We start from the raw sequence: 112,054 nt of genomic DNA, 5'->3' as shown, positions 1-112,054 counted from the left end.
CTGGGCGGCGCGCTGGAAGGCCAGGGCGATCAGGCGGTCCCAGCCCAGCAGCGACACCAGGTGGGCGTAGATCTGGCCCAAGGCGCCGTTGTCGCGCAGCTCGGCCAGCTTCTCGGCCGGCAGGGCCTTCAGCTTGTCTTCCGAAACGGCGAAATAGTCGGCCAGCTTCTGGGGCTCGCCCGGATTGCCGTTCTCGTCGCGCGGCGTGAAGATCGCCTCGCGGGTGTGGAACAGGTCCAGCTCGTTGAGCAGGCCGATGAAGCTGTCGGTGCGCTGACGCTCCTGTTCGAAATTGTTGCAGAACTCCATCGCCTGGCTGACGTACTGGCTCGGCTGGCCGTTCTCGAACAGGGGCACCTGGCCGCCTTCGACGATGAAGTCCGCGGCGCGGTCGACGCACAGGATCATGCGGTTCTGGACTTCGTCATTGGCGAAGACGAACGGATAGCGGCGGGCGTAGGCGGGGATATAGGCCTCGGCCTTGAACTCGCCGGTGGCGTCGACATACAGGTTTTCGCCCTGGCGCAGGCCCATGACGGCGACCGGCTGTTTGGTGTCGCCCAGGAAGACGACCGGGTAGGACAGGGCCGCCGGAGCGAACTCGGTCACGGTCAGCGGCACGACGTGGGTCTGGGCCACGAAGGCATAAGGCTTGTCGACCGGATTGGCGCCCAGCGAGCCGTGCAGCTCGGCCGACAGCGGCTCGGGCTTCGAATAGAACAGGACGGTCCCGGCCAGTTGGCCTTCGGTTTGGAGGGTGTCGGTCATGGACGCCAGGGTCTCTGAAATAACGGAAAGTCGCGCCTTCTAGCGGAACCCGGCGTCGGCGGCAAACGTGGCCTTGAACGCGAACCCTCCCCGCCGCGCTTGCGACGGGGAGGGTGACCCCGAAGGGGTGGAGGGGGTCCTGAGGCGCCACGATCCGGAGGGGGGAACCGAATCTGCCTCAAGAGCCCCTCCGTCTCGTCGCGCGTCGCATCCGGGAGGATGCGACGCGCTCAAGCGCGAGCGGTAGCGCCTAGAACCGGTAGGCCACCCCGATGCGGAAGTTGCGGCCCGGCATCGGGGCGATGTCCTTGAGGAAGGAGGCGTGTTCGCGGGCTTCCTCGTCGGTCAGGTTCTTCGCCTCGGCAAAAACGGTGACGTTGCGGTCGGTCAGCGGACGCCAGGCGGCGGCCAGGTTGAGCAGGGTGTACTCGTCCGTCGGCAGCTCCAGGTCGGCGACCCGGTCCTGTTCGGCGACGTGGCGCACCTCGACCGAGGCGTCGAACGGGGTGGAGGTCCAGGCCAGACGGCCGGTCACCGACCACGGCGGAATGCGCGCCGCCGGACCGAGGTCCGTCTCGGCATGGACGTAGTCGGCCGAGCCTTCCAGAGCCAGTTTGCGCGTACCGCTCTCCCACAGGGCGTAGGAGCCCTCGGCCTCGAAGCCGTAGAAGGTCGCGTCGGTCTGGACGAATTGATAGACCGGGAAGTCCTCGCCATCAGCGGTGAAGGTCGCGCCCGTCGGCCGTTCGTCGATGAAGCCGTCGTATTTCGAGCCATAGACGTGCAGGTCGCCGGAGATGCGGCCGGCGTCATAGTGGACCGTGCCCTCGAGCGTATTGACCTTCTCGGTGTCGAGGGTCCGGTCGCCGGTCTCATAGGCGGCGGTGGCGATGTGCAGGCCGTCGGCGAACAGCTCGACCTCGGACGGCGCCCGCTCGTTGTGCGCCAGGCTCAGACCCAGGAACAGGCCGGGGGCCGGGCGCAGGAAGCCCGCGATCGAGGCCGAGACGTTGTTGAAGTCACGCTCCAGCTCGACCGTGTCGCCCAGTGGGACGGCCGAGACCGTGTGGCGGTCGTAGCGCAGCCCGCCCTCGAAGCCGTACTGGCCGAGATCCAGACGCTGGACGGTATAGATCCCGCCCTCCTTGATGTCCGTGGTCGGGACGAAGGCTTCCTCGCCGATGGCCTCGAAGGTGCGCGACAGGCCCTGGGCGCCGATGGCGCCGTTCCAGGTGCCGCCGCCGAGCGAGCGGGGGCGCTGGACCAGGTCGATACGGCCTTCCTGACCGTCGGAGTTGAAGATGGTGCCGGGGGTGTCGGCGTCCTCGAACTCGGTGTGGGTGTATTCGGCATGGCCGTAGTTGGCGCGGACCGTCTTGAACGGACCGGTGTCGAAATTGTACTCGCCGCGTACGTCCTCGCGCGTCTGGTGCAGTTGGATGAAGACGGTCGGCTCGGCGACCGTGCCGTATTCGCTGTCGGTGTCCTTGTAGGAGACGCCGAAATAGCCCCTGTCGGCGATGTATGCGCCGCCGACGCCCCAGGCCTTGAGGTCGGTATAGGAGTTGGGCTGCGATCCGCCGGGGCCCCGCGGATCGCCGTCCTCGGCCGCCAGACGGGCCGAACGGGCGGGCGACGGGATGTCGTAGTCGTCGGTCGTGCGCCGCACGCCGTCGATGTTGAAGGCGAAACGGCCGGTCCCGGCGGTCAGGCGGGTGAAGATCGACCTGCCGTCATCGACGGTCGACGCCTGGGTCGAGATGACGCCCGACAGGCCGCCCGTCGGGACTTCGGTCGGGATGCGGCTGTCGATGATGTTGACCACACCGCCGATGGCCGAGCCGCCGTACATCAGGGTCGAGGGGCCGCGCACGACCTCGATACGACTGGCCTCGGCCGGGTCGGTGGCGACCGCGTGGTCGGGCGAGACCGAGGAGGCGTCGATCATGCCGATGCCGTTGGTCAGGACCTGAACCCGCGGGCCGGACAGGCCCCGGATCACCGGACGGCTGGCGCCGGGGGCGAAGCCGGTCGAGCGCAGGCCCGGCTGGCCGGCCAGCATGTCGCCCAGCGACTGGGCCGGGGCGACGGCCAGGGCCTGTTCGTCCAGCACCTCGGTGGCGATGGTCGAGGCGCGCTGGCTGACGCCGTAGGGCGAGGCGGTGACGACCACGTCGTCGACCGTGTCGGCATTGTCGGTCGGAGCCGGCTTCGACTGGGCGGCGGCGGCGCCGGCGAGGGCGGCCCAGCCGGTGAAGGCGAGCAGCAGGGCGCGGGTGGAACGGGCGGAGTTTCTACGCATAAGGGACCTCGGCGTCGGGGAGACGGCGAAGTGTTATGAGATAACATCACATATCGTCAAGCCCGATCCGGTTGCGGCGCGGCCTTTCACCCCTTAGCTGTATCCGCATGAGCTCATCCTGCGGTCACGACCACCACCACGACCGGCCCGGCGCCGATGCGGTCGTGCGCGCGCTGGACGCCGCCGAGGGCCGCTGTGTCGCCGAGGGCGAGCGGATGACCGCGCCGCGTCGCCGGGTGCTGGAGCTGCTGCTGGCGGCCGGGGAGCCGGTGAAGGCCTATGATCTGATCGCCCGCTACGGCGAAGACGGTCAGGCCGCCAAGCCCCCGACCGTCTATCGCGCGCTCGAGTTTCTCGAGCGCAAGGGGATGGCGCACCGCATCGCCTCGATCAGCGCCTATGTGGCCTGCACCGCCGGCAATGACGCCGAGGCGCTTCCTCATGCGGCGGCTTTTTTGATCTGCGACTGCTGCGGCGCCACCGAAGAGGTCCTCGCCCCCTCGGGCCAGACCTTCTCCATCGCCGCCGACGCCGCCGGCTACGCCATCGAACGCACCACAATCGAGGGCCACGGCCGCTGTCCCGCCTGCCGGGTCGCGGCATAAGGTCCCTGAGACGAAAGACCGGGTTCGGCCTTACTGGCCAATGCCGGTCCGGCCCCCTACCTTGAGGGGCATGGACGCCGCCCTTCTGACCCCGCCCCGCCGCCTGTCCGTGCCGGTGAACAACCGCTGGGGCGCGGGCGAGATGTCGGTGATGGACTTCGGCGATCCGAAGCGGCCGGTCGATCTGGTCTTCGTCCACGCCAACGGCTTCAACGCCGCCACCTATCGCACCCTGCTGGCGCCCCTGTCGGCCTCGCTCAGGATCTGGGCGCCCGACCTGCGCGGGCATGGGCGCACCACCCTGCCCACCCCGACCGAGGGGCGCTGGAGCTGGGCCGACCATCGCGACGACCTGACCGCCGTGATCGACGCCATCGACGGCCCGCCGGTGATCCTGTCCGGCCATTCCATGGGCGGCACCTCCAGCCTGCTGGCCGCGGCCGAGCGGCGCGATCAGGTCTCGGGCCTCGTCCTGTTCGATCCGGTGATCTGGACCCACGCCTGGGTGCGGGCCTTCCAGTTTCCGCTCCTGCGCACCCTGCCCCGGCGCATTCCCATTGTTCAGGGCGCGCTGCGTCGCCGGCGGCTGTTCGACAGCCGCGAACAGGCCCTGGTCGCCTATCGCGGACGCGGCGCCTTCAAGGGCTGGCCCGAGATGATGCTGGCCGACTACATTTCCGACGGTCTGATCGAGACCGATCAGGGGTTCACCCTGGCCTGCGCGCCCGAATGGGAGGCGTCCAACTATGCGGCCCAGTCGCACGACGCCTGGAAGGCCCTGATCCGCCTGCAACGACCGGTGCGCATCCTGAAAGCCGAACGGGACTCGACCTGCCGCATCGGCACGGATCCCCGCCGTCAGCTGACCGTCGAGACCGTCCCCGACAGCAACCACTTCTTCCCGATGCTGAAGTCCGACATCGTCCGCGACGCCCTGTTCGAAGCGGCGGTCTAGGGCAACTGATCCTTCCCCCGGGTGGGGGAGGGTTTATGGGCGCCTGATCCGCCCAGCCATCACAATCCGGCTCCCCAGGCCCAGGCCCCGCCCGGCTTTCCGCCTTTCTCGACCCGTTCGACCCGGCACACCCCAAACCCGCCGTATAATCTCCCCTGTCCCGTCGCGAGGGGAAGGCGTCCCGGGCCCGGGAGCCGGACGTGCGGCGGGGTCGATCGCGGGGTTGCCGGGGCATGGAGAGCCCCGGGTCCGGAGAGGGCTCCCGGCCTTCTTCGCCTGTCGTGGGCTGAGCCGGCGGAATGGGGACGAACCGGGTGAACCTGAGGCGGCGGGCAAATGGGACCCCCGCCGCTCCCGGCTGAAGAGCTTCCCTCCACCGCGGCGCTTGCGAGAACCGGTCGAGCGGAGCCCGGGCGACCACGCCGAAACTCCACACTAGAGGCGGCGATCCGCGAGGACCGTCGTCAACGGTATCCGGGCGAGATCGCCCGTGCTCCGCCGCTTCCCCGACAGCTTCAGCGCACCCGCGCGTGAGGGCGATGACGCTCATCCTTCTCCCGTAAGGGGAGAAGGGTTCTTCAGCTGAACTCGGCCTCGAGATCCGCCAGCCTTGCGGCCTGGTCCTCGGCGATCAGGGCGTTCAGCAGGGGATCGATGTCCCCCTCCATGATCTGCGGCAGGCTGTGCAGGGTCAGGTTGATGCGGTGGTCCGAAACCCGCCCCTGCGGATAGTTGTAGGTGCGGATGCGCTCGGAGCGGTCGCCCGAACCGACCTGGGACTTGCGGGCGTCGGAGCGGGCATTGTCCTTCATCTGACGCTGCATGTCGTAAAGGCGGACGCGCAGGTTCTTCATCGCCTTGTCGCGGTTGACGTGCTGCGACTTCTCAGACGAGGTCACCACGATCCCGGTCGGGAAGTGGGTGATGCGCACGGCGGAATCGGTCTTGTTGACGTGCTGGCCGCCCGAGCCCGAGGCGCGGAAGGTGTCGATGCGGATGTCCTTGTCGTGGATCTCGATCTCGACGTCCTCGACCTCGGGCAGGACGGCGACCGTGGCGGCCGAGGTGTGGATGCGGCCCTGGGTTTCCGTCGCCGGGACGCGCTGGACGCGGTGGACGCCGCTCTCGAACTTGAGCCGGCCGAAGACGCCGTCGCCGGTGACCGTGGCGATGATTTCCTTGTAGCCCCCGGCGTCGCCCTCGGTCGCCGAGTCCAGCTCGACCCGCCAGCCGCGGTTGGAGGCGTAGCGCGAATACATCCGGAACAGGTCGCCGGCGAAGATGGCGGCCTCGTCCCCCCCGGTGCCGGCGCGGACTTCCAGCACGGCCGAGGCGTTCTCGTCGGCGTCGCGCGGGGCCAGCAGCAGGGCGACGTCGCGCTCCATCTCCGGCAGGCGGGCGTTCAGGGCGTCCAGTTCGTCGGCGGCCATGGCGGCCATCTCCGGATCCTCGGCCATCGCCGCCAGATCCCCGATCTCGGCCCGCACCTTCGCCAGCGCCTGAACGGCGTCGGCGACCGGCTTCATCTCGGCGTGCTCTTTCGACAGGCGCACGATCTCCTGACCGTCGGTGGCCGCGCCCATGCGCGCCTCCACCTGATGGAAGCGGTCGAGCACCTGATCGAGCCGGGCCTGGGGCAGTCGCAAGGGGAGGTCGCCTGTTCTGTGAGGAGGCGCGGTCTTACTCCGGGAGGCGCTGTAATGTCGAGGAATCCGCGTCGGATGCGGCCGAACCGCGCGCTGGCGTGGTTGTGATCGGACGTCACGATCCCGTCAGGGCCGGTTACCAATCCCGGCTTCGCGCCTTAGGTCCGGTCGAGCTGTTCAGTCCGGAGACCCCCATGTTCGATCGTCCTCCCCCTTCGAATGCCGCCACTGCTGACGCCTACGAAGCGGTCGAGCGCCTCTGCGCCCTGTACGACCGTTTGCTGGAACAGGTCGGCGAAGGCGGGCTGTCCGAGGCGGCCTCGGCCGAGCTCAGGGCCATGGCCGGTATCTACGACCTCGATCTCCAGCGGACCGACGTCGAAATCTGGTCGGATCTGCGCGGTGTGCTGGTGCGTCAGACGCCCCGTCCCAAGGTCGCCACGACCACGCCGGAACCCCTGACCCTGCTTCTGGTCGAGGACGATCCGGAGACCGCCGCCGACCTGACTTTCACCCTCGTGGAGGCGGGGCACAGCGTGGTCGGCCCCTTCCAGAACGCCGAGGCGGCCGAGGCTGCGGCCGCGCTTCACCTCGTCGATCTGGCCCTGCTGGACATCAATCTCTCCGGAGAAGTCACCGGGATCGAGCTCGCGCGAGCCCTGAAGGACCGTTGGGGTCTGCCGTCCCTGTTCCTGACGGGTGACATCGGCGCCGCCGCCCGCAACGCCGATCTGGCCGAGGCCCTTGTGCTCAAACCCTACACCGGCGCCCAGGTGCTGGAAGCGATCACGCGGGTGACCGCCCATTAGGCGTCCTCACCAGGCGTCATGAAGGGGCCGGGAGAAATACTCGCCCCCGCAGCTAGGATTTGTCGCTTTACCGACTTCGACGCCCGTCGGAGAAGATCGAAAAGCCCCTCGTTCAGCTTCAGTCAGAGCCCGCCCGCCCCATGCAAGATTTCCTGCTCTTCCTCGCGGTCGGCTTCCTCGCGCAATGCGTCGATGGCGCTCTGGGCATGGCCTATGGCGTCATTTCCTCGACGGTGCTGCTGGCCTTCGGCGTGCCGCCGGCAACGGCCTCGGCCAGCGTCCACGCCGCCGAGGTGTTCACGACCGCGGCTTCGGCGGCCTCTCACTCCGCCAACAAGAACGTGAACTGGAAGCTGTTCCTGCCGCTCGCCGCCGGGGGCGTGGTCGGCGGCATTGTCGGCGCCTTCGTCCTGACCAGCGTCGACGGCGATATCCTCAAGCCCTGGATCACCGCCTATCTGTCGATCATGGGTCTGGTCATCATCTGGCGGGCGACCAGGAAGACCCGCGAGCGGGTGTTTCCGGTGAAATTCTCCGCGCCTCTGGGTCTGGTCGGCGGCTTCTTCGACGCCATCGGCGGCGGCGGCTGGGGCCCGACGGTCACCACCACCATGGTTGGCTCGGGTCAGGATCCGCGCATCTCGATCGGCACCACCAACACCGCCGAATTCTTCGTCACGGCCGCCATCTCCGCGACCTTCCTCGCCGCCCTCCTGACCGGTCATTGGGATCAGGCCGAGGGCATCGCCAGCCATGCGACCGCCGTCGCGGGCCTGATCGTTGGTGGCCTGATCGCCGCGCCTCTGGCCGGGGTCATCGCCCGCATCGCCCCGCGCCAGGTCCTGACCTACGGCGTCGGCGCGGTGGTTCTGCTGTCCGCCGGCTATCAGGCCCTGCGGCTGTTCAAGGTGATCTGAGGTCGCACCAGCGCGATCGCATGGTCGTAGAGCGCACAATCCAGGGCGTTGCGATCGCGAACGGCCTCTTCAAACGCGGATGACAGCTGCTCGACCCGTTCGCCATGTGCCGGTGTCTGATTGAGCCGCTCGATGGGCGGGACGGGTCGCCCCAGCCATTCGGCCGCGCGGATCAGGGAGGCTTCAGCATCCTCCGCCACAAAGAACCAGGGCATGCTCTCGACCAGGGCCTTGGCGGCGCCGAGGTCAGCCCGGTCCTCGAAGCCTGACCAGGTCAGTTGGCGCACATGGTAATTGCGGGTGTAGAGCGTCACCGCCGGCTCGTCGCTCAGCAGAAAGGCTTCGATGCCCAGGGCCTTCGCGGCGCGAACACAGCCGAAAGCGGGATGAGTCCGCACTGTCTCCGAATCGGGCACAGCGAAGCGGAAATAGTTGTAGAGCGATACGAGGCGCCGCACCGGATCACGGAAATTGGTCACCGTCTGATGCCCGTCCCGGACGGCCTCGAAGATGTCCCGGCCATAGTGCCCCGAGTAGAAGGCGAACCCTCTGAAGGCTTCATATCGGCCGCCGAGAGCCGCATGGGCGGCGGTATCGTTCACGATCAGGGGCGCCCCGCTATGGAGGCCATAGCTCGCGCGCAGCCATGCGGCCACCGAGGTGCCGCCTGCTTTGGGGTTGTGGAAAAAGAAGATCGGGGGAGGTACGAACAAGCGGGGTTTCTACACAGCCGCGAGTCCGGTCGTCCAGCCTGGTGCTCGGGAAAAGTGTCGCCTTGTGGCGGTATATTCTACTCCGCCGCGACGCGGGCCGCGTCCTGGGCCGCGCGGGCGGCGTCCAGTTCGGCGGCCTTGGCCTCGACCAGCTCGACGATCTCGTCGACCATCTTCGCATTGTCGAGTTTGTGGGCGATCTTGCCGTTCAGATAGACCATGCCCGAGCCCTTGCCGCCGCCGGTGAAGCCGACGTCGGTGTAGAGGGCTTCGCCCGGGCCGTTCACGACACAGCCGATGATCGACAGCGACATGGCGGTCGAGATGTGGGCCAGCTTCTCTTCCAGCACGCCGACCGTCTCGATGACGTTGAAGCCCTGACGGGCGCACGACGGGCAGGCGATGATGTTGACGCCCCGGTGGCGCAGGCCGAGCGACTTGAGGATGTCGAAACCGACCTTGATCTCCTCGACCGGATCGGCGGCCAGCGAGACCCGGATGGTGTCGCCGATCCCGGCCCAGAGCATATTGCCCATACCGATGGACGACTTGATCGTGCCGGTGCGCAGCGGACCCGCCTCGGTGACGCCGAGGTGCAGGGGGCAGTCGATGGCCTCGGCCAGCTGCTGATAGGCGGCGACCGTCAGGAAGGGATCGGACGCCTTCACTGAAATCTTGAACTCGTGGAAGTCGTGGTCCTGCAGGATGCGGGCGTGGTTGAGCGCGGACTCGACCATGGCGTCGGGGCAGGGCTCGCCGTATTTTTCCAGCAGCTCCTTCTCCAGCGAGCCGGCGTTGACGCCGATGCGCATGGAGCAGCCGTAGTCCTTGGCAGCCTGGATGACGTCGCGGACGCGCTGGGCGTTGCCGATGTTGCCCGGATTGATGCGCAGGCAGGCGGCGCCCGCCTCGGCCGCTTCAATGCCGCGCTTGTAGTGGAAATGGATGTCGGCCACGAGCGGGACCTTCGCCGCCCTGGCGATGGTCTTGAAGGCGGCCGTGGAGTCCTCGTCGGGGCAGGAGACGCGGACGATGTCAGCGCCGGCCTCTTCCAGCTCACGGATCTGACCGATGGTCGCATTGGCGTCCGAGGTCAGGGTGTTGGTCATCGACTGGACGCTGATGGGCGCATCGCCGCCCACGGCGACGGACCCCACCATGATCTGGCGGCTCTTGCGGCGCTCGATGTGGCGCCAGGGACGGATATGCGAATGGTCGCTCATGTCAGGCGCAAGATAGGCGCTTCATCGTGGCATGGCCATGACGGGCGCACACTTTCGCGGACCCCTCTACTGAGGCGCGACCGCTGCGTTGAAGCCCTGTTGGGCCGTGACGGCATTGGCCTGGATCACCTGACCCGCCTGGGTGGCGGTCCGGGCGGCGGCCTGATCGGCGGCGCGCTGGGCCGCGGCGGCCTGGGCTGCGACTTCCGAGGCCGTCTGGCGGGCCAGCTGTTCGGCGCGCTGGTTCAGCTGACTCAGCGGGGTCAGGACGGCGGCGAGACCGCCCCCGTGCTCGCCGTTCAGGTAGACGTCGAAGGCGGTCGGATCGGAGACGTCGACGGTGGCGGCGACGCCCGTCGGGGCGCGCCAGCTCTCGCCGGCGGCCAGCTGGCGGGCGAACAGGACGCGACCGTCGCTCATGCGGACGACCAAGGCGGCGGCCTTGCGCGCCTGCAGCACGACCTGGGAGGCGGTGGCGGCCGCGCCGTAGATGGCGCCGCGCGGGTTGAAAGCGGCCTGGACCGGCGGGGCCTTGGCGGCGGCGGCGGCCGCGACGGCTTCAAGATCGGTCGGGTCGATGCCGGTCAGCTGGGCCTCGAGGCCGGGCGTGACATAGAGGGCGGGCGTGGTCTGGTCCGGCGGGGCCGGGTGGGGCGCGCCGATGCTGACGGCGTGCTGGCCGGGCACGTCACCCAGGGTCCAGCTCTCGGGCACGGAGGCGATGTCCGACGGTTGGGGCGCCCGCAGCATGTTGACGCGCTGGAACACGTTCCAGCCGATGACCGCGACGGCGATGGCGGCCACGGCGGCGATGACGCGCGGCGAATACCGGCGCACGTCCTGGAAGGCGACGCCGACCGGCGCCTGCAGCGGCACCGAACCGTCCGGGCTTTCACGCTTGAAGCGTTCGACGGCCAGCTGCTCGTCCAGGCCCAGGGCCTCGGCATAGGCGCGGACATAGCCGATGGCGAAGACGCGCGACGGCAAGGCCGAGAAGTCGCCTTCTTCGAGGGCGATCAGGTAGCGGGTGTGGACACGGGTGACGACCGACAGTTCGGCCAGCGAACGGCCCGAGGCCTCGCGGGTGGCGCGCAGTCCGGCGCCCAGAGTCGCGGCGTCGACGATGGAGGGCACAGGGTCCTTCCAGTCCGGATGTGACCGAAACTCATCGGGGACATTCCCCGTATCCAGCGCCATGAAGGCTGACCCCATACTCGGCGCGTCGTACCCCGGAACTGCGGGATGCCGATCATGCGCCGTACTCGACCAAGACGCGAACGATACCACATTGGTCTCGTTGCTCTGAGCTCCCCCCGGAGATCGTTTTTCGTCGCTGTCTGGATATCGCATTTCAGCCGGTCGTTCAACGCTCTGTTAAGCATGACGGCCACTCGCCCGGCAGGTGTGGCGCGCACTCCTCAAACGCGAATTCGAGGAAATTGCACCAGGACGGGACGCGTCAGACCACCACGTTCAACTTTCGCGCCAGACTTTCGATCTCGTTACGGATCGATCCGGCGGAGCTGCCCAGAAGGCTGGTCATGCCCCGCTTGCCCGCGACCAGATCGGCCGACAGGATCATTCGCTTGACCGGCCCCACCCCGCCCGCCGGGGCCGACAGCCGGGTGAAGCCCAGCGTTAGCAGGGCGAAGGCCTCCAGCGGCTTGCCGGCCAATTCTCCGCACACGGACACAGGCGTGCCGGTGTCGGCGCAGGCCTTCTGGATCGACTGCAGAGCCCTGAGCGCAGGGGGCGACAGGGGGTCGTACCGATCCGAGACCAGCGGATTGGTCCGGTCGGCGGCGTACATATACTGGAACAGGTCGTTGGACCCGACCGAGACAAAGTCGGTCAGGGGCAGGAGCGCGTCGAGGTGCCAGAGCACCGACGGGCATTCGATCATGGCGCCGACGCGCAGCAGGGCGGGCAGGGGGCGGCCGCGCCGCCGGGCCCAGTCGCATTCGACGTCGACCAGTTCACGCGCGGCGCGGAACTCGTCGACCGTGGCGATCATCGGGAACATGACGCGCAGCTCGCGACCGGCTCCGGCGGCCAGCAGAGCGCGCAGTTGCAGCCGCAGCAGGGAAGGGCGGTCCAGACCGAGGCGGATGGCGCGACGGCCGAGCGCCGGATTCTCCTCCCGCTCGGTCGTCTCCATGTACGGCAGGACCTTGTCGCCGCCGATGTCGAGGGTGCGGAAGGTCACGGGCCGGTCGCCGGCGGCGTCCAGCACCAGCTTGTAGAGGGCCGTCTGGCTGTCCAGACGGGGCAGCTCCTCGGAGACCATGAACTGGAACTCGGTGCGGAACAGGCCGATGCCCTCGGCGCCCGTCTCGTCGAGGTTCTCCAGATCCACGGCCAGACCGGCGTTGGTCAGCAGCGAGATGCGCGTCCCGTCGGTGGTCACGGCGGGGACGTCGCGCAGCTTGGCGAACTCGGCCTGACGCTGGTCGCGAAGCGCGATGCGCGACTGGACCGAGTCGAGCATGTCCGGCCGGGGCCGCAGATGGGCCTCGCCCGTCTCGCCGTCGACGATGACGAGATCGCCTTCGCTGAGCCGGTCGCGCAGACCCATCAGACGGCCGACGCAGGGGATGCCCAGGGCCCGCGCCACGATGGCCGCGTGACTGGCCGCCGAGCCTTCTTCGAGCAGCAGGCCCTTCAGGGTCTCGCGCGGATATTCCAGCAGGTCGGCGGGGCCGAGATTCCGGGCCACCAGAATGGCGTCGTCGGGCAGTTCGCGCTGGCCCGGATTGTCGCCGGCCAGAACCCGCAGCAGCCGGTTGGCCAGGTCCTCGAAGTCGTGCAGCCGTTCCTTGATGTAGGGGTCGCGGGCCTTGGCGAAGCGGGCGCGGTGTTCGTTGCGGACGCGGTCGACGGCGGCCTCGGCGGTCAGGCCCGAACGCACGGCCTCGACCAGAGACCGGTTCCAGCCCCGGTCGTCGGCGAACATCCGGTAGGTTTCCAGAACCTCGAACGACTGGCCGGCCAGCTTGCCCTGACCACCCTCCAGCATGGCGTCGATGCCGGCCTTCAGATCGGCCAGACCCCGGTTCAGGGTCATTTCCTCCAGCACGGGGTCAGAGGACAGCAGCTTCTCGGGCGCCAGCGGCGCCTCGTGCAGGATGACGTGACCGAAGGCCAGGCCTTCCGCGAATTTCTGGCCCTTCAGCCGTTCGGGACGGTGCGGGGCGACCTCGACGTCGCGCAGCTCTTCCTGACCCAGCAGCTCGCCCGAGGCCACGGTCTCGGCCAGGACCATGGCGATGGTCTGGATGTCCTCGACTTCGTCGGGATCGTAGCGGCGCTCGGCGCGGTTCTGGACGACCAGAACCCCGATGGCCCGGCCGCCGCGCAGCAGGGGGGCGCCGAGGAAGGCGTGATAGGGGTCTTCGCCGGTTTCCGGACGATAGGCGAAGCTGGGGTGCGACGGCGCGTCCGACAGGCTGATCGGCTGGGCCATGCGCGCCACCTCGCCGACCAGACCCTCGCCGGGCCTCAGACGGGTGTTGTGCACGGCCTCGCGGTTCAGGCCCTCGGTGGCGAACAGCTCCAGCTCGCCAGAGGCGCGGCGCAGATAGATCGAACAGACCTCGGCGACCATCGACTGGGCGATGGTGCGCACGACGCGGTCCAGCCGTTCCTGGGCCGGGGCCGCGCCGGCCATGGCCTCACGGATCTGGCGCAGGAGGTTGCGAGGCCCCCTCGTCGTCAATCCGCCGCCTATAGGCATCCGCCCTCCCGTCCCATGCTCCCCAGATAGGGAGCTACTGTGACGCTATCTATAGCGCATCCAGTCCGTATGCCGAATGAAGTGCACGAACGGCCAGTTCCGCATAGGCGTCTTCGATCAGGACACTGATCTTGATCTCGGAGGTGGAGATGGCCTGGAACTTCACGCCCTTGTCGGCGAGGGCCCGGAACATGGTCTGGGCGACACCCGCGTGGCTGCGCATCCCGACCCCGATGACCGAGACCTTGGCCACATCGGCGTCGACGCGGATTTCCTCAAACTGGATCTCGCCCTTGGCGGCGGTCATCAGTTCCTCGGCCCGGACGGCGTCGCGACGGCCCGTGGTGAAGGTCAGATTGACCCCGCCGGCGGTGCGCGCCTGGGACTGGACGATCATGTCCACGTTCACATTGGCTTCGGCCAGGCGGGTGAAGACGTCCGCCGGGGCGTCGGTGCGATCCGCCAGGCCCAGCAGGGTGATGCGGGCCTCGTCGCGGCTGACGGTCACGCCCGATACGATGCGCTTTTCCACGATGTCTTCCTCGTCACAGATCAGGGTGCCGGCTCCCACCGGCAGATTTCCGTTTTCGTCGGGTTCGACGAAGCTCGACAGGACCCGCACGGGGACCTGTTTGGCCATGGCCAGTTCGACCGACCGGGTCTGGAGCACCTTGGCGCCCAGGGACGCCATCTCCAGCATCTCTTCGTACGAGACCCGGTTCAGCTTGGTGGCCTTCTTCTCGATGCGCGGGTCGGTCGTATAGACGCCGTCCACGTCGGTGTAGATGTCGCACGGGCATTCCAGCGCCGCCGCCACCGCCACCGCCGAGGTGTCCGAGCCCCCTCGGCCCAGGGTGGTGATCCGGCCGCCGGCCGTGACGCCCTGGAAGCCCGGGATCACGGCGATCTCGCCCAGATCCATGGCGCCGCCCAGCACCTCGCCCGGCACGTCCTCAATGCGGGCGCGGCTGTGGGAATCGTCGGTGATGATCGGGATCTGCCAGCCCATCCAGGTGCGGGCGTTCAGGCCCATGTTGCGCAGGGTGATCGCGAGAAGGCCGGCGGTGACCTGTTCGCCCGAGGCGACCACGACGTCATATTCGTCGTCGGACAGCGGCAGGCCCTGCGCGGCCGGACCCGCGCCGTCGGTCCAGGCGACCAGCTCATTGGTCTTGCCCGCCATGGCCGAGACGACCACGGCGACCTGTTTGCCCGATTTGACCTCGGCGGCGACGATGCGCGCGGCGCGGCGGATCCGCTCCAGGTCGCCCATGGAGGTGCCGCCGAATTTCATCACCAGCCGCGAGGCTGGAGCCGAAGAGTCAGATCGTGTGGTCTCGGGCCGCGTCATCCTGGCGGTCACCCCCATCTTGCGTGAAATCGTCCGGCGGTTCATGCCACCGGGATGGCCGCTTCTAACGACACCGGAACCCTCGTGAAACCCCAAAGCGGCGCGGCTTTTTCTGGCGTCGACGATCAGCAGGCCTCCGGTCCGTCGATCGATCCGGCTGACGTGGCGCGCTTCTCGGCCCAGGCGGAGCTCTGGTGGGACGCCCGTGGCCCCTTCGCGCCGCTGCACAAATTCAATCCCAGCCGTCTGGCCTTCGTGCGCGACCGGGTCGCCGAACGCTTTGGCCGGAATACACGCGAGCGGGCGCCGTTCACCGGCCTCAGCCTGATCGACGTCGGCTGCGGCGGCGGGCTGCTGGCCGAACCCATGTCGCGCATGGGTTTCGACGTCACCGCCATCGACGCCTCGTCCGAAAACATCGGCACCGCCCGCGCCCATGCGGAACCGCAAGGCCTGCCCATCCGCTATCGCGCCGCGACGGTCGAACAGATGGAGGCGGAAGGCGCAGGGCCCTTCGACGTGGTCTTGACCATGGAGGTGATCGAGCACGTCGCCGATCCGGAGGCCTTCGTCCGCGCCTGTTCGCGGCTGGTGGCGCCCGGCGGAATGATGATCGTCGCCACCCTGAACCGCACCCTGAAGGGGCTGCTGCTCGGCAAGTTCGCGGCGGAATACGTCCTGCGCTGGGTGCCCGCCGGGACCCACGACTGGCGTCAGTTCCTCAAGCCCGACGAAATCCGGTTGATGCTGTCGCAGGAGCCGGTGGCGGTCAGCGGTCCCTACGGTCTGGCGCTCAACCCCCTGACCGGTGCCTGGAGCGAGAGCGACGACGTCGGCATCAACTATATGATGATCGCCACGCGGGACTGATCAGGCCCGAGACGAGCGAGCGCGGCGAAGCTTACCGCGATTTCACCTACCTTGCAGTGTTGTAACGGGTTTTCCGATGTCAGCGATGGGATGACGGGGCTATCGAAACCCCGGAGCCCACCATGAAACGCCTTCTGATCCTCGCCGCCGCAGCCGCCGTCGCCCTGTCGACCTCGGCCTGTGTCACCGTCATCGACGCCACCGACGATGGCGACCTCGCCTGGCACGGCGAGAATGCCCAGCCCTTCGACGCCGCGCGCGACCAGTGCCGCGCCGAGAACCACGGCCGCCATGTCGAAGGCGCCTTCCGCGAATGCATGGCCCGCAAGGGCTGGCATCGCAGCTAGGCTTCAGAGCCTGCGGATCATGTAGCGGGCGTCCGGGCCGTAGCTGGCCAGCTTTGTCCGGACGGCGGCGTTCTCGCGCACCGCGAAGCCCTGCTTTGTCCAGAAGCCGACCGCGTCATTGACCGCGACGAGCGCGATGGCGGGCCAGCCCCTCGACCGGGCCTGGTCCGCCAGTTGCTCCACGATCGCCCGTGTCGCCCCCGTCCCCCGCGCATCGGGATGCAGGGCGAGGTCGTGCAGATAGATGACGTCGGCATCCTCGGGGATGGCCTCGATCAGGCTGTTCACCGGCGCGGCGCTGTCGATCCGCCACGGATAGCTGACGGCGTAACCAAGGGCCTCGCCCTCGCCTTCAGCCAGAACGAAACAACCCTGGGCCGCCAGAGCCAGTCGGTTGGCGAACATCGGCCGTCCCTCGAAATGGTCGGGGAAGCTGACGAGGGCGATGGCGGCGACGGCGTCGAGATCGGCCTCGGTCATCGGCCGCCATTTGAGAGTGTTCAGGTCGGGCATCGGGTGTTGAGTTCGGCCTTGCGGTAGGACCAGCTCATTTGCTGATCGCGGTCGCCCATATGGCCCTCGATGCGGGCGTTGAGAACATCGCCGTCACGTTCGTAGATAACCCGCTGCGGGAAATCGTGGCCTGCGTTCTCGAAAACGACCCGTGTTCCCGAGGCTTCCTTCGCGGCGAAGGAGACCGGCGGGGAGCCGTTGACCCCGGCGAAATAGGAGACGGCGCCGCCTGCGGGAGAGGCCGGCAAGATGCGACTGGATTCGAAGCCGGTCAGCTTGCCGCCTTCGATTGTCAGGGCCGTGCCCAGCATCAGGCCGCCGCGCGGATCGCTCCAGGTCTCCGACACCTCCCGCCCGTCCTCGCAGGACAGCCAGTAGCCGCTCATCCACGACAGCTGGTCGGCGGTGACGGGGTTCGATTGCAGGATCAGGGCGGCGGCGAAGGTCGAGAGGATCATGTCGGTCTCCAGCGTGTGTGTGAGGCGACCCTAGAGCGGCGAATGGGGTGAGGGCTTGTAGGTTTGCGACGCGATGGACCGCGCCAGCTCGACCTGATCCCGCGCCCACCCCGTTGCCGTGCAGCCGAGGTAGCGCTGGAAGTCCCGGGCCATCTGCGGCTGGTCGAAATAGCCGGCGGCGAGACCGGCCTCGAGCCATGATACGGCGTCGGCCTCCGGGTCGTTGAGGTGATCGAAGACGCGGCGGAACCTCAGGATCGAACGGAACTCACGCGGCGAAATCCCGACCCGATCGCGGAAGCGGCGCTGCAGGGCGCGCTGTTCAGCCGGGCCACGGGACAAGGGTGGCTGTTCGGCCTGGGCCGCGGCGATCTCGGCCCGGACCTCGGGGTCGATGGACCATCCTGAGCGAAGGCGTTCGGCTTCCAGCAGGGCGACCATGACCGCGACCTGCCCCTCCGGATCGCCGGCGGGCGCCGTGATCCCGGCCAGGCGCGCAGTCATGTCCAGACGTTTGTCGACAGCCAGATGGGCCGACATCCCCAGCCAGTCTCGGGCGCCGTCAGGTTCGAACCGAACGGCGACGAGCTCGATCGGGCCGACGGGACGCAGGGCCAGCGGCCGGGTCATCTGACCGGCGAACAGGGCGGGCGGCTGCAGGCGGAAGACGCCGTCGGGCCCTTCCTCCTCATAGGGGCTGCCGATGTCGAGGATCAGCTCGGGACAGCCGTCCGGCGCGATCCGCTGCACGGCGCCCGACGGTGACGGCGAGGCATAGGTCCAGATCGTCCGCACAAAAGGACGCAGCGACGCGGGTGGTTCGTGCTCTGCGTATCGCTCTTCACCCGCCCCCACGGTCATGTGTCAGTTGACCTTGGCCGGGTCCGGCGGAGCGGCGGGCAGGGGCGAACAGGGCACCCCGTCGTCCTTCAGCTTTTTCACCTCGGCGGGCGTGGCCTCGCCGTAGATCTCGCGCTTCTCGGAGCGACCCTCGTGGATGTCGCGGGCCTCGCGGGCGAAGCTGTCGCCGACATAGTCGAAATTCTGCTCGACATGGGCGCGCACCTCGCGGGCCGCCTCCAGCATCATCGATTGCATCTTCGCGGCCATGTCGGGGGCGGCCGGAGAGCGCTTCGTGCCCGCGACCGCCGGGGCCATGATCTGTTTGGCGACGCCGTGTGAGCCGCAGAAGGGGCATTCGATCAGACCGCGTTGCGCCTGATCGTCATAGTCGGAGGAGGAGCCGAACCAGGCCTCGAACGGATGGTCCTGATCGCAGACGAGGGCGTAACGGATCACAGCGGGCTCGCGAATTCGCGGTCGTGCTTCAGGGCCGGGACCGAGGCGCGGGCCTTCTCGACGGCCGACAGATCCAGTGTCGCGCGCAGGATGGCCGGTTCGTCGTGATCCAGTTTGGCGATCACCTCGCCCCACGGCCCGACGACGATCGAGCGGCCCCAGGTCTTGCGGCCGTCCTCGTGCAGCCCGCCTTGCGCGGGCGCCAGGACGAAGGCGCCGGTCTCGATGGCCCGGGCGCGCAGCAGGGTCTCCCAATGGGCCTCGCCGGTCGGCACGGTGAAGGCGGCGGGCACGGAGATCATCGCGGCGCCCGCCTTGGCCAGCTGGCGATAGAGATGCGGGAAGCGGACGTCGTAGCAGACGCTCATCCCCAGCCGGCCCCAGGGGGTGTCAGCCACCGTCGCCCCGTCGCCGGGCCGGATGGTCGCGCTCTCGCGATAGGTCTCGCCATTCGCCAGGTCGACGTCGAAAACGTGCAGCTTGTCGTAGCGGCCGACCACCCCGCCGTTGGCGTCGATCAGCAGGGAGCGATTGGCGGCGCGGTCGTCGCCGGCCACGCCCGACTTGACCACCGCCGAGCCGATCAGGATCCAGACGCCGAGTTCGGCCGCCAGACGACGCAGGCCAAGGACGACGCCGTCCTGATCCTCGTCGGTAGTCGACAGGCCCTTCCTGTCGCGCCTCTGCTCGACAAAATTCGAGACCTCGGGCGTCAGAATGAATTTCGCGCCGTCCGCAGCCGCCTGACGGATCAGGGGCTCGACATGGGCCAGCCCGGCCTCGGGCGTCGCCGGGGTCCGCGTCTGGATCAGGGCGATGTCGAGGCCGGAGCCCATGGTCAGGCGGCCAGAAGCGGGTCGAGACCGCCCCTGCGTTCCAGCGCCTGGATGTCGTCGCAGCCGCCGATGTGCTGGCCGTTGATGAAGATCTGCGGGAAGGTGGCGCGGCCGCCCGACTTCTCGACCATCTCGGCCTTCTTCTCGGGGTCGTTCGAGGCGATGATCTCGGTGAACTCCGCGCCCTTCTTGTTCAGCAGGCCGATGGCCGACGAGCAATAGGGACAACCGGGCTTGGTGTAGATGACGATCTCGGCCATGGGCGAACTCCGACAGGTGTTGAGGTGACCTAGCGCGAATCCGCGCCCGGTCGAAAGGATGCTCCTATGTAGGAAGAATTCTGGCCGTGCGCACCCGGGCGATGACGGCCAGATCGACGCCCCGCGCCCCGGCCGCCAGAAGGGTCTTGGCACAGGCCTCGCCGGTCGCGCCGGTGGTCAGGACGTCGTCGATCAGCAGGATGCGGCGGCCCTTGATGCGGCGGGCGCCCGCCTCGGTCACCGCGAAGGCGGACTTCACGTTCAGCCGCCGCCCGCGTGCGCTCTTGCCACCCTGCGTCGCCGTGCGCTCGGTCCGGATCAGGGCGTCGGGCAGATAGTCGAGGCCCGCTGTGCGGGCGAGCGGCCGAGCGATTTCGGCGGCCTGGTTGAACCGCCGCGACAGCAGTCGCATCCGGTGCAGGGGCACGGGGACGACGGCGTCGGCCTCGGCGACCAGGTCGGACGCCGCCCGACTGATCCAGCGCGCGAACAGGCCTGAGAACTGCTGCTGGTCGCCGTGCTTGTATTTCAGGATCAGGCCGCGCGAGGCCTCGTCATAGACGCAGGCGGCCCGGGCGCGGGCAAAGGCGTAGGGCTGGGCCAGACAGGCGGCGCAGCGTTCCGAGGCGAACTCGCCCCCGTCAAACTCGAAGGCCGCGCCGCAGCCGTCGCAGACCGGCGCTTCCAGAAAGATGACCCGGCTCCAGGCGTCGGGGCTGAGGCCCGCCGCCGCCGTCGCCTCGCGGCTGTCGTGGGCCACGGGCGGCAGGATCAGGTCGGCGAGGCCTCGCCCCACATCCGACAGCCGGGGCAGGACAGGACGTGGAAACCGGAATACAGGGCGTCGCGCGGACCTCGCCGCTTCCCATCCGCCCTCCGGATCCCCATCCTCAACGTCCATGACTTCCCCCTCCGCTCCTTCCGGCCCTCCTCAAATCTTCGACGCCGCCCGCCGGGCCGCCCGGCTGAGGCGATCCGCGCCGCGGTTCCGCGAGGCCGATTTCCTGCACGTCAGGGCTGCGGAGGGGGCGGTTGACAGCCTTGAGGCGATCTTGCGCGACTTTCTCGTCGCCGTCGACCTCTCCGCGCGGCCCGAGGCGTTTGGTGGCTTGCTGGCCGACAGTCCGGCGGCGAAGCGGGTCGGTCCGGTGCGCGTCCTGAACGCCGGGGCCGCCGCGCCGGGCGCCGAGACGCTCGGTCTGGAGGACGGGTCGGCCGACCTGATCGTCTCCCTGATGACCCTGCACTGGGCCAATGACCTGCCCGGCGCCCTGAGCCAGATCCGCCGCGCCCTGAAGCCGGACGGCTTGTTCCTCGGCACCCTCCTGGGCGCCGCGACCCTGAAGGAGCTGCGCGCCGTCCTGACCGAGGCCGAGCTGGCCGAGCGCGGCGGGGCCCAGGCGCGGGTCTCGCCCTTCGCCGACGGCTATGACGGCGCGGCCCTGCTGCAGCGGGCGGGCTTTACCCTGCCGGTCTCGGACGTCGACCGGGTGACGGTCCGCTATCCTGACCTCTTCGCCCTGATCCGCGACCTTCGGGCCATGGGCGAGACCAACCAGTTGGCCGGGACGATCCGGCCCCTGACGCGCGGCATCCTGATGCGCGCCGCCGCCCTCTATGCGGAAAAGTACGGCGAACCCGACGGGCGCATTCCGGCGACCTTCGAGATCGTCAACCTGGCCGGCTGGGCGCCGCACGAAAGCCAGCAGAAGCCCCTGCCGCGCGGGTCGGCCAAGGCGCGGTTGGCCGATGTTCTCGGGGTGACCGAGCACAAGGATTAGGGGCCGGTCGAGCCTGTCCGATTCTTAAGGTGCCCCGTTCGTGGTCCTGCCCTATCCGGGACGGATGGCGGGTTCCTCATTTCGGTCGGGTCAGTTTCTGGGCGCGCGCTCCACGGGCGTGTCCGTCTGCGGCTTTCAGGTCGACTTGCGGATCGCCACCCTGCCGCCTGAGCAGGTCCACAGCCACGCTCACGACGACGCCCATTTCGTCCTGGCGCTCGATAGCGGCTATCGCAGCCTTGCCCATGATCCCGCGACGCCCGCCGCTCTGGCGTTCGGCCCCGGCGCCCTCGTCTGGAACCCGGCGGGGGTCGAGCATCGCGACTGTTTCGATGAGGCGGGCGGGCGCTTTCTGTCCGTGAGTTTCAATCCTCCGCCGGGCGCCCGTCGGGATGAGCCCCGCCGTCTGCGCGGACGAGCCGGGAGCGCGGCGCGGCGGCTGGTCGGGGCCACGGCGCGGTTCCGACCCGGCGACGACCTGATCCTCGAAGGTCTGGCGCTGGAGATGGCGGTCGGGGCCCTTTCGCCTTCCGACCTGACCGAGGACCCGGCGCCGGAATGGGTCTGGCGCGCCCGTGAGGTCATCGGCGATCTCGCCTCCCGGCCCGGTCTCGAGGTTCGCGACGTCGCCGCCGTCGTCGGGGTCCATTCCGTCGCCCTGGCGCGGCGCTATCGGCGGCATTTCGGCCAGACACCCGGGGCCGCCATCCGGCAAATGCGCGCCGACCGGGCTTCGGGTCTCGTCGGACGCAGCGGCGATCTGGCGGGGGTCGCCGCGGACGCCGGCTATGCCGACCAGAGCCATATGACCCGCGAGTTCCTGACGATCTACGGCCTGACGCCCGGCCAGTATCGCGGCGCCTTCGGCTGACGGGTTTCGGCCGGCCGGTTTCAGCTGTTCAAGACGGGCTCCCGGCGGCCTGACAATGTCAGGGCCTCACCGAGGATCATCATGCGTCTGTTTCTTCTCGCCGCCTGCGCGGCCGCTTCCCTGTCCATCGCAGCAGCCCCTGCCGCCGCCCGGTCCGCGCCCCAGTGGATTGCCGCGGCGCCCGCCAGTCAGGGAGTGTCGGACGCTGGCCTAACCGCCCTTGATACCGCTGTGCGGGCCGGGACCTATCAACAGATCACCAGCGTCCTGATCGCCCGGCATGGACGGCTGGTGCATGAGACCTATTTCGACGACGGCGGCGCCGAGGCACGACGCAACACCCGTTCGGCGACCAAGACGGTCACGGCCCTGCTGGTCGGCGCCGCCGTCGCCGAGGGCGATCTGCCGGGCGCCAGCGTTCCGGTTCTGCCCTTCATCGCCGACCACGGGCCGTTCGAGAATCCCGATCCGCGCAAGGCCGGCATCACGGTCGAGGACCTCCTGACCATGAGCTCCCTGCTGGAGTGCGACGACGACAACCAGTTCTCGCGCGGCAATGAGGAGCGGATGTATCTGATCGAGGACTGGGTGAAGTTCGCCTTCGACCTGCCGATCCGTGGCTTCCCGGCCTGGGTCCCCAAGCCTGCCGACCAGCCCTATGGACGCGCCTTCAGCTATTGCACGGCCGGGGTCACCACGCTCGGAGCCGTGGTCCAGTCGGCGACCCATGAGCCGCTTGAGGCCTTCGCCCAGCGCGCCCTGTTCACGCCTCTGGGGATCGAGAAGCCGGAATGGCAATTCTCACCGACCGGTCTGGCCCAGGGCGGAGGCGGTCTGGGGCTGCGCAGCCGCGACCTGCTGGCGCTCGGACAGCTGTTGCTGGATCATGGCCGCTGGCAAGGGCGTCAGGTTCTGCCCGAAAGCTGGACGACGGCCATGACGACGCCGCACGCCCATGTCGACGACCAGAGGGGCGACTACGGCTATCTGACCTGGTTGCCGACCTACAAGGTCAACGGGCGGAACCATGCGGCCTGGGCCATGGCCGGGACCGGGGGCAACAAGGTGGTGATCGTGCCGGATCTGGATGCGGTGATCGTGGTGACCACCACCAACTACGGCGTGCGCAACCCGCATGCCCTGGCCGACGCCCTGATCACCGACCACGCGCTGGCGTCCATAACCGGAGAGTGAGGCTTCAGCCGCCGTTCATCGTGCCGGAAATGGCCTTGAAAGCGGTGTTGAAGATGTCGGTGGCCTTGTTGCCGAAGGCGGTCACGGCGCTGACGATGACGAGGAAGATCAGCGAGATGATCAGGCCGTACTCGAGGGCGGTGGCGCCGGAGTCGTTTCGCCAGAATCGGGGCAGGAATCTCGACAGGAAGCGGGCGCTCGACGTGCGCATCGGGTCCTCCTGCCTCTGACGCCTTCTCGCGTCGCCCTAGAGAAGATCGCGCAACCAGGCGACCAGCGGAGCGTCGGCGGGCGGCATGGGATAGTCCGGCAGCTTGTCCGGCTTCACCCAGGCCAGGGCGGAATGTTCGTGAGCCACGACCACGCCCGACCAGCGTCGGCACAGATAAAGTGGCATCAGAAGGTGAAAGCTTTCGTAAGCGTGGCTCGCGAAAACGAAGGGGGCCAGGCAGCTCTCCGTCACCTCGATGCCGAGTTCCTCGCGCAGCTCGCGGATCAGGGCAGCTTCCGGCCGCTCGCCCGGCTCAACCTTGCCGCCGGGAAATTCCCACAGGCCCGCCAGCTGTTTGCCCTCGGGCCGCTTGGCGATCAGCACCCGGCCGTCCACATCGATCAGGGCGACGGCGACGACAAGCACGGTGGGCAGGACGGATTCGGTCATGCGCTGGCTCTACATTTCCCTGTGCGGGCTCGCGACTGCAATCTTTCGTCACACAGTGTGGCGCGGCGGCGCTTGCGGATTGGGGCGAGATTCGGGCAAGGGCTGATGCACCGGGGCCCCGGCCGGGCCGTTCGCATCCGCGCATTCGACCAGATTTCTCCAGGGTATGGGCTCGACCTTCTCCGACATCCTTTCCAGTCCTGAAATCCAGGCCTTCGCCAGTGGTTTCCCGGTCATGGTGCTGCACCTGATCGCGACCTTCGTCCTGCTGGCCGCGGGGGCGGTGATCTACGGCCTGCTGACGCCGTGGAAGGAAATTTCCCTGATCCGCGAGGGCAATTCGGCGGCCAGCGTGGCCTTCGGCGGGGTGTTGCTGGGTCTGGCCATTCCGCTGGCGGTGTCGCTGTCGGTCTCTACCTCGCTGCGGGACATCGTGCTGTGGGGGATCGCCACCTTGGTGCTGCAACTGCTGGCCTTCCGCATCGTCGACGCGGTCCTGACCGGACTGCCGCAGCGCATTCAGGAGGGCGAGATTTCGGCCGCCGTCCTGCTGGTCGCGGCCAAGCTGGCGACCGCCCTGGTCCTCGCCGCCGCCCTGACGGGCTGAGGGCGGGCTGAGCGTGGCCGGTTTCCGCATCCCGGACTGGAGCGTCTATGCGGTGGTCCTGGCGGCCATCATCGGCCTGTCGCTGAGCCGGCGCGAGAACGCCGACGCCCCGCCGGCCCCCGCCCCGCCCGATGAGGCCGAGGGCGCGCTGCTGGGCCCCATCACCCCTTTCGATCCCGCCGTGACGGTGGAGGCGCCGGACGGCCCCTTCCAGCCCTCGGCCGGAACTGCCTTCTCCATCGCCGCCGACGGCCGCTGGATCACCGCCCGCCATGTGGTCGACGGTTGCCGCAAGCCCGCGCTGGTAGTCGGCGGCGGACGGGCGGTGGCGGCGGACCTGCGTCTGGCGCGCGGCGCCGATGTCGCCCTTTTGATCACCGACGGCGGGCCGCCCGGCCTGCCGGTCCTGACCCGCCCCCAGCTCAAGCACGGCCAGCGCGCTTTCCATCCGGGCTTCCCGCAGGGCCGGGTCGGCGAGGTCTCCAGCCGTCTGCTGGGGCGCGAGACGCTGAAGGTTCACGGTCGCGGCGCTCATGACGAGCCGGTCCTGGCCTGGGCCGAGGTCGGCCGCACCGAGGGGCTGGAAGGGACACTGGCGGGCCTGTCCGGCGCGCCTGCGCTGGACCGTCAGGGCCGGGTGCTGGGCGTGACCATCGCCGAGGCGCCACGCCGGGGCCGTATCTACACCACCTCGCCGGAGACCTTCGCCCCGACGATCCGGGGCCAGTCCGGCGCCGAGCCGGCGCCGCTGAGCGAGCCGATCACCGTCGACAACTACGGCCGGGTGGCGGACACGCTGCGGCGCGACCTGCGCGTGGCCCAGGTGGTCTGTCTGGCGAGCTAGAGGCCGAACACCTCGACGCCGATCTCGCCGTCCGTCGTCAGCCATGCGCGCTTCATGCCCTGGCTGTTGAAGGGGTGGGCGAGGTTGCCGTCAGCGTCGAGCGCGATCAGGCCGCCGTCGCCGCCCAGTCCCCCGATGTCGTCGATGACCGCGCGCGCGGCCTCGGCGATCGTCTGACCCGCGCCCACGCGCCAGCCGACCTGTGCGGCGGCGGCGACGCGGATGAAGAACTCGCCCTGACCCGTGCCCGAGACGGCGACGCGGCCGTCGGCCCAGGTCCCGGCGGCGGGGATCGGGGTGTCGCCGACGCGTCCGGGCATCTTGCCGAACACGCCCGCGGTCGAGGTGGCGGCGGCAAGGCGGCCCTCGATATCCAGCACGCAGCAGCCGACGGTGCCGTGGCTGAGGACGTCGGGGGCGGTTCCGGGCGGATGGTTGTCCTCGCCCTTGCCTGCGTGGGTGAACCACGACGGCTCGTCGGCGATCGCGTCCAGCCCCTGGTCGTGGGCGAACAGGGCCGCGCCCTCGCCGACCAGCATGACGTGCGGCGTGTGGTCCATGACCGCCCGCGCGGCGCGGACCGGGCTGCGGAAGCCCTGCAGGGCGGCGACGGCGCCAGCCTTGCGGGTCGATCCGTCCATCAGGCTGGCGTCCAGCTCATAGGCGCCTGCGAGATTGGGCGAGGCGCCCTTGCCGGCGACGTAGAGGCCGGAGTCCTCCAGCATCACCACCGCCTCGACGGCGACGTCCAGCGCCGAGGCGCCGGCGTCGAGACGCGCCTTCATGGCCTCGACCACCTCGCGCATATGGACGACCTCGCGGCTGTAGTCGCGCTCGCGGCGCGCGCCGGCGCCACCGTGGAGAATGAGGGCAGGACGAGTCATAGGGGTCTCCGCATTATCCGGCCGCGTTCGATCGGGCCTTTTCTTATCGTGGGGGGCTGATTAGCGTTCCCGGGACGCGCATGCCACGGGGGCGGCGCCAAAACCGCCAATCAGACGGTGAAAAAGCCGTCGCAAGGGAAACTTCCAGATGCGCGCAGTCCTGTCCAAGACCGTCGGCGGTCCCGAAAGCCTGGTCGTCGAGGATATCCTGGATCCGACGCCGAAGCCGGGTCAGGTGATCATCGAGGTCAAGGCGGTGGGCATCAACTTCCCCGACACCCTGATCATCGAGGACAAGTACCAGTTCCGGCCTGAGCGCCCCTTCGCGCCGGGGGGCGAGGTCTCCGGCGTTGTCGAAGCGGTCGGCGAGGGGGTCAAGGGCATCTTCAAGGGGGACCGGGTCATCGCCGTGCCCGGCTGGGGCGGTCTGGTCGAGCGGCTGGCCGTGCCGGCCGCCAGCGTGATCAAGATGCCCGAGGGCATGTCGTTCGAGGAGGGCGCAGCCCTCGTCATGACCTACGGCACCTCCTACTATGCCCTGAAGGACCGGGCCCAGCTGAAGGCCGGAGAATCGCTTCTGGTGCTGGGCGCTGCGGGAGGGGTTGGCGCCGCCGCCGTCGAACTGGGCAAGGCCATGGGCGCCCATGTCATCGCCGCTGCCTCCACCAACGACAAGGTCCAGTTCGCGCTGGAGCTCGGCGCCGACAACGGCCTGATCTACCCCTCGGGCAAGATGGACAAGGCGGCCCAGAAGGAACTCTCGGGCGAGCTGAAGCTGGCCTCAGGCCGCGACGGTCCGGACGTGGTCTATGACGGCGTCGGCGGCGACTATTGCGAGCCGGCCCTGCGGGCCATGGACTGGAACGGCCGCTATCTGGTGGTCGGCTTCCCGGCGGGCATTCCGTCCCTGCCGCTGAACCTGACGCTGCTGAAGTCGGTATCAGTCATCGGGGTGTTCTGGGGCGCGGCAGTGGCGCGCGACCCCGCCGGTCACGCGGCCAATATGGCCGACCTTCTGAAGTTCTATGCCGAGGGCAAGATCAAGCCGCGCATCTTCCAGACCTTCCCGCTGGAGCGCGCCCATGAGGCCATCAAGGCGCTGGGCGACCGTACGGCCATGGGCAAGATCGTGGTGACGGTCGAGTCGTGAGCGCGATCCAGCTCGCAGACGATCTGGACATCGAGGCGGCGGCGGAGCGGCTGGTCCGCACCGGCCGCACCCGACTGTCCGGCCTGATCGGGGAGGGGGCGACCGCGATCCATGCCGCCGTCACCCACCCCGACATGGTCTGGATGCGGGCCATCGAGAACCCCTACAACGAGGACGTTCCCGTCGCCCTGTTCGAGGCCGAGCCGCTCGCGGAACAGGCCCGGCTGATCGCCATGGCTCATGAGGAGGCCGTGGACGGCTTCCAGTTCATCTTCGACCGGCTGAGGCTCGGGCGGGCGAAGGCGATGAGGCTGGCGATCCCGCAGCCCCTCTATGATCTGCACACCCTGTTCAACTCCGGGCCCTTCCTCGACTTTGCCCGGAAACTGACCGGCGACGACCGCATCGCCTATGCCGACGCCCAGCCGACCCGCTACCTGCCCGGCCATTTCCTGAACCGGCATACGGACGAACATGAGGATGCGGGGCGGCTCTACGCCTATGTCCTGAACGTCTCGCCCGAATGGCGGGCGGAGTGGGGCGGCCTGTTGATGTTCCTCGATGAGGAAGGAGCGGTGACCGAGACCTTCACCCCGGCCTTCGGGACCCTGAACGTCTTTCAGGTGCCGCAGAGCCACTGCGTCTCCATGGTCGCCCCCTTTGCCGGGGCTCCGCGTTATTCGATCACCGGCTGGTGGCGCAGTGCGCCGCCTCCCGAGGCGCGATGACGGGCATCCGCCTCAATCCCGATCTGGACGTCGACGCCTTGGCGCGGGCGTTTACAGCGAGGCGGCGGCTGCGCATCCCTGACATCCTCGAGGTCGCGAGCGCCGGGGCGGTGGCGGCCGTGCTGGAACACGAGACGCGTTGGAAGACCACGGTGGCGGCGGGCGGCGATTTCTTCGAACTGCCGCTCGACGGCGAACGGGCCGAGGATCCATCGAAGCAGGCTTGGCTGGACGCCGCGCGCGTCGACGGGGCCGCGACCCGGATGCAGTATGTCTTCGACACGCGCCGTCTCGGTCCCGATCACGAGGCGGACGGATCGGACGCCGCCGACGCCGTGCTGGAGTTCCTGAACAGCGAGGCCTTCCTCGGCTTTGTCCGGGCGGTGACCGGCGACGACCGCATCGACTTTCTGGATGGACAGGCCAGCCGTTATCGCCCCGGCCATGTGCTGACGACCCACAGCGATCTGTCGGCAGGCAAGAACAGGCTCTACGCCTATGTGCTGAACCTGACCCGGCAATGGCGGGCCGACTGGGGCGGGACCCTGGTCTTCCACGGCCCTGACGGCCACATCGCCGAGGGCTTCGTCCCGACGTTCAACGCCCTCAACCTGTTCGAGGTGCCCATGTCCCATGCGGTGACCCAGGTGGCCTCCTTTGCCATGGGGCCTAGGCTGTCGATCACCGGCTGGATCCGCTCGCACCAGCCGGTCGGGCCCCAACGGGCCCAGGCGACGCCCTAGCGGTCCTTCAACCGTTCGACGGTCCGGGCGGCCTCGTCGCGGTGGCGGCGCTTGATATTGGCGCCGAGGGTGGCGATCAGGGCGGCGAAGACGGCGGCGTCGTCTGTGAAGCCAATGCCGGCGAAGATGTCGGGAATGGCGTCGATCGGCAGGACGAAATAGGCCAGCGCCCCCAGCATCATCCCCTTGGCCGCCGCCGGGGTTTCCGGATCGCGGGCCGCGTACCAGACGCTCAGCGCCTGATCGGCGAAGGGGATGCGGGCGGCGGTCGAGACGATCTTGGGCCAGAAGCCGCGCTGGACCCGCATCTCGTTGACGCGCAGCACGGCGGGCGTGAGGGCGCGGCGCGGATCGATAGCGTCGTCCGGGGTCACCGTCTCGTCGCCTGTAACGGCTTGTGATCGTGAGGCCATGGCCGCTAAACCCTCCGCATCCGCAGAACCGGCCTTCAATATAGGGACCTTTCCATGAAACTCGACAGCTCCATCGCCGCGGTCGTCACCGGCGGCGCCTCTGGCCTCGGCGAGGGCACGGCCCGCGCCATCGCCGCCACGGGCGCCAGGGTCGCCCTGTTCGATATGAACGAGGAAAAGGGCGAGGCCATCGCCGCCGAGATCGGCGGGGTGTTCTGCAAGGTCGACGTCACCTCCGATGAAGAGGTCGCCGCCGCCTTCGCCAAGGCCCGCGCCGCCCACGGTCAGGAGCGTCTGACCGTCAACTGCGCCGGCATCGCCACCGGCCAGAAGACCGTGTCGCGCAAGAAGGACACCGGCGAGATCCGCGCCCACGACATGGCCTCGTTCGAGCGCACCGTGCGTATCAACCTGTTCGGCACCTTCCGCGTCCTGTCGCAGTCGGCGCTGGGCATGGTCACGCTCGACCCGCTGGAGGACGGCGAGCGCGGCCTGGTGGTCAACACGGCCTCCGTAGCGGCCCAGGACGGCCAGATCGGCCAGGCGGCCTATTCGGCGTCCAAGGGCGGCGTCTATGCCATGACCCTGCCGGTGGCCCGCGATCTGGCCCAGGAAGGCATCCGGGTGAACACCATCCTGCCCGGCATCATGTGGACCCCGATGATGGCCGGCATGGACCAGAAGATTCAGGACGCCCTGGCCGCCGCCATCCCCTTCCCGTCGCGTCTCGGCCGTCCGGCCGACTATGCGTCGCTGGTTCTGGAGCTGGCCCGCAACGTCTACATCAACGGCGAATGCATCCGTCTGGACGGCGCTATTCGCCTGGCGCCGAGATAATCCGCTGATCAATGAAAAAAGACCCTTGCGGTATCCCGCAAGGGTCCGCTATACGCCCGCCTCTCGACGAGACGGATCGCCTTTCCGAAGGGCCGTTACGGAGTGCGGGCGTAGCTCAGTGGTAGAGCACAACCTTGCCAAGGTTGGGGTCGAGAGTTCGAATCTCTTCGCCCGCTCCAGTCGATTTGAAAAGGCCCGGTCGTCAGATCGGGCCTTTTTCAATTCCGCCCCGGGCGGCGTGAGTTTGCCAAGGGTGGCGTCGGGCTTCAGCGGTCGCGGCGGCGTTTGACCTCGACGCGGCGCCGGTCCAGCGCGTCGCGGATCACGAGATACAGCAGGCCGGCCACGGCCACGCCGACCACCCCATACATCACATAGATCATGAGCCGCCCCCGCGTCGGCGCTGACAACGCCGTTCTCCGGAGTGAGCGCCCGAAAGGGTCAGGCGTCAATGATTCCGGGGGTTGTGAATTCGCGGCCGGGATTAACGGCTTGGGTATGGAGGGCCCGGTGCTGGAACACCGGACCCTCCCGATCTGGAAGGATCGGCCGTTCCCCCGAACGGCAAATGGGGACAGAGGTCGCCCGAGGGTGAAACGCCACCAATCGACGTTCGCCTCAAGTGAATTGTATGCGAAAAATCACAAGTCCTGCTTATGCCTGTTGTGATTCATATACCTGCGGTAGCGCAGACTGCGTCATGCAATGGAAGGAAAACCGACTCTCTGGACGGATTTTGAAGGGTCGTATGAACTTGGATCCGCTTATGCCGAGGCGGCCGATTGACGGCCCGTCCCGGAGCCAGCGGAGGTTTAACCGGCAAAATTGAAACCGTGAGGTTCAACCAGCGAGGTTCGGGGCGGGCCGTCTGTCGAACGCGGACGTCACGCGATGGACGAACGACGTTAGACCAGGCTTCGCCTTAAAGGCTAGTGGCTTGTCGCCGCACCCGTCCCGAAAGTGAGACGCGGTCGCACCGGGGTGGATGCCAGAGGCGCCGGTTGTCGAAACCTGCGTGATCGACCATCGTTCGGCCAGCGGGAGGGCGCCATGTCGGACGCAAAAGTAGAACGATCATCGGTGAGGCCGGTGGAGACGGCGCGGCTGGACGCCTTTGTCGACGCCTCCTTCGCCTTTGCCGTGACCCTGCTGATCATCGCGGGAGCCGAGCCGCTCAATGACTTCGGCGACCTGATGCGGGCGCTGGGACGCATACCGGCGTTTGCGGCCGGGTTCGGCCTGGTGGTCATGTTCTGGCTGGCCCACCGCAATTTCGGCCGGCTGGCCCCGATCCGCGACAGCTGGTCGGCGACCTTGAGCCTGGCCATCGTCTTCATGATCCTGATCTACGTCTTCCCCTTAAGGCTGCTGACGGAGGCGGGGGCGGCCTATTTCACCGGCGGTTTCCTGCCGGGCCGGGGGCTGATCCAGACCCTGGCCCAGCTACGCGATGTCTACACCGTCTACGGCATCGGCTTCGCCATGCTGTGCTGGCTCTACTTCCTGCTCTACGGCCACGCCCTGAAGCGGGGCGCCGTCGCGGGGCTGGAGGAGGCTGACCGGGAGGAGGCGCGGGAATCGCGTTCCGTGTGGGGACTGATCACCCTGGCCGGACTGTTCTCGGCCCTGCTGGCCTGGGTCCTGCCGCTGCGTATCACGCCCTGGGCGCCGGGCTTCGCCTACTGGCTGATCCCGCTGGGCCTGTTCTTCATGAACCTGTTCCAGCGCCGCCGGAGCGGCCACGGCCTGTTCGGCAAGCGCAAACAGGCCGGGCCCGACGAGATCGAATAGCGACCGACCTGGAGGCCCAGGCCTAGAGGCCGAGGGCGGTCCGGATGTCGCGCCAGTCGATGTATTTGAAGTTCTGGGTTCCGCCCTCGTTGACGTCGTCCTGGACCACGACCAGCCCTTCCGGGAACCGGTCGCCGACCCGGCCGCCCAGGGCCGCGACCCCGTCCGTGCCGGTGACGCCATCAACCACACCGTCACGCACCACGATCCGGCCGACATAAACCGGCGCGGGGCCGTCGATGCGCCAGATCGGGAAGGTCGAATCCCCCTGGCTGGAGGCGATCAGATAGCGCTTGTCCCCGTCGGCCAGGGTGGTCAGCCCCTCGGCGTCGGCGACCAGCACGCCGGGTGCGATCGGCTGGATCAGGGTGCGGGCGGCGCCCGAGGCCGGGTTCAGGCCGTAGCGCCAGAGGCCGACATTCTCCTCGTTCAGATACAGGGCGTCGGTTTCCGGATCGGCCGCGCAGCCTTCCGAGATGGAACCGATCTCGAACCGGCGCAGCTCCTGCGCGACCGGTTGGCCATTGGCGGAGGCGGTAAGGGCAAATTGTCGCACCTCGCCCTCGTGGCCCACCAGAATGGCGTCGATCGTTTCGCCGCGCCTGGCGAAGCAGAAGCCGTAGGGCTCCACCACGTCGGTCGGGATCCGGCCCCACAGGCGCACCGCATTGGCTCCCGTCCCGGCCGGGTCAAACAGATACAGGGTCACGCCGACCTTGCCGGGCGTCCGGTCGCTGGCGCCCAGGACGATCTGACGCCGGCCGTCCACGACAAGGCCATCGACCAGATCGACATTGTTGAGCAGGCCTTCGGGCAGGAACTGCAGGATCTCGCCTTCGAGGCCGTAGATATAGAGGCCCGATTTCTTGTCCGTGCCCGCCACAAAGCCCTGAACCGTATGGCCTTCCACCACGATCGGCGCAGCGGAGGCGAAGACCGCCGGGTCGTCCGCCGCATCCTGTCCGGGGGCGCCCACCGAGGGGGTTTCGAGCGCGGCGTGGACCGTGGTTCCTTCGCCGATCACGCCTGCGCCCTCGCCCTGGAAGTCGACCTCATGGGTGGCGCAGGCGGCCAAAGCCAGCATCGAGGCGGCGGTCAGAAGGGTGGTCAGGGTGCGGCGCATGGGGCGTCTCCAGTCCCGGCAGATGAGATTCAAGGGGGCGGCAAGACCATGGACGCCGCCGTCCGGTCAACGGTGTCGATGTGACGCACCGAACGGAGGTTGGCGACGGTCCGTCTGTGTTCGGAGCAACCGTCATACAATGGCGGAAATTCCCGTAGATTTCCGTCATCCCGCCGTCACCTACGCGTCAACGCTCGCCGTTATCCGGCCCCAATCTGGTCAGAGGCGCAACGCCCGGCCTGTTGGGGATCACATCATGAGACTGACTCTTCTGCTCGGCGCCGCCATCGCGCCGCTGGCCTTCGCTGGCGCGGTTCAGGCCGCCGACGCCGCCATCGCTCCCGTCACCGCCGAGGCTCCGGCCGGCGAAGTCCTGTACGGCCACGTCGCCGGCGCCAATGGTTCGGGCCTGCCGGGCGCCGAAGTCGTCGTGCGTGAGACCGGCCGCCGCGCCGTCACCGACACGCAAGGGAACTTCAGCCTGACCGGCCTCGAACCCGGCGCCGTGACCCTGGATGTTCGCTACCTCGGCCTGTCGAACGCCTCTCAGGCCGTGACCGTCGCCGCCGGCGCCCCGACCACCGTCGAGATCGTCATGGCCGCCTCGCGCGACGCCTCGGCGACCCAGGTCGATGACGTCGTCGTCACCGGCGTGATCACCGACAGCATCGCCCGCTCGCTGAACCAGCAGCGCAACGCCGACGGCACCGTCAACGTCCTCTCGTCGGACGCCATCGGCCGCTACCCCGACCCCAACGTCGCTGAATCGCTGCAACGCGTTCAGGGCATCGCCATCCAGCGCGACCAGGGCGAAGGCCGCTATATCAACGTGCGCGGCGCGCCGGCTTCCTTCACGGCGGTCTCGGTCGACGGCGTCGCCGTCCCGGCCGTCTCGCCCACGACCCGCGCGGTCGATCTGGACACCCTGCCGTCGGACATCGTCTCGACCGTCGAGGTCTCCAAGACCCTGCGCCCCAGCCAGGACGCCGACTCGATCGCCGGCGCCGTCGACATCAAGACCCGCTCGCCCTTCGACAAGCGTCGTCTGGCCATCAGCGGCTACGGCGGCGGCAGCTACAACGACTACGGCGGCGAGGACGTGCGCGCCGGCGCTACGGTCTCGAATGTCTTCGGCCCGAACCAGACCTTCGGCGCCCTGCTGTCGCTCAGCTATTCGCTGACCAACCGTCGTCCGGAGAACGTCGAGAACGCCTGGAACTTCGACACGCGGGAGTTTCTGTCCCCTGGCGTGCCGAACCCGGCCTACAACCACTACGTCATCGATGAAACGCTGTTCAAGGACTACGAGACCGAGCGTACCCGTCAGGCGATCACCGGCGCCCTGGAATGGCGTCCGACCGACGAGACCCGCGCCTGGCTGAAGGGTTCGTTCGCCGAGTTCAACGACGACGAATACCGCGACGCCCTGCGCTTCACCTATTCGGACGGCACGCCGACCGGGCCCTTCACCGACCATTCGGGTAGCTATTCGGGCGCGCGCATCCACAAGGCCCTGCGTCACCGCGAGCAGAACAACGAGATCACCACCCTGCAGGCCGGCGCCGAGCACACCTTCGGTAACGGTTCGGTGCTGGACGCCACCCTGGCCTGGGCGCGCAGCGAGCAAACCTATCCGCACCGCGACGAACTGGTCTACCGCTCCGGTTCGCAGACGCTGAAGTACGACACGACCGACCACTACCAGCCGACCTACGGCGCCTTCGACACGACCTATTATTCGACGCCGGGAAACTACACCTTCCGCGAGAACACCTACCGCTCGAACACCACCGAGCAGGAAGACGTCTCGTTCAAGATCAATTACGAGCTGCCGACCGTCATCGGCGGCCGCGAGGTTGAGTGGAAGTTCGGCGCCAAATACAGCACCCGCGACGTCTTCGCCGACGAAGAGCGTTTCCGGGATCGCAACCCCACCAACAACACGACCGTCAACCCGGGGCTTCTGTTGCCCCTGCTGGGCGGCGCCACCTCGTCGAACTACGACTACAACCTGGGCCTCAAGTTCAATCACGGCCTGATCGCGGACTATTTCGAAGCGGCCCGCGCCCTGTCCACCGATCCGAACTCGATCTCCCGCCGCATTCCGCAGTCCTGGACCGCTGACTACACCGCCCAGGAAGACATCATCGCCGGTTACGGTCAGGCGCGCTTCGACATGGGCGCGACCAACGTCCTGGTCGGTCTGCGAGTCGAACAGACCAATTTCGACGGCGCCTCAAACCTGGCCGTCGCCTCGACCGCGACCGGTAACGTCCAGGGCTACGTCCAGTCGCCGACCTCGATGAGCCGCGACCGCACCGACTTCTTCCCGAACCTGACCGTCCGTCACAGCTTCAGCGAAGATCTGATCGGCCGCTTCGCCCTGACCCGCGCGATCTCGCGTCCGGACTACGTCGACGTCGTGCCGCGCGTGCTTGAAACGACCGAAGGCACGACGGTCACCGTCACCCGCGGCAACCCCGACCTGGAAGCCACCCTGTCGAACAACATCGACGCCGGGCTGGAATACTACATGCGTCCGCTGGGCGTGATTTCGGTCAACGCCTTCTACAAGGACCTGGAAGACTTCCGGTACACCCTGACGACCGCCGGCGCCCCCTATCTGTCGGGTACGGCGACCATCACCGAGGCGCTCAACGCCCCGGAAGGTCACCTGGCCGGCGTCGAGTTCAACTGGCAGCAGACCTTCGCCTTCCTGCCGGGCTGGATGTCGGGCTTCGGCGTCTTCGCCAACTACACGGTGACCGACGCCGAGATCAAAACCGCCGCCAGCTACTCGGGACGCAACACCTTCGTCCTGCCGGGTCAGTCGGATGAGATCTACAACGCCGCCCTGTTCTACGAGAAGTACGGCTTCAGCGCCCGCATATCCTACACGCACCGCAGCGACTTCCTGGAAGCCATCGATGCGACGCGTCCGGGCATGGATCTCTATGTCGAGGGGCGCGGCCAGCTGGACTTCACCACCAGCTTCGACTTCGGCAACGGCGTCGAGGTGTTCGGTGAGGCCAAGAACCTGACCGACTCGGCCGGCGTTCGCTACTACGGCTCGCGCGAGCGGACCTATGAGTACGAGAAGTTCGGCTACAACGTCTTCGGCGGCGTGCGCTTCAAGTTCTGAGGTCACGGGGCGCCATGCTCGGGTCGCTGCCTGAGCGCCTGCGTTCCGCGCTCAGGCAGCGACCGACCACGTCGGGAGCGATAGCGCAACAAGCCCGCGCTCAAGCAGCGCGTGACCGCGTCACGCGCGGTAGCGCAACCAGAATAAAGGGCCGGGCGGCGACGCCCGGCCCTTTGTGCGTTCAGCAGCTGTGACGCCCGGGCCACGGACGGCTCATATGGCGCCGCTTGAGGCGGGTCTGCGACAATTTGCCTTTGAGGTCGCTTGCGTCGGTGACGTCGCATGGCGCTCACGAGGACGATGCCTGACTTAAGGTCAAGCCAGTCAATGCACTGCGCTCGCCGGGGCCTTTGCGGCGCGCGCGAACTTGATCCGCATGGAAATCGCCTTTCGCCAAAACGACGCGCGTTCGCAAGCCTGGCGTCATCCGACCGTAACGGACGCGTCGTGACCGGGCTCTAGCTCGCCCCGCACAGGAAGCACGGCGCGCCGAAGGGCGGCCGACAGTCGGGGATTACACATGAAGTTCGCATTGCTGCTGGGGGCCGCTGTCGCGCCCCTGGCCATCGCCGGGGCGTCCGTCGCCCAAACGACCGAAGCCGCAGCCCAGGGGCCGGCCACCGCCGTCGAGGAGGTCATCGTCACTGGCGAGCCGAAGATGCGGAACCGCACCGACGACGTCGTGCCGACCCTGTCCTACGACCTGGACTACTTCCAGCGCTTCGAACCGCTGACCGCCGGCGACGCCCTGAAGCGCGTGCCTTCGGTGACCTTCCTGTCCGACGTGCTGGAGTCGGACGGCGTGCGCATCCGCGGTCTGGATTCGGCCTATACCCAGATCCTGATCAACGGCGAGCGCGTGCCCGGCGCCAATCTGGACCGGTCCTTCTTCGTCGACCGCATCCCGGCCGAACTGATCGAGCGTGTCGAGATCGTCCGCTCGTCCTCGGCCAACCGCTCGGGTGACGCCGTCGCCGGCGCCATCAACATCGTCATGCGGGACGCCCTGTCGCTGGACGGCGGCTATGTCCGTCTCGGCGCCATTCACTGGAACGACAGCGCATATGGCGAATGGGGCGGGACCTACGGCGCCGTCTGGGGCGGTCAGGTCGGACCGGGCCGTCTGCTGATCGGCGGCAATATCCAGGACCGCCGCAATCCCAAACAGAAGATGAGCTGGCGCTATGACGAGCCCGGCGCCGATCTGAACGACACCGAGGTCCAGAGCGATGTCCGCGACGGCACCGACTATTCGGCCAATCTGTCGTACGAGGTCCCGGTCGGCGGCGGCGAGCTGCAGCTGAGCGGCGTCTTCGTCCGCACGGATCGCGTCCAGGACGAGAACTCGATCGAATACGACGAGGGCGACATCAATGATCCGACCAAGATCAACGCCAACCCGCTCGACATCCTGACCGACAACTGGTCCGTCAACGCCCGCTACGAGCGTCCGATGTTCGGCGGCGAGACCACCTTCAAACTGGGCTACGCCACGATCGACGACAGCCAGTCCGAGCAGGAAGAAGAGCTCGACATCGGCGACGAGGTCATCGAGGGCAGCCGCGCCCGCACCGACCTGAAGGACGAGGAAGTCCAGGCCGCGATCCAGCACAAGATGGATCTCTCGGACACCATGCAGCTGGAATTCGGCGTCCAGTACGCGAACAAGACCCGCGACACCTCGGTGTTCGAAGCCGAGGCCGAGGTCGAGGACGAGCCCGTCTTCCGTCACCTTCTCGACAGCGAGTACGAGGACTTCGAGGCTGTCGCCGGCGGGGTGAACACCATCGAGGAGACCCGCATCGATCCCTACGTCATGCTCTCGGGCGAGACCGGTGCGATCAAGTGGGAGGCCGGTCTGCGCTATGAGACCACCGACTTCTCGATCACTGACGAGACCGTTTCGGCGGCGGATCGCACCCGGGACAAGGACTACGGCATTCTGCTGCCTTCGGCCTCGGTGCGTTTCAAGCTGACGGAAGCCGACCGGATCACCGCCTCGGTGGCCCGCACCGTGCGCCGTCCGAACTTCGACTATCTGTCGCCCGCCGTGCTGGAAGGCGAGTACGGCGACAACGACTTCCTGGGTAATCCGGACCTTGAGCCGGAGACGGCCTGGGGGGCGGACATCGGCTATGAGCACCGCATCGGCCGCCGCGGCGTGGTGGGCATCAACGCCTTCTACCGCGACATCACCGACCTGATCGAGCTGACCAACACCGGCGACTATTCCGAACAGGCGCTCGACGACTACGATGACGCCATCGACGACGGCGCCACCCCGGCGGAAGCGGCCGAGGAGCTGGTCTCCTACGTCCTGACCGCCGAGAACGTCGGCGACGGTCAGGTCTGGGGTCTGGAGTTCGACCTGTCGACCCCGCTGGACTTCATCGGCATGGAGCACACCGGCGTCTTCCTGAACTACTCCTGGCTGGACAGCTCGGTGGACGACTTCATGGGCAAGCGCCGGTTCAACTCGCAGTCGGACTATGTCCTGAACGTCGGCTTCACCCAGGACATCCCGAGCTGGGGCGCCGCCTTCGGCGCCACCTACCGCAAGCAGGGCGACGCGAAGAGCCGTATCGTCGGCGAGGAGGTCGTGACCAAATATGGCGGCGACCTGGAAGTCTTCGTCGAGAAGCAGATCGGCTCCAATGTGGTGCTGCGTCTGACCGGTTCGAACCTGCTCGACTCGAGCAAGGACGAGGCCTTCGACAAGTTCAACACCCTCGAGGACCAGATCGACCGCGACTACGACGAGTACGAGCTGGAGAGCGAAACGGCCGGACCCTGGTACCAGCTGGTGGCCCGCGTCGCTTTCTGACACCGGCGAAAAACCTGACGAAGAAGGGGCCGGGCGGCGACGTCCGGCCCCTTTTTCACGACCGGTTCACATCAGGATGGTTAATGCTCAACGCTTCGCTTGACGGCGTTCGATCCGCCGGGAAGGAAGTGGCGCCCGCCGTTTTACAATTGTGGGCGATGTGGTGCGCTCCTTGCGCGGTGCGATGGCCTCGCGACCGCAAGGCGCCAGATTGGGACGTTTGGGTTCATGCTGCTGGAAGGCGAGGTCAACTGGACGGTGGTGTTCGCCGTGCTCGCCGTGGCGGGCCATGTTGTCGCGCTCATCGCCATCTGGTTCGCCCTGCGCAATCGCATCCGCCACGCGAGCGCCTCGGGCGAGCTGAACCAGGTCCAGAAGACCGCCGCCGAGACCGACAAACGGCTGTTCGAGACCCTGAACGCCATCCCCGTCGCCATCGTCCAGACCGACACCCAGGGCAAGTTCACCTTCGCCAACAAGGCCGCGCACCAGCTGATGGGGCGTCGTGACGCTGAGCTGCTGGGCCTGCGCTTCCATTCGGCGACCTGGGGCATCACCTTCCCGGACGGCCGTCCGATCCCGCCCGACATGTTGCCCAGCGCCCGCGCGCTCCGGGGCCAGACCGTGCGCGGCTTCCAGCACATCCTCGCCAATCCGTCGTCGCGGCGGAAGATGCTGGTCTCGGTCACGGCCATGCCGATCGAGAACGAATACGGCCAGATCATCGGCTCCACCGCCGCCGTGGTCGAGACCGAGGGCCTGACCACGCCGGAGGCGCCGCCCGCGCCCGAACCCGCCTTCGTCCATCCCGACGCCGACCTGACCCGCCGGGTGTTCGACAGCGCCACCAGCGGCCTGGTCGTGGTCTCGACCCACGGCGTGGTGCGAGAGGCCAATCCGGTGGCACTGGGTCGTCTGGCCCGCACCGAAGGCGTCATCGGCGCCGACTTCGCCGACCAGTTCCTCGGCGAGGACCAGCGGGTCGAGGGCCGCCAGACCCTGCGCGCCGCCGTCCAGGCCCCGGCGGGCGGCGCGGACACGATCTTCGCCACCCAGGCCGACGGCTCCACCGTGGCCTGGCGCATCCTGCCCCTGACCAATTCCGAAGGGATGGTCGACACCCTGCTGCTGGCCGGGGACGACTACGTTCCCGAGCCTGAGGTCGCGCCCGAGCCTGAAGTCGAGGCCGTTCCGGAGCCGGTCGAGACATCCGCCTTCGACGTCCATCCGGACTTCGCTTCGGCCGAGGCCGCGGAGGAAACCGCCGTCGAGGCCGAGGCGCCCTTCAGCGGCGTGGTCCCGGGTCCGGACGCCCTCGAGGAAGACATGCCGACCGTTCTGGAGTCGTCCGTCGACCCGGCCGAGCTCGAGACCCTGCGCCGCGAGCGCGACGCCGCCCTGCGTCAGGCCGAGGCCGCCCGCGCCGAGGCGGAGACGGCCATGGCCGAGGCCGACCGGATCGAGGCCCGCGCCCGCGCCGAGGAAGACAACGTCCGCCGTCTGGAGGGCATCGGCCGTGTCACCGGCGGCATGGCCCAGGACTTCAACGCCCTGCTGGGCGTCATGACCAGTGCGCTCGACATGATGCTGAAACAGGCTGACGACCCCGCCAGGGTGCGCCGTCTGGGACAGGCCGCCCTCGCCGCCGGCCAGCGTGGCGAGGCCATGACAGCGCGCCTGTCGGCCCTCTCGGTCGATGACGAAAATGCGCCCAGGACCCTCGACGCCGGCGTTCTGCTGCGCGCGATGGAAAGTCGCCTGCGGGCTCTGGCCGGTCCGGGCGTCGATCTGATGATCGAGGGGCCGTCCGGTCCGGCGATCGTGCGTCTGGACCCCGTGGCCTTCGAGGGGGCGGTCCGGGCCCTGGTCGCCAATGCGGTCGAGGCCGTGGGCGGTTCGGGTTCGGTCGCCGTCCGGCTGGAGACCACCGAGGCCGGCGCCCGGCTGTCGGTGCGCGACACGGGCCCGGGCATGGACCGCGACGTCATCGCCCGCGCCCAGGAGCCCTTCTTCACCACCAAGACCGGCGCCGCCGGTCTGGGTCTGGCCCAGGCCCGCGCCTTCGCCCGCCAGTCGGGCGGGACCCTGACCATCGACAGCGCGCCCGGCGAGGGCGCCGAGGTGGCGGTCACCCTGCCGGCCGAGGCCGCCTGATCGTTCGGATCACGCCCCGGAGCTTGGAAGCGTAACCGAACGACACCATATCTGACGCAGAAACGGCGGTTCGGCGGTTGACCCGGCGGAACCGGGCGTTAGGTACGGCGGGCGCGCTCCCACGCCCGACATAGACCCCGAGGATCCCATGGCCGAAGCCACCGCCCAATACGACGTCGTCATCATCGGCGGCGGTCCCGGCGGCTATAACGCCGCGATCCGCGCGGGCCAGCTGGGCCTGAAGGTCGCCTGCGTTGAGATGCGCGACACCCTCGGCGGCACCTGCCTGAACGTGGGCTGCATGCCCTCCAAGGCCCTGCTGCACGCCTCGGAGCTGTTCGAGGTCGCCGGCAAGGAGTTCTCGACGCTCGGCATCGACGTCGGGACGCCCAAGGTCAACCTGCCGCAGATGATGAAGCAGAAGGCCGACAGCGTCGGCGCCCTCACCAAGGGCATCGAATTCCTGTTCAAGAAGAACAAGGCCGACTGGATCAAGGGCAAGGGCAAGATCGCCGGGGCCGGCAAGGTGGAAGTCACCGCCGCCGACGGTTCGGTCACCACCCTGACCACCAAGGACATCATCATCGCCACCGGTTCGGAGCCCACCCCCCTGCCGGGCGTGGACTTCGTCGAGGGCAAGGTCATCGATTCCACCGGCGCCCTGTCGCTGCCGGCCATCCCCAAGAAGCTGATCGTCATCGGCGCGGGCGTCATCGGTCTTGAGCTCGGCTCGGTCTGGCGCCGTCTGGGCGCCGAGGTCACCGTGGTCGAGTTCCTCGACAAGGTCGGCGCCGGCATGGACGCCGAGGTCGCCACCGCCTTCCAGCGCGGCCTGACCAAACAGGGAATGACCTTCAAGATGGGCACCAAGGTCACCTCGGCCAAGGTCGCCAAGGACGGCGTCGTCCTGACCCTCGAACCGGCCGCCGGCGGCGAGGTCGAGACCCTGACCGGCGATGTGGTTCTGGTCGCCATCGGCCGCCGCCCCTATACGGCTGGTCTGGGTCTGGAGACGGTCGGTATCGAGACCGACAAGCGCGGCTTCCTCAACAACGACCACCTGAAGACCGGCGCGGCCGGCGTCTGGGTCATCGGCGACGTGACCCACGGCCCGATGCTGGCGCACAAGGCGGAAGAAGAAGCCGTCGCCGTGATCGAATATATCGCGGGCAAGGCCGGCCACGTCGACTACGACCTGGTCCCCAGCGTCATCTACACCGGCCCGGAAGTGGCCTGGGTCGGCAAGACCGAGGAACAGCTCAAGGCCGCGGGCGTCGAATTCAAGAAGGGCAAATTCCCCTTCACCGCCAACTCGCGCGCCAAGATCAACCACGAGACCGAGGGCTTTGTGAAGGTCCTGGCCGACGCGACCACCGACAAGGTCCTGGGCGTCCACATCTACGGCCCCTCGGCCGGCGAGATGATCGCGGAAGCCTGCATCACCATGGCCTTCGGCGGCGCCTCGGAAGACATCGCCCGCACCTGCCACGCCCACCCGACCCGCTCCGAAGCCGTCAAACAGGCGGCCATGGGCGTCGAGGGCTGGATCATGCAGGCGTAAGGATGTTCGGCTGGGGGCGCTCGCGATCGAACGAGCGTCCCTACCGGATTTACACCACCGATTTCGATGAAGTGATTTCATCGACCACGCTTCTGAACCGGATCACGCCGCGTGACCGTCCAGCACTTGAGGCGGCGACAGGCGTGTTCAGGGCGCCGTCCGAGTTTCGCCAGGCGCTGGAACAGACCATCCGGTCGATGGATGATCTCGCCGGCCTGTCCGACGTCCATTTCACCTTCCTCGTCGATCACTCGGGTTCGATGAAGGGGGCTCACGCCCTGGCCGCTGGGGTGATCGTGGATGTCGCCACCGCCTATTTCGCGACGCGGGGCGTGAAGTATGAGGTGCTCGGCTACACTACCCGAAACTGGCATGGCGGCCGGGCCCGAGCGCGCTGGCGCCGCCGCCTTTGCCTGTCCCGTCCTCCCGGCCGACTCTGCGAACTCAGGCATGTCGTCTACGGCGACGATAAGGCCGATCCGGTCTGGCGGGACAGCCTCGGGCTGTTGTTCGTTTCCGACGTGCTGCGAGAGGGTATCGACGGGGAAGCTCTGCGCTGGGCCGAGGCGCGGTCAGCCGATACTGATCGACCGAACAGAATTCTGGTTCAGATCGGGGACTGCTCGCCGTCCGACGCGTCGACAGATCAGGCGAACCCGCGCCAGTTTCTCGAGGACGACTTTCTGGCGACGGCCGTACGTCTGACATCAAGGGCGGATTTGAACTTTGGCGTCCTGACCTTTGTTCCGTGGCTTGTTGACGGATTTCGGCAGTTCCCGCTGCGCAATGAGCCGGTGGGGATGGCAGATGATGTCGCGTCCGCTCTTGCCTCGCTGCTGACGGGGCGGAACCCGCCTGCGATCACCTCCCTGTTCCCTGAAGGATAGTCAGATGGACCTGAAAATCTCCGGCAAACGCGCCCTCATCTGCGGCGGGTCCAGCGGTCTTGGGCTGGCGGTGGCGACGGCTCTGGTGAAGGAGGGCGTCCATGTCGCCCTGCTGTCGCGGGATGCGTCCAAGCTTCAGGCGGCGGCCGATGAGCTGAACGCCATGGGGCCGGGCAAGGCGGTGATCGCCCCCGCCGATCTGGCGGACCACGCCGCCCTGCTGGCCGCTGTCGACGTCGCCGAGGCCGCGCTGGGCGGGCCGATCGAGATCCTGCTCAACAACACCGGCGGGCCGCCGCCGTCGGGTGTGGTCGGCCTCGATCCCGAGCTGTGGCGGGCGCAGTTCGAGATGATGGTGCTGTCGGTCTTCCGCCTGACCGACCGCGTCCTGCCGGCCATGCGGGCGGCGGGCTGGGGCCGGATCCTGAACGTCGCCTCGGTGTCGCTGGTCGAGCCGATCGGGACCCTGGGCGTCTCCAACACCCTGCGCGCCTCCATCGCCGCCTGGGCCAAGACCCTGTCGAACGAGGTCGCCGCCGACGGGATCACCGTCAACACCCTGCTGCCGGGCCGCATCGACACGCCGCGCATCGAACGCCTCGACAAGGCGGCCGCCGAGCGCACCGGCAAGACGCCGGAACAGGCGCGCGCCGCCTCGGTGAGTTCCATCCCGGTCGGACGCATCGGGACGACGGAAGAATTCGGGGCCGTCGCCGCCTTCCTCGCCAGCCCTCTCGCCGCCTATGTCACCGGGTCCCTGGTGCGACTGGATGGCGGCTCGGTGCGCGCGATCTGACCTAGAGTCGGGGCTGGCTGCTCGAGGCGCGGCGCACCGCGCCGAAATCCATCCGCTGCCGCCCGAAGTCCAGCGCCACCCGCTGGAAGCGTTGCAGGATGTCGCCGCCCAGAAGCAGGGCCGGACGCTCGATCAGGTCCAGGGTCTCGAAGGCGTGCAGGTCCGCGAACAACAGCGGCGTCGGCCCCAGCCGGCGGCTTCCGAGAGCCACCTGGCTGACGCCGGCCCGTTCGGCCAGGATGGTCTGGCCGGTGACGCCATAGACCGGGACCACGGTCCGCTCCGACGGGCGTAGCATCCCTTGGGCGACCGCACGCAACAGGGCGAGATTGCCGATCGAATGCTGCGCCCCGCTGTCGATGAAACAGTCGGTCTGGACCCCGTCGACCCGGGCGTTGATCAGGATGAGCTGGCCGAACCGGCCGATGCGCGTGCGGCTCCGGCTGCCTTGTGAGATGTGGCTCATGCTGTAGACGGTGCCCGCGAACTCGACGCGGTCGCCGCCGGAAGGGATCACGTTCAACGTCCGTTTGACCAGGTCGAATTCCAGCGCGAACCGCGACAGAACGTCCAGCCCCATCAGGCCATCGGCGCCCAGCAGGTTGCGGGGATAGACGCCGGCATAGACGTCGGTGAAGCGCCGCCCGCCGAAGCTCAGCCGGGTGATCCTCGCGGTCGGGGTCAGTTCGGCCGAGGTCAGGCCATGAACGAGGATCGGCGGGCCGGGCGGCAGGCGCAGGGCCTCGGCGATATCGTGGGCGATGGCGGTGCGGCCCGCGCCCGTGTCCATGACGAAGGCGAAGCCGGACCGGCCGTTGATCTCCGTCCTGACCGCCATCCGCGTGAACAGGTTCGACAGTAGTTGCGTCTCTTCGTCTTCGGAGGGGACGGGGACAGGCGGGACCGAAGGGGGCGGGATGGTTTGGGAAAGGGCCGGGGCGGCGAAGAGGCCAAGGCCGGCGCCCAGCAGTCCGGCTCCGAGCACACGCCGGTCGAGCCCGCGTTCGGGATGCGGCGTGGATGTGAAGGCGTCGCCGTATTCGGCTGAGGACCTCATGACCGCCTCCCAGCGGCGTTAGGGTCCCAGTGTAATCCCGAAATCGCTGTTCTCATAGCTCCGGGTGCGGAGGATCAGGGCCGGAAATCAGGGAACCGGCGTCAGCGGCTCATGGCCTGCGAGGACGGCCTCGAGATTGGCGATCATCAGTTCGGCCATGGCGGTGCGGGCCTCCACGGTGGCGGAGCCGATGTGAGGCGTGAGCACGCAGTGGTCGCTGTCGATGAGGGCCTGGGGAACCTGCGGCTCATGGGCGAAGACGTCCAGTCCCGCGCCGCCCAGCCGGCCTTCGCCGAGGGCCGCGATGAGGGCGTCTTCGTCCACGACTTCACCGCGTGCGATATTGATCAGGACGCCATCGGGACCCAGGGCGGCCAGAACAGGCGCATCGACCAGCCTCTGCGTCGCCGCCCCGCCCGGGACCGCGACGATCAGGACATCGACCGAGGCCGCGAGGGCGACCGGGTCCGCCGCGTGCCGCCATTGGACATCCGGGACCGGACGACGGTTGTGGTAGGCGATCTCTCCGGCGAAGGGCTCCAGCCGCCGCGCGATCTCCCGCCCGATCCGGCCCAGGCCGAGGATGCCGTATCTCAGCCCGGTCGCGCTGCGGCCCAGGGGGAATTTTCCCCCGGCGGCCCAGTGTCCCGCCCGCAGCCAACGCTCGGCGGCCGGCAGGCGGCGCAGGGTCGACAGGGTCAGGGCCACGGCCAGATCGGCGACGTCGGCGCTGAGCACGTCGGGGGTGTTGGTCACGATCACGCCGCGCGACCGGGCATGGGCGACATCGACCCTGTCATAGCCGACGCCGTGGACGGCGATGATCGTCAGCTCGGGCAGGGCGTCGATCAGGCTGTTTGGAACCGCCGTTCCGCCCGAGGCGACGACGGCGCTGATCGGAACGTCAGTCGGCGGCGAGCCGTCGGCTTCGGCTTTATGAAGGGTCCAGGACCCGGTCTTCAGCTGCTCGTCGGCGAGTTCGGGCAGGCCGGGCAGAACGAGAATGTGGGGGAGGGATGCGTCGGACATCCGCCCCTTCTAGGCCCGGGGGTGGGCCGCGGCATAGGCGCCGAGCAGCCGGGCGGCGTCGACGGCGGTGTATTTCTGGGTCGTCGACAGGCTGGCGTGGCCCAGCAGCTCCTGGATCGACCTCAAATCGGCCCCGGCGCCCAGCAGGTGGGTGGCGAAGGAGTGGCGCAGGGCGTGGGGCGTGGCGCTGGCGGGCAGGCCCAGCCGGCCCCGCAGCGTCTGCACCGTCGCCTGGACGTGGCGGGGGCTCAGGGGGCCGCCCCGTCTGGCCCGGAACAGGGCGTCACGCGGCTCCAGCGGGAAGGGCTGAAGCGCCAGATAGGCGTCCACCGCCTCCCTGACGGCGGGCAGGACGGGAACGATACGGGTCTTCGACCCCTTGCCGACGATGCGGATCGTCTCGGGCAGGGGGGCGTCGGCCCGGATCAGGCTCAGGCCCTCGGAGATCCGCAGGCCGCAGCCATAAAGCAGGGTCAGGACGGCCCGGTCGCGCGCGGCCTCCCACGGCTCGGCGTCAGGATCGGCCTCGGGCTCCTGCATCAGGCCGCGCGCCTGATCGGCGGTGACGGGGCGGGGCAGGGAGGGTTTGATCTTCGGTCCCCGGACGAGGGCCAACTGGGACGCGGGCGTGTCGCAGCGGCGGTCGAGGAAGTCGTGAAAGCCCCGGATGGCCGCCAGCGTCTGGCCCAGCGACCGCGCGTTCAGCGGATGCTCCCCGCTGCGGCGCTCGGCCAGATGGGCGCGGACCTCGGCGGCGGTGACCGTGCCCAGATCGGCCAACGACTGCGGCTCGCCGCGATAGCGTTCGAGGAAGCCGAGGTAGTGCCGCCCGATATGGCCATAGGCCTCCAGCGTGCGGGGCGACAGCCGTCGCTCATGCGCCAGATGCTCGAGCCAGGCGAGCAGGACCTCGCCGGAGGTTTTCAATTGAGGATCGGCCAGCGCTCGGCCGTGCGTTCGACGACCCGGGCGATGAAGGCCACCAGTTCGCAGCCCATCTGGGGCGTGAAGCCCTCTTCCTCGGGCGAGCCGAAGGCGCAGATGGCGTGGCGGGCGCCGCCGAGGTCGCCGGCGGGATCACCGCCGAAGACCGGGGCCATGCGGATCAGGGCGACGGACTTCACCTGTTCATCGGTCGCGCCGAACAGGTCGAGGCCTTCGAAATTCGGACCGAGCCAGGTCAGGCCGTGGTCGCCGAGCAGGGAATCGACGCCGCCGACCTCCAGCGCGCGCCAGCCGAACGGCACGCCGCCGGGCTTCTCCAGGGCGATAGCGGCGCCGGCGAGGCCGAAGCGCCCTTGAGCGGCCGCATCCAGGCGGCGGGCGAGGTCGGAGTGGTTGCGGGCCTCCAGCAGGTCCAGGGCCGCGACATGGGTCTGGGTCTGGGCGGCGAAATTGGCGCGGGCGACCGTCTCGATCTGCTTGCGAGCGTCCGATTCGCGGTTGGCGACGGCTTCCAGCTTCGTCAGGGCGGCGGGGCCGAAGTCCACGACGTTGCGGCCATGCGGCTTCAGCCCGATTTCTTCCAAAAGGGACCGGTCATCGAGCAGGATCTGCGGATTGGCCTGCAGCCAGGCGCGCACCTCCGGCCAATGGGGCTCGGAACTGGCTTCCAGCTCGGCGAAAAGGTCTCGGGTGCCGCTCAACGTCGTCTCCTCCCGGAAACGCCGGGCCGGATGCTACAGGATCGACTGACCGGTCTTGCCCCAGTCCGCCAGGAATTGATCAAGCCCCTTGTCGGTTAAGGGGTGCTTGACGAGGGCCTTGAAAACGTCAGCCGGAAGGGTCGCTGCGTCCGATCCCGCCACAGCCGCGGCCGATACGTGACCCGGGTTGCGCAGGGACGCGGCCAGAATCTGGGTCTCGAAACCATGCAGATCATAGAGGACGCGGATTTCCTCCAGCAGGCCGATGCCGTCGGCGCCGTGGTCTTCCAGACGGCCGACGAAGGGCGAGATGAAGGTTGCGCCGGCCTTGGCGGCCAGCATGGCCTGGGCGGCGGAGAAGCACAGGGTGACGTTGGTCTTGATGCCCTTGTCGGTGAAGTTACGCGCGGCGCGCAGCCCGTCCCAGGTCAGAGGCAGCTTGACCACGACGTTCGGGGCGATGGCAGCGAGCTTGTCGCCTTCCTTGACCATGGTCTCGAAATCGGTCGCGACGGCCTCGGCCGAGATCGGCCCCTCGACCAGGGCGCAGATTTCAGCGATGACCTCGGCGATGTTTCTCCCCGACTTGGCGATCAGCGTAGGATTGGTGGTCACGCCGTCCACCATCCCGGTGGGCAGCATGTCCTTGATGACGGCGACGTCGGCGGTGTCGAGGAAGAGTTTCATGGCGGGGTTTCTAGCCGAGGCGGGCCGGTCTTGAAAGTCGCATCCGTCCTCATTCCGCTGCCGGTGCCGGAAGCCTTCGACTATGAGGTCGCGGCCGATATGGCGGTGGAGCGCGGCGATCAGGTCGCCGTGCCGCTGGGGCCCCGGCTGATGCGCGGCATCGTGTCCGAGGTGCGCGAGACCACCGGCTCGAACCGGCGATTGAAGGCCGTGGAGATGGTGCTGGACGACCCGCGCCTGCCGTCAGGGACGGTGGATTTCGTCGAATGGGCCGCCCGCTGGACCCTGAACGCACCGGGCGAGATGGCCTCGACCGCCCTGAAGGGTCTGCGCGCGCCGCGGCCGAAGCCCGAGCGTCGGGTGCGCCGGGTCGAGGGACGGGAGCCTGCGCGACCCACAACCTCACGGACGGCGGTGCTGGCGGCGTTGGGAAGCCGGTCGATGCCGGGTCCGGATCTGGCGCGGGCGGCGGCGGTGTCTTCGGGTGTGGTCAAGGGGCTGGTCGACGAGGGCGTGCTGGAGATCATCGAGATCGAGGCGGTCGCCGCCTTCGATGCGCCCGACCCCGACCATGCGCCCTCGACCCTGAATGCGGATCAGGCCGCTTCGGCGACGGCGATCGCGGAGGCGGTGGAGGCCGGCGGTTTCGCCCCCTTCCTGCTGGACGGTGTCACCGGCTCGGGCAAGACCGAGGCCTATCTGGAAGCCGTGGCGCGAACGCTGAAGGCCGATCCGACGGCCCAGATCCTGATCCTGTTGCCCGAGATCGCGCTTACACAGGCCCTGATCGCCCGGCTGGCGGACCGCTTCGGCGCCGACCCGGCCGAATGGCATTCGGGGATCGCCCCGCCCCGCCGACGTCAGGTCTGGGAGGCGGTGGTCGCGGGTCGCTGCAACATCGTGGTCGGGGCGCGCTCTGCCCTGTTCCTGCCTTTCGTGAACCTGAAGCTGATCGTTGTCGACGAGGAGCACGACAGCTCGTTCAAACAGGAGGAAGGCCTCGTCTATCACGGCCGCGACCTCGCCGTGGCGCGGGCGCGGATCGAGGGGGCGGCGGTGGTGCTGGCCTCGGCGACCCCGTCGCTGGAGACCCTCTTCAACGCAGGTCAGGGCCGCTATCGCTGGCTGAAGCTCGGCGCGCGGCACGGGACGGCGGTCCTGCCCGACATCCGCCTGCTGGACCTGCGCCAGAACCCGCCCGATCCCCAGACCTGGCTGTCGCAGCCGCTCCGGGAGGCCATCGGCGAGACCCTGCTGAAGGGCGAACAGACCCTGCTGTTCCTGAACCGCCGCGGCTATGCGCCCGTGGTCCTGTGCCGGGCCTGCGGGCACCGGCTGACGGCGCCGGACACCGACAGCTGGCTGGTCGAGCACCGCTACACCGGCCGTCTCGTCTGCCACCTGACCGGCTTCTCCATGGCCCGGCCCAAGGTCTGCCCGTCCTGCGGGGCGTCGGACTCGCTGGTCGCCGTGGGGCCGGGCGTCGAACGGGTCGAGGAGGAGGTGAAGGCCCTCTTCCCCGAGGCGCGGACATCGGTGTTCAGCTCCGACACCGTGCCGGACGCGAAGGCGGCGCGGGCCCTGATCCAGTCGATGATCAACGGCGAGATCGACATCCTCGTGGCCACCCAGGCGGCGGCCAAGGGGCACAACTTCCCCAAGCTGACGCTGGTGGGGGTCGTGGATGCCGATCTGGGCCTGCGCGGCGGCGACCTGAGGGCGGCCGAACGGACCTTCCAGCTCCTGACCCAGGCCACGGGTCGGGCCGGGCGGGCGGAAATCCCGGGCCGGGCCCTGCTGCAGACCTGGACGCCCGAGCATCCGGTGCTGAAGGCGCTGGCGGCGGGCGATCGCGACGGCTTCGTCGAGGCCGAGATGGACGAGCGGGAGGCGGCGTCTCTGCCGCCCTTCGGACGGCTGGCGGCCCTGATCCTGTCGGGCGAGAACGCCGTGGCGGTGGAAAAGACGGCCGAGGCCCTGGCCCAGTCCATTCCCAACGCCGAGCGGCTGGAGGTCTACGGTCCCGCCGACGCCCCTCTCGCCCTGATCCGCGGGCGGCGACGTAAGCGGCTGCTGGTCCGGGCCGACCGCGACGTCGATCTGCAGGGCTTCCTGCGCGCCTGGCTGGCCCGGGTGAAGGTTCCGGCCTCCGTCCGGCTGACCATCGACGTGGATCCCTACAGCTTCCTCTAGGGCTGCCAAAGCCGTCCTTGTCATTGAAACGACAGGGTCGGATGTCTATCTGGACCCGCTTCCGGCCCCGCGCCGCTTCTCTGGATTTCGTCGCCCATGTCGCAAGTCATTCCCGCCGAATGGGCCCCGCACCGGGCCATGTGGGTCGGCTGGCCGAGCCATGAGGACCTGTGGGGCGAGGACTTCGAACAGGCGCAGTCCGAGGTCGAGGGGCTTGTCCGCGCCCTGGCCGGTCCGGGCCGCGAACAGGTCCGACTCATGATCGGCAACGAAGAGGCTCTGGCCGACGCGCAGGCGCGCTTCGCGGGCGTCGAGGGCGTGACCATCGTCCCCGGCCTGTTCGGCGACATCTGGCTGCGCGACACCGGCCCGATCTTCGGTCCCGGTTCGAAGACCGCCGCCGCCTTCGAATTCAACGGCTGGGGCGAGAAATACGTCTATGAGCACGACACCGAGGTCGCGGCGCAGATCGGCGACTATTCGGGCACGCCCCTGACGCGGCACAGCGCCATTCTGGAAGGCGGTTCGCTGGACCACGACGGTCTGGGGACCATCCTGACCACGCGCCAGTGCCTGCTCAATCCCAACCGCAACGCCGGCTGGACCGAGAACGTCGCTGGCATCGCACTCGAAGAAGCGCTCGGTGCGCGCAAGATCATCTGGCTGGGCGACGGCCTGCTCAACGACCACACCGACGGTCACGTCGACAACCTGGCCCGCTTCGTCGCGCCGGGCGTGGTCGCCTGCCCCATCGCCTTCGGCCTGAACGATCCGAACGCCGAGGCCTATGACGCCTGCGCCGCCGCGATCACCGCCTCGACCGATGCCGAAGGCACGCCGCTGAAGGTTCTGCGCATCCCGTCGCCGGGCATGGTGGTCGACGCTGACGAACGCCCGATCCCGGCCAGCCACATGAATTTCCTCATCGCCAACGGCGCCGTGGTCGTGCCGACCTACGGCAACGCCATGGCCGCGCGTCTGGCCTGTGAGGCGCTGTCGACGGTGTTCCCCGACCACGAGATCATCCCCCTGCCGTCCAAGGCCATCCTGACCGGCGGCGGATCCTTCCACTGCATCTCCCAGCAGGAGCCCGCCTGATGACCCGCACGATTTCCGTCGCCGGCCTGCAGACGTCCTACGGCGAGGACATGACCGCGAACATCGCCAAGACCGTTGATCTGGTGAAGCAGGCGGCGTCGAAGGGCGCGCAGGTGATCCTGCCGTCGGAACTGTTCCAGGGGCCGTATTTCTGCGTCTCGCAGGAGGAGCACTGGTTCGGCACCGCCTACCCGTGGCGTGAGCATCCGGCGGTGATCGCCATGGCCGAGGTCGCCAAGGATCTGGGCGTCGCCATCCCCGTCTCGATCTTCGAGAAGGAGGGACCGCACTACTACAACTCCATCGTCATGCTGGACGCCGACGGTTCGCCTCTGGGCGTCTATCGCAAGAGCCACATTCCGGATGGCCCGGGATATCAGGAAAAATACTATTTCCGCCCGGGAGATACGGGCTTCAAGGTCTGGAGTACCCGCTTCGGCAAGGTCGGGGTCGGCATCTGCTGGGACCAGTGGTTCCCCGAGGCCGCGCGGGCCATGGCCCTGATGGGCGCCGATGTCCTTATGTATCCGACCGCCATCGGCACCGAGCCGCATGACGCCAGCCTGCATACCGCCCAGCCCTGGCGGCGGGCCATGCAGGGCCATGCGGTCTCGAACGCCATCCCCGTGGTCGGCGCCAACCGGATCGGCCATGAGACGGTGACCCCGGTTGGCCAGACCTTCTACGGCCATTCCTTCATCGCCGATCAGCAGGGCGAACTGGTCGAGAGCTTCGGCGCCGAAGACGAGGGCGCTCTGGTTCACACCTTCGATCTGGCCGAACTGGATCGGTATCGCGCGGCCTGGGGCTTCTTCCGTGATCGGCGGACGGACCTGTATGGATCGCTGACCTCGGCGCGTCCGACGAACTAGGACCACGAACTGGAAGGCGGGCCTCTTCCCTTCCCGGGGGGGAACCGCCATCTAGCGGCGCATGACCTCGACCCTCGACGCCCCCGCCTCCTCCGCCGCCACCAATGGCAAGATCCCCGTCACCGTCCTGACCGGCTATCTCGGGGCGGGCAAGACGACGCTGCTGAACCGGATCCTGACCGAGGACCACGGCAAGCGGTACGCTGTCATCGTCAATGAGTTCGGCGAGATCGGCATCGACAACGATCTCGTCGTCGGCGCCGACGAGGACGTGTTCGAGATGAACAACGGCTGCGTCTGCTGCACGGTGCGCGGCGACCTGATCCGCGTCGTCGCCGGCCTGATGAAGCGCCAGCGCCCCGGCAAGCCGGCCTTCGACGCCATCATCGTGGAGACCACAGGTCTGGCCGATCCGGGTCCGGTGGCCCAGACCTTCTTCGTCGACGAGGACGTCAAGGCCAAGACCCAGCTGGACAGCGTCACCGCTCTGGTCGACGCCAAACACGTCATGGCGCGTCTCGACGACTCGAAAGAGGCGCGCGAGCAGGTGGCCTTCGCCGACCGCATCATCCTGAACAAGGTCGATCTGGCCTCGGAAGAAGAACTGGTCGCGGTCGAGCAGCGGCTGCGCAAGCTGAACCCGCTCGCCCCCATCACCCGCGCCGAACGGGCCAATGTGCCGCTGGATCAGGTTCTGGGCCTGCATGGCTTCGATCTGGAGCGGATCCTCGACATCAATCCCGAGTTCGCCAACCCCGCCCATGGCGAGGCCGGCCACGTCCACGACGAACACTGCGGCCATGACCACCATCACCACGACCACGACGGTCATGACCACGATCATCACGGACACGACCACGATCATGACCACGCTCACGGCGCGCGCGGTCACGCCCATGAGGACGACATCAAGGGCATCTCGGTCTCGGTCGACGGCGCGCTGAACGGTCAGAAATTCACCGCCTGGCTGGACCGGCTGCTGGGCGAGCAGGGCCAGAACATCCTGCGCGCCAAGGGCATCATCAGCGTCGAGGGCGAGGAGCGCCGTCTGGTCTTCCAGGCCGTGCACATGATCCTTGAGGGTGATCTGCAGCGCGAATGGGGACCGACCGAACGCCGCTGGTCCCGCGCCGTCTTCATCGGCCGCGATCTCGACGAGGCCGCGATCCGCGCCGGTTTCGAGGGCTGTGCCGCCTGATCGGCGCTCAGCTCTTGCAGACGTGGTCGATCAGCAGGGTCTGACCGGGGTCGCTGGCCGGGACGGGAACGGGAGCGCTCCCCTCCTGCACAGTCCGCATGAAGGCCGTGGCGTTGTAGAAGTCGGTGGTTCCCGTGCCGATCGCCGGGGTCTCGCAATCGACAAGCGCTTCGGCGACGACCGTGCTGACGCTGGTCCCGTCCGGCGACGGCGGGATGTCGGCCTTCATGGTGAAACGCACCGTCGCGCCGTCGCGCACGATGCTGGTGGGCAGGACGGAGTATTTCGCACCACCGGCCCAACCCAGCTCCAGCCAGGCGGCGTTGTCCCGCTGGAACAGGGCTTGCGCCGAAGCCGCGCCTGCGGCTCCGACGAGCCCGAGAACGAGCGCCGCCGTCACGGCGTGGCGTTTGCGTGTGGTCATGATGGTCCCCCCCGTTTTCCCGAGCGTCGTCAGAGGGAGCCGCGACGTCAAGGTCCGGCGTTGACCCCGGCGTCCGGACCTCTATGTCACAGGCATGAGCCAGTTCGCCTTCGACGCCCAGATCACCGCCGCCCTGTTCGACAAGGACGGCGCCGTCTTTGCCTTGGGCGACGGGTCGGTACGGTTCGAGGACGGGTCGTATAATTCGGTCCACGACGGGGCGATTCTGTGCGCGGCCCTGCACCCCTCGGGCGACGGCATCGTCACCGGCGGCGACGACGGCCGGGTGATCTGGAGCCGCAAGATGGAGGCCGGGGTCCTGGCCACCTCGGCGAGGAACCAGTGGGTCGACGCCATCGACGCCTCGGCCGAGACGAAGCTGATCGCCTTCTCCTCGGGCAAGACCCTGTCGGTGATCGACGCCACCGACATGGGCTTCCGCCGCGACTTCGAGCATGAGCGGACGGTCTCGGGCGTGGCCTTCGATCCGAAGGGCCGCCGCATCGCGACGTCGACCTACGGCGGCGCGGCCCTGTGGTACGCCCGGATCGCGCAGCAGAAGCCGACGCTGCTGAAATGGGCCGGGTCGCACACCGGCATCGCCTTCTCGCCCGACGGAAACTTCCTGATCTCGACCATGCAGGACGCCCAGCTGCATGGCTGGCGGCTGAAGGATTCCAGGGATATGCGAATGGGCGGCTATCCGTCCAAGGTGCGCAGCGTCGCCTTCCTGTCCGACGGCCGGCTGATGGCCACCTCGGGGGCGCAGGGCGCGGTGCTCTGGCCCTTCGTCGGCGCTAACGGCCCGATGGGCAAGGAGGCGACCGAGATCGGCTATGACGAGGGCAGTCTGGTGACCCTGGTCGCCGGCCAGCCGAAGCATGGCGTCATGGCGGCCGGTCTCAGCGACGGCCGCGTCTGGTGGGCCGATCCGGCCGGGCAGGGGCTGCGGTTCCTCAAGGCCGAACGCGGCGCCGCCATCTGCGCCCTGGCCATGAGCCCGAACGGCCAGCGCGTCGCCTGGGCCGATGAAGACGGCGCCGCCGGGGTCGCCGAGGCCTGACCGCTCGACACCGAACCGGATTCGGCCGCATCGTCCGTTCATGAGCCCCAGGACCGGCGACCGTCCGCGCAAGACCCGGACACAGGCGAACAGGCCGGCCGAGACCCCGGTCGGCGCCTACGGCTGTCTTGTCGTCGGCATCATCGTGGCGGTGCTGCTCGTCGGGTTGGCGGTGATCTTCCTGTGGGACGTGAACCAGCACTGAGCCTTGCCAGCACTCTTGCCTTGGGGGCCGGGATGACGAACATGGGGCCATGTTCGGGGTTCCAAAGCTCGGGCGGCGCAGCCGTCCGTTTCTGATCATCTTCCCGGTGCTGTGCTTCCTGCCGATTGGAGGGGTGCTGGTCCATGCCGTCCTGCCGCCGCCGATGACCGTGCTGATGGTGCAGCAACTGGTCGGCGGCAAAGGTCTGGACTACCGCTGGCGGGGTCTGAACGACATCTCGCCCAACCTCGTCTATTCGGCCATCGGCGCCGAGGACGCGCGCTTCTGTTCGCACAGTGGCTTCGACTTCAAGGCCATCCAGAAGGCGCTGGACCATAACGATGACGGCGGAAAGATCCGGGGCGGTTCGACCATCAGCCAGCAGACCGCCAAGAACGTCTTCCTCTGGCCGTCGCGTGACTGGGTCAGGAAAGGTCTGGAGGCGGGCTACACCGTCCTGATCGAAGGCGTCTGGGGCAAGCGCCGGATCATGGAGACCTATCTGAACGTCGCCGAATGGGCGCCGGGCGTCTATGGCGCCGAGGCTGCCTCGCAGCACTGGTTCGGCAAGTCGGCGCGCGATCTGACGCCGCAGCAGGCGGCCCGGCTGGCGGCCATCCTGCCAAGCCCGCGCCGCTATGACGCGGCCAAGCCAGGGCCCTATGTCCGACGCCGTGCGGCGCGCATTCAGGCGGCAGCCCGGGCCGTGCGGGTTCAGGGGCTGGGGACCTGCGTCTACCCGCGCTAGTCGGGCGCCCTTGACGGAACCGGCGACGAAGCCTTCCTTGCTCGCCTTGCTGGAGAGGGTTTCATGAAAACATATCTGTTGGCCGCCGTCGCCGCCGCCGCTCTGGGTCTCGCTGCCTGCGCCACCACCGCCGATCCGGCCGTCGAAGTTGCCGCTGACGACGCCGTCGCCGGGGGCGCTGCCGTCGACGCCGCCGGCTCCGCCGCGCCCGCTGTCGACGAACAGCCCGTGACCGCCGAGGGCGCGACCGCCTTCATCGCCGAGGCCGAGACGAAGCTGGCGACGATCAGCGAATACCAGCAGCGTGTCGCCTGGACCCGGGCCACCAACATCACCTTCGACACCATGTGGCTGGAGGCCAAGGTCAATGCCGAGGTAACCGAGCTGCAGGTCCAGCTGGCCAATGAGGCCGCCCGCTTCAACGATGTTCAGGTCCCCGCCGATGTGCGGCGCAAGCTGAACCTGCTGCGGCTCGGCATCGTCCTGCCGGCGCCCAACCGCCCGGGCGCGGCCGCTGAGCTGGCCCAGATCACGACCCGTCTGGATTCGACTTATTCGACCGGCAAGTTCGCGTTCAAGGGCAAGGAAATCACCCTCGATGACGCCAATGTCCTGATCGCCGAGAGCCGCGATCCGGCCGAGACCAAAGCCCTGTACGAAGGCTGGCGCACCATCTCGCCGGTGATGAAGCCCGACTACGCCCGCATGGTCGAGATCGCCAATGAGGGCTCGCGCGAGCTGGGCTTCGCCGACACCGGGGCGATGTGGCGCGCCGGCTATGACATGGCGCCCGACGATTTCGCGAAAGAGACCGACCGGCTGTGGGCGCAGGTGAAGCCCTTCTATGTGAACCTGCACTGCTATGTCCGGGCGCGGCTGAACGCCAAATACGGCGATGCGGTCCAGCCGAAGACCGGCCCGATCCGCGCCGACCTGCTGGGAAACATGTGGTCGCAGCAGTGGGGGAATATCTATGACGTCGTCGCCCCGGCGACCGGCGGCCAGAGCAGCTACGACCTGACCAAGCTGTTGACCGACGCGAACTATGACGCGACGAAAATGGTCCAGACGGGCGAGGGTTTCTACAAGTCGCTGGGCCTCGCGGCCCTGCCCCAGACCTTCTGGGAACGGTCCCAGATCGTGCGCCCGCGCGACCGCGAGGTCGTCTGCCATGCCTCGGCCTGGGACGTCGACAACCTCGAGGACGTGCGCATCAAGATGTGCACCCAGGTCAATGCCGACGACTTCTACACCGTGCACCACGAGCTGGGGCACAACTACTATCAGCGCGCCTACAAGGATCAGCCCATGCTGTTCCGCAACGGGGCTAACGACGGCTTCCACGAGGCGATCGGCGACTTCATCGGTCTGTCGGCCCTGACGCCCACCTATCTGAACCAGATCGGCCTGCTGAAGACGACGCCGGGCGAGGACGAGGACATCCCCTTCCTGCTCAAGATGGCGCTGGACAAGATCGCCTTCCTGCCGTTCGGTCTGATGGTCGACCGCTGGCGCTGGGGCGTGTTCTCGGGCGAAACGACGCCGGACCAGTATAACGCCGCCTGGAACGCGGACATGCTGAAATATCAGGGTCTTGTCGCGCCTGGACCGCGTCCCGCCGACGCCTTCGACCCCGGGGCGAAATACCATGTGCCGGCCGCCGTGCCCTATACCCGCTACTTCCTGGCCGCGATCTACCAGTTCCAGTTCCAGCGCGCGGCCTGCAAGATGGAGGGCTGGACCGGCCCGCTGCACCGCTGCTCGACCTATGGCAATGAAGAGGTCGGTCGCCGCTTCAACGCCATGCTGGAAATGGGTCAGTCGAAGCCCTGGCCCGAAGCGATGCAGGCCTTCACCGGCGAGACCGGCAACGACGCCACGGCCATCATCGACTACTTCGCCCCGCTGAACGCTTGGCTGACCGAGCAGAACCGCGGCAAGGACTGCGGCTGGTCGGAAACCTGAGGGCCCGGTTTCGGCTTCATGCCTGTAACCTAAGTCACGCCGCCGGAACGCGATTCCGGCGGCGTTAACCGTCCGCGGTACGGCTTCCCTTAACCGCCTTTACGGTATGGCTTCGCGATTGCGGGCCCGTGCGCCCGTTTGGGGATGTGCGAAAAGGCCATGGGCGTCGGGAACTGGATCAAGCGGCAGGGGCAGGCTGCGCGGGCGTTCGCCCGACGCTTCGGCGCCGCCACGCGCGGCAATGTGGCGATGATCTTCGCCATCAGCTTGCCGGTCCTGGTGATGATCACCATGGGCGGGGTCGACATCAACCGCGCCGCCACCGTGCGGGCGAACCTGCAGGACGCCCTGGACGCCGCGACCCTGGCGGCCGCCCGGTCCAGCGCGACCACCGAGGCCGACCTGACCGCCATTGGAACCAAGGCCCTGAAGGCCAATCTGCAGAACTATCCCGACATCAACCTGGCCAGCGCCACCTTCACCCTGAGCGCCGACCAGATCGTCATCGCCAACGCCACGGTCAATGTGAAGACCCTGGTCGCCAACATCATCCTGCCGCCCTATGGCAAGCTGCTGGACGACACCCTGCCGGTCGGGGCTCATTCCGAGGTCAACCGGTCGTCCAAGAACATCGAGGTCGGGCTGGTGCTCGACATCACCGGCTCCATGGCCGGTCAGCGCATCGCGGACCTGAAGACCGCCGCCGCCCAGCTGGTCGATATCGTCGTCCAGGACCAGCAGACGCCCTATTACACCCGCATGGCCATCGTGCCCTACTCGATCGGGGTCAATGTCGGGACCTACGCCAATGGCGCGCGGGGCACGCCGGCGACCAATGTGTCGATCACCGGCGCGGCCTGGAGCACGGGCACGGCCAAGACGATCACCGGCTTCAGCAACGCCAGTCCCGGGGTGATTACTTCCAGCTCCCACGGCTTCAGCACGGGCGACTCTGTCTGGGTCACGGGTCTGGCCAGCGGTTCGGGCAGCAGCGGGACCAAGTTCACCACCCTGAACGATCAGGCCTATGTGGTGACCAAGATCAACAACAACACCTTCTCGCTGAAAACCGTCAGCGGCTCGGCGGTCAACACCTCCTCGAACTGGCGCACCTGGTCGTCGGGCGGGACGGTGACCAAATGTCTCGTCGCCGACTGTTCGATCGTGGTCACGGCCAACGGGCACGGCCTGCAGGCGACGACGACGGACACCGGCGACACCCGTCCGACCACCGTCTACATCACCGGCGTCAGTGGCCTGACCTCGGGAACGACTTCGCTGGTCAATGACAAGCCCTTTGAAATCGCCAATGTCACGACCAACACCTTCTCGATCGGGGTGAACGGTTCGGGCTATTCGGCCTATTCCTCGGGCGGCAAGGCCTGGTGCGGCATGGACGGCTGTCAGTACCGGGTGTTCCGCAACGACAACGGCGGCGCCCTGACGGCCTTCCAGACCAGCACCTGCGTGTCCGAGCGGACGGGGGCCCAGCGCTATACCGACGCCTCGCCGTCCAGCGCCAAGGTCGGCCGCAACTACGCCTCGTCGAACAACCCCTGCCCCTCGGCGACCATCCAGCCGCTGACCGACAACAGGACCACGCTGAAGAACCTGATCACCGGCCTGACCGTGACCGGCTCGACCGCGGGCCAGATCGGTCTGGCCTGGGGCTGGTATACGGTGTCGCCGAACTTCAACGCCCTGTGGTCTTCGAATCCGGCGGGTCCCAATGTGCCCCGCGACACCCTGAAGGCCGTCATCCTGATGACCGACGGGGATTTCAACTCCCCCTATTGCACCGGGGTTCTGGCCGGTGATGCGGGCTCTGGCTCGGGCAGTGCGTCCGATCACATCAACTGCAACGCCACCAACGGCGACCCCTTCACCCAGGCCGCGGCCCTGTGCACCGCGATCAAGGCCCAGGACATCATCGTCTATACGGTCGGGTTCAGCGTGACCAAGGGCAGCGACGCCGCTGACATTCTGGCGGACTGCGCCACCGGCCCGGATTATGCCTTCCTGCCGGCCTCGGGCGCCGACCTCAGCGCCTCCTTCGCCGCCATCGGTCGCGACATCACAAGACTTAGAATCTCGAAGTAGCGGCGAAGAGCCGCTTCTTCGAGGGCGCTTCGCGCAGCGCTACCGCTCGGCTCGCGGAGCCTCGCTGCTTGAGCGCCGGGATTCCTTTGGTCCAAAAAGAAACGGCGCGTCCCGAGGGGCGCGCCGTTTTGCTTTCGGAATGGCTCGAGGATCAGATCAACCGGATCTCTTTCAGTCGCTCCATCAGGAAGTCCTCGGCCATGATGGACTTGCCGACATAGCGGTCGGGGTTCTCGGGCGTGATGGTCGAGGGCAGGGTCTCGATCACGAAGTCCGGGTTGAAGTGCAGGAAAAAGGGCGTCGAATAGCGGGCGAAGCCGCGACGCTCGGGCGCCGGATTGACCACCCGGTGGGTCGTCGAGGGCAGGACGTGGTTGGTCAGCCGCTGCAGCATGTCGCCGATGTTGACCACCAGGGCGCCGGGAGGCGGGGCGATGTCCAGCCATTCGCCTTCCGCGTCCTTGAGCTGCAGGCCGGCCTCTTCGGCGCCGAGCAGCAGGGTGATGACGTTGATGTCCTCATGGGCGCCGGCGCGCACGCCGGGCGCGTCCAGCGGCACGGGCGGATAGTGCAGCATGCGCAGCACGCTGTTGCCCATCTCGACCTTGTCCTCGAAGAAGTCGTCGCCGAGGTCGAGGTAGTGGGCGATGGCCTTGAGGATCTTGCGGCCGAGCGTGTCGAGCGCCTCGAACATGCCGTACAGGTGGTCGCGGAAGCCCTCGACCTCGGTCGGCCACAGGTTGGCGCGCATATATTTGCCGTAGGCGTGGCCGGCGGGCAGTTCGCGGCCGGTGTGCCAGAATTCCTTGAGATCGACGGTCTTGGCGTCCTTGGCCGCCTCGGTCCCGAACGGGGTCAGGCCGCGCGCGCCGCCGGTGCCGGGCATATGGTAGGCGCGCTTGACGTCCTCGGGCAGGGCGAAGAAGGCCTTGGCGTCGGCGATGGCCGCCTGGATCACGTCCTCGTCGAGGCCATGGTCGGCGATGACGGCGAAGCCATAGCGCTTGAACGAGGCGCCCAAATCGTCGCTGAAGCCCTGGAAGTCGGTGTCATAGCGCGACATCGACACGGGCTGGATGGCTCCGGCAGTCGAGGTGGCGGCGGTTTCTGCGGTCAGGGTAGAGCTCACGGGCGGGCCTTCAGATCGGAATACGGAGGGTTCCTTACGCCCTAACGCCGGAAATTGGCAGATCGGCGCCGCTCGGCCCGTTCGTTCATCTGCGTGTCACGTTGGAACCTTCACAGTAAGGCCACGTTTCGGGTCCCAAGAGTTGGGCAAGGACAAGAAGAAGGATTTCCACCATGCGCACCAATTTCATCGTCGCCGGCGTCGGCGTTCTGGCCATGCTGGGCGCTACGGCCTGCACCACCACCGATCCGTACAGCTCGACGCCCCAGCGTAACAACACCGGAACCGGCATCCTCGCCGGCGCCCTGGGTGGCGCGGTGCTCGGCTATCTGACCAACACCTCGAACGGCGAACAGGGCCGCAAGAACGCCCTGATCGGCGCCGGCATCGGCGCCCTGGGCGGCGCGGCGGTCGGCAGCTACATGGACCGCCAGCAGCGCGATCTTGAAGGCCAGCTGTCCGGCTCGGGCGTCGGCGTGGCGCGTCAGGGCGACAACCTGGTCCTGCGCATGCCGTCGGACGTGACCTTCGCGACCAACCAGTCGAACATCAACCCGCGCTTCGACGCCACCCTGGCCGATGTCGCGGCGGTGCTGCAGCGCTATGACCAGTCGCTGGTCGACATCGTGGGTCACACCGATTCCTCGGGCGGGGACGCCATCAACCAGCCGCTCAGCGAGCGCCGCGCCATCTCGGTCGCCGACGCCCTGATCCGCAACGGCGTGCAGCGCGAACGCCTCTATGTCGCCGGCAACAGCTCGCGCACGCCCGTGGCCTCGAACGACACGCCGGAGGGCCGGGCCCAGAACCGTCGCGTCGAAATCCTGATCCGTCCGTTCCGCGGCTGATTTTGCACCTCGGACGATGCGGCAGAGAGGGCGGCGCTTCGGCGTCGCCCTTTTTGATTCCTCACACCGTTCCGTGACTTGAACGATTCAGACGACCATGGTCATTAACCGTGTCGATCGACTCGGGGGAGCGCGATGCCGTCTGATCTGGAAGAAATGGCGCACGGACTGCGGCTGGTCGCCGTCGCCGTCGTTTCCGCCGTGATCACCGCGACGGCCGTGATCGGCGCCGGCCATGTCTGGATCGCCCGCTACGCCTCCGCGACCCCGGCGGCCACCGCCTCCGAAGCGCCCGTTCTGGTCCGAACGGTCGGCTGAACTCCGATCCGCTTGCGGGAATCAGGGTCAGGGGGCCAGATGCCCGCGTGAGTATCCAGCCCGTCCCCTCCGTCAAAGGTTGCGCCCTGATCGGCGCCGGCGCCGCGGTTTTGCCGGGCTTCAATATCGGCGCGGGCGCTCCGGCCCGGGTGGCGGCGAGATCATGAACGAACGCATCCCCCTTTCCGCCCCCGACATGGGCGAGGCCGAGCGCCGGCTGTTGCTTGAGACCTATGACGCGGGCTGGGTGTCCTCGGTCGGACCGGTGGTCGAGCGGTTCGAGCGTGAGTTCGCCGCCTCCGTCGGCCTGGCCCACGCGACCGCAGTGGCCTCGGGTACGGCTGCCCTGCATCTGGCCCTGGCCATGCTGGGGCTAAAGTCCGGGGATGCGGTGATCGCGCCCAGCCTGACCTTCGTCGGCGGGGTCGCCCCTATCCTGCATGCGGGGGCGACGCCGGTCTTCGTCGATGTCGAGGCCGACAGCTGGAATCTGGATCCGCGCCTGCTGGAGGCGGCCTTCCAGCGGGCCGAGGCGGAAGGCCTGACGGTGCGCGCCGTCGTGCCCGCCGACCTCTATGGCCAGTGCTGCGACATCGACGCCATCCGCGCCGTCGCCGACGCCCGGGGCGTGCCGGTCATTCTGGATTCGGCCGAGGCCGTGGGCGCGACCCTGAACGGCAGGCCGGCCGGGCGGGGGGCGCTGGCCGCCGCCTATTCCTTCAACGGCAACAAGATCATCACCACGGGCGGCGGCGGCATGCTGGCCTCCGACGACGCGGCCCTGATCACCCGGGCCCGCTATCTGGCCACGGCGGCGCGGCAGTCCGCCGTCCACTACGAACACACAGAGGTCGGCTTCAACTATCGCCTGTCCAGCCTGTCGGCGGCGGTGGGGGTGGCGCAGCTGGGCTCGCTGGAGGCGCGGGTGGCGCGGCGCCGGGCCATCTTCGATCGCTATGTCGCCGCCCTCGGCGACCTGCCGGGTCTGTCGTTCGCGCCCGAGGCCCCGGGGCGGCGGCACAGCCGCTGGCTGACCGTGATTCAGCTGGATCCGGACGTCGCGAAGGCGCGACCGCTCGTGCTGATGAAGGCGCTGGAGGCCGTGAACATCGAAAGCCGTCCGGCCTGGAAGCCCATGCATCTGCAGCCGGTCTTCGCCGATGCGCCGATGATCGGCGGGGCGGCCGCCGAGCGGATCTATGATCGAGGGCTGTGCCTGCCTTCGGGCAGCAGCCTCACGGATGCGCAGATCGATCGCGTCTGCGACGTGGTCCGCGCCAGCCTCTCCTGAACCGAGCGGCCTGAACGCCCGGCCTGAGCACCGGCCCGAACGTAGAAACGCCGGCCTCGCGTGCGCGGGGCCGGCGTTTCAAAGTCTTCGACATCCGAAGACCGTCGGGGCCTGCCTGAGCAGGCCCCTCGGGGCTTAGAAGTTGATGTCGATGGTGGCGCGGCGGTTCAGCGGCTCGCGGACACCGTCGGCGGTGGCGCGGGCCAGCTGGGTTTCGCCCTTGCCGTCCAGCGAGATCACGCCGCCGGCGACGCCTTGAGCGACCAGGGCGTCAGCCGTGGTGCGAGCGCGGCGGTTCGACAGGCCGATGTTGTAGGCGGCCGAACCCGAGGTGTCGGCGTGGCCGACGACCAGGACGCGGGTCGGAGCGCCCGACTTGGCGTAGTTGGCGGCGGCCGTGATCACCGAACGCGCTTCCGTGGTCAGATCCGAGCGATCCCAGTCGAAGTAAACGACGAACTGGCGAGCGGCGGGCTTGGCCGGCGGAGGCGGCGGCGGCGGGGGAGGCGTCACCACCGGCGGGGGCGGCGGCGGGACGTACGGCGGGGGCGGCGGAGGCGGCGGGGCCGGCTCGGCGCCGAAGGCGTAGCGCAGGCCCAGGGTTACGGTGTGGCTGTTGTCGTAGTCGCCTTCGAACGTGCCCTGGTCGTAGGCCGCGACCGAAGCGACCGAGGCGAACTCGGCGTCACCCGTCAGGTAGCGGTAGGTCAGGTCGATGTTGGCGCGGTCCGAGATGGCCCAAGCCAGACCGGCGATCGCCTGGGCGGCGAACTTGGTCGAGCTGTCGTCAGCGACGAAGCCGACGCCGCGGTTGTTGCGCAGGCGGCCGACGACGTCGGTGTTGACGTGGTTCACACCGGCGCCGATGCCGACGAACGGACGAATGCCCCAGCCCGACCAGCCGAAGTCATAGATGACATTGGCCATGAGGGTGGTGGATTCGATGTCGCCTTCCGGCGAGTAGCAGGGGCCGGTCGCGGGCGAGAGGTTGCAGACGCCGTTGTTGCCCGACGCCGCGCGAACGGTGCCGACGTCGCCGGAGCGATAGCCGCCTTCCAGTTCAACGCGCCAGTTCGGGTTGAACCGGTAGCCCAGGCGGGCGAACGCGGCCCAGCCGTCGTTCACTTCGAAGTTGAAGTTGTTGCCGGTCGATTGGGATTCGGCGTTGATGCCGTCTTCCATGTGGTGATAGCCGGCGTCGATCGCGCCGTACCAGCCATCGGGCTCGGCCGAAGCGGCGCCGGCTGCGAACAGCCCTGCCACCGCAACACCGGCGAGAAGTTTCAGCTTCATGTTTCTAGGACCCTCGTTCTCAATGAAATGCCGATAGCCGTACGGTTCCGTGCGGCGCTCGATGGTCAAAACCAAGCCAACCTCTGATGGTTCCTCGTAATCGTTCGGGAATGTGGCCACTGTGGCGCCGTTTCAACACATAGTGCCGGGCGCGCCCTGACAGGACGCTCTTGGCTTACGCGACGGCGCCGGCGTAGATGAGCAGAAAATTCACGGGAGAATGACTATGGCGATCCGGTTCGACGGCAAGGTGGCGATCGTGACGGGGGCCGGCGGCGGTTTGGGGCGCGAGCACGCCCTGGCTCTGGCGGCGCGGGGCGCAAAGGTCGTGGTCAATGATCTGGGCGCGGCGCGCGACGGATCGGGCGGCTCCTCGGCGGCGGCCGAAGCTGTTGTGGCCGAGATTGTCGCCGCGGGCGGTGAAGCCATGGCCAACGGCGCCTCTGTCACCGATCCGGTCGCGGTCCAGGCCATGGTCGATGCGGCCGTCGCCAAATGGGGCTCGGTCGACATCCTGATCAACAACGCGGGCATCCTGCGCGACAAGTCCTTCGCCAAGATGACCCTCGAAGACTTCCGCTTCGTCGTCGACGTCCACCTGATGGGAGCGGTCAACTGCACCAAGGCGGTCTGGGACGGCATGCGCGAGCGGAACTATGGCCGGATCGTGATGACGACCTCGTCCTCGGGCCTCTACGGCAATTTCGGCCAGGCCAACTACGGCGCGGCCAAGATGGCTCTGGTCGGCTTCATGCAGACCCTGTCGATCGAGGGCGCCAAGAACAACATCAAGGTCAACTGCCTGGCCCCGACCGCCCATACCCGCATGACCGAGGACCTGGGCGCCGCCCTGCCGCTGGAGGCCCTGGGGCCGGAGCTGGTGTCGCCAGGCCTGCTGTATCTGGTCTCCGAAGAGGCTCCGACCCGGGTCATCCTCGGCGCCGGGGCCGGCGGTTTCGAGCGCGCCTATGTGACGATCACCCAGGGCGACTTCGCCGTCGGCCCCGACGCCTTGGAACAGGTCGCCGCGAAGTTTGACGCCATCTCGGACCGCACCGGCGAGATCGTGCCGGAGATGGGCGCCGCCCAGGGCATGATCGAACTGACCAAGGCGCAGAAGCATCATTCCTGATCGTTGCGCCTTGCGTTGACGTGACGGCAGGCCGCTAGAGAATTTCATCGCTCGCCGAACCGGCCGCAGAAGTCGGGGGCGACACCAGAGGAACGGCGCCGTCCGCCCCGAGCGGCGGCGCCTCAGGAGAGCATCATGCGTGAAGCCGTCATCGTCTCGACCGCCCGGACCCCTATCGGGCGCGCCTATCGCGGCGCATTCAACGACACCCAGGGCCAGCAACTCGGCGCCCATGCCGTGAAGCACGCCGTGGCCCGCGCCGGCATCGACCCGGCCGAGGTCGAGGACGTGGTCATGGGCGCGGCCCTGCAGCAGGGCTCGACCGGCACCAATGTCGCGCGTCAGATCGCCCTTGCCGCCGGCCTGCCGTCCAGCGTCCCCGGCATGACCATCGACCGCCAGTGCGCGTCGGGCCTGATGGGCATCGCCACGGCCGCCAAACAGGTGATCGTCGACCAGCAGAAGGTCGCCGTCGGCGGCGGTCTGGAGTCGATTTCGCTGGTCCAGAACCAGCACATGAACCTCTACAAGATGAAGGATGAGGCGCTGCTCAAGCTCTCGCCCCACATCTATATGTCGATGCTGGAGACCGCCGAGGTAGTCGCCCGCCGCTACGGCATCAGCCGCGACCGTCAGGACGAATACGCCCTGCAATCGCAGCAGCGCACCGCAGCCGCCCAGGAAGCGGGCCGGTTCGACGCCGAGATCGTGCCGATGACCTCCACCATGCTGGTCATGGACAAGGCGACCGGCCAGACCTCGTCGAAGGAAGTCACCTTGTCGAAGGACGAGGGCAACCGGGCCGATACGACGCTGGAAGGCCTGAAGTCGCTGAAGCCGGTCTTCGGCGGCGGCGAGGAGATCCAGCAGGGCGAGTTCATCACCGCCGGTAACGCGTCCCAACTGTCGGACGGCGCCTCGGCCTCGGTGATCATGGAGGCCGGCGAGGCCGTCCGTCACGGTCTGCAGCCGCTGGGCGCCTATCGCGGCATGGTCGTCGCCGGCTGCGAGCCTGACGAGATGGGCATCGGCCCGATCTACGCCGTGCCCAAACTGCTCAAGCGCCACGGTCTGACCATGGACGACATCGGCATCTGGGAGTTGAACGAGGCCTTCGCGGTTCAGGTGCTCTATTGCGCCGACACCCTGGGCATCCCGATGGACCGGCTGAACGTCTCGGGCGGGGCCATCTCCATCGGCCACCCCTACGGCATGTCCGGCGCCCGGATGACCGGCCACGTCCTGATCGAAGGCAAGCGTCGCGGCGCCAAATACGGCGTCGTCACCATGTGCATCGGCGGCGGTCAGGGCGCCGCGGGTCTGTTCGAGATCTACTGACCCTCCCCGCCGGGTGCGGAGTCGGAAACCCTCTCCCTATGGGAGAGGGTTTTTGCTTTCGAGGTACAGCCTGTGCTCCTCGTCCATCTTGGCCTGCCAGCGGGTGCGTAGCCGCGCCGGACGTTCGGGATAGCGATCGTCGAGGAAGGTCGCTTCGACCACCCGGTCGGTGCGGAAGGTGCGGAAATCCTGCCGCGTTTCGCACCAGGCGATCAGCAGCCGCACCGTCTCGCGATAGCCGATCAGGAAGGGCCAGACAGTGCGTAAGGAGGCCCGGTCCTGCTCGTCGCGATAATCGAGCGTCAGCTTGCGGCCTGAGCGAATCCAGGTGCGGACCTGGCCCATGTCCAGCCGATCCTCTCGAGCGCCCGCCCAGACGGGGCCGGAGGTCACCGAGGGCTCCAGCACCACCGGCCGCAGCCGCTCCGGCACGCTGGCGGCGATCTTGGCGACCAGATCGCGGGCGGCCCGGGCCAGGGCCGGATCGCCGCGCGACGCCACCCATTGTGCGCCCAGCACCGCCGCCTCGATCTCGTCGGAGGTCAGCATCAGGGGCGGCATGTCAAAGCCGGAATCCAGCACATAGCCGATCCCCGCTTCACCCCGGATCGGCACCCGCTGGCCCATCAGGGCGGCGATGTCGCGATAGACGCTGCGTTTGGAGGTCTCGAGCTCGATCGCGATCGTGTCCGCCGTCACCGGCTGGGACGAGCGGCGCAGCATCTGCACGATCTGGAACAGGCGGTCGGCGCGTCTCATTGTTGGGCCCTATCGCTCAGCCCGCGGGGCTTCGCTGCTTGAGGGCGGTGCATAAGGCTCCGCTGCTGACAGCATGCTGGCAGCAGGGTGGCAGTAGTCAAGTTTCACCGCGCTGACGCAGCGCAGGAGGAGGAGAAACTTCGATGCTGACGCTGTTCCACGCTCCGATGTCCCGGTCCTCGCGCCTTGTCTGGCTGATGGAGGAACTGGGGGCCGATCATGAGGTCCGCTACTGCGACATCCGCCGGATGGACGGTTCGGGAGGTCGCGATCCTGCCAACCCGCACCCGGACGGCAAGGTTCCGGCCCTGATCCACGACGGGGCCCTGATCACCGAATGCGCGGCGGTGGCCCTCTATCTGACCGACCTCTTCCCCGAGGCCGGAATGGGCGCACCCGTCGGTCATCGCGACCGGGGCGAGTTCCTGACCTGGCTGGCCTGGGGCGCAGGCGAGCTGGAGCCGGTGCTCGGCCCGAGGCTCGGGGGCCATGTGCCGACCGATCCCCATTCGGTGCGGCGTTATGAGGATGTGGTCGATCGCCTCCTCGACCGGCTGTGGAGTGCGCCCTATCTGATGGGCGACCGGTTCTCGGCCGCCGACGTCATGATTGGCTCGACCGTGATGTGGGCCCGGGGCCATCTGCCGGAGAGTCCCACGCTGGACGCCTGGATCGCCCGGATCGAGAACCGCCCGGCGCGCCTGCGGGCCATGGCGCGCGACGGCGACATCGCCGCCGCGACCTCGAACCGGGCGGCCTGATCAGGCGGCGTTGGCGGCGTGGCCTTCGTGGTGGAAGGGATCCTCATGAAACGGCGCGTCGCCGTCGCCGCTGATCGGGATCGACGTCAGGCAGCCGACATAGTCGTCGCGCCAGATCGAGACGTCGGTGTCGCGGACCACCTTCATCAGGGCGGTCCATTTGCGGATACGTTCCTCGACCGGCATGGTCAGGGCCTTCTTGATGGCGTCCGACAGCTCCTCGCGGCTGAACGGATTGACCAGCAGGGCCTCGCCCATCTGTTCGGCGGCGCCGGCGAAGCGCGACAGGATCAGGACGCCGGGATCCTCCGGGTTCTGGGCCGCGACATATTCCTTGGCCACCAGGTTCATGCCGTCGCGTAGCGGCGTCACCAGACCGACCCGGGCGGCGCGATAGATGCCGGCCAGCTGGTCCCGGCGATAGCCCCGGTTCAGATAGCGGATCGGCTGCCAGTCCATGTCGGCGTATTCGCCGTTGATCCGCCCCGCCAGCGCGTCGAGGCGCGAGCGGATGTCCTGATAGGTGTCGACGTCGTCGCGTGAGATCGGCGTGACCTGAACCAGGAAGACGTCGCCGCGGATCGCGGGGTTGTCGTGCAGGAATTGCTCATAGCCGAGCATCCGTTCCTCCAGCCCCTTGGAATAGTCGAGCCGGTCGACACCCACGATCATCGACCGGAAGGCCGATGAAGCCGCCATCCGGTCATAGGTACGATTGCCCTGGGGAGAGTTGCGCGCGGCGATGAAGCCTTCGACGTCGATACCGATGGGGAAGACGCCCGCGTGGACGGTTCGGCCGAAGGCTTCCAGCCCGCCGTCGCCAACCAGCTCTCCGCGCGCCTCGGACACGACATAGTCACGGAACAGATCGAGCCATTCCTCGGTCTGGAAACCGATGAGATCATAGGCGAACAGCGATTCCACCAGCCGGCGATGGTGGGGCAGGGTGACCAGCAGCTGGCGCACCGGCCATGGGGTGTGCAGGAAGAAGCCGATCCGGTTGGTGATCCCCAGACGACGCAGGTCCCGCGCGATCGGGATCAGGTGGTAGTCGTGGATCCAGATGATGTCGTCGGGCTGGATCAGGGGCGCCAGCACCTCGGCGAAGCGGCGGTTCACCCGCTCATAGCCCTCGCCATACGTCCGCTCATAGGCCGTCAGATCGACCCGGTGGTGGAACAGGGGCCACAGGGTCTTGTTGGCGTAGCCGTTATAATATTCGTCGACGTCCTGGGCTTCCAGATCGACCAGGGCGACGGTCACGCCCGCCCGGTCTTCCATCTTGGCCTCGCCGGTGAAGTGTTCGACGGTCTCTCCGGACCAGCCGAACCACAGGCCGTCATATTTTCTGAGCGCGGCGGAGAGGGCCATGGCGAGACCCCCGGCCGAGCCCGCTGCCGGGTCGGAGGGAGCCGACACCCGGTTGGACACAACGATTAGACGAGACATGCCGCTGAAACGCTGCCGCCACGCTTTGGATGCAACGCAACATCGTGAAGCCAAGCGGGGCTGTTTGTGACTGCCTGGGGGTTGACGCGATTCCGCTTTGTTCAGTCGCGGGTTAGCGTCCCGATCCCTAGCGAACGTCCGTCCACGACCGGCTGAGCAGGATGGCGCAGTTGATGATCCCGACCAGGGAATAGGTCTGCGGATAGTTGCCCCAGAGCTCGTCGTCGCCGAGCGAAATGTCTTCCGACAGCAGGCCGGCGTGGGTGCGGCGCGACAGCATCTGTTCGAAGATCTCGCGCGCCTCTTCGTCCCGGCCGTTCTGGTGCAGGGCCTCGATGAACCAGAAGGTGCAGAAGTTGAACGCCGTCTCCGGCTCACCGAAGTCGTCGGGAATGACATAGCGGAAGAGGTAGGGGCCCTTCTTCAGGTCTTTCTCGATGGCGTTAAAGGTGGCCACCTGACGTGGGTCCATCGGATCGAGGAAGCCCAGATCGACCAGCTGGAGCAGGCTCGCGTCCAGTTCGTCGCCGCCGAAGCTGGCGCCGAACCGGCCCTCCTCGGGAAGGAAGGTCTCGCGTTCGATCCGTTCACGGATGATCGCCGCGCGCTGGTTCCAGGTGTTGGCCCGGTCCGGCAGATGCAGATGCTGGGCGGCCTTGGCCAGACGGTCACAGGCGGCCCAGCACATCACCGAGGAATAGGTGTGGACCCGGGCGATGGTCCGGAACTCCCACAGCCCCGCATCGACCTGATCGTGCATGGCGAAGGCGCGTTCGCCGACCTTTTCAAGCGCATAGAAGTCGTCGAGCGTGCCGGGCCGCAGCAGCCGGGTGTCGTAGAAGCTCTGGACCAGCGGCAGGACGATCTGTCCGTAGACGTCATGCTGAAGGTGTTCGCGCGCCTGATTGCCGACGCGCACCGGCTCCATGCCGCGATAGCCGGCGACCGAGGTCACGATCCGTTCGTCGATATCCTCTTCCAGCCCGACACCATAGACGGGCTGGACGTGGCCGCCCGCCGACTGGTCGACGAGGTTTCTCAGATAGACGAGGTAGTTCTCGAGGATGTCGACCGCGCCCAGACGATTGAGGGCGCGCACGGTGTAATAGGCGTCGCGGACCCAGCAGTACCGGTAGTCCCAGTTGCGGCCGCTCTCGGGGAATTCGGGCACCGAGGTGGTCATGGCCGCGACGATGGCCCCGGTTTCCTCGAAGGCGCAGAGCTTCAGCGTGATGGCCGAGCGGACAACCGCGTCCTGATAGTCCAGCGGGATATAGAGGGTGCGGACCCAGTTCTTCCAATAGGCGATAGTGCGGTCCAGCGTCGCCGAGACACCGGGCCCGACCTCCTGATCATAGCCTTCGTCCGGCCCGAGGAAGAAGGACAGCGGGTTTTCCAGCCGGAAGGTCCGCTCGTCGAGGATGTGCGACACCGGGCAGTCGGTGGTCAACCGCAGGGTCACGTCGGCGCACAGATAGCGGATGTGGTTGGAGCCGTGGGTGGTCTCGGCTCGGCGCGCGCCCCAGTCGGCCGAGGGCCTCAGTCGCACGGTGATCCGGGGCGAGCCCTCCAGCGGCCGCACGGTCCGGCCGAAGGCGAGGGGGCGATAGGTGCGCGAATGCTTCGGGTGGCGAGGCGCGAAGTCGATGATCTCGACCGAGGCGCCGTCCTCGGCGGTCAGGACGGTGCGCAGGACGGGCGTGTTGCGGATATAGGCCTGCGAGACGTGTTTCAGCCCCTCCAGCTCGATCGACCAGAAACCGTGGTCGGGCGCCTCGCCGTTCATCAGGGCCGAGAAGACCGGGTCGCCGTCGATGCGCGGGGCGCAGGCCCAGACATAGCGGCCGCGCCGGTCGATCAGGGCGCTGATCGAACAGTTGCCGATGGGGGCGAGGTCGACGGACGGCTTGAGCGGCGGCAAGTCGGTCATGCCTCGACCTCCTGATCGGCGGCGGCCAGATCGGCGACGGTCTCCAGCCAGTCCATCACCTCGGGCACCCCGTCCAGCCGGTAGCGGGCTGCGGTCTCACGCATCGGCCCGACCAGAACCCCGAAGCCGCCCAAAGCCTTAGCGGCGCGGAAGGCGTGTTCGTCGGTCAGATCGTCGCCGAACATGACCGGCACGCCCCCCTTGAAGGGCGCCTCGGCCATCAGGGCGGTCAGGGCCGTGCCCTTGTCCGTGCCCGGCGTCTTGAGCTCGAAGATCATATGGCCCGGCTGCAGAACGAGGCCGGTCTCGGCCGCCAGGTCGCGGGCCAGCCGTTCGGCGGCGGCGGCGGCGTCCGGGGCCTGACGGAAATGCAGACCCGTGGCCACGCCCTTGTCCTCGACGATCGCGCCGGGATGAGCCTCGGCGAAGGTGTGGAAGGCGGCGACGGCGGTGCGGATCGCCGGGGCCGCCGCGCGGGTCCGGACCTCGCCCTGCCGCGTGCGAATCTCAAGCCCGTGGACGCCGGAGGCGGCGGGGGAGGCGGCCTCGGTGATGCGATCGATTTCCGACAGAGTGCGGCCGCTGACGATCGCCAGCCGCCCTTCGAGCAGTGGTCCGAGGCGGCGCAGGACTGCGGTGCGGCGCGGATCGGGCATCACCTGATCGGGCGTCGGGGCAAAGCCTGCGAGGACCCCGTCCATGTCCAGGAACAGCGCCAGTCCGCGCACCTCGGTCGGCGGGAACGAAAGGGTTTGAGGCGCGGTTCCGGCGTTGGACGTCATGGACTCTCGATCTGTCTGGCAGCCCCCGTGGCCGATAACGCGCCACGACGGCAAAGGTTGGCCGCCACCGTCCGATTTGTCGAAAAAGCCCCGCTCACGAGCGGGCGGGGTGTGGGGGCAGGCAGAGGGATTCCCTGTTCGAAGAAGGGGGTACGCCTTTCCGTAGCATTGTGCCGGAGACCATATTGGGGCAATTCGCGGTCAACATCGCGAGGCGCGACCGGCCGTGCAGACGGCGCCGCGTTCCGCGCAAGGATATAGTATGACCGCCGACCACGCGCCTTCGACCCCCGAACAGATCGCCTCCATGACGGACCGCGCGCGGGAGGTGATCCAGCTCAATATCGAGGCCCTGCAGGCGCTGGAGCGGACCATCGACGCTTCGGTCGCGCGCGCCTGCGACGTCATCCTGTCGCGGCCCGGCTATGTGGTCGTGACCGGCATGGGCAAGTCCGGACATATCGGCGGCAAGATCGCCGCCACCCTCGCCTCGACCGGCACCAACGCCTTCTTCGTCCACCCCGCCGAGATGAGCCACGGCGATCTGGGCATGCTGCGCGAGGACTGCACCCTTCTGGCCATTTCCGCCTCGGGCGAAAGCCGTGAACTGCGCGATCCGCTGATCTTCTGCCAGCGCAACAACATTCCGGTCATCGGCATGACCCAACGCAGCTCCAGCTTCCTGGCGCGGATGTCGGCGGTGCCTCTGGTGATGCCCAATGTCGCCGAGGCCTGCCCCAACGGCCTGGCCCCGACCACCTCGACGCTGATGACCCTGGCGCTGGGCGATGCCCTGGCCATGGTGCTGATGGACCGCCGCCAGTTCACCGCCACCGATTTCGGCCTGCACCATCCGGGCGGCTCTCTGGGCATGAGCCTGCAGAGCGTGCGCGAATGGATGGGCGACAACCACGCCCCGCCCGCCAGCGTGCCTCTGGACGCCGCCTTCGCCGAGGTCGTCTCGGCTATCACGGCCGGCCGCAAGGGCGCGGTCGCCGTGCTCAATCCGGAAGGGACCCTGGCCGGGATCATCACCGACGGCGACGTGCGCCGCGCCTTCTCCCAGGACATTTCCGCCATCACGGCGGCGGACATCATGAACCGCAATCCCAAGGTGGTCGGACCCGATCAGCGGATGAGCGACGTCGTCGACCTGTTGTCGGCCAACAAGATCGCCACCCTGTTCGTCGTCGAGAATGATCGCCCTGTGGCGATCGTCCATATCGCCGAACTGATGCAGGCGGGTTATGTTTCGTAAGACAGACGGGTCTTTTGGGGGCTGCGCCTTGCGGGCGCGGTGATCACGTCATGACGGAAGACATCCTGTTCGACGCCAGCCGGCTGGTCAGCCGGACGGAACGCAGCGCTCCGACGGGCGTGGACCGCGTCTGTCTGGCCTATGCCGAATGGCTTCTGGACCGGCCGGACGTGCGCATGATCCCGGTGCGCAGCAAGCACGACCGGCTGGTCGCCGTGGACCCGATCTGGTTCGGCGACAGCGTCAGGCAACTGAGGTCGCGCTGGAGCGGAACCGCGTCCCAGCCGATGGGCGAGGGCGAGACGCGCCTTCTGGCTGCGCTGCACGACGACGGATCTGTCGCCCAGTCGGTGCTTAGCCCCGCTCCGAAGCCCGACGATGTCGATCGCAACGCGGGCCGCCGGGTGCGCGTCTGGAAGCAGTTCTTCCGCTCTCGCAGCATGTCCGAGCTGCCACCCAGCCGGCACTATTTCAACGTCGGCCACACCAGCCTGAATACGCCCGACATTCTGGCGTCCCTGAAGGCGCACGGGGTGGATACGGTGGTGCTGCTGCACGATCTGATCCCGATCACCCATCCGGAATTCTGCCGCCCCGGCGACGGTGACAAGCACCGGGTCCGGGTCCTGACCGCGCTCAAACATGCGTCGCGGATTCTGGTGAACTCCCGCTACACCGCCCTGGAGCTCCGCCGGTTTGCGGAGCAGGAGGGGCTGCAGGCGCCGCCCATCGACGCCATCCATCTGGGTCTCGAGACCGGTCTGGTCGCCCGGCCGACGGCCCCGACGCTGCGGCCCTATTTCGTTCACGTCGGCACGATCGAGGCGCGCAAGAACCTGGCCTTCCTGCTGACCATCTGGCGGCGGCTGGAGGAGCGGATGGGCGACAAGGCGCCGCGTCTGGTGCTGGTCGGCCGCTACGGCTGGGAGAACGAGGCGGTGCTGGACCACCTCGAGCGCTCGCCCAATCTGCGCGGTCTGGTGCATCAGGCGTCGAACCTGCCCGACACCACCCTGGCGACCCTGATGTCCAACGCCCAGGCGGTGGTGGCGCCGTCCTCGGTCGAAGGGTTCGATCTGCCTGCGGTAGAGGCCTGCGCGCTCGGCGTGCCGCTGATCGCCTCGGACATCCCGGCGCACCGTGAACTGGTGCCCCAGGCCGAGCTGATCGATCCGCTGGACGGACTGGGCTGGCTGGCGGCGCTGGAGCGGGCCACCCTGAAGAAGCCCGAGGCCCCGGCCTATCGCGCCCCGACCTGGGACGACCATTTCGAACAGGTCGCCCGGACCTTGGGCCTGAAGCCCGCGGGCGCCCGGGCCTAGGCGGCCTTCGCCAGCTCCATCCCGACGCCGGCCAGGATTTCCAGCGAGCGGACCCGGTCGGCGTGAGACCAGATCTGGCTGGTGACCATCAGCTCGTCGGCGCCGGTGCGGGCGATGAAGGCCTCAAGCCCCTGCCGCACCGTTTCGGGCGAACCGACAGCGGAACAGGACAGGGCCTGGGCGATCATGCCGCGCGCGCCCGCGTCCAGCCCGGCCTCATAGTTCTCGACTGGCGGCGGCAGTTTGCCCGGACGCCCCGAGCGCAGATTGACGAAGGCCTGCTGCATCGAGCTGAACAGCAATTTCGCTTCATCATCCGTAGGAGCGGCGAAGACGTTAAAACCGGCCATGACGTAGGGCGCGGACAGATATTCCGACGGCCGGAAGGTCTCGCGATAGATGCGGATGGCGTTCATCAGGTCGCCGGGCGCGAAATGGCTGGCGAAGGCGTAGGGCAGGCCCAGATGGGCCGCCAGCTGGGCGCCGTAGGTCGAGGAGCCGAGAATCCAGACCGGCACGGCCTGACCCTCGCCGGGGTTGGCGCGGATGGCCTGGTGCTCTTCCGCCGGCTTGAACCAGTGCAGCAGCTCCATCACGTCCTGGGGGAAGGCGTCGATGTCGCCCTGGAGCGTGCGGCGCAGCGCCCGGGCCGTGGCCTGATCCGATCCCGGCGCGCGGCCGAGGCCCAGGTCGATGCGGCCGGGGTAGAGGGCGTTCAGGGTGCCGAACTGCTCGGCGATCACCAGTGGCGCATGGTTGGGCAGCATCACCCCGCCCGCGCCGACGCGGATCGTCCTCGTCGCCGCCGCCACCGCCCCGATCACCACCGAGGTGGCCGCCGAGGCGATGCCCGCCATATTGTGATGCTCGGCCAGCCAATAGCGGTGATAGCCCAGCCGTTCGGCCGTCTTCGCCAGATCGATGCTGTTGGCCAGCGCCTGTGAGACGTCGGAGCCTTGGGGCACCGGGGCGAGGTCGAGGATCGAGAGCTTGGTCATGGCGGGGATATGGGGAGGCGGACCGACCCCGCAACAGCGACTGTTGCATGAGTTCGCCCCCTCGGTGTTCGAATGCGACGCAAATCGGTGTTAAGCGTTACCCTGAGCCGAATGCTCAAGCTGGAGCCTCCCGCCGCATGCGTCGCTTTCTGATCTGGTCTGGCCTGGCGGTTGTGATTGGCCTCGTTCTGGCCATCGGCGGCTACCTCGCCTACGACCATTTCTACGCCCGCTTCCAGCCGGTCACGATCACGCGGAACCAGGGCGAGATCCAGCGTCTGCTGGATGAGAGTTCCTGGGTGTCTCCGGGTGGCGGTGGCGACCAGCCCCTCTACATCATCGGCTATCGCGACAGCGGCCCGACCCGCGCCTATGAGCAGCAGGAGGCCGAAAAGCTGAGGGCCGGGGGCGTCGACGTGCGCGTGATCCTCTTCGCCCGTCCGGACAGGGAGGGGGCGCCGCAGTCGACCCCGGCCGAGCGCGCCACCCTCGCCGAACTGTGGCTGACGCGGGACTGGGACCTCTATCAACGGTGGACGGCGACACCGGCGAAGGACTGGACGGCGGCGGGCATCCCTCTGGCCGACGGCAATCTGGCGCGCAGCGCCGTGGTCGAGGCCGGCCGGCAGTTCATGTCGCGGCTCGACGCCCTGATGCGCGACGCTGGAGTCAAGCCGACCTTCCCGCTGGTGATCTGGCGCGACCGCGAGGGCTTCCTCAAGGCGTGCGCCTGCGCCGACAGCCGGTCCTGGGCTTTTATCCGCGACGATCTGGATGCTCCGGAAGCCGTGGAGGCCGCGCCGGTTGCGGCGCCTGAGGTTCCGATGGTCCCCGCACCGACGGTCCAGCCCCAGGTCGAGGGCCTGCCCTATCCGAACTTGCCGCCGATCCCGCCGGTCAATGGACAGTCTGCGCCGAGTCCGGCCCCGATCCCTGCGCCAGCCGCACCGGTTCAGACACCATCATCGGCCCCGGCCCGTCCCGCGCCGTCCAGCGGAGCCACGACCCGTCCCGCGCCGCGGACGACGCCGCGCGCCGCACCCCGGCCGGCGCCGCAGGAAGACACCCAGTTCTATTGAGTCGAGGCCGCGAAGGCGGTCAGAACAGTCGCTTGCAGATCGCGATCAGCCGTTCGACGTCATCGGCGTCCTGATAGAGGCCGAAGCCGAAGCGGATGGTGTCGTCGCGCACGTCGGTCACCACATTGGCCGCCAGCAGCGCCGCGCGCCACGTCTGGGCGTCGGCATGCTTCAGCGCGATGAACCGGGCGTGGGGGGCGTCTCCAACGACCGGGTTGAGCACCTCCGCCTCGCCCAGTGCGCCGCATTCGCCTGACGCCAGCGCCTCGGCGAACCGGGTCTGCAGCGCCAAGGCGTGGGCCGAGACGTCGGCGGTGGTCAGGCCGGCCTCCTCCAGCATCCGTCGCACCCCGTTGAACCGATACAGCGGCGTGCCGTCGAAGGTGGCGCCCCAGAACCGGCCTGCGTCGGCGCGGTACTGGACGTCCTCGGGCCGGCCCATCAGGTCGCCGAACTCGGCAAACCAGCCGGTGATCACCGGTCGGGGGCAATAGCCGTCCGGCGCATGCAGGAAGCCCGCGCCTTCGCCGCTCATGGCGTATTTATAGCCGCCGGCGACGTAGAAGATCCGGTCCGCCACGGCCGACAGATCGGTCGGGGTGGCCATGAAGCCGTGGTAGCCGTCGATCACCACCCATGGTCCGGCCGGATCGGCCAGGGCCGCCAGATCGGGGATGCGGTTGAAGGCGAGGCCGGTCTTGAAGAAGACCTGGCTAACCAGGATCAGGTCATGCCCGCCCGCCCGCGCGGCTTCCACGAACCGGTCGTCGAAGGTCTCATAGGGCAGGAGGGGGATGCGGGTGACGACGGCCTCCCCGGCCTCCTCCCAGCGCTCGGCCTGACGGCGGAAGGAGTGGAACTCGCCGTCGCTGGTCAGGATGCGGACGGGCTTCTTCTCGAAGCCCGACAGGATGCGGATCAGGAAGTCGTGGGTGTTGGGGGCGAAGACCACCGTGTCCGGCGACGGCAGGTTCAGCTCGGCCGCAATATGCTTCTGGGCCTCGGGCACGACCTCGCCGAAGACCAGGTCCCATTTGCGGTCCGCGAACCGATTGGCCTCTTCCCAGGCCCGCACCTGTCCCTCGAAGGAGGCATCGGGCCAGAGGTGGTGGCTGTGGGCCGCGAAATGCAGCCGCTCCGGATCGAGGGAGAGGGCGCGCGAGAAGAGGGACTTGAAGCTCATGCGGTTGCGCTCACCAGCCAACAGGCGGCCGTCATCGGCACGACGCCGTCGCGGGCTTCCTGCTCCACCCGCCGGGTCATGGCGTCATGGAGCTGTTTTTGAAGGGGCTCATCGAGCCCGGGCATCGCGGCCCCGACCGGCCCGAGCCTCAGACACATCTCGACCAGTTCGGCGACCGAAAGCGGGGTCGGAACGTCGAGAGGGACGATCTCGATATGGCTCCAGCCCGCACCCTGCAGGATGCTCCGAACCTTCTCCGGATCGGCGAAGGCGAACCGTCCAGGACCGCTTGTCGGCGGCGTTTGCAGGTTCGGGATCAGGAGGCGGGCGACCGCATCGGGCAGGCCGGCCAGCGGGTTGTCCTCCGGACCCCGCCAGCAGGCGAAGCTCAGGCGACCGCCGGCCTTCAGCGCGCCACGCAGGTTGGCGAAGGCGGCCCCGGGATCGGGGAAGAACATGACCCCGAACCGCGAGATCAGGGCGTCGAACGGCGCATCGAAGACGGCGGTCTGGGCGTCGGCCAGCCGGAAGTCCGCGCTGGTCAGGCCCTCCGTTTCCGCCCGCGTGCGCGCCAGCGTCAGCAGGGGTTCGGACACATCGACGCCGAGGCACAGTCCGCCTGTCAGGCGGCGGGCCATCTGCAGGGTGGTCGCGCCGGGGCCGCAGCCGATGTCCAGAACCCGCGCGTCCGGCGCCACGGGAACCTGCGCCAGAATGGCGTCGCTGATCGGCTGATACAGCCGATCCAGCAACGGTTGCAGCGTCACCCAGGCGTTCGACCCCGTGGACTTCCAGTAGCCCGTATCGAACGGCAGGGCGGCCATCAGGTCAGATCAGGCTGCCGTGGCAGTGCTTGAACTTGCGGCCCGAGCCGCAGGGGCAGTCGGCATTGCGCGAGGTGCGTTCCCAACCGACGGGCAGGAGCTCGACCGGCAGGCGCGAACGGTCGTCGCCGGTGAACTGCTGTTCCGGGTTCTGGGCGTAGGGATTGCCCATCTCGTTCTCGCCGGTGCCGGGGTTCAGGTGGATTTCCCGGAACTCGGGCATTTCCATCTGCGGCGGGGCCTCGAAGCGGAACTCCACCGTCATCAGCCAGCGGGTGACGTTGTGGCGCAGCTCGTGCAGCAGGTTCTCGAACAGGGAGAAGGCTTCGGTCTTGTACTCGTTCAGCGGATCGCGCTGGCCGTAGCCGCGCAGGCCGATGACGCCGCGCAGGTGATCCAGATGAACCAGGTGCTCACGCCACGACATGTCGATCTGCTGCATCAGGAACTGCTTCTCGATGCCGCGGGTCTGGCCTTCGCCGACCAGCTCCAGACGTTCGGCGGCGCGGGCGGCGGCGGCGGCCTGCAGCCGCTCCTCGACCTCCTCGTTCGACACGCCTTCCTCGGCGGCCCAGTCGTGCAGCGGCAGTTCCAGACCGAGGGTCGAGCGGACCTTCTCGTCCAGACCGTCGATGTCCCACTGTTCGGCATAGGCCTTGGGCGGCATGTAGCGGTCGACCAGATCGGTGACGACGTCGGCGCGGAACTCGCCGACCAGTTCCGACAGGTCATCGGAGTCCATGAACTCCTGACGCTGTTCGAACACCGCCTTGCGCTGGTCGTTCACGACGTCGTCGTACTTCAGCAGGTTCTTGCGGATGTCGTAGTTGCGGGTCTCGACGCGCTTCTGGGCGGTTTCGACGGCGCGGTTCAGCCAGGGGTGGGAGATGGCCTCGCCCTCGGCGACGCCGAAGGACCGCATGATCGAGTCCAGACGGTCGCCGGCGAAGATGCGCAGCAGGTCGTCCTCGCAGCAGAGGAAGAATTTCGAGGTGCCGGGGTCGCCCTGACGGCCGGTGCGGCCGCGCAGCTGGTTGTCGATCCGGCGGCTTTCGTGGCGTTCGGTACCCAGGACGAACAGGCCGCCGGCTTCCAGCGCCGCGGCCTTGTGCACGGCGATGTCGGCCTTGAGGCGGACTTCCTCGGCCTTCTCGTCCTCGGGGGTGACCATGACGCCCATGTTGCGCTGGTCGAGACGCCATTTCTCGAGACGCATCTCGAGGTTGCCGCCCAGCTGGATGTCGGTGCCGCGGCCGGCCATGTTGGTGGCGATGGTCACCGCGCCCGGCAGGCCGGCGTCAGCGACGATGAAGGCTTCCTGCTCGTGCTGGCGCGCGTTCAGAACCGAGTGGGGGATGCCCTTGAACTCGGTCTTCCAGACGATGTCCCAAGCCGCGTCGCCGAGCTTTTCGGCTTCCTTGGTCTTGCCCTCGAACTCGGGCTTCAGCGAACGCGAGACCTCGGTCTTGTATTCATAGGTGTTGAGCAGTTCGGACAGCTGTTCCGACTTCTCGATCGACACCGTGCCGACCAGGATCGGCTGGCCGCGGACGTGGCATTCGGCGATCTGGCGCGCGATGGCCGCGTTCTTCTCGCGCTCGGTGCGATAGACCTCGTCGTCATAGTCGATGCGCTGGACCGGGCGGTGGGTCGGAACCTCGAGGACGTCCATCTTGTAGATGTCGCCGAACTCCTGGGCCTCGGTGGCGGCCGTGCCGGTCATGCCGGACAGCTTTTCGTAGAGGCGGAAATAGTTCTGGATCGTGACCGAGGCCAGGGTCTGGTTCTCGGGCATGATCTGCACGCCCTCCTTGGCCTCGATGGCCTGGTGCAGGCCTTCGGACAGGCGGCGGCCGGTCATCATCCGGCCCGTGAACTCGTCGATCAGGACGATCTCGCCGGCCTTGATGATGTAGTCCTTGTCGCGCGTGTACAGCGTATTGGCGCGCAGGGCCTGGTTGATGTGGTGCACCAGGCTGACGTTGGCGGCGTCATAGAGGCCGGTCGTGTCTTCGGCGAAATGGCCGCCTTCCTCGAGGATCTGCTCGATCCGCTCGGAGCCTTCCTCGGTCAGCAGGGCCTGCTTCTGCTTCTCGTCGAGGTCGTAGGTGTCCTTGTCCTTGATCAGCTCCTTCACCACGCCGTCGAGGATCTTGTAGAGATCCGAACGGTCCTCGGTCGGGCCGGAGATGATCAGGGGCGTGCGGGCTTCGTCGATCAGGATCGAGTCGACCTCGTCGACGATGGCGAAATGGTGCGGACGCTGGACCATCTCGGCCCGGTCATAGACCAGGTTGTCGCGCAGATAGTCGAAGCCGAACTCGTTGTTGGTGCCGTAGGTGATGTCGGCTGCATAGGCCGCCTGACGCTGACCCGAGGACAGGCCGTTGACGATCACGCCCACTTCCATGCCCAGGAAGCGATAGACCCGGCCCATCCATTCCGCATCGCGGCGGGCCAGATAGTCGTTGACGGTGATGACGTGGACGCCCTTGCCGCTGAGGGCGTTCAGATAGGCGGGGGCGATGGCGACCAGGGTCTTGCCCTCGCCGGTGCGCATCTCGGCGATGCCGCCTTCGTTGAGGATCATGCCGCCGGCCAGCTGCACGTCGTACTGACGCTGGCCCAGGACCCGCTTGGAGGCTTCCCGCGCGACGGCGAAGGCGTCGTTGAGGATCTTGTCCGAGGATTCCCCGCCCGCCAGACGATCCCGGAAGGTCTGGGTCATCATGCGCAGCTCGTCGTCACTCAGCGCCGCGTACCTGGGTTCCAGGGCGTTGATCTTCTCAACGCGAACCAGGAAGTCCTTGACCTTGCGGTCGTTGGAAGAGCCGAAAATTTTCTTGGCGAAGCCGAGCATAAGCGATCCGAAGGCGTCGAGCGTCTGAAGGCTCTGAACAGGGTCCGGAAGGGTTCCGGACAGGCGGCGACAACGCCGCGAGAGGGGCCAGACCCGACGGCGGCCCGGTGCGCCTGAACAAGGCGCGCGCGAGGGCCGCGCGAACGATCGAAAACCCCTCGACTTGGGCGCAGCCGGGACTTAAGCACCGGCCTTACCCCTGTCAACGCGAGGGGCATTCCAGCCTGGGACGGAGTAGCCCCCTTTGTCCGTTTTTCGTGCAAGGCGTCTTTCGCGCAACCCTCTGACGCTGATCGCTTTCGCGGGACTCCTGATGGTCGCCGCCTGCGGTGGCGGCAATGACGCCGATCGTGCGCCCGAGCCCGGCGATCGGGCCGTGGCCAAGGTGCAGGACCAGACCATCTGGGCTTCCGACGTCAAGCGCGAGGCGGTGGCGCAGGGGCTGGTCGGTGAGGGCGAGCCGCTGGACGTCACCTCCGACCTGTTCCGGCGCGTGCTGGATGAGGTCATCGACCAGAAGCTGCTGGCGAAGGAAGCGGAACGGCGCGGTCTCGACAATTCGATCCTGGCCCAGCGCCGCCTCAAGGCGACCCAGGAGCGGATCATGGGCGACATGCTGGTCGAGAACGAGGTCAACGGCCGGATCAACGACCAGGCCGTCCAGACCCTGTATCAGGAGCAGCTGAAGCTGGCCCGGACCTCGGAGGAGATTCGGGTGCGGCTGATCCTGTCGCGGACCAAACCCGAGGCCGATGCGGTGATCGGCATCCTGAACCAGGGCGCGGCCTTCTCGGCGGTGGCCCAGGAGCGGTCGGTCGATGAGGCGACCCGGTTCTCGGGCGGCGATCTCGGCTATTCGACCGTCGACGTCATGCCCCAGGCCTATGCCAATGCGTTGCGGGACGCTCCGGCGGGGTCGACCGTCGGCCCGTTCCAGACGGACGGCGGCTGGGCCGTGCTGCGGGTCGAGGATCGGCGCAAGGAAAGCCCGCCGACGCTGGAGCAGGCCCGGCCCCAGATCGTGCGCTATCTGACCTATGAAGGCGTGCGTCGGCTGCTGGAGCAACTTCGCGGCAAGGCGAAGGTGAACATCCTTCTGGCCGACGAACCCGCGCCGAACGGAGCGGAGGAGCCGGCTTCGGCCCCCGCCCCCTCCGCCAATCCCTCTCCCCCGACGGCGCCGATGACGCCCCCCGCTGGAGCGTCCAGACAATGAGCAAGCCGCCCGTCACGCCCTCGTCCGGCAAGGCCTCTACCGGCCAGAAGATCGAACACGCCATCGAGAAGGCGCTGGATCCGCTCGCCTCGGCCCTGAAGCGCGCCACGACCCCGACTCCGGCCTCGACCCCCGCGCCTGCGGCGCCCGGCAAGCCCGGCCTCAAGATCTCGCCCCTGGCCGTGCCATTCCCGACCATTCCCCCCATCGGCGGGGTCGAGATCGCCACCGCCCGCGCCGGCTTCTACAAGCATGAGCGCGACGATCTGGTGGTGTTCCGCTTCGCGCGCGGCACGACCTGCGCCGGGGTCTTCACCAAGCACAAGGTGGGCTCGGCGCCCGTCGACTGGTGCAAGCGCCATCTCGATTCCGACGAGGGCGGCAAGGACGTGCGGGCCCTGGTGGTCAACGCCGGCTGCGCCAACGCCTTCACCGGCAAGGCCGGGGCCGACGCCGCACGCCGCACCGCCTCGGAGGTCGCCAAACGCTTCGGCTGTCGCCAGCGCGACGTCATGCTGGCCTCGACCGGGGTCATCGGCGTGGTGCTGGACGATCACAAGATCGCAGCCCAGCTGCCGACCGTCGAAAGCCGTCTGGACGCCGACGCCTGGGCCCAGGCTGCGCGTGGCATCATGACCACCGACACCTTCCCCAAGGGCTCCTACGCCGAGGCCATGATCGAGGGCGAGAAGGTCCGGATCGCTGGCATCGCCAAGGGATCGGGCATGATCGCGCCGGACATGGCGACCATGCTGGCCTTCATCGTCACCGACGCCAACATCCACCCGAGCGTGCTGCGCGCCCTTTTGAGCCTGCACGTGCGCACGACCTTCAACTCGGTGACGGTCGACGGCGACACCTCCACCAACGACACCTGTCTGATGTTCGCCACGGGAACCTCGACCGCGCCGCGCATCGGCCGGGTCGGCGACCGGCGGCTGAAGGATTTCTCCGCCGCGTTGGACAAGGTCATGCTGGACCTGGCCCACCAGCTGGTCCGCGACGGCGAGGGCGCGACCAAATTCGTCAAGGTCACGGTCGACGGCGCCGCCAGTCCGGCCTCGGCCCGCAAGCTCGCCAAGTCGATCGCCGACAGCCCTCTGGTCAAGACCGCCATCGCCGGTCAGGACGCCAACTGGGGCCGGGTCGTCATGGCCGTCGGCAAGACCGAGGAGCCGGTCGACAGGGACAAGCTCGCCATCAAATTCGGGCCCCACCAGGCGGCCATCGATGGCGCGCCCTCGCCCCACTACGACGAGGCGAAGATGACGGCCTATATGAAGAACCCCGAGATCGACATCACCGTCGACGTGGGCGCCGGCCGCGCCTCCGCCACCGTCTGGACCTGCGATCTGACCAAGGGCTACATCGAGATCAACGGGGATTACCGGAGCTGACGCGGGCGCACCAGAACGTCCTCTTCGTCTGTTCGCAGAACAAGCTGCGCTCGCCGACGGCCGAACAGGTGTTCGCCGATTGGCCGGGATTGGAGACCGCTTCGGCGGGCCTCAACCAGGACGCCGAAGAGGTGGTCACGACCGAACTGGTCGAATGGGCCGACGTCATCTTCGTCATGGAAAAGGCCCACCGCAGCAAGCTTCAGAGGCGGTTCAAGGCGAACCTGAAGCGCGCGCGGGTCATCTGCCTCGGCATCCCCGACGACTATGAGTTCATGGACCCGGATCTCATCCGCCTGCTCAAGGCGCGGGTGCCGCAGTTCCTCTGATGTAGCCTAGCTCTCGTCAGCCTTGCGGCCGGCCTTGATGGCCGCGCTCTCCGCCTTGAGCGGCTTGGACACCGGGCAAACTTCCTGGGCATAGGAGGTCAGGGTGTTGGCCAGATGGTCGGGCACCAGACTGTAGTGGACGAACTGGCCCTTCTTTTCGCTGGTCACCAGCCCGGCGTTCTCCAGCACCGTCAGATGCTGCGAAACGGCAGGCTTGGAGATGTCGAAGCGCGCGGCGATCTCGCCCGCCGTCAGATCGGCATGGGCCAGATAGGCCAGAATCTTGCGCCGGATCTGGCTGGAGAGGGCTTCGAACACGCGTTGCATGGTCAGGTATTTAAGTGATTTGCGAACGGCTTGCCAGAGGTCGTGATCAATGATTTAAGGTATTCCTTAAATACCGAAGGGATTGCCGATGCACGATCCGTTAGACCCCTGCGCCGTCAACAGCCTGATCGAGACGCCGGGATGTGATCCCGTCGCGGGGCGCGTGGTCTGGGATCCTCTGCATTCCCTGTGGAACGGCGCGATGCTGGCCGTGACCCTGATCGCCGGGCCGTTGACGATCAGTCCCGGGGCGCTTGCCGTCTTTGTGTTGACCACCGGTGCGACCCTGCTGCTCGGCCATTCTATCGGCTTTCACAGGCGCATGATCCACGGCAGCTTCCAGTGCCCGCTGTGGCTGGAGTACGTCCTCGTCTGGTTCGGGACGGCGGTGGGGATGAGCGGGCCGTTCTGGATGATCCGCGCTCACGACCTGCGCGACTGGGCCCAGAGGCAGCCGGACTGCCACGATTATCTCTCCAACCGCCGGCCCATGCTGGTCGACGCCGTCTGGCAGATGCATGGACGGCTGATGCTGGAGCGTCCGCCAGCCTTCGATTTCGGCCGGATCGGGCGGGACCGCTTCTACCGTTTCCTCGAACAGACGTGGATGCTGCAGCAGGTTCCGATCGCGGCGGTGCTCTACCTCATGGGCGGCTGGGGTTTCGTGGTCTGGGGCGTCTGCGCCCGGATCAGCGCCTCGGTGATCGGTCACTGGTTCGTCGGTCATCTGGCCCACCGGCGCGGGCCCCAGACCTGGCTGGTGAAGGAGGCAGGGGTTCAGGCCCACGACGTCCCCTGGGCCGCCATCCCGACCATGGGCGAGGCCTGGCACAACAACCACCATGCGTATCCCGGCTCGGCGAAGATCGGCCTCTATCCCGGTCAGAGCGACTGGGGCTGGCGGGTGATCCAGATGCTGGAACGGGCAGGGCTGGTCTGGGATGTTCGGACCCCGGAGAAGATGGGGCCAAGACCTCTCATCGCTGTCGAGGCCCGCGAATGCTGAAGCCCTGGTTCTATCGACTGCTGGCGCTGGTCTCAGCCAGCACCTGCGCGGCGTTCGTATTCGCTGCGGAACTGGTCATGATCTACCTTGCCGGCGACCTCGTATCCACCGGCTATACAAATCCGATGGTGGTCACACTCATGGGCCTTGCGGCTGTCATGTTTGCAGCTCCCACGTTTCTGCTGGGGCTTGTCGTGATTGGCGGCCCCTGTTGGTGGCTTCTGCACCGTATCCACTGCACTTCTGCCATCGCGGCTGCAGCAGCATGCGCCTTTGGGAGTACGGCTGTCGGGGCCATAGCACTGGGCATCTTTGGGCTGCCGCCAGAAGCGATCGGAGCCGCCGTGTTACTCGCGATTCCGGGAGCGGCCGCGGGGTGGGTCGTTCAGGCGGTGGCCTACGACCGCTCTAGGCCGCCTCAGCCCCGGCCTGCTCCGCCTTCCTGAGCGCCGAGGCGCGCAGCTTCTCGCTCTCGGACTTCAACTGGCCGCAGGCGGCGAGGATGTCGCGGCCACGCGGGGTGCGGATGGGGCTGGCGAAGCCGGCCTTGTTCAGGATGGCGGCGAAGACCTCGATGGTCTTCCAGTCCGAGCATTCGTAGTCGGTGCCGGGCCAAGGGTTGAACGGGATCAGGTTCACCTTGGCCGGGATGCCGTCGATCAGCTTGACCAGTTCGCGGGCTTCGGCGGGGCTGTCGTTGACGCCCTTGAGCATGACGTATTCGAACGTCACCCGGCGCGCATTGGACAGGCCCGGATAGGCGCGGATGCCATCCATCAGCTGTTCCAGCGGATATTTCTTGTTCAGCGGCACCAGAACATCGCGCAACGGGTCGTTGGTGGCGTGCAGGCTGATCGCCAGCATGGCCTGGGTGCGGTCGCCCAGCGCCTGAAGCTGGGGCACGACGCCCGAGGTCGAGACGGTCATCCGGCGGCGCGACAGGGCGATGCCCTCATTGTCCGAGATGATGTCGATGGCGTCCGACACGGCGTCCAGATTGTAGAGCGGCTCGCCCATGCCCATGAAGACGATGTTGGACAGGCGGCGATCCTCGGAGGGGGAGGGCCATTCCTCCAGATCGTCGCGGCAGACCTGGACCTGGGCCACGATCTCGGCGGCGGTCAGGTTGCGGACCAGCTTCTGGGTGCCGGTGTGGCAGAAGGTGCAGTTCAGGGTGCAGCCGACCTGGCTGGACACGCACAAGGCCCCCGCACGACCGACGTCGGGGATGTAGACGGCCTCGATCTCGATGCCCGGGGCGGTGCGGATCAGATATTTGCGGGTGCCGTCCTTCGACACCTGACGCTCGACGATCTCGGGACGGGCCAGGGTGAAGCCGGCCTCGAGACGCGCGCGGGTTTCCTTGTCGATATTGGTCATGGCCGCGAAGTCGGTGACCCCGTGGTGATGGATCCAGCGCCAGACCTGGGTGGCCCGCATCTTCGCCTTCTCGGGCGCGCAGACCCCGCCCGAGATCAGGGCCTCGCGCAGGCCGTCGCGCGTCAGACCGGCGAGGTTGACGGGAGCCGGAGTCGAGGGCGTTGAAACGCGCGAGAGATCGAGCGTGATGCTCAAGGGGCGATATCCTGATCGAAGGGAGCCCGCCTTATACCACAGATCGCGCTGGATTTAAGGCGTGCGCCGCACTCTGGCCTCGGGCGGCCTGACCCGGCGTCCCACCGCGAGGGCCGCGAAGCCGACGACGAGACCCCAGAAGGCCGCTCCGATCCCGAACAGGGCGATGCCTGACGCGGTCGCGGCGAAGGTCAGGACCGCCGCCTCCCGATCCTGCGGCTCGTTCAGCATACCGCCCAGCGCGCCCAGCAGCGGCCCGACCAGAGCCAGACCGGTGATCAGGGCCAGGGTCCCGTGCGGCATGGCGATGAACAGGCCCGCCAGCGGCGCGGCGAACAGGGCGACGACCAGATAGAGGCTCCCGTAGATCACGCCGACGACCCAGCGGCGTTGCGGGTCGGGATGGGCTTCCGGTCCGGTGCAGATGGCCGCGACGATGGCCGCCATATTGATCCCGTAGGCTCCGAAGGGCGCCAGAAGCACGGTCGCGGCGCCGGTCGAGAGCAGCAGCGGTCCGGCGGGCGGGGCGTAGCCGGCGGTCCGCAGAACCACCAGTCCGGGCAGGTTCTGGGAGACGAGCGTGACCATGAACAGGGGCAGGGCGAGGCTGACGGCGGCCTTCAGGTCGAAGTGAGGGGCCACCGGAGACAGGGTTCCGAACAGGCCGGTTCCGGGCGGCAGGGCGATCTGGCCTCGTACGGCGAGGGCGGCGAAGGCTCCGACCAGCACCAGAGGCAGAGCCCAGGTCGGGGCCAGCCGCCGCGCGATCAGGAAGACCGCGACCAGACCCACGGCAAGCGCCAGATCGGTCGGGAAGACGAGGAACAGCTTGATCACGAAGGGCAGCAGCACCCCCGCCAGCATGGCCGAGGCCACTGCCGCCGGGATCCGCGCCGCCAGCCGGCCCAGCGCCGGGATCAGGCCGACGACGATCATCATCAGCCCGGCGATGACGAAGGCGCCGACCGCCGTCTGCCAGGAATGGCCCAGCGTCGAGGCCGCCAGCAGGGCCGCGCCCGGCGTCGACCAGGCGAGGATGACCGGGATCTTCAGCCGCCAGCTCAACAACAGGCCCGGCAGGCCGATGCCGATGCAGAGTGCGGTCACCATGGAAACGATCTGAACCGGCGAGGCTCCCATCGTCTGCCCCGCCTGCACGACCAGAGCCACCGTGCCGCCGAAACCGATGATGGTCCCGACGGCGGCGGCCGTGAAGGCGGAGACAGGCGGGAAGGCGCGCTCGGGCGGCTGGTCCGTCATCGGACCCGGACTATTCCTCGTCGCCCGCCAGACCCATCATGTGGAAGCCGGCGTCGACGTGGATGACTTCGCCGGTGGTCGAGAAGCCGAGGTCCGAGCACAGCCACAGGGCGGCGCCGGCGACGCCTTCCATGGAGGTGTCCTCCTTCATCGCCGACATGGCGCGGCCCTGAGCGATCATGCCGCGGCCGCCCGAGATGCCGGCCAGCGACAGGGTGCGCATGGCCCCGGCCGAGATGGCGTTGACGCGGATGCCCTTGGGACCCAGGTCGCGGGCGATGTAGCGGGTCGCCGCTTCCAGCGCCGCCTTGGCCACGCCCATGGTGTTGTAGTTGGGGATGGCCCGTTCCGAGCCGAGGTAGGTCATGGTGATCATGGCCCCGCCGTTCGGCATCAGGCGCGCCGCGCGCTTGGCCACGTCCACGAAGCTGAAGCAGGAGATGTTCATCGCCAGCAGGAAGCTGTCGCGCGAGGTGTTCTCGATGAAGGAGCCCTTGAGCTCGTCCTTGTTGGCGAAGGCGACAGAGTGGACGACGAAGTCGATCGTGCCGAACTCCTTCTCCAGCTCGGCGAAGGCGGCGTCCATGGAGGCGTCATCGGTGACGTCGGCCTGGATCAGCAGCTTGGCGCCGACGCTCTCGGCCAGCGGGCGCACGCGGCGCTCCAGACCTTCGCCGAGATAGGTGAAGGCCAGTTCGGCGCCCTGGGCGGCCAGCTGGGAGGCGATGCCCCAGGCGATGGAGTTGGCGTTCGCCACCCCCATGACCAGGCCCTTCTTGCCCTTCATCAGTTCGCCGGTCGGCATGTTCCAGGCGGATTCAGCGGCCATGGATCGATCTCCTCGTGATTTGCGCGAGGGTTAGCAGGGGCCGTGACGCGGGGGAACCCTCTCGCTGGGAGAGGATAACGCCTCAGACCTTGGAGAAGATCAGGGTGCCGTTGGTGCCGCCGAAGCCGAAGCTGTTGGACATGACGTGCGTCAGCGGGCCGTCGTGGCGCCGGCGCAGGATCGGCATGCCCTCGAACTCTGGGTCGAGGTTTTCGATGTGGGCGCTTTCGGCGGCGAAGTCGTTGGCCATCATCAGCAGGCAGTAGATCGCTTCCTGGGCCCCGGCCGCGCCGAGCGAGTGGCCCGTCAGCGACTTGGTCGAGGAGATCATCGGCAGATTGTCGCCGAAGACGTTGCGGACCGCCGCCATCTCCTTGGCGTCGCCGACCGGGGTCGAGGTGCCGTGCGGGTTCAGGTAGTCGATCTTCGGATTGCCGGCCATGTCGAGGGCGATCTTCATGCAGCGCTCGGCGCCCTCGCCCGACGGGGCGACCATGTCATAGCCGTCGGAGTTGGCGCCGTAGCCTACGATTTCGGCGTAGATTTTCGCGCCGCGCGCCTTGGCCCGCTCGTATTCCTCGACCACCACGATGCCGGCGCCGCCGGCGATGACGAAGCCGTCGCGGGCCGCGTCATAGGCGCGCGAGGCGACCGACGGGGTCTCGTTGTAGTCGGACGACATGGCGCCCATGGCGTCGAACATGTTGGACATCGACCAGTCGATGTCCTCGCAACCGCCGGCGAAAACCACGTCCTGCTTGCCCAGCTGGATCTGCTCCATGGCCGCGCCGATGCAATGGGCCGAGGTCGCGCAGGCCGAGGAGATCGAATAGTTGATCCCGCGCATCTGGAACCAGGTCGAGAGCACGGCCGAGGGGCCGGACGCCATGGCCTTGGGCACGGCGAAGGGGCCGACGCGCTTGGGCGACATCTTCTCGATGGTGGTCTGGGCCGCCTGCAGGATGATCTGGGTCGAGGGGCCGCCCTCGCCGACGATCACGCCGATGCGGTCGTCGCGGATTTCCTCGGGCGTCATGCCGGAATCGGCCAGGGCCTCCTCGAAGGCGATCTGGGCCCAGGCGGTGCCGTTGGCCAGGAAGCGGGCGGCGCGGCGATCAACGCGCGGGGCCCAGTCCTCGGCGGTGACGCCCAGCGACGGCGGCGCCCAGACCTGGGACCGGAAGCCGTATTTGATGTGGTCAGGAGCCGCCACGACGCCGGATTTGGCGTTGCGCAGCGATTCGGTGACCTCCGCGGCGCCATCGCCGATGGAGGAGACGATGCCCAGCCCGGTAACGACAACACGCCGCATGCTGTATTTCCTCTTGTCTTTCACCCGCTCCGGACCGGAGTGGGCTCCGCGTTTGTCGCGGTTATGTCCGTCAGACGACTTGTGGCTCAGCCCTTGGCGGCTTCGTTGGCGCCGAACAGGCCGACCCGCATATCCGTAGCCGTATAGATGGGGACGCCGTCGGCTTCGAGAACCCCGTCGGCGATGCCCATGACCAGTTTGCGGTTGATGACCCGCTTCAGGGTGATCTTGTAGACGACGCGTTTGACGTCCGGGGTCACCTGACCCGTGAACTTGACCTCGCCGACGCCGAGCGCGCGGCCGCGGCCCGGGCCGCCGATCCAGCCCAGATAGAAGCCGACCAACTGCCACATGGCGTCCAGGCCCAGGCAGCCCGGCATGACCGGGTCGCCGATGAAGTGGCACTGGAAGAACCAGAGGTCGGGGTGGATGTCGAGTTCGGCCTCGACGTAGCCCTTGCCGTGCTCGCCGCCGTCATCGTTGATCGTGACGATCCGGTCGAACATCAGCATCGGCGGGGCCGGCAGCTGGGCGTTGCCGGGTCCGAACAGCTCGCCGCGGCCCGAGGCCAGCAGGGCGGCATGATCGAAAGACGACGGATATTGGCTCAAGGGTGGAACTCCGAATATGTGGCGCCGGGGTTACACGAGCCGGGGGGCGGGCTCAACCGTCCAATTATTCGCGAGGTTTTACGGGCGAGGGCCGGCCGGGCGGCGCGCATCGCACAGCGGTTGTGTCGCGCCGCCGAACACCGCGGCCTGCGGCACCCAGCCATGCACCTTGCGGCCGCCGACGTGACACCAGCCATCCTCGCACTCGTCCAGCGAGACGATGGCGTGCGGCGACAGCCGGGCGCGGACCGAGGCCGTCTCCGACCGGTTCGAACGGATCGGGATTTCCTGGGCGGTGGCGTTGAAAGCGCTGCGGCGCGAGCGAACTACGCTGCGGTGGACCCAGACGACGGCGCCGTCAGGATCGCAGATCTTGCGCCATTCCAGGGTCTCGGCGATGACCTGAACCGGCAGACCGGCGGCGTGGTATTCCCACAGGATATGGTAGTCGAGGCCGGGACCCGAGCGGGCGCGGACCTCGGACGCCTTCAGCGTCAGCCAGCGCGGCACGGGCTGGCGGGTCGGGGTCGGGCGGCCGTCAGGCATGGTCGCGGTCGGCTCGGAACCGGCGCTCAGGGAGCCGCCGAGACCCAGTGACAGGGCGATGGCGCCCGCAACCGGAACCACGCGGCGCAGGAAGGGGCTTTGGAACCCGGACTGAGCTTTGCTAGACACCCTTGTCGACCCGTCGCGTCCGGCGCCGTCCCCGAAGGATCGGCGCATGGTGAAACCTCAAGGCTCTCATGTCGTCCTCCAAGCTTAAGGTCGTATTAACCAGACGCCTGCCGGACGCGGTCGAAACGCGGATGCGCGAGCTTTTCGACGCCGAACTGAACCTCAAGGACCGTCCGATGGACCGGGCCGCGCTGGAGGCGGCCGTGCAGCGCGCCGACGTCCTGGTCCCCACCATCACTGACGAGATCGACGCCGCCCTGATCAACGGGGCCGGCGAGCAGTTGAAGATGATCGCCAATTTCGGCGCGGGCGTGGACCATATCGACGTCGACGCCGCCGTGGCGCGCGGGATCATCGTCACCAATACGCCGGGCGTCCTGACGGAGGACACCGCCGACTTGGCCATGAGCCTGATCCTCGCCGTCAGCCGCCGCATCGTCGAAGGCGCGCAGGTGGTGGCGGAAGGCAAGTTCGAAGGTTGGACCCCAACCTGGATGTGTGGCCGCAAGCTGTGGGGCAAGCGTCTCGGCATCGTCGGCATGGGGCGGATCGGCCAGGCTCTGGCCCGCCGCGCCAAGGCCTTCGGCATGCAGGTCCACTACCATAACCGCAAGGCCGTCAGCCCCCGCATCGAGGAGGAGCTGGGCGCGACCTGGTGGGACGATCTGGACGAGATGATCGCCCGCATGGACGTCATTTCGCTGAACTGCCCGGCGACGAAGGATACGCACCACCTGCTGTCGGCCGAACGGCTGGCGCGGCTGCAGGCCCACGCCATCCTGATCAACACCGCCCGCGGCGAGCTCATCGACGAGGCGGCGCTGGCCGATGCGGTGGCGCGGCGCAGCCTTTACGGCGTCGGTCTGGACGTTTTCGAGAACGAACCGGCCATCCATCCGGGCCTGATCGGCAATCCCCATGTCGTCCTGTTGCCCCACCTCGGCTCGGCGACGCTGGAGGCGCGTCAGGACATGGGCGACCGGGTCATCCTGAACGTCATGACCTACCAGAACGGCCACCGTCCGCCGGACCGCGTCATCCCGGCCATGCTCTGAGGATGGCGGTCGAGGTCCTTCGCGCCGACTATGCCGATCCGGTCCATGCGGCGGCGGTCGTGGATCTGCTGGACGCCTATGCCCGCGATCCGATGGGCGGGAATCATCCATTGAGCCTGGCCGTACGCGAGGGGTTGATCCCGGCGCTTTCAGTGCGTCCGGACGCCTTGTCGGTCCTGGCCTTCGTCGATGGCGCGCCTGCTGGTCTGGTCAATGTCTTCGAGGGCTTTTCGACCTTCAAATGCGCGCCCCTGTTCAACATCCATGACGTCGCCGTCCTGCCGGAATATCGAGGTCTGGGTCTCGCCAGGCGCATGCTGGCGCTCGTCGAAGCGATCGCGGCCGAGCGCGGCTGCTGCAAGCTGACGCTGGAGGTGCTGGAGGGCAATCACCCCGCCAAGGCGCTCTACCTCTCGCTCGGCTTCGCCGGCTATGCGCTCGACCCGGAGATGGGCCAGGCGCAGTTCTGGGAAAAGTCGCTTCAGGGCTGAGAGGAACAGACCGGGCAATGGGGATCGGCCGCGATCCTCACGGTCCGGGCCGTGGCGTTCAGTCCGTCGTAGAGCATCAGCCGGCCGGTCAGGGGCTCTCCGGCTCCTGTGATCCGTTTGATCGCCTCCAGAGCGGCCATCGCGCCGATCACTCCGGCGAGGGCGCCGACCACGCCCACGCGGGCGCAGGTCTCGGCGTCCGGCGGCGTCTCAGGGACCAGACATTGATAGCAGGGCCGGCCCTCGAACACCGCGACCTGGCCGTCCCAACGTCCGAGCGCCCCTGACACCAGCGGAATCCCCGTCGCCACGCAGGCCGCATTGACCGCGAACCGGGCCGGGAAGTCGTCGGTGCCGTCCAGAACGAGGTGGTAACCGGCGATCAGACGCGAGGCGGTTTCGGCCGTCAGCATCTCGGCGTGGGTCTGGATCACGACGTGCGGATTGATCCCGCTCAACCGTTCCGTGGCGGCCTCGACCTTCGGACGACCGATGTCGGCGGTGGCGAACTGGATCTGGCGCTGCAGATTGGACAGGGAGACGACGTCGGCGTCGACCAGGCCGAGGGTCCCCACGCCCGCCGCCGCCAGATAGAGGGCCGCCGGTCCGCCGACGCCTCCGGCGCCCACGATCAGCACCCGGGCGCGGGCGAGTTTCTGCTGTCCCGGCCCTCCGACCTCGGAGAGGATCAGGTGGCGGGCGTACCGCTCGACTTCATCTTCGGAGAATTGGGCCACGGCCGACATCTAGGCGTCGGCGCAAGGATTGTCAGGCTTTAGGCCGCGAGATCGAGGGTTTCGGCGGCGGTCGTGAACAGGCTCTCGACCTGGGGCAGGGACAGGCAGTCCAGCGGGCGGTCGCCGATCATCGCCGCGACCTTGCCGTCGACCGGGACGCGGGCCATCGGATAGACGCCGACCGGATCGCCGAGAACGTTCTCATCGACCAGCATGCGAATATTCTCATGGCGTGGATCGGCCCGCAGCCGGGTCAGCAGGCGGTCCAGGTCAGTACGCTGGCCCTCGATCAGCTGCATGAACTGGCCGCGGTGGAAAATCAGCAGGCCGCGCAATTCGTCGCGACGGTTGTTGATGTCCGAGGCTCCCAGAATCTGGGCGATCGACAGGATGGAGCTGCCGGCGGTGCCGACGGCGTCACTGACATAGATCGCGCGCTGCAACACGGCGAGGCCTTTCGTCTGGGGTGCGGGGGGAGCCGCGCGGGGGAACGCGGCGGAGACGCTATCGGGGGACGCTACGGCACTACAAGCTTGACTGATACCGGTGACATTGGTCGAAAATATGACTGAACAGCGTTCAGGTTAGAATCTTATGCCCAAGCTTGATGGCGGGGCTCTGCGACGCCATCTGATGTCCATGAACGATTTCAACGCGCACTTGTCCGAAAACGCCGGTCCCGGCTGGCACGGCACCACCATTCTCGCGGTCCGCAAGGACGGCAAAACCGTCATCGCCGGTGACGGTCAGGTCTCCATGGGGCCGACGATCGTCAAGGGCGCGGCGCGCAAGGTCCGGGTCCTGGCGGGCGGCAAGGTGCTGGCGGGCTTCGCCGGGGCCACGGCCGACGCCTTCACCCTGATCGAGCGGCTGGAGGCCAAGCTGGAGCAGTATCCGGACCAACTGGCCCGGGCCTGCGTCGATCTGGCCAAGGACTGGCGCACCGACCGCTATCTGCGTCGTCTGGAGGCTATGCTGCTGGTGGCGGACGCCCACTCCATCTTCACCGTGACCGGCGTCGGCGACGTGCTGGAGCCCGAACACGGCGTGGCGGCGGTCGGCTCGGGCGGCAACTACGCCCTGTCGGCGGCGCTTGCTCTGCTGGAGAATTCTGACCTCGACGCCGAGGCCATCGCGCGCAAGTCGATGGCTATCGCCGCCAGTATCTGCGTCTATACGAACGGGAATCTGACGGTCGAGACCCTCTGATCAGATCGCAGGAGCGTCATCATGGCCGCGAAAACATCGTCCGCCCCGATCCTGCAGATCCTCCCGGACTATGTCGCCGAGGTTCGAAGGGTCGCCGATGCCAAAGGCGTGACCTACAGCGTCGCGGACGGGCAGGCCGGCGCGACCGAGTTTCGCTTTCAGCGGCTGAACGATGACGCCCTGTTCGCCCTGCTCTAGGACGTGCCGGACGAAGCGTATGCGGATCGGGCCATCACCGGCGATCCCTGGGCGCCTTGATCGCCTTGGGGGGCTGAGAGTCAGGCCCCGCCGAAATCCAGGTCCTTGCGGGCCGCGATGATGGTGACGATGAACCCGGCCAGCACGTCCAGCATGACCATGGTCAGGATCAGGAAGAAGGTCGAGGTCGCGAAGCCGCGGATCAGCAGGAACTCGACCAGGCAGACCACGAAGACGATCAGCGACAGGGCGTGATTGACGATGGCGACCTTCTGGCTGGAGGTCGATTTGAGCAGCTCGAAGAACAGCAGGATCAGCGACAGGAACAGGATCAGGTCGCCCACGCCGACGTTCCAGTTGGCCCCCGAGGTCATCGGCACCGAGAACAGCGGATCGCGGAGAATGGCGTCAGCCTCGGCCAGCCCGCCGCCGCCGGTCGCGCTGAACAGGATGACGATGTTGTAGAGCACCACCGGGATCAGCAGCAGGGGCAGGGCGATCAGCATGACAGCGGTCCTCGCGAGCGAAGGCCGCTCTAACGGCCGCGCTTCTTAACGATACATATCCCGGAACGCTCCATACCGCCACGCCTGCTCGCCCGAGGGGCGAGCAAAGGGGTCAGAACTCGCTGACGGGACCCGGCTGGCGGCTGCGGGTCTTCAGCCACATCACGCCCAGCAGATCCGAGAAGGAGGCCATGAGCCGACCCCAGTTGGTGTATTTCGACTGCCCCGTCTCGCGGTGGCGGTGGTCGACGTCGAGATAGCGATTCTCGAACCCCTCGCGGATCATCAAGGCCGGCAGATAGCGGTGGATGTGATCGAAATAGGGAAGGCGCAGGAACAGGTCGCGGCGGAAGGCCTTGAGCCCGCAGCCTGTATCGTCGGCGTCGTCGCCCAAGAGCTTGCGGCGGATGCGGTTGGCCCAGATCGAGGCCTGACGCTTGGCGCCTGAATCCTGACGCCGGGCGCGCACGCCGCCGACCAGTCCGACATTGGCCGGGGCCGCCATCAGGGCGTCGGCCAGACGCGGGGCGTCGTGCGGCGGGTTCTGGCCGTCGCCGTCCAGGGTGACCACGATCGGGGCCCGCGCCGCCAGCACCCCCGTGCGCACCGCGCGGCTCTGGCCGGCGTTGGTCGCATGGGCCAGCACGCGCAGCGTCGGCATTTCGGGCATCAGGGCGCGCAGTTCGGCCAGGGTCGTGTCCCGGCTGGCGTCGTCGACGAAGATCATCTCGTACGACCGGCCCTGGAAGGCGGCGGCGATGTCCTTCGCCAGCTGTCCGGCGGCTCCGGCCTCGTCATGCACGGGAACGACGACGGAAACGTCGGGGATTTGGTCTGCGCTCATCGCGGCTGTTTAGCCGAGCCTGAGCCCGGGCGCGAGAGCAGCGACATTCTGGTGGTTTTTGTCGGCGCCGCCCTGTGCCATGGTGGCCGAAACAAGAAACGGCCACACCAGTTTTTCCGGGGAAGGAAACCACCATGAAAGCGAATCGTCGCCACTTCATCACGACCGCCGGGCTCGGCGCTTTTTGCGCGACAATGACACCGGTTACCTTGGCCGCCGCGCCCGCCTTGGCGCAGGCCTCGGAAGGCCAGAACGGAACCGGCCTCCTGACCCCGCCGCCGGCGCTTCCGGCCCATTCGGACTGGGCTGACAACGGAGTCCGGCTGAACCCGCGTGATTTCGGGGCCAAGGGCGACGGGACTACCAAGGACACGGTCGCCGTCCAGACCGTGCTTGACCGCTGCGCGGTCCTCGGCGGCGGGGAGGTGGTGGTTCCGGCCGGGACCTATGTCGTCGGCGCGATCCGCATCAGCTCCAATACGACGCTGCGGCTCGAGGAGGGGGCGACCCTGTTGGGCTCGCCCGACGTCGCCGACTATCCGATCACCCAGGTGCGCTGGGAGGGTCGCTGGATCCCCGGCTATATCGGCCTTGTCTGGGCCCAGGACGCCCGAAACATCACCATCGCGGGCAAGGGGAAAATCCTCGGCAACACCGCCATCCCGGGCCGGGTTGACCGCGCCTCGGGCCTGCGCCATCCGGCCCTGATCGAGCTGGTCAACTGCCACAACATCCTGGTCACCGAGGTCTATACCGAGCAGAACGACATGTGGTCGATCCACCCGGTCTATTGCGATGACCTGACCTTCAAGGGCGTCACGGTGAAGGGCGGAGCCGACGGCGTGGACGTCGATTCCTGCCGCCGGGTCCTGTTCGACCACTGCGACTTCGACACCACCGACGACTGTATCTCGCTCAAGTCCGGGCGCGGCATGGAGGGCAATGTTATCGCCCGGCCGACCGAGGATGTGACCATTCTCGACTGCAGCTTCCGCGACAAGCACTGGGCCTGCATCGGCATCGGGTCCGAGACGTCCGGCGGGGTGCGCCGCGTCCTGGTGGAGCGCTGCCAGTGCCTGGCCGCCCGCACCTTCGCCATCTACATCAAGACCCGGCCGGGCCGGGGCGCCTTCATCGAGGACATCGTCATGCGCGACCTCGACGTTTCGGGCGCGGGCTACGGCTTCCTGCGCCTGAACATCCTCGACAGCGGCAAACAGGACCAGTTCCCGGTCGGCGGGCCGGACGGCATCCCGACGGTCAGGAACTTCGCCTTTGAGCGGATCAAGGTCACCGAGGTCCCCGTCCTGGTCGAGGCGGTGCTGATCCATCCCGACAAGCCGCTGGACGGCTTCGTGCTCAAGGATATCACCGGCTCCAGCGGCCGCGGCATGACCTTGGCCAATATGAAGAACGTCTCCATCGAGAATGTGCGGGTCAACGTCTTCTCCGGGCCGGTGCTGGCCATGGACAATGTGACCGGCCGCGGACTGGAGAACGCCCAGCCCCTGATCCCGACCGCACGGCCTCCGGCGGTGGAGGGCGTGGCCGGCTACAAGCTCGGCATGACCTCCGGCGCGCCGAACTGAACAGGCTTTCAGTCGTCGGGTGACATTTCAGCGCGTTCGGGGGCCTGACACCGGCCCCCGAACCCGTGCTACGACACCGGCATGACGCGCCCGAACCTGGATCGCCATATCGCCGGCTGGCGCGGACCCGTGCTGGCGGCCCTGCTGGCCCTGATCGCCGGCCTGCCCGGCCTGTTGCTGTTGCCGCCGCTGGACCGCGACGAGAGCCGCTATGCCCAGGCCACCTCCCAGATGCTGGAGAGCGGCGACATCGTCGATATCCGCTATCAGGACGAGCCGCGCTGGAAGAAGCCCGTCGGCATCTACTGGATGCAGGCGGTCGCCGTCGGCGTGACGTCGAAGGTCGAGAATCGCGACATCGCCCCCTACCGCCTGCCGTCCCTGCTCGGGGCCATGATCGCGGCCTTCGCGGTCGCCTGGGCGGGCGCGGCCCTGTTCGGGCAGAGGGCGGGCTTCCTGGCCGGAGCCATTCTCGGGACCACGATTTTGCTGTCCACCGAGGCAGGCATGGCCAAGACCGACGCCATGCTGTGCGCCTGCGTCACCGTGGCCATGTGCGGCCTGGCGCGAATCTATCTGGCCACCCGGGCGGGGGAGATTCCGCGAAGACCCCACAAATTCCTGTTCTGGTTCGGGCTGGGGCTGTCGATCCTGATCAAGGGGCCGATCGGCCTGATCGTGGTCGTCCCGGCCATGATCGCCCTGTCGGTCTGGGACCGCGACATCAAATGGATGAAGCGGCTCGGCTGGGGCTGGGGCCTGCCGATGGTGGCCCTGCTGGTCGGGCCCTGGGCCATCGCCATCACCATCGCCACCGACGGCGGCTTCTGGCGCGAGGCCGTGGGCCATGATCTCGGCGGCAAGATCACCGGTGCGGCCGAGAGCCACGGCGGCTTCCCCGGCCTCTATATGGTGCTGTCCCCGATGCTGCTGTTCCCGGCGACCCTGCTGTGGCCCGCGGCCCTGTCGACCGGCTGGCGGCGTCGGGCCGAGCCGGCGGTGCGGTTCATGGTCTGCTGGCTGGTCCCGGCCTGGCTGATCTTCGAGCTGGCCCCGACCAAACTGCCCCACTACACCCTGCCGACCTTCGGGGCGATCGCGCTTCTGATGGCCGCCGCCCTGACCCAGCCGATCGGCACGATCAGCCGCCGCGTCGGCGCGGGCCTGACCGTCTTCGCCGCCGCCGTGATCTGCGCGATCACCGTCTACGGCCTGACCCAGTGGGGGACTTCCACGGCCCAGACCTGGGCGGCCATCACCATCCTGTGCACGGCGGTGGCCGGGGTGGGCGGGGCCTTCATCCTGCTGAACCGGGCGGCGGTCTCGGCCCTTCTGGTCTCCATCGCCTTCGGGGTGGTCGGCCATGCCGCCCTGGCCGGAACCCTGCGTCAGTTGCGGCCCCTGTCGGTCGCGCCCCTCCTGGTGGAGACCATGGAGAAGGCGGGCATCGCCCCGAACCAGGGCCTGATCCCCGGGCCGGTGGCGATCACCAGCTTCCATGAGCCCAGCTTCGTCTTCCTGACCGGCCGGGACACCCAGCTGACCGACGCCGCGGGCGCCGCCAGGGCCCTGGCCGAGGGCCGCCCGGCCATCGTCGAGGCCCATGACGCCGAGGCTTTCCGTCAGGCCGTGGCTGCGTCGGGCGCGGGCGGCCGCGCCGTCGGCACGGTGCGCGGCTACAACTACGCCGGTGGCGACGAGGTCGTCCTGACCGTCTATGCCCCGACCGGAGCACCCGCCGCCCCCAGCGTTCCCGGAACCGGTGCGGCGGTCGAGGGTGACGATCAATGAGTCTTTCCGGAAAACGGGCCATCGAGATCGTCGAGGTCGGGCCTCGCGACGGGCTGCAGAACGAAAAGGCCATCCTCGAACCTGCCGTCCGCGTCGAATTGGTGCGCCGGCTGGAGGCGGCGGGCGCGAAGCGGATCGAGGCCGTCAGCTTCGTTCATCCCAAATACGTGCCCCAGATGGCCGGCGCCGAAGAGGTCATGGCCGAGCTGCCGAAAGCGGCGGGCCGCAGCCGCATCGGTCTGGTGCTCAACGGCAAGGGCTATGACCGGGCGCTGGGCACGGCGGTGGACGAGGTCAATGTGGCCATGAGTGTCACGGACGGCTTCGGCTTGAAGAACCAGGGCCTGTCGGTGGTTCAGCAGGTCGAGATGCTGGCTGGCATCATCGCCGGCCGCGCCAACGCGGAAGGAGAGCCGGGCGCTACGCCGTCCCTGTCGGCCACCCTCAGCTGCGTCTGGGGTTGCCCGTTCGACGGCGAGGTCTCGGTGGGACAGGTCGAGGATCTGGTCGGAAAGATCGCCGCGCTCGGCGTCGACGAAATCGCCTTGGCCGACACCATCGGCGTCGGCGATCCGTGGAGCGTGACCCGCAAGGTCGAGGCGGCCCGGCGCGCGGCGCCCGAGGCGACCCTGCGCCTGCATTTCCACGATACGAGGAACACCGGGTTGGCGAACGCCTATGCGGGCGTCGAGGCCGGGATCGACATCCTCGACGCCTCGGTCGGCGGCATCGGCGGCTGTCCGTTCGCGCCGGGGGCCACGGGCAATATCGCCACCGAGGACCTCGTCTATATGTTGGAGCGAGCCGGCTATTCGACCGGCTATGACCTCGACGCCCTGATCGAGACGGCGAAATGGATCGGCGAGAAGATCGGCCGCCCGGCGCCCAGCGCCCTCAGCCGTGCGGGCGGCTGGCCGAAGGGCTGATTACAGCTCCACGCCCCGGAACGGATTGCCCTGATGCACCTCCAGCCCCTCGGGCAGGGGGACCCAGGCGGGGCGGCGGGCGTTGAAGATGGCGACTGTCGGCTTGAAGCTCGAAGGGTCATCCAGAGACCCGGCGTAGACGGTGTAGCTGTCGCTGACCCCCACCTCTCCGCCGAAGACCAGACCGCCGCAGGTCGGGCACATGTTGCGCGTCGCCGGACCGCCGTGGGCGCCGGTCGAGGTGTGGGACTGCACCGGCCCGATCAGCCGCACCCCTGCCGCCGCCAGCCCCAGAAACGGAATGAAGCCCGACCCCGAGGCCTTCCTGCAATCGGTGCAGAAGCAATAGCCGGCATAAAGGGGCTCGCCCTCCGCCTCATAACGCAGCGCCCCGCAAAGGCAGCCGCCGGTGTGTCTGACGGGATAGGTCATGCGGCGAGGCTAGGCCGGTGAGGGGAGGCGGGCAATATCCTCCCCACGCTTCGCGCGGGGAGGAGAAACGCGTGCCCTACAGATTCAACAGCGCCGGATCCCCACCCTGCGCCGAGATGTTGTTCGAGATCGCCTTCTCTGAGGCGAAGCGGATCAGGCTGTTGGGGCCGCCGGCCTTGGGGCCGGTGCCGGACAGGCCTTCGCCGCCGAACGGCTGGACGCCGACGACCGCGCCGGTGATTGAGCGGTTGATGTAGACATTGCCGGCCGGGACCAGACGCACGACCTCCTCGGCGAAGGCCTCGATGCGCGAGTGTACGCCCAGCGTCAGGCCATAGCCGCGCGCGGCCAGCTTGCCGGCGACGGTCTTCAGGTCCTTCGGGTCATAGCGATAGACGTGCAGCACCGGGCCAAAGACCTCGCGTTCGAGGAAGTCGGCGGTCGGGATCTCGGCGATGGTCGGGGCGAAAAGATCGCCCTTGCTCGCGCCTTCGGGCAGGGCGGCGCGGGCAATGATCTTCGCCTCTTTCGAGAGCCGCTCGACATGGGCTTCCAGCGCCTTGTGGCTCTCGGCGTCGATGACCGGGCCGATGTCGGTGGCCGGGTCGGTCGGGTCGGCGACGACCTGGGCGGCCAGCGCGCCCTTCAGCCCCTCGATCAGGCTGTCGGCCGAATCCTTCGGCGCATAGAGGATGCGCAGGGCCGAGCAGCGCTGGCCCGCGCTGCCGAAGGCAGACAGGATGACGTCGTCGATGACCTGTTCGCGCAGGGCGGTGGTGTCCACGAACATGGCGTTCAGGCCGCCGGTCTCGGCGATGAAGGGGATGATGGCGCCGGGCCGGGCCGCCAGCGACCGGTTGATGGCCGAGGCCGTATCGGTGCCGCCGGTGAAGGCGACGCCGTCGATGCCGGGGTGCGAAACGAGCTTGGCGCCCACCGTCTCGCCACGGCCCGGAACGAGGGCCAGCAGGTCGGGGTTCAGGCCGGCCTTGTGATAGAGGCGCACGGCCTCGGCGGCGATCAGGGGCGTCTGTTCCGCGGGCTTGGCCAGAACAGCGTTGCCGGCGGCCAGGGCGGCCGCGACCTGACCGGTGAAGATGGCCAGCGGGAAGTTCCACGGGCTGATGCAGGCGAAGACGCCGCGGCCGTGCAGGATCAGCTGGTTCACCTCGCCGACCGGACCCTTCAGGGTCTCGGCGCCGCCGAAATCGCGCTCGGCCAGCATCGCGTAGTAGCGCAGGAAGTCGGCGGCCTCGCGCACCTCGGCGACGCCGTCGTTCAGCGTCTTGCCGGCTTCACGCGAGAGCAGGGCGACGAGCCGGTCCATGTCCGCCTCCAGCGCGTCGGCCATGGCGCGCAGGACGATGGCGCGCTTGGCACCGCCCTGACGGTCCCAGCCGATCTGGGCGCGGGCGGCGAGGTCGGCGGCCGTGTCGATGTCGGCCTCGGAGGCTTCGGACACATGGCCCAGGACCTGCGACCGGTCGAAGGGATTGGTGACGTCGGTCGGGTTGACCCCGGCCTTCAGCTTGCCGCCGATCAGCGGGCCGGAGGTCAGCTTTTCGCTATCCACCTTTTCGAGGGCGGCGGCGTGCTGTTCGCGGACAACGGCCTGCGAATAGTCGCGCCCGAGGGAGTTCTGGCGGTCCATGTACATCTCCTGGGGCGTGGGGATCTTGGCGTGGCGGTCGGGGTGTTGTTCGACCGAGGTGACGGGGTCGGCGGCGACGGCGGAGGCAGGCACCCGTTCGTCCAGCAGGGCGTGGACGAAGGAGGAGTTGGCGCCGTTCTCGAGCAGGCGGCGCACCAGATAGGGCAGCAGGTCCTCATGCCCGCCGACGGGGGCGTAGGCGCGCACGGTGACGGCGCCGAACAGGTCGGTCGCGGCGTCATAGAGAGCCTCGCCCATGCCGTGCAGGCGCTGGAACTCGATCTTGACCTCGCTCGCCGTCGCCATCCGGTGGACGGCGGCCAGCGAGTGGGCGTTGTGGGTCGCGAACTGGGAATAGAGGTGAGGGGCCGCGTCGATCATGGCGCGGGCGCAGACCAGATAGTTCAGGTCAGTCGCGGCCTTGGTTGTGAAGACCGGATAGTCGGTGCGGCCGAAGACCTGGGCGCGCTTGATCTCGGTGTCCCAGTAGGCGCCCTTGACCAGACGCACCATCAGGCGGCGGCCGGACCTCTTCGCGAGGTCGGCGATGCGGGCGATCGCCTCGGGGCCGCGCTTTTGATAGGCTTGAACGGCGAGGCCGAGGCCGGTCCATGACCCCAGCTCCGGCTCATTGGCCAGCCGGTCCAGCAGCTTCAGCGACAGGGCCAGACGGTCGGCCTCTTCCGCGTCCATGGTGAAGTTGATGTCGTATTGGGCCGCGATCTTCGCCAGTCGCAGGATGCGCGGATAGAGTTCGGTCCAGACGCGGTCCTCATGCGTCGCCTCATAGCGGGGCGACAGGGCCGACAGCTTGACCGAGACGCCGTGCCCGACCTCGGGCCCCTGACCCTTGGCCGTCTTGCCGACGGCGGTGATGGCGTCGGCGTAGATGCGCTCATAGCGTTCGGCGTCGGCGGCGGTGCGGGCGCCCTCGCCCAGCATGTCGAACGAGCAGAGCCAGCCCTCCTTGTTCGACCGCTTCAGCGCCGCCTCGATGGTGCGGCCGACCACGAACTGCTCGCCCATGATGCGCACGGCGGCGGCGACGGACTGACGAATGACCGGCTCGCCCAGACGGCCTGCGACACGCTTGAGGAAGCCGGGCAGGTCGGTCTTGGCCTCCTCGTCGGCGTCGACCAGCTTGCCGGTCAGCATCAGGCCCCAGGTCGAGGCGTTGACGAACAGGCTGTCGGACTGGCCGAGGTGCGAGGCCCAGTCGGCCGAACCGATCTTCTCGGCGATCAGCCGGTCGCGGGTGTCCTCGTCGGGGGTGCGCAGCAGGGCCTCGGCCAGACACATCAGGGCCAGCCCCTCGCGCGTGCCCAGCGAGAACTCCTGCAGGAAGCTTTCGACGACACCCTGCTTCTTCTGGCTCTGGCGGGCGTGTTCAACGAGCGCCGTGGCCTCATCGACGACGGCGCGGCGTCCGGCGGCGTCCAGCGGAATGCGGGCCAGGTTGGCGGCGACAGCCTCCCGCTCGTCGGCGAACTTGCCGTGGTCCAGCGTGTCCCAGTGGGCATAGGCGGAGGCGTTGAAGGGGGCGGGCGTGGTCATGCGGCGTCCTCTCGGCCTTCCGGCCCGTCTGTCTTGCGTATATGGCGGGCCTGACCGAATGTGCATCGTATGATCGGCGCACGAGCCGATGATCCTTCGGAAAAACACGCTCTTGGCCGTTGAAAATCTCGACCCCGTCGACCGTCGCCTGCTCAAGGCCCTGCAGGAGGACGGTCGCATGTCCAACGCGGAACTGGCCCGGCGGTGCAATCTGTCGCCCGCGGCCTGTTTCGAACGCGTCCGGCGGCTGCGCGAGCGCGGCGTCATTACCGGCTATGCGGCCCTGATCGACCCGGCCAAGGTCGGGCGCGGCCTGATGATCTTCGTCGAGGTCCTGCTGGACCGCACCACGGGCGACCAGTTCGAGGCCTTCGCCGAAATGGTGCGCCGCCAGCCCGAGGTGCTGGAGTGCCATATGGTCGCCGGCGGCTTCGACTATCTGATCAAGGCCCGGGTCGGGGACATGGACGCCTATCGCGCCTTCCTCGGCGACGTGCTGACGCGGATGCCGGGGGTGCGCGAAACCCGCACATACGCCGTTCTCGAAGAGGTGAAATCCACGACGGCGCTTCCGCTCTAAACGCGTCTCGCAATCGTCGCCGTGACCCGCTATGGCTTCCTGCTCGACAACGGCGGGAGCCACTCGGCCCACATGCGTATCGTTCTGGCCACCGACGCCTGGGAGCCCCAGGTCAACGGCGTCGTCCGCACCCTGACCCGTACGGTCGCGGAATGCCGCGCCATGGGCCATGAGGTCGAGGTCATCGAGCCCAGCCAGTTCAAGACCATTCCCTGCCCGACCTATCCGGAAATCCGGCTGGCGCTGGGCGCGGAAGAAGAGATCCGCGAGCGCCTGCGCGCCTTCGAACCCGAGGCGGTGCACATCGCCACCGAAGGCCCTATCGGCATCGCCATGCGGCGCATTTGCGTGGAGTGGAAGCTGCCCTTCACGACCAGCTATCACACCAAATTCCCCGAATATGTCTCGGCCCGTTTCCCGATCCCGGTCCAGGTCGGCTATGCCTATATGAAGTGGTTCCACAAGCCGTCGGGCCGGCTGATGGTCGCCACCCCGACCCTGCGCGATGAGCTGCAGGCGCACGGCTTCAAGAACGTCTCGCCCTGGACGCGGGGCGTCGACACCGAACAGTTCAACCCCGATCTCGAACGCATCTTCGACGAGCTGGGTGGCAAGGACTGGCCGCGGCCATTCTGGCTGAACGTCGGCCGCGTCGCCGTCGAGAAGAACATCGAGGCCTTCCTCGAAACCGACCTGCCCGGCACCAAGATCGTCGTCGGCGACGGTCCGGCCCGCGCCGATCTGGAAGAACGCTATCCCAATGCCAAATTCCTCGGCGCCCGCTTCGGTCAGGAGCTGGCCCGCTGCTTCCGCGACGCCGACGTCTTCGTCTTCCCCAGCTGGACCGACACCTTCGGCCTGGTGATCCTGGAGGCCATGGCGGCGGGGACCCCGGTCGCGGCCTATCCGGCCCACGGCCCCATCGACATCATTCCGGGCTCCAACGCCGGCGCCATCGACGAAGACCTCAAGACCGCCTGCCTCAAGGCGCTGGACTGCGATCGCACGGCGGTGCGCGCCTATGCCGAGAAATTCAGCTGGCGCGCCTCGGCCGAGCAGTTCGTCGAGAACCTCGAACCCTATCCCGATCCCGAGCGCGGCCGCTTCTGGCGGCGTCTGCGGCGTATCGCGCGGGTGCGCAGACGCGCGGCGGCGTGACGGTAGCTCCGGGCAATCGGCGGGACCTCTTCGCCCGGATGCGCAGGGCGCTGGCCCGAGCGCGCCGGCCCGATTGGCGTCGCTCGAACGCCCACCGCTTCGGCCTGGTCTATACGAACCGGTTCTGGGATGTCGGGGGCTCGGCTTCGGGGCCGGGCTCCGATCGAGGTTCGCCGAGTGTGAGCCATGCCCTCGCCGTTCTGGACGAGGTCTCCGCGCGCTTCCCGATCCGGTCGGTCGCCGATATTCCGTGCGGCGATTTCAACTGGATCGACGACTGGCTCACGGCGCATCCCGAGGTCGACTACGTCGGATACGACATCGTGCCCGAGCTGATCGCCCGTAACCGCAGGCTCTGGCCCGGTGTGCGTTTCGAGCTTCTGGACATCACGCGCCAGAAGCCGGCATCCGCTGACCTGATCTTCTGCAAGGACCTGATCAATCACCAGCGCGAAAAGGACGTGTGGGCGACCCTGTCGAACATGACCGCATCGGGCTCGAAGTGGCTGCTGGTCACCTCAAACCCCGGCTTCGAGAACAAGGATCTGGATCTGTTCGCTCCAGGAGCGTCCCGGCTCCTCGATTTGTGCGCCCCGCCCTACAATCTGCCTCCGCCGGTGATGGGGGATCACTATCTGTCGCTCTGGCGCCTGACCGACGTCGCACCCATCGTTGCGAAGCGTCGCCAGAAGTCTGAGTTTTCTCACAGAAAATAGCCGAACGCGGTTCATCGAGTTTACACTCTGTGAACCAAACTGGAGTGTAGTTCCCCGCGGGGAAATACGCTCATGACGTCCGACTGGACCGACGACATCACGGCAGCGATGGAGGCGCGCTCACAGCAGTGGCGCCTGCGCGTGATCATCGCGGCCCTGATCGCCCTGGTCTTCCATTCCTTCACCGGCGCGGGCTTCGCCTTCGGCTGGTTCGGCGTCTACTGCGCCCTGCAGTGGATCGAATACGACTTCGGCCCCCGCGGCGCCTGGGTGACGCGGCTGAGCCGGCTGGACTGGGCGCGCGCCAGCGTCGGCATGATCCTGATCAACAACCTGGCCTTCGCCACCATCGGCCTGGCCGAGCTGCAGAGCGGGTCGGGCGTGGCCATCTCCTGTTCGGCCATGCTGTTCGGTGGATCGATTCTGAACGCCATCATGATTTCAACCACCTCGCGGCCTCTGGTTCTGGCCTCGGTGGCGCCGCACCTGGCCTTCGCCCTGGTCCTCCCGGTCGCCATGGCGTTGCGGGGCGCGCCCCTGCTGGAATCCTTCCAGGTCTTTGTCGCCATTATGATGCTGGTCGTGGCCAGTCTGATGACCTGGCGGCAGTTGGCCTCCACGATGCTCGAGGTGCGCCGCGCCAAGGCCGAGGCCATCGAGGCCAACAAGGCCAAGAGCGAATTCCTCACGGTCATGAGCCACGAGATCCGCACCCCCCTGAACGGCGTGCTGGGCATGGCCCAGGCCATGTCGGCCGACACGCTTTCGGGCAGCCAGCGTGAGCGGCTGGAGGTCGTAACCCAGTCGGGCCAGGCCCTGCTGGCCATCGTCAATGACGTGCTGGATCTGGCCAAGGTCGAGGCCGGCAAGGTCGAGCTGGAAAACCGCCCCTTCGATCTGGAGGCGACGATCCGTCAGGCCGAGGCCAGTTTCGAGGCCATCGCTGTGTCCAAGGGTCTGGTCTTCAACTCCACGGTCGAGCCTTCGGCGGCGGGCCGCTACATGGGCGACGCCCTGCGGCTGCGGCAGGTGCTGGCCAATCTGGTTTCCAATGCGGTGAAGTTCACCGACGAAGGTTGCATCACCGTCGCCGCGCGGCGTGAGGACGGCGAACTGGTGCTGGTCGTCGAGGACACCGGCCCCGGCTGCACGCCGGAGCAGATGGGCCGGCTGTTCCTGAAGTTCGAACAGGCCGACGTCTCGACCACCCGCCGGTTCGGGGGCACGGGCCTGGGCCTGTCGATCTGCAGCGAACTGACCGGGCTGATGGGCGGATCCATCCAGGCCGAGGCGGTCGAACCGCACGGCCTGCGTTTCGTCACCCGCCTGCCGCTGGAATGGCTGGGCGGCGAGGATGAGGCCGTGGCGGTCGTGTCTGTCGTGCATGCCGAGGAAGAGGGCAGGGCCTTGCGGGTGCTCGCCGCCGAGGACCACCCGGTCAATCGTCAGGTGCTGACGGTGCTCCTGGCCCAGGCCGGAATCGTGCCGACCATCGTCGAGAATGGCGCCCTGGCCGTCGAGGCCTGGCGCGAGGGCCAGTGGGACCTGATCCTGATGGATGTGCAGATGCCGGTCATGGACGGGCCGGGCGCCACGGCCGCCATCCGCGCCGAGGAGTTCGCCGAAGGCCGCGACCACACCCCGATCATCGCCCTGACCGCCAATGTCATGACCCATCAGATCGAGGACTACCGCAGCATCGGCATGGACGCCGTTGTCGGCAAGCCAATCCAGATGGACGAGCTGATGCGCGCCATGGCCCGGGTGCTGGAAGACAACGACGTAGACGCCGCGCGCTCTGGAGCCCTGGCCGCGGCCTGAGGCGGTTTCCCTATTTCGTCGGGGCCGCCATCGGCGTCAGGCTGGCGGCGATGGCGCGCTGGGCCTGAAGCTGGTCTTCCGGCAGCGGCACCAGACCCCGATCCTGCAGATAGCCGCCCTTGCCGGTCGCGGCGTCGGACATGAACTCGGACAGGAACTGCTGCAGGCCGGGGGTCACCCCGATGTGGGCCTTCTTGACGTAGATGTAGAGGCTGCGGGCCAGCGGATAGGTGCCGTCGGCGATGGTCTCGGCGGTCGGGGCGATACCGTCGATGGTCTCGGCCTTCACCGTGTCGAGGTTCTGTTCCAGGAAGGAGAAGCCGAACACGCCCAGCGAGCCCGGGGTGCGGGTCAGGGTCTGGACGATGGCGTTGTCGTTCTCGCCGGCGTCGATCCAGGCGCCGTCCTCACGCAGGGTGTGGGTCAGGGTCTCGAACTTGGTCTTGTCGTCCTTGAAGGCGGCGACGGCGGGGATCAGGCCGCCGCCCGGGGCCATGCCCAGCTCCAGGAAGGCGTCGCGGGTGCCCGAGGTCGGCGGCGGGCCGTAGACCATGATGCGCTGGTTCGGCAGGCCCGGATTGACCTGGTTCCAGGTCGTCGTCGGGTTGGCCACGAAGGCGCCGCCGGCGCCGGGGACTTGCTTGGCCAGACCCTCATAGAGGTCGTTCAGTTCGAAGTTGAAGCCGTTGCCGTTGCGGGCCGTGGCGATGACGATGCCGTCATAGCCGATCTTGATCTCGATGATCTCGGTGACGCCGTTCTTCTGGCACAGCTCGTATTCCGACTTCTTGAGCGGACGCGAGGCGTTGGCGATGTCGGGGGTC

105 protein-coding genes and 1 tRNA gene (2 of these 106 cut by a window edge) are annotated in these 112,054 nt (G+C 67.9%); 56 read left to right on the top strand and 50 right to left on the bottom strand.

Features of this window, described 5'->3' with window-relative positions:
* Together AC07U0_RS04640 and AC07U0_RS04635 are read right to left on the bottom strand one after the other, a co-directional pair.
* Positions 1-768: the 5' portion of a SapC family protein gene (locus tag AC07U0_RS04640; RefSeq protein WP_494718846.1), read on the bottom strand. Its footprint begins 24 nt before the window's first position; 768 of the gene's 792 nt are visible here — the first part of the coding sequence; the start codon lies at positions 766-768; its stop codon lies off the left edge, out of view.
* 250 nt (positions 769-1,018) lie between these two features.
* Positions 1,019-3,070 carry a TonB-dependent receptor gene (locus AC07U0_RS04635; RefSeq protein ID WP_494718845.1) on the bottom strand — a complete coding sequence of 684 codons (2,052 nt, stop codon included), beginning with the start codon at positions 3,068-3,070 and terminating at the stop codon, positions 1,019-1,021.
* Positions 3,071-3,177: 107 nt separating this feature from the next.
* On the opposite strand from AC07U0_RS04635, the gene AC07U0_RS04630 reads away from it, so the two are divergent.
* Complete coding sequence (locus AC07U0_RS04630) at positions 3,178-3,675, top strand: Fur family transcriptional regulator (RefSeq protein WP_494718844.1); 498 nt, start codon at positions 3,178-3,180, stop codon at positions 3,673-3,675.
* A 70-nt stretch (positions 3,676-3,745) separates the two neighbouring features.
* The gene (locus AC07U0_RS04625) at positions 3,746-4,630 is read left to right on the top strand and encodes an alpha/beta fold hydrolase (RefSeq protein ID WP_494718843.1); all 885 of its coding nucleotides are present in this window, start codon (positions 3,746-3,748) and stop codon (positions 4,628-4,630) included.
* A 578-nt stretch (positions 4,631-5,208) separates the two neighbouring features.
* Here the strand turns inward: AC07U0_RS04625 and prfA are convergent.
* Positions 5,209-6,276 carry a peptide chain release factor 1 gene (gene prfA, locus AC07U0_RS04620; protein ID WP_494718842.1) on the bottom strand — a complete coding sequence of 356 codons (1,068 nt, stop codon included), beginning with the start codon at positions 6,274-6,276 and terminating at the stop codon, positions 5,209-5,211.
* 194 nt (positions 6,277-6,470) lie between these two features.
* Here prfA and AC07U0_RS04615 point away from each other — a divergent pair, with 194 nt between their 5' ends.
* Positions 6,471-7,085, top strand: a complete 615-nt coding sequence (locus AC07U0_RS04615; RefSeq protein ID WP_494718841.1) for a response regulator — start codon at positions 6,471-6,473, stop codon at positions 7,083-7,085.
* Positions 7,086-7,225: 140 nt separating this feature from the next.
* Positions 7,226-8,002: a sulfite exporter TauE/SafE family protein gene (locus AC07U0_RS04610; protein WP_494718840.1), complete on the top strand. Its 777-nt coding sequence runs from the start codon at positions 7,226-7,228 to the stop codon at positions 8,000-8,002.
* Here the strand turns inward: AC07U0_RS04610 and AC07U0_RS04605 are convergent.
* The 5 genes from AC07U0_RS04605 to AC07U0_RS04585 form a co-directional block, all read right to left on the bottom strand.
* A complete protein-coding gene (locus AC07U0_RS04605; protein ID WP_494718839.1) occupies positions 7,972-8,715 on the bottom strand; it encodes a hypothetical protein in 744 nt (247 codons plus the stop codon). The two genes, AC07U0_RS04610 and AC07U0_RS04605, sit on opposite strands and share 31 nt — an antisense overlap.
* 77 nt (positions 8,716-8,792) lie before the next feature.
* Complete coding sequence (gene ispG, locus AC07U0_RS04600) at positions 8,793-9,938, bottom strand: flavodoxin-dependent (E)-4-hydroxy-3-methylbut-2-enyl-diphosphate synthase (protein WP_494718838.1); 1,146 nt, start codon at positions 9,936-9,938, stop codon at positions 8,793-8,795.
* 66 nt (positions 9,939-10,004) lie between these two features.
* Entirely contained in the window at positions 10,005-11,150 is a 1,146-nt protein-coding gene (locus AC07U0_RS04595) for a helix-turn-helix domain-containing protein (protein ID WP_494718837.1), read from the bottom strand.
* Between the two features lie 247 nt (positions 11,151-11,397).
* A complete protein-coding gene (ptsP, locus tag AC07U0_RS04590; protein WP_494718836.1) occupies positions 11,398-13,671 on the bottom strand; it encodes a phosphoenolpyruvate--protein phosphotransferase in 2,274 nt (757 codons plus the stop codon).
* A gap of 49 nt (positions 13,672-13,720) precedes the next feature.
* Positions 13,721-15,022, bottom strand: a complete 1,302-nt coding sequence (locus AC07U0_RS04585) for an aspartate kinase (RefSeq protein ID WP_494719188.1) — start codon at positions 15,020-15,022, stop codon at positions 13,721-13,723.
* Between the two features lie 54 nt (positions 15,023-15,076).
* Here AC07U0_RS04585 and ubiG point away from each other — a divergent pair, with 54 nt between their 5' ends.
* Together ubiG and AC07U0_RS04575 are read left to right on the top strand one after the other, a co-directional pair.
* On the top strand, positions 15,077-15,892 hold the full coding sequence (gene ubiG / locus AC07U0_RS04580) for a bifunctional 2-polyprenyl-6-hydroxyphenol methylase/3-demethylubiquinol 3-O-methyltransferase UbiG (protein ID WP_494718835.1): 816 nt from the start codon (positions 15,077-15,079) through the stop codon (positions 15,890-15,892).
* 122 nt (positions 15,893-16,014) lie between these two features.
* A complete protein-coding gene (locus AC07U0_RS04575) occupies positions 16,015-16,239 on the top strand; it encodes a hypothetical protein (RefSeq protein ID WP_494718834.1) in 225 nt (74 codons plus the stop codon).
* A 3-nt stretch (positions 16,240-16,242) separates the two neighbouring features.
* On the opposite strand, the gene AC07U0_RS04570 is transcribed toward AC07U0_RS04575, so the two are convergent.
* The 7 genes from AC07U0_RS04570 to AC07U0_RS04540 all read right to left on the bottom strand — a co-directional run bounded on the left by AC07U0_RS04570 (position 16,243) and on the right by AC07U0_RS04540 (position 20,506).
* Positions 16,243-16,752 (bottom strand): GNAT family N-acetyltransferase, encoded by a 510-nt coding sequence (locus AC07U0_RS04570; RefSeq protein ID WP_494718833.1) that lies wholly within the window; start codon positions 16,750-16,752, stop codon positions 16,243-16,245.
* Positions 16,740-17,210 carry a DUF6265 family protein gene (locus tag AC07U0_RS04565; RefSeq protein ID WP_494718832.1) on the bottom strand — a complete coding sequence of 157 codons (471 nt, stop codon included), beginning with the start codon at positions 17,208-17,210 and terminating at the stop codon, positions 16,740-16,742. The genes AC07U0_RS04570 and AC07U0_RS04565 overlap by 13 nt, the downstream gene beginning before the upstream one ends.
* 30 nt (positions 17,211-17,240) lie before the next feature.
* Positions 17,241-18,071: an AraC family transcriptional regulator gene (locus AC07U0_RS04560; RefSeq protein WP_494718831.1), complete on the bottom strand. Its 831-nt coding sequence runs from the start codon at positions 18,069-18,071 to the stop codon at positions 17,241-17,243.
* A gap of 3 nt (positions 18,072-18,074) precedes the next feature.
* Positions 18,075-18,509 (bottom strand): DUF1178 family protein, encoded by a 435-nt coding sequence (locus tag AC07U0_RS04555; protein WP_494718830.1) that lies wholly within the window; start codon positions 18,507-18,509, stop codon positions 18,075-18,077.
* A complete protein-coding gene (locus AC07U0_RS04550) occupies positions 18,506-19,345 on the bottom strand; it encodes a carbon-nitrogen hydrolase family protein (protein WP_494718829.1) in 840 nt (279 codons plus the stop codon). The genes AC07U0_RS04555 and AC07U0_RS04550 overlap by 4 nt, the downstream gene beginning before the upstream one ends.
* Positions 19,346-19,347: 2 nt before the next feature.
* Positions 19,348-19,605 carry a glutaredoxin 3 gene (gene grxC / locus AC07U0_RS04545; protein ID WP_494718828.1) on the bottom strand — a complete coding sequence of 86 codons (258 nt, stop codon included), beginning with the start codon at positions 19,603-19,605 and terminating at the stop codon, positions 19,348-19,350.
* Between the two features lie 64 nt (positions 19,606-19,669).
* Entirely contained in the window at positions 19,670-20,506 is an 837-nt protein-coding gene (locus AC07U0_RS04540; RefSeq protein ID WP_494718827.1) for a ComFC family protein, read from the bottom strand.
* Here AC07U0_RS04540 and AC07U0_RS04535 point away from each other — a divergent pair.
* The 3 genes from AC07U0_RS04535 to AC07U0_RS04525 all read left to right on the top strand — a co-directional run bounded on the left by AC07U0_RS04535 (position 20,505) and on the right by AC07U0_RS04525 (position 23,451).
* Positions 20,505-21,386: a class I SAM-dependent methyltransferase gene (locus tag AC07U0_RS04535; RefSeq protein WP_494718826.1), complete on the top strand. Its 882-nt coding sequence runs from the start codon at positions 20,505-20,507 to the stop codon at positions 21,384-21,386. The genes AC07U0_RS04540 and AC07U0_RS04535 overlap by 2 nt on opposite strands.
* A gap of 40 nt (positions 21,387-21,426) precedes the next feature.
* Positions 21,427-22,257, top strand: coding sequence for an AraC family transcriptional regulator (locus AC07U0_RS04530; RefSeq protein WP_494718825.1), 831 nt, complete (start codon positions 21,427-21,429; stop codon positions 22,255-22,257).
* Positions 22,258-22,338: 81 nt separating this feature from the next.
* Positions 22,339-23,451 (top strand): serine hydrolase domain-containing protein, encoded by a 1,113-nt coding sequence (locus tag AC07U0_RS04525; RefSeq protein ID WP_494718824.1) that lies wholly within the window; start codon positions 22,339-22,341, stop codon positions 23,449-23,451.
* A 4-nt stretch (positions 23,452-23,455) separates the two neighbouring features.
* Here AC07U0_RS04525 and AC07U0_RS04520 read toward each other — a convergent pair whose 3' ends face one another.
* On the bottom strand, positions 23,456-23,662 hold the full coding sequence (locus AC07U0_RS04520) for a Flp family type IVb pilin (RefSeq protein ID WP_494718823.1): 207 nt from the start codon (positions 23,660-23,662) through the stop codon (positions 23,456-23,458).
* 36 nt (positions 23,663-23,698) lie between these two features.
* A complete protein-coding gene (locus AC07U0_RS04515; RefSeq protein WP_494718822.1) occupies positions 23,699-24,112 on the bottom strand; it encodes a (deoxy)nucleoside triphosphate pyrophosphohydrolase in 414 nt (137 codons plus the stop codon).
* 166 nt (positions 24,113-24,278) lie between these two features.
* Between AC07U0_RS04515 and AC07U0_RS04510 the strand changes: the two genes are divergently transcribed.
* Together AC07U0_RS04510 and AC07U0_RS04505 are read left to right on the top strand one after the other, a co-directional pair.
* Positions 24,279-24,719: a DUF350 domain-containing protein gene (locus AC07U0_RS04510; protein ID WP_494718821.1), complete on the top strand. Its 441-nt coding sequence runs from the start codon at positions 24,279-24,281 to the stop codon at positions 24,717-24,719.
* Positions 24,720-24,732: 13 nt separating this feature from the next.
* Positions 24,733-25,563: a S1 family peptidase gene (locus AC07U0_RS04505; RefSeq protein ID WP_494718820.1), complete on the top strand. Its 831-nt coding sequence runs from the start codon at positions 24,733-24,735 to the stop codon at positions 25,561-25,563.
* Here AC07U0_RS04505 and AC07U0_RS04500 read toward each other — a convergent pair.
* Positions 25,560-26,447, bottom strand: coding sequence for an isoaspartyl peptidase/L-asparaginase family protein (locus AC07U0_RS04500; protein ID WP_494718819.1), 888 nt, complete (start codon positions 26,445-26,447; stop codon positions 25,560-25,562). The two genes, AC07U0_RS04505 and AC07U0_RS04500, sit on opposite strands and share 4 nt — an antisense overlap.
* A 148-nt stretch (positions 26,448-26,595) precedes the next feature.
* Between AC07U0_RS04500 and AC07U0_RS04495 the strand changes: the two genes are divergently transcribed.
* Genes AC07U0_RS04495 through AC07U0_RS04485 form a run of 3 tightly spaced genes read left to right on the top strand, consistent with a single transcriptional unit; the run spans position 26,596 to position 29,068 of the window.
* Complete coding sequence (locus tag AC07U0_RS04495) at positions 26,596-27,597, top strand: NADPH:quinone oxidoreductase family protein (RefSeq protein WP_494718818.1); 1,002 nt, start codon at positions 26,596-26,598, stop codon at positions 27,595-27,597.
* On the top strand, positions 27,594-28,325 hold the full coding sequence (locus tag AC07U0_RS04490) for a 2OG-Fe(II) oxygenase (protein WP_494718817.1): 732 nt from the start codon (positions 27,594-27,596) through the stop codon (positions 28,323-28,325). Before AC07U0_RS04495 ends, AC07U0_RS04490 begins: the two co-directional genes overlap by 4 nt.
* The gene (locus AC07U0_RS04485; protein ID WP_494718816.1) at positions 28,322-29,068 is read left to right on the top strand and encodes a 2OG-Fe(II) oxygenase; all 747 of its coding nucleotides are present in this window, start codon (positions 28,322-28,324) and stop codon (positions 29,066-29,068) included. The genes AC07U0_RS04490 and AC07U0_RS04485 overlap by 4 nt, the downstream gene beginning before the upstream one ends.
* On the opposite strand, the gene AC07U0_RS04480 is transcribed toward AC07U0_RS04485, so the two are convergent.
* Positions 29,065-29,481, bottom strand: a complete 417-nt coding sequence (locus tag AC07U0_RS04480; RefSeq protein ID WP_494718815.1) for a YkvA family protein — start codon at positions 29,479-29,481, stop codon at positions 29,065-29,067. The two genes, AC07U0_RS04485 and AC07U0_RS04480, sit on opposite strands and share 4 nt — an antisense overlap.
* Before the next feature lie 54 nt (positions 29,482-29,535).
* Here AC07U0_RS04480 and AC07U0_RS04475 point away from each other — a divergent pair, with 54 nt between their 5' ends.
* From AC07U0_RS04475 to AC07U0_RS04465, 3 genes are all read left to right on the top strand, one after another.
* A complete protein-coding gene (locus AC07U0_RS04475; RefSeq protein WP_494718814.1) occupies positions 29,536-30,318 on the top strand; it encodes an SDR family NAD(P)-dependent oxidoreductase in 783 nt (260 codons plus the stop codon).
* Between the two features lie 104 nt (positions 30,319-30,422).
* Positions 30,423-30,497 (top strand) — tRNA-Gly (locus AC07U0_RS04470).
* An 871-nt stretch (positions 30,498-31,368) separates the two neighbouring features.
* Positions 31,369-32,109: a TMEM175 family protein gene (locus AC07U0_RS04465; RefSeq protein WP_494718813.1), complete on the top strand. Its 741-nt coding sequence runs from the start codon at positions 31,369-31,371 to the stop codon at positions 32,107-32,109.
* Between the two features lie 22 nt (positions 32,110-32,131).
* Here AC07U0_RS04465 and AC07U0_RS04460 read toward each other — a convergent pair whose 3' ends face one another.
* Positions 32,132-33,232, bottom strand: coding sequence for a phytase (locus tag AC07U0_RS04460; protein ID WP_494718812.1), 1,101 nt, complete (start codon positions 33,230-33,232; stop codon positions 32,132-32,134).
* A 256-nt stretch (positions 33,233-33,488) separates the two neighbouring features.
* Here AC07U0_RS04460 and AC07U0_RS04455 point away from each other — a divergent pair, with 256 nt between their 5' ends.
* The 6 genes from AC07U0_RS04455 (at position 33,489) to AC07U0_RS04430 (ending at position 44,596) form a co-directional block, all read left to right on the top strand.
* Positions 33,489-36,374 (top strand): TonB-dependent receptor, encoded by a 2,886-nt coding sequence (locus AC07U0_RS04455; RefSeq protein ID WP_494718811.1) that lies wholly within the window; start codon positions 33,489-33,491, stop codon positions 36,372-36,374.
* A 520-nt stretch (positions 36,375-36,894) separates the two neighbouring features.
* Positions 36,895-39,198, top strand: coding sequence for a TonB-dependent receptor plug domain-containing protein (locus tag AC07U0_RS04450; protein ID WP_494718810.1), 2,304 nt, complete (start codon positions 36,895-36,897; stop codon positions 39,196-39,198).
* A gap of 228 nt (positions 39,199-39,426) precedes the next feature.
* Positions 39,427-41,352 carry a PAS domain-containing sensor histidine kinase gene (locus AC07U0_RS04445; RefSeq protein ID WP_494718809.1) on the top strand — a complete coding sequence of 642 codons (1,926 nt, stop codon included), beginning with the start codon at positions 39,427-39,429 and terminating at the stop codon, positions 41,350-41,352.
* A gap of 148 nt (positions 41,353-41,500) precedes the next feature.
* Positions 41,501-42,913, top strand: a complete 1,413-nt coding sequence (gene lpdA, locus AC07U0_RS04440) for a dihydrolipoyl dehydrogenase (protein ID WP_494718808.1) — start codon at positions 41,501-41,503, stop codon at positions 42,911-42,913.
* Between the two features lie 2 nt (positions 42,914-42,915).
* The gene (locus AC07U0_RS04435; RefSeq protein ID WP_494718807.1) at positions 42,916-43,800 is read left to right on the top strand and encodes a cobaltochelatase CobT-related protein; all 885 of its coding nucleotides are present in this window, start codon (positions 42,916-42,918) and stop codon (positions 43,798-43,800) included.
* A 4-nt stretch (positions 43,801-43,804) separates the two neighbouring features.
* Positions 43,805-44,596, top strand: coding sequence for an SDR family oxidoreductase (locus AC07U0_RS04430; RefSeq protein WP_494718806.1), 792 nt, complete (start codon positions 43,805-43,807; stop codon positions 44,594-44,596).
* Between the two features lies 1 nt (position 44,597).
* Here the strand turns inward: AC07U0_RS04430 and AC07U0_RS04425 are convergent, their stop codons facing one another.
* From AC07U0_RS04425 to fsa, 5 genes are all read right to left on the bottom strand, one after another.
* Positions 44,598-45,653 (bottom strand): aspartyl protease family protein, encoded by a 1,056-nt coding sequence (locus AC07U0_RS04425; protein WP_494718805.1) that lies wholly within the window; start codon positions 45,651-45,653, stop codon positions 44,598-44,600.
* An 87-nt stretch (positions 45,654-45,740) separates the two neighbouring features.
* Positions 45,741-46,682 carry a 2-hydroxyacid dehydrogenase gene (locus AC07U0_RS04420; protein ID WP_494718804.1) on the bottom strand — a complete coding sequence of 314 codons (942 nt, stop codon included), beginning with the start codon at positions 46,680-46,682 and terminating at the stop codon, positions 45,741-45,743.
* Between the two features lie 9 nt (positions 46,683-46,691).
* The gene (locus AC07U0_RS04415) at positions 46,692-47,609 is read right to left on the bottom strand and encodes a tyrosine recombinase XerC (RefSeq protein ID WP_494718803.1); all 918 of its coding nucleotides are present in this window, start codon (positions 47,607-47,609) and stop codon (positions 46,692-46,694) included.
* On the bottom strand, positions 47,606-48,328 hold the full coding sequence (locus AC07U0_RS04410) for a DUF484 family protein (RefSeq protein ID WP_494718802.1): 723 nt from the start codon (positions 48,326-48,328) through the stop codon (positions 47,606-47,608). The genes AC07U0_RS04415 and AC07U0_RS04410 overlap by 4 nt, the downstream gene beginning before the upstream one ends.
* A gap of 33 nt (positions 48,329-48,361) precedes the next feature.
* Positions 48,362-49,015, bottom strand: coding sequence for a fructose-6-phosphate aldolase (gene fsa / locus AC07U0_RS04405; RefSeq protein ID WP_494718801.1), 654 nt, complete (start codon positions 49,013-49,015; stop codon positions 48,362-48,364).
* Between the two features lie 30 nt (positions 49,016-49,045).
* Here fsa and AC07U0_RS04400 point away from each other — a divergent pair, with 30 nt between their 5' ends.
* From AC07U0_RS04400 to AC07U0_RS04385, 4 genes are all read left to right on the top strand, one after another.
* Entirely contained in the window at positions 49,046-51,208 is a 2,163-nt protein-coding gene (locus AC07U0_RS04400; protein WP_494718800.1) for a primosomal protein N', read from the top strand.
* Positions 51,209-51,304: 96 nt separating this feature from the next.
* Entirely contained in the window at positions 51,305-52,306 is a 1,002-nt protein-coding gene (locus AC07U0_RS04395) for an agmatine deiminase family protein (RefSeq protein WP_494718799.1), read from the top strand.
* On the top strand, positions 52,306-53,178 hold the full coding sequence (gene aguB, locus AC07U0_RS04390; protein WP_494718798.1) for an N-carbamoylputrescine amidase: 873 nt from the start codon (positions 52,306-52,308) through the stop codon (positions 53,176-53,178). The genes AC07U0_RS04395 and aguB overlap by 1 nt, the downstream gene beginning before the upstream one ends.
* A 61-nt stretch (positions 53,179-53,239) precedes the next feature.
* Positions 53,240-54,376, top strand: coding sequence for a CobW family GTP-binding protein (locus tag AC07U0_RS04385; RefSeq protein WP_494718797.1), 1,137 nt, complete (start codon positions 53,240-53,242; stop codon positions 54,374-54,376).
* A 7-nt stretch (positions 54,377-54,383) separates the two neighbouring features.
* On the opposite strand, the gene AC07U0_RS04380 is transcribed toward AC07U0_RS04385, so the two are convergent.
* Positions 54,384-54,800 carry a hypothetical protein gene (locus AC07U0_RS04380; RefSeq protein WP_494718796.1) on the bottom strand — a complete coding sequence of 139 codons (417 nt, stop codon included), beginning with the start codon at positions 54,798-54,800 and terminating at the stop codon, positions 54,384-54,386.
* A gap of 94 nt (positions 54,801-54,894) precedes the next feature.
* On the opposite strand from AC07U0_RS04380, the gene AC07U0_RS04375 reads away from it, so the two are divergent.
* From AC07U0_RS04375 to AC07U0_RS04355, 5 genes are all read left to right on the top strand, one after another.
* Entirely contained in the window at positions 54,895-55,863 is a 969-nt protein-coding gene (locus tag AC07U0_RS04375; protein ID WP_494718795.1) for a WD40 repeat domain-containing protein, read from the top strand.
* Between the two features lie 40 nt (positions 55,864-55,903).
* Positions 55,904-56,068 carry a hypothetical protein gene (locus AC07U0_RS04370; protein ID WP_494718794.1) on the top strand — a complete coding sequence of 55 codons (165 nt, stop codon included), beginning with the start codon at positions 55,904-55,906 and terminating at the stop codon, positions 56,066-56,068.
* A 49-nt stretch (positions 56,069-56,117) separates the two neighbouring features.
* Entirely contained in the window at positions 56,118-56,816 is a 699-nt protein-coding gene (mtgA, locus tag AC07U0_RS04365; RefSeq protein WP_494718793.1) for a monofunctional biosynthetic peptidoglycan transglycosylase, read from the top strand.
* Between the two features lie 63 nt (positions 56,817-56,879).
* Positions 56,880-58,781, top strand: coding sequence for a M2 family metallopeptidase (locus tag AC07U0_RS04360; RefSeq protein WP_494718792.1), 1,902 nt, complete (start codon positions 56,880-56,882; stop codon positions 58,779-58,781).
* A 159-nt stretch (positions 58,782-58,940) separates the two neighbouring features.
* Positions 58,941-60,881, top strand: a complete 1,941-nt coding sequence (locus AC07U0_RS04355; protein ID WP_494718791.1) for a pilus assembly protein TadG-related protein — start codon at positions 58,941-58,943, stop codon at positions 60,879-60,881.
* Positions 60,882-61,032: 151 nt separating this feature from the next.
* Here AC07U0_RS04355 and AC07U0_RS04350 read toward each other — a convergent pair whose 3' ends face one another.
* Entirely contained in the window at positions 61,033-61,944 is a 912-nt protein-coding gene (locus AC07U0_RS04350; protein ID WP_494719187.1) for an isopenicillin N synthase family dioxygenase, read from the bottom strand.
* Positions 61,945-62,183: 239 nt separating this feature from the next.
* Here AC07U0_RS04350 and AC07U0_RS04345 point away from each other — a divergent pair, with 239 nt between their 5' ends.
* From AC07U0_RS04345 to AC07U0_RS04335, 3 genes are all read left to right on the top strand, one after another.
* Positions 62,184-62,858: a YiaD family glycine zipper/OmpA-like lipoprotein gene (locus tag AC07U0_RS04345; protein ID WP_492946568.1), complete on the top strand. Its 675-nt coding sequence runs from the start codon at positions 62,184-62,186 to the stop codon at positions 62,856-62,858.
* A gap of 135 nt (positions 62,859-62,993) precedes the next feature.
* The gene (locus AC07U0_RS04340) at positions 62,994-63,176 is read left to right on the top strand and encodes a hypothetical protein (RefSeq protein ID WP_494718790.1); all 183 of its coding nucleotides are present in this window, start codon (positions 62,994-62,996) and stop codon (positions 63,174-63,176) included.
* A 163-nt stretch (positions 63,177-63,339) separates the two neighbouring features.
* A complete protein-coding gene (locus tag AC07U0_RS04335) occupies positions 63,340-64,467 on the top strand; it encodes a DegT/DnrJ/EryC1/StrS family aminotransferase (protein ID WP_494718789.1) in 1,128 nt (375 codons plus the stop codon).
* 135 nt (positions 64,468-64,602) lie between these two features.
* Here AC07U0_RS04335 and AC07U0_RS04330 read toward each other — a convergent pair whose 3' ends face one another.
* On the bottom strand, positions 64,603-65,760 hold the full coding sequence (locus tag AC07U0_RS04330) for an OmpA family protein (protein ID WP_494718788.1): 1,158 nt from the start codon (positions 65,758-65,760) through the stop codon (positions 64,603-64,605).
* 226 nt (positions 65,761-65,986) lie between these two features.
* Between AC07U0_RS04330 and AC07U0_RS04325 the strand changes: the two genes are divergently transcribed.
* Together AC07U0_RS04325 and AC07U0_RS04320 are read left to right on the top strand one after the other, a co-directional pair.
* Complete coding sequence (locus AC07U0_RS04325; protein WP_494719186.1) at positions 65,987-66,892, top strand: SDR family NAD(P)-dependent oxidoreductase; 906 nt, start codon at positions 65,987-65,989, stop codon at positions 66,890-66,892.
* A gap of 135 nt (positions 66,893-67,027) precedes the next feature.
* Positions 67,028-68,230 carry an acetyl-CoA C-acyltransferase gene (locus AC07U0_RS04320; RefSeq protein ID WP_494718787.1) on the top strand — a complete coding sequence of 401 codons (1,203 nt, stop codon included), beginning with the start codon at positions 67,028-67,030 and terminating at the stop codon, positions 68,228-68,230.
* 36 nt (positions 68,231-68,266) lie between these two features.
* On the opposite strand, the gene AC07U0_RS04315 is transcribed toward AC07U0_RS04320, so the two are convergent.
* Positions 68,267-68,989, bottom strand: coding sequence for a helix-turn-helix transcriptional regulator (locus AC07U0_RS04315; protein WP_494718786.1), 723 nt, complete (start codon positions 68,987-68,989; stop codon positions 68,267-68,269).
* A 143-nt stretch (positions 68,990-69,132) separates the two neighbouring features.
* Here AC07U0_RS04315 and AC07U0_RS04310 point away from each other — a divergent pair, with 143 nt between their 5' ends.
* The gene (locus AC07U0_RS04310; protein WP_494718785.1) at positions 69,133-69,750 is read left to right on the top strand and encodes a glutathione S-transferase family protein; all 618 of its coding nucleotides are present in this window, start codon (positions 69,133-69,135) and stop codon (positions 69,748-69,750) included.
* On the opposite strand, the gene AC07U0_RS04305 is transcribed toward AC07U0_RS04310, so the two are convergent.
* From AC07U0_RS04305 to otsB, 3 genes are all read right to left on the bottom strand, one after another.
* Complete coding sequence (locus AC07U0_RS04305; protein WP_494718784.1) at positions 69,751-71,199, bottom strand: alpha,alpha-trehalose-phosphate synthase (UDP-forming); 1,449 nt, start codon at positions 71,197-71,199, stop codon at positions 69,751-69,753.
* A gap of 127 nt (positions 71,200-71,326) precedes the next feature.
* Positions 71,327-73,129, bottom strand: coding sequence for a glycoside hydrolase family 15 protein (locus AC07U0_RS04300; RefSeq protein WP_494718783.1), 1,803 nt, complete (start codon positions 73,127-73,129; stop codon positions 71,327-71,329).
* Positions 73,126-73,911: a trehalose-phosphatase gene (gene otsB, locus AC07U0_RS04295; RefSeq protein WP_494718782.1), complete on the bottom strand. Its 786-nt coding sequence runs from the start codon at positions 73,909-73,911 to the stop codon at positions 73,126-73,128. Before otsB ends, AC07U0_RS04300 begins: the two co-directional genes overlap by 4 nt.
* 262 nt (positions 73,912-74,173) lie before the next feature.
* Here otsB and AC07U0_RS04290 point away from each other — a divergent pair, with 262 nt between their 5' ends.
* Both AC07U0_RS04290 and AC07U0_RS04285 read left to right on the top strand, forming a co-directional pair.
* Entirely contained in the window at positions 74,174-75,169 is a 996-nt protein-coding gene (locus tag AC07U0_RS04290; protein ID WP_494718781.1) for a KpsF/GutQ family sugar-phosphate isomerase, read from the top strand.
* Positions 75,170-75,219: 50 nt separating this feature from the next.
* Positions 75,220-76,491 carry a glycosyltransferase family 4 protein gene (locus AC07U0_RS04285; RefSeq protein WP_494718780.1) on the top strand — a complete coding sequence of 424 codons (1,272 nt, stop codon included), beginning with the start codon at positions 75,220-75,222 and terminating at the stop codon, positions 76,489-76,491.
* Here the strand turns inward: AC07U0_RS04285 and AC07U0_RS04280 are convergent.
* The gene (locus AC07U0_RS04280; RefSeq protein ID WP_494718779.1) at positions 76,488-77,489 is read right to left on the bottom strand and encodes an LLM class flavin-dependent oxidoreductase; all 1,002 of its coding nucleotides are present in this window, start codon (positions 77,487-77,489) and stop codon (positions 76,488-76,490) included. The genes AC07U0_RS04285 and AC07U0_RS04280 overlap by 4 nt on opposite strands.
* 137 nt (positions 77,490-77,626) lie before the next feature.
* Between AC07U0_RS04280 and AC07U0_RS04275 the strand changes: the two genes are divergently transcribed.
* Positions 77,627-78,568 (top strand): hypothetical protein, encoded by a 942-nt coding sequence (locus tag AC07U0_RS04275; protein ID WP_494718778.1) that lies wholly within the window; start codon positions 77,627-77,629, stop codon positions 78,566-78,568.
* Between the two features lie 19 nt (positions 78,569-78,587).
* On the opposite strand, the gene AC07U0_RS04270 is transcribed toward AC07U0_RS04275, so the two are convergent.
* From AC07U0_RS04270 to secA, 3 genes are read right to left on the bottom strand one after another with little or no spacing between them, the layout of a single operon-like run.
* Positions 78,588-79,751 carry an aminotransferase class V-fold PLP-dependent enzyme gene (locus AC07U0_RS04270; protein WP_494718777.1) on the bottom strand — a complete coding sequence of 388 codons (1,164 nt, stop codon included), beginning with the start codon at positions 79,749-79,751 and terminating at the stop codon, positions 78,588-78,590.
* A complete protein-coding gene (locus tag AC07U0_RS04265; protein ID WP_494718776.1) occupies positions 79,748-80,575 on the bottom strand; it encodes a class I SAM-dependent methyltransferase in 828 nt (275 codons plus the stop codon). The genes AC07U0_RS04270 and AC07U0_RS04265 overlap by 4 nt, the downstream gene beginning before the upstream one ends.
* Positions 80,576-80,579: 4 nt before the next feature.
* Positions 80,580-83,435, bottom strand: coding sequence for a preprotein translocase subunit SecA (secA, locus tag AC07U0_RS04260; RefSeq protein ID WP_494718775.1), 2,856 nt, complete (start codon positions 83,433-83,435; stop codon positions 80,580-80,582).
* Positions 83,436-83,748: 313 nt separating this feature from the next.
* Here secA and AC07U0_RS04255 point away from each other — a divergent pair, with 313 nt between their 5' ends.
* The 3 genes from AC07U0_RS04255 (at position 83,749) to AC07U0_RS04245 (ending at position 86,377) form a co-directional block, all read left to right on the top strand.
* Positions 83,749-84,651: a peptidylprolyl isomerase gene (locus AC07U0_RS04255; protein WP_494718774.1), complete on the top strand. Its 903-nt coding sequence runs from the start codon at positions 83,749-83,751 to the stop codon at positions 84,649-84,651.
* Complete coding sequence (argJ, locus tag AC07U0_RS04250; protein WP_494718773.1) at positions 84,648-86,048, top strand: bifunctional glutamate N-acetyltransferase/amino-acid acetyltransferase ArgJ; 1,401 nt, start codon at positions 84,648-84,650, stop codon at positions 86,046-86,048. The genes AC07U0_RS04255 and argJ overlap by 4 nt, the downstream gene beginning before the upstream one ends.
* A gap of 68 nt (positions 86,049-86,116) precedes the next feature.
* Positions 86,117-86,377 carry a low molecular weight protein tyrosine phosphatase family protein gene (locus AC07U0_RS04245; protein WP_494718772.1) on the top strand — a complete coding sequence of 87 codons (261 nt, stop codon included), beginning with the start codon at positions 86,117-86,119 and terminating at the stop codon, positions 86,375-86,377.
* A 6-nt stretch (positions 86,378-86,383) separates the two neighbouring features.
* Here the strand turns inward: AC07U0_RS04245 and AC07U0_RS04240 are convergent, their stop codons facing one another.
* Positions 86,384-86,704 carry a metalloregulator ArsR/SmtB family transcription factor gene (locus tag AC07U0_RS04240; RefSeq protein WP_494718771.1) on the bottom strand — a complete coding sequence of 107 codons (321 nt, stop codon included), beginning with the start codon at positions 86,702-86,704 and terminating at the stop codon, positions 86,384-86,386.
* A gap of 88 nt (positions 86,705-86,792) precedes the next feature.
* Between AC07U0_RS04240 and AC07U0_RS04235 the strand changes: the two genes are divergently transcribed.
* Complete coding sequence (locus tag AC07U0_RS04235; RefSeq protein WP_494718770.1) at positions 86,793-87,710, top strand: acyl-CoA desaturase; 918 nt, start codon at positions 86,793-86,795, stop codon at positions 87,708-87,710.
* Positions 87,711-88,118: 408 nt separating this feature from the next.
* On the opposite strand, the gene rlmN is transcribed toward AC07U0_RS04235, so the two are convergent.
* The 6 genes from rlmN to AC07U0_RS04205 all read right to left on the bottom strand — a co-directional run bounded on the left by rlmN (position 88,119) and on the right by AC07U0_RS04205 (position 93,972).
* A complete protein-coding gene (gene rlmN / locus AC07U0_RS04230; protein WP_494718769.1) occupies positions 88,119-89,285 on the bottom strand; it encodes a dual-specificity RNA methyltransferase RlmN in 1,167 nt (388 codons plus the stop codon).
* A gap of 54 nt (positions 89,286-89,339) precedes the next feature.
* The gene (locus AC07U0_RS04225; RefSeq protein WP_494718768.1) at positions 89,340-90,545 is read right to left on the bottom strand and encodes a benzoate/H(+) symporter BenE family transporter; all 1,206 of its coding nucleotides are present in this window, start codon (positions 90,543-90,545) and stop codon (positions 89,340-89,342) included.
* Positions 90,546-90,555: 10 nt separating this feature from the next.
* Positions 90,556-91,350 carry an enoyl-ACP reductase FabI gene (locus AC07U0_RS04220; RefSeq protein ID WP_494719185.1) on the bottom strand — a complete coding sequence of 265 codons (795 nt, stop codon included), beginning with the start codon at positions 91,348-91,350 and terminating at the stop codon, positions 90,556-90,558.
* Between the two features lie 106 nt (positions 91,351-91,456).
* Complete coding sequence (gene fabB / locus AC07U0_RS04215; RefSeq protein ID WP_494718767.1) at positions 91,457-92,686, bottom strand: beta-ketoacyl-ACP synthase I; 1,230 nt, start codon at positions 92,684-92,686, stop codon at positions 91,457-91,459.
* An 86-nt stretch (positions 92,687-92,772) separates the two neighbouring features.
* Entirely contained in the window at positions 92,773-93,297 is a 525-nt protein-coding gene (fabA, locus tag AC07U0_RS04210) for a 3-hydroxyacyl-[acyl-carrier-protein] dehydratase FabA (protein ID WP_494718766.1), read from the bottom strand.
* 78 nt (positions 93,298-93,375) lie between these two features.
* Positions 93,376-93,972, bottom strand: coding sequence for an SH3 domain-containing protein (locus AC07U0_RS04205; RefSeq protein WP_494718765.1), 597 nt, complete (start codon positions 93,970-93,972; stop codon positions 93,376-93,378).
* 68 nt (positions 93,973-94,040) lie between these two features.
* Between AC07U0_RS04205 and AC07U0_RS04200 the strand changes: the two genes are divergently transcribed.
* Together AC07U0_RS04200 and AC07U0_RS04195 are read left to right on the top strand one after the other, a co-directional pair.
* Positions 94,041-95,027, top strand: a complete 987-nt coding sequence (locus AC07U0_RS04200; RefSeq protein ID WP_494718764.1) for a 2-hydroxyacid dehydrogenase — start codon at positions 94,041-94,043, stop codon at positions 95,025-95,027.
* Positions 95,028-95,029: 2 nt separating this feature from the next.
* The gene (locus AC07U0_RS04195) at positions 95,030-95,518 is read left to right on the top strand and encodes a GNAT family N-acetyltransferase (protein WP_494718763.1); all 489 of its coding nucleotides are present in this window, start codon (positions 95,030-95,032) and stop codon (positions 95,516-95,518) included.
* Here the strand turns inward: AC07U0_RS04195 and AC07U0_RS04190 are convergent.
* Positions 95,509-96,264: a HesA/MoeB/ThiF family protein gene (locus AC07U0_RS04190; protein WP_494718762.1), complete on the bottom strand. Its 756-nt coding sequence runs from the start codon at positions 96,262-96,264 to the stop codon at positions 95,509-95,511. The genes AC07U0_RS04195 and AC07U0_RS04190 overlap by 10 nt on opposite strands.
* Before the next feature lie 29 nt (positions 96,265-96,293).
* On the bottom strand, positions 96,294-96,701 hold the full coding sequence (locus AC07U0_RS04185) for a BLUF domain-containing protein (RefSeq protein WP_494718761.1): 408 nt from the start codon (positions 96,699-96,701) through the stop codon (positions 96,294-96,296).
* Positions 96,702-96,894: 193 nt separating this feature from the next.
* On the opposite strand from AC07U0_RS04185, the gene hslV reads away from it, so the two are divergent.
* Together hslV and AC07U0_RS04175 are read left to right on the top strand one after the other, a co-directional pair.
* Complete coding sequence (hslV, locus tag AC07U0_RS04180) at positions 96,895-97,464, top strand: ATP-dependent protease subunit HslV (RefSeq protein ID WP_494718760.1); 570 nt, start codon at positions 96,895-96,897, stop codon at positions 97,462-97,464.
* A gap of 21 nt (positions 97,465-97,485) precedes the next feature.
* Positions 97,486-97,662 (top strand): hypothetical protein, encoded by a 177-nt coding sequence (locus AC07U0_RS04175; protein WP_494718759.1) that lies wholly within the window; start codon positions 97,486-97,488, stop codon positions 97,660-97,662.
* 80 nt (positions 97,663-97,742) lie between these two features.
* Here the strand turns inward: AC07U0_RS04175 and AC07U0_RS04170 are convergent, their stop codons facing one another.
* Positions 97,743-98,168: a hypothetical protein gene (locus AC07U0_RS04170; RefSeq protein WP_494718758.1), complete on the bottom strand. Its 426-nt coding sequence runs from the start codon at positions 98,166-98,168 to the stop codon at positions 97,743-97,745.
* A gap of 112 nt (positions 98,169-98,280) precedes the next feature.
* Positions 98,281-99,012: a glycosyltransferase family 2 protein gene (locus AC07U0_RS04165; RefSeq protein ID WP_494718757.1), complete on the bottom strand. Its 732-nt coding sequence runs from the start codon at positions 99,010-99,012 to the stop codon at positions 98,281-98,283.
* Positions 99,013-99,146: 134 nt separating this feature from the next.
* Here AC07U0_RS04165 and AC07U0_RS04160 point away from each other — a divergent pair, with 134 nt between their 5' ends.
* The 3 genes from AC07U0_RS04160 to AC07U0_RS04150 all read left to right on the top strand — a co-directional run bounded on the left by AC07U0_RS04160 (position 99,147) and on the right by AC07U0_RS04150 (position 103,318).
* Positions 99,147-100,601 (top strand): glycoside hydrolase family 28 protein, encoded by a 1,455-nt coding sequence (locus AC07U0_RS04160; RefSeq protein WP_494718756.1) that lies wholly within the window; start codon positions 99,147-99,149, stop codon positions 100,599-100,601.
* An 81-nt stretch (positions 100,602-100,682) separates the two neighbouring features.
* A complete protein-coding gene (locus AC07U0_RS04155; RefSeq protein WP_494718755.1) occupies positions 100,683-102,392 on the top strand; it encodes an ArnT family glycosyltransferase in 1,710 nt (569 codons plus the stop codon).
* On the top strand, positions 102,389-103,318 hold the full coding sequence (locus AC07U0_RS04150) for a hydroxymethylglutaryl-CoA lyase (RefSeq protein ID WP_494718754.1): 930 nt from the start codon (positions 102,389-102,391) through the stop codon (positions 103,316-103,318). Before AC07U0_RS04155 ends, AC07U0_RS04150 begins: the two co-directional genes overlap by 4 nt.
* On the opposite strand, the gene AC07U0_RS04145 is transcribed toward AC07U0_RS04150, so the two are convergent.
* A complete protein-coding gene (locus AC07U0_RS04145) occupies positions 103,319-103,750 on the bottom strand; it encodes a GFA family protein (protein ID WP_494718753.1) in 432 nt (143 codons plus the stop codon).
* A gap of 76 nt (positions 103,751-103,826) precedes the next feature.
* Positions 103,827-106,955, bottom strand: coding sequence for a bifunctional proline dehydrogenase/L-glutamate gamma-semialdehyde dehydrogenase PutA (gene putA, locus AC07U0_RS04140; protein ID WP_494718752.1), 3,129 nt, complete (start codon positions 106,953-106,955; stop codon positions 103,827-103,829).
* A gap of 88 nt (positions 106,956-107,043) precedes the next feature.
* On the opposite strand from putA, the gene AC07U0_RS04135 reads away from it, so the two are divergent.
* The 4 genes from AC07U0_RS04135 to AC07U0_RS04120 all read left to right on the top strand — a co-directional run bounded on the left by AC07U0_RS04135 (position 107,044) and on the right by AC07U0_RS04120 (position 111,230).
* A complete protein-coding gene (locus tag AC07U0_RS04135) occupies positions 107,044-107,535 on the top strand; it encodes an Lrp/AsnC ligand binding domain-containing protein (protein ID WP_494718751.1) in 492 nt (163 codons plus the stop codon).
* 72 nt (positions 107,536-107,607) lie between these two features.
* Positions 107,608-108,693 (top strand): glycosyltransferase family 4 protein, encoded by a 1,086-nt coding sequence (locus AC07U0_RS04130; RefSeq protein ID WP_494719184.1) that lies wholly within the window; start codon positions 107,608-107,610, stop codon positions 108,691-108,693.
* Between the two features lie 38 nt (positions 108,694-108,731).
* Positions 108,732-109,409 carry a class I SAM-dependent methyltransferase gene (locus AC07U0_RS04125; protein ID WP_494718750.1) on the top strand — a complete coding sequence of 226 codons (678 nt, stop codon included), beginning with the start codon at positions 108,732-108,734 and terminating at the stop codon, positions 109,407-109,409.
* Between the two features lie 72 nt (positions 109,410-109,481).
* Positions 109,482-111,230 (top strand): ATP-binding protein, encoded by a 1,749-nt coding sequence (locus AC07U0_RS04120; protein ID WP_494718749.1) that lies wholly within the window; start codon positions 109,482-109,484, stop codon positions 111,228-111,230.
* A 10-nt stretch (positions 111,231-111,240) separates the two neighbouring features.
* Here the strand turns inward: AC07U0_RS04120 and AC07U0_RS04115 are convergent, their stop codons facing one another.
* Positions 111,241-112,054 carry the 3' portion of a substrate-binding domain-containing protein gene (locus AC07U0_RS04115; protein ID WP_494718748.1) on the bottom strand. 263 nt of this gene lie beyond the right edge of the window, so only the last 814 of its 1,077 coding nucleotides appear in the window; its start codon lies off the right edge, out of view; it ends in the stop codon at positions 111,241-111,243.

Source organism: Brevundimonas sp. GW821-FHT02A10 (assembly GCF_059422025.1).
This window is presented reverse-complemented; position numbering and strand designations above follow the sequence as displayed.

Coding starts and splice junctions, on each gene's coding strand:
- AC07U0_RS04275 (WP_494718778.1), top strand. CDS start 77,627: ATGCGTCGCTTTCTGATCTGGTCTGGCCTGGCGGTTGTGATTGGCCTC.
- secA (WP_494718775.1), bottom strand. CDS start 83,435: ATGCTCGGCTTCGCCAAGAAAATTTTCGGCTCTTCCAACGACCGCAAG.
- AC07U0_RS04420 (WP_494718804.1), bottom strand. CDS start 46,682: ATGTCCGACGCATCCCTCCCCCACATTCTCGTTCTGCCCGGCCTGCCC.
- fsa (WP_494718801.1), bottom strand. CDS start 49,015: ATGAAACTCTTCCTCGACACCGCCGACGTCGCCGTCATCAAGGACATG.
- AC07U0_RS04175 (WP_494718759.1), top strand. CDS start 97,486: ATGGCCGCGAAAACATCGTCCGCCCCGATCCTGCAGATCCTCCCGGAC.
- AC07U0_RS04240 (WP_494718771.1), bottom strand. CDS start 86,704: ATGCAACGCGTGTTCGAAGCCCTCTCCAGCCAGATCCGGCGCAAGATT.
- AC07U0_RS04565 (WP_494718832.1), bottom strand. CDS start 17,210: ATGATCCTCTCGACCTTCGCCGCCGCCCTGATCCTGCAATCGAACCCC.
- AC07U0_RS04145 (WP_494718753.1), bottom strand. CDS start 103,750: ATGACCTATCCCGTCAGACACACCGGCGGCTGCCTTTGCGGGGCGCTG.
- AC07U0_RS04575 (WP_494718834.1), top strand. CDS start 16,015: ATGAAACGCCTTCTGATCCTCGCCGCCGCAGCCGCCGTCGCCCTGTCG.
- AC07U0_RS04450 (WP_494718810.1), top strand. CDS start 36,895: ATGAAGTTCGCATTGCTGCTGGGGGCCGCTGTCGCGCCCCTGGCCATC.
- ptsP (WP_494718836.1), bottom strand. CDS start 13,671: ATGCCTATAGGCGGCGGATTGACGACGAGGGGGCCTCGCAACCTCCTG.
- AC07U0_RS04170 (WP_494718758.1), bottom strand. CDS start 98,168: ATGCTGATCGCCCTGCCCCTGCTGCTGATCCCGGTGGTGCTCTACAAC.
- fabB (WP_494718767.1), bottom strand. CDS start 92,686: ATGCGGCGTGTTGTCGTTACCGGGCTGGGCATCGTCTCCTCCATCGGC.
- AC07U0_RS04540 (WP_494718827.1), bottom strand. CDS start 20,506: ATGGACGTTGAGGATGGGGATCCGGAGGGCGGATGGGAAGCGGCGAGG.
- AC07U0_RS04485 (WP_494718816.1), top strand. CDS start 28,322: ATGACGGGCATCCGCCTCAATCCCGATCTGGACGTCGACGCCTTGGCG.
- AC07U0_RS04635 (WP_494718845.1), bottom strand. CDS start 3,070: ATGCGTAGAAACTCCGCCCGTTCCACCCGCGCCCTGCTGCTCGCCTTC.
- AC07U0_RS04385 (WP_494718797.1), top strand. CDS start 53,240: ATGACCTCGACCCTCGACGCCCCCGCCTCCTCCGCCGCCACCAATGGC.
- AC07U0_RS04255 (WP_494718774.1), top strand. CDS start 83,749: ATGGTCGCCGCCTGCGGTGGCGGCAATGACGCCGATCGTGCGCCCGAG.
- AC07U0_RS04445 (WP_494718809.1), top strand. CDS start 39,427: ATGCTGCTGGAAGGCGAGGTCAACTGGACGGTGGTGTTCGCCGTGCTC.
- AC07U0_RS04615 (WP_494718841.1), top strand. CDS start 6,471: ATGTTCGATCGTCCTCCCCCTTCGAATGCCGCCACTGCTGACGCCTAC.
- AC07U0_RS04380 (WP_494718796.1), bottom strand. CDS start 54,800: ATGACCACACGCAAACGCCACGCCGTGACGGCGGCGCTCGTTCTCGGG.
- AC07U0_RS04165 (WP_494718757.1), bottom strand. CDS start 99,012: ATGAGCGCAGACCAAATCCCCGACGTTTCCGTCGTCGTTCCCGTGCAT.
- mtgA (WP_494718793.1), top strand. CDS start 56,118: ATGTTCGGGGTTCCAAAGCTCGGGCGGCGCAGCCGTCCGTTTCTGATC.
- AC07U0_RS04585 (WP_494719188.1), bottom strand. CDS start 15,022: ATGACGCGGCCCGAGACCACACGATCTGACTCTTCGGCTCCAGCCTCG.
- AC07U0_RS04305 (WP_494718784.1), bottom strand. CDS start 71,199: ATGTCTCGTCTAATCGTTGTGTCCAACCGGGTGTCGGCTCCCTCCGAC.
- AC07U0_RS04435 (WP_494718807.1), top strand. CDS start 42,916: ATGTTCGGCTGGGGGCGCTCGCGATCGAACGAGCGTCCCTACCGGATT.
- AC07U0_RS04235 (WP_494718770.1), top strand. CDS start 86,793: ATGCACGATCCGTTAGACCCCTGCGCCGTCAACAGCCTGATCGAGACG.
- AC07U0_RS04325 (WP_494719186.1), top strand. CDS start 65,987: ATGGCGATCCGGTTCGACGGCAAGGTGGCGATCGTGACGGGGGCCGGC.
- otsB (WP_494718782.1), bottom strand. CDS start 73,911: ATGACGTCCAACGCCGGAACCGCGCCTCAAACCCTTTCGTTCCCGCCG.
- AC07U0_RS04550 (WP_494718829.1), bottom strand. CDS start 19,345: ATGGGCTCCGGCCTCGACATCGCCCTGATCCAGACGCGGACCCCGGCG.
- AC07U0_RS04560 (WP_494718831.1), bottom strand. CDS start 18,071: ATGACCGTGGGGGCGGGTGAAGAGCGATACGCAGAGCACGAACCACCC.
- grxC (WP_494718828.1), bottom strand. CDS start 19,605: ATGGCCGAGATCGTCATCTACACCAAGCCCGGTTGTCCCTATTGCTCG.
- AC07U0_RS04475 (WP_494718814.1), top strand. CDS start 29,536: ATGAAACTCGACAGCTCCATCGCCGCGGTCGTCACCGGCGGCGCCTCT.
- AC07U0_RS04345 (WP_492946568.1), top strand. CDS start 62,184: ATGCGCACCAATTTCATCGTCGCCGGCGTCGGCGTTCTGGCCATGCTG.
- AC07U0_RS04425 (WP_494718805.1), bottom strand. CDS start 45,653: ATGAGGTCCTCAGCCGAATACGGCGACGCCTTCACATCCACGCCGCAT.
- AC07U0_RS04465 (WP_494718813.1), top strand. CDS start 31,369: ATGTCGGACGCAAAAGTAGAACGATCATCGGTGAGGCCGGTGGAGACG.
- AC07U0_RS04130 (WP_494719184.1), top strand. CDS start 107,608: ATGCGTATCGTTCTGGCCACCGACGCCTGGGAGCCCCAGGTCAACGGC.
- AC07U0_RS04375 (WP_494718795.1), top strand. CDS start 54,895: ATGAGCCAGTTCGCCTTCGACGCCCAGATCACCGCCGCCCTGTTCGAC.
- AC07U0_RS04525 (WP_494718824.1), top strand. CDS start 22,339: ATGCGTCTGTTTCTTCTCGCCGCCTGCGCGGCCGCTTCCCTGTCCATC.
- AC07U0_RS04310 (WP_494718785.1), top strand. CDS start 69,133: ATGCTGACGCTGTTCCACGCTCCGATGTCCCGGTCCTCGCGCCTTGTC.
- AC07U0_RS04190 (WP_494718762.1), bottom strand. CDS start 96,264: ATGTCGGCCGTGGCCCAATTCTCCGAAGATGAAGTCGAGCGGTACGCC.
- AC07U0_RS04225 (WP_494718768.1), bottom strand. CDS start 90,545: ATGACGGACCAGCCGCCCGAGCGCGCCTTCCCGCCTGTCTCCGCCTTC.
- AC07U0_RS04195 (WP_494718763.1), top strand. CDS start 95,030: ATGGCGGTCGAGGTCCTTCGCGCCGACTATGCCGATCCGGTCCATGCG.
- AC07U0_RS04535 (WP_494718826.1), top strand. CDS start 20,505: ATGACTTCCCCCTCCGCTCCTTCCGGCCCTCCTCAAATCTTCGACGCC.
- aguB (WP_494718798.1), top strand. CDS start 52,306: ATGACCCGCACGATTTCCGTCGCCGGCCTGCAGACGTCCTACGGCGAG.
- lpdA (WP_494718808.1), top strand. CDS start 41,501: ATGGCCGAAGCCACCGCCCAATACGACGTCGTCATCATCGGCGGCGGT.
- AC07U0_RS04350 (WP_494719187.1), bottom strand. CDS start 61,944: ATGTCGCGCTATGACACCGACTTCCAGGGCTTCAGCGACGATTTGGGC.
- AC07U0_RS04265 (WP_494718776.1), bottom strand. CDS start 80,575: ATGGCCGCCCTGCCGTTCGATACGGGCTACTGGAAGTCCACGGGGTCG.
- AC07U0_RS04220 (WP_494719185.1), bottom strand. CDS start 91,350: ATGCCGACCGGCGAACTGATGAAGGGCAAGAAGGGCCTGGTCATGGGG.
- AC07U0_RS04520 (WP_494718823.1), bottom strand. CDS start 23,662: ATGCGCACGTCGAGCGCCCGCTTCCTGTCGAGATTCCTGCCCCGATTC.
- AC07U0_RS04300 (WP_494718783.1), bottom strand. CDS start 73,129: ATGACCGACTTGCCGCCGCTCAAGCCGTCCGTCGACCTCGCCCCCATC.
- AC07U0_RS04125 (WP_494718750.1), top strand. CDS start 108,732: ATGCGCAGGGCGCTGGCCCGAGCGCGCCGGCCCGATTGGCGTCGCTCG.
- AC07U0_RS04480 (WP_494718815.1), bottom strand. CDS start 29,481: ATGGCCTCACGATCACAAGCCGTTACAGGCGACGAGACGGTGACCCCG.
- AC07U0_RS04625 (WP_494718843.1), top strand. CDS start 3,746: ATGGACGCCGCCCTTCTGACCCCGCCCCGCCGCCTGTCCGTGCCGGTG.
- AC07U0_RS04285 (WP_494718780.1), top strand. CDS start 75,220: ATGACGGAAGACATCCTGTTCGACGCCAGCCGGCTGGTCAGCCGGACG.
- ispG (WP_494718838.1), bottom strand. CDS start 9,938: ATGAGCGACCATTCGCATATCCGTCCCTGGCGCCACATCGAGCGCCGC.
- AC07U0_RS04135 (WP_494718751.1), top strand. CDS start 107,044: ATGATCCTTCGGAAAAACACGCTCTTGGCCGTTGAAAATCTCGACCCC.
- AC07U0_RS04360 (WP_494718792.1), top strand. CDS start 56,880: ATGAAAACATATCTGTTGGCCGCCGTCGCCGCCGCCGCTCTGGGTCTC.
- AC07U0_RS04340 (WP_494718790.1), top strand. CDS start 62,994: ATGCCGTCTGATCTGGAAGAAATGGCGCACGGACTGCGGCTGGTCGCC.
- AC07U0_RS04595 (WP_494718837.1), bottom strand. CDS start 11,150: ATGGGGTCAGCCTTCATGGCGCTGGATACGGGGAATGTCCCCGATGAG.
- AC07U0_RS04200 (WP_494718764.1), top strand. CDS start 94,041: ATGTCGTCCTCCAAGCTTAAGGTCGTATTAACCAGACGCCTGCCGGAC.
- hslV (WP_494718760.1), top strand. CDS start 96,895: ATGAACGATTTCAACGCGCACTTGTCCGAAAACGCCGGTCCCGGCTGG.
- AC07U0_RS04355 (WP_494718791.1), top strand. CDS start 58,941: ATGGGCGTCGGGAACTGGATCAAGCGGCAGGGGCAGGCTGCGCGGGCG.
- AC07U0_RS04280 (WP_494718779.1), bottom strand. CDS start 77,489: ATGACCAAGCTCTCGATCCTCGACCTCGCCCCGGTGCCCCAAGGCTCC.
- AC07U0_RS04515 (WP_494718822.1), bottom strand. CDS start 24,112: ATGACCGAATCCGTCCTGCCCACCGTGCTTGTCGTCGCCGTCGCCCTG.
- argJ (WP_494718773.1), top strand. CDS start 84,648: ATGAGCAAGCCGCCCGTCACGCCCTCGTCCGGCAAGGCCTCTACCGGC.
- AC07U0_RS04500 (WP_494718819.1), bottom strand. CDS start 26,447: ATGACTCGTCCTGCCCTCATTCTCCACGGTGGCGCCGGCGCGCGCCGC.
- putA (WP_494718752.1), bottom strand. CDS start 106,955: ATGACCACGCCCGCCCCCTTCAACGCCTCCGCCTATGCCCACTGGGAC.
- AC07U0_RS04495 (WP_494718818.1), top strand. CDS start 26,596: ATGCGCGCAGTCCTGTCCAAGACCGTCGGCGGTCCCGAAAGCCTGGTC.
- AC07U0_RS04610 (WP_494718840.1), top strand. CDS start 7,226: ATGCAAGATTTCCTGCTCTTCCTCGCGGTCGGCTTCCTCGCGCAATGC.
- AC07U0_RS04150 (WP_494718754.1), top strand. CDS start 102,389: ATGAGTCTTTCCGGAAAACGGGCCATCGAGATCGTCGAGGTCGGGCCT.
- ubiG (WP_494718835.1), top strand. CDS start 15,077: ATGGCCGCTTCTAACGACACCGGAACCCTCGTGAAACCCCAAAGCGGC.
- AC07U0_RS04395 (WP_494718799.1), top strand. CDS start 51,305: ATGTCGCAAGTCATTCCCGCCGAATGGGCCCCGCACCGGGCCATGTGG.
- AC07U0_RS04120 (WP_494718749.1), top strand. CDS start 109,482: ATGACGTCCGACTGGACCGACGACATCACGGCAGCGATGGAGGCGCGC.
- AC07U0_RS04455 (WP_494718811.1), top strand. CDS start 33,489: ATGAGACTGACTCTTCTGCTCGGCGCCGCCATCGCGCCGCTGGCCTTC.
- AC07U0_RS04315 (WP_494718786.1), bottom strand. CDS start 68,989: ATGAGACGCGCCGACCGCCTGTTCCAGATCGTGCAGATGCTGCGCCGC.
- AC07U0_RS04630 (WP_494718844.1), top strand. CDS start 3,178: ATGAGCTCATCCTGCGGTCACGACCACCACCACGACCGGCCCGGCGCC.
- AC07U0_RS04460 (WP_494718812.1), bottom strand. CDS start 33,232: ATGCGCCGCACCCTGACCACCCTTCTGACCGCCGCCTCGATGCTGGCT.
- AC07U0_RS04290 (WP_494718781.1), top strand. CDS start 74,174: ATGACCGCCGACCACGCGCCTTCGACCCCCGAACAGATCGCCTCCATG.
- AC07U0_RS04155 (WP_494718755.1), top strand. CDS start 100,683: ATGACGCGCCCGAACCTGGATCGCCATATCGCCGGCTGGCGCGGACCC.
- AC07U0_RS04270 (WP_494718777.1), bottom strand. CDS start 79,751: ATGAGCTTCAAGTCCCTCTTCTCGCGCGCCCTCTCCCTCGATCCGGAG.
- AC07U0_RS04160 (WP_494718756.1), top strand. CDS start 99,147: ATGAAAGCGAATCGTCGCCACTTCATCACGACCGCCGGGCTCGGCGCT.
- AC07U0_RS04570 (WP_494718833.1), bottom strand. CDS start 16,752: ATGCCCGACCTGAACACTCTCAAATGGCGGCCGATGACCGAGGCCGAT.
- AC07U0_RS04330 (WP_494718788.1), bottom strand. CDS start 65,760: ATGAAGCTGAAACTTCTCGCCGGTGTTGCGGTGGCAGGGCTGTTCGCA.
- AC07U0_RS04510 (WP_494718821.1), top strand. CDS start 24,279: ATGGGCTCGACCTTCTCCGACATCCTTTCCAGTCCTGAAATCCAGGCC.
- AC07U0_RS04320 (WP_494718787.1), top strand. CDS start 67,028: ATGCGTGAAGCCGTCATCGTCTCGACCGCCCGGACCCCTATCGGGCGC.
- AC07U0_RS04335 (WP_494718789.1), top strand. CDS start 63,340: ATGAACGAACGCATCCCCCTTTCCGCCCCCGACATGGGCGAGGCCGAG.
- AC07U0_RS04370 (WP_494718794.1), top strand. CDS start 55,904: ATGAGCCCCAGGACCGGCGACCGTCCGCGCAAGACCCGGACACAGGCG.
- AC07U0_RS04430 (WP_494718806.1), top strand. CDS start 43,805: ATGGACCTGAAAATCTCCGGCAAACGCGCCCTCATCTGCGGCGGGTCC.